At 72.8% G+C, this 82866-nt stretch carries 75 protein-coding genes, 2 pseudogenes and 3 CRISPR repeat arrays (1 of these 80 cut by a window edge); of the genes and pseudogenes, 38 read left to right on the top strand and 39 right to left on the bottom strand.

Annotation, left to right across the window (positions count from 1 at the left end):
• Positions 1–91: 91 nt before the first annotated feature.
• A complete protein-coding gene (locus ACFV4P_RS13600; protein WP_380470571.1) occupies positions 92–745 on the bottom strand; it encodes an HAD family hydrolase in 654 nt (217 codons plus the stop codon).
• A gap of 17 nt (positions 746–762) precedes the next feature.
• A complete protein-coding gene (locus ACFV4P_RS13595; RefSeq protein WP_380470569.1) occupies positions 763–2241 on the bottom strand; it encodes a prenyltransferase/squalene oxidase repeat-containing protein in 1479 nt (492 codons plus the stop codon).
• 272 nt (positions 2242–2513) lie between these two features.
• On the opposite strand from ACFV4P_RS13595, the gene ACFV4P_RS13590 reads away from it, so the two are divergent.
• The 3 genes from ACFV4P_RS13590 (at position 2514) to ACFV4P_RS13580 (ending at position 3998) form a co-directional block, all read left to right on the top strand.
• Positions 2514–2777, top strand: coding sequence for a hypothetical protein (locus ACFV4P_RS13590; RefSeq protein WP_073815570.1), 264 nt, complete (start codon positions 2514–2516; stop codon positions 2775–2777).
• Entirely contained in the window at positions 2774–3034 is a 261-nt protein-coding gene (locus tag ACFV4P_RS13585) for a hypothetical protein (RefSeq protein WP_073815572.1), read from the top strand. The genes ACFV4P_RS13590 and ACFV4P_RS13585 overlap by 4 nt, the downstream gene beginning before the upstream one ends.
• A 226-nt stretch (positions 3035–3260) precedes the next feature.
• Positions 3261–3998: a hypothetical protein gene (locus ACFV4P_RS13580; RefSeq protein ID WP_380470567.1), complete on the top strand. Its 738-nt coding sequence runs from the start codon at positions 3261–3263 to the stop codon at positions 3996–3998.
• On the opposite strand, the gene ACFV4P_RS13575 is transcribed toward ACFV4P_RS13580, so the two are convergent.
• The 4 genes from ACFV4P_RS13575 to ACFV4P_RS13560 form a co-directional block, all read right to left on the bottom strand.
• Entirely contained in the window at positions 3985–5205 is a 1221-nt protein-coding gene (locus ACFV4P_RS13575; RefSeq protein WP_380470565.1) for an MFS transporter, read from the bottom strand. The genes ACFV4P_RS13580 and ACFV4P_RS13575 overlap by 14 nt on opposite strands.
• A 223-nt stretch (positions 5206–5428) precedes the next feature.
• Positions 5429–5917, bottom strand: coding sequence for an RrF2 family transcriptional regulator (locus ACFV4P_RS13570; RefSeq protein ID WP_380470563.1), 489 nt, complete (start codon positions 5915–5917; stop codon positions 5429–5431).
• 55 nt (positions 5918–5972) lie between these two features.
• Entirely contained in the window at positions 5973–9893 is a 3921-nt protein-coding gene (locus tag ACFV4P_RS13565; protein WP_380470561.1) for a tetratricopeptide repeat protein, read from the bottom strand.
• A gap of 345 nt (positions 9894–10238) precedes the next feature.
• The gene (locus ACFV4P_RS13560) at positions 10239–12623 is read right to left on the bottom strand and encodes a penicillin acylase family protein (RefSeq protein WP_380470559.1); all 2385 of its coding nucleotides are present in this window, start codon (positions 12621–12623) and stop codon (positions 10239–10241) included.
• 450 nt (positions 12624–13073) lie between these two features.
• On the opposite strand from ACFV4P_RS13560, the gene ACFV4P_RS13555 reads away from it, so the two are divergent.
• From ACFV4P_RS13555 to ACFV4P_RS13540, 4 genes are all read left to right on the top strand, one after another.
• Complete coding sequence (locus ACFV4P_RS13555) at positions 13074–13931, top strand: acyl-CoA thioester hydrolase/BAAT C-terminal domain-containing protein (protein WP_380470557.1); 858 nt, start codon at positions 13074–13076, stop codon at positions 13929–13931.
• A gap of 106 nt (positions 13932–14037) precedes the next feature.
• Positions 14038–14469, top strand: coding sequence for a hypothetical protein (locus ACFV4P_RS13550; RefSeq protein WP_380470555.1), 432 nt, complete (start codon positions 14038–14040; stop codon positions 14467–14469).
• Positions 14433–15506: a hypothetical protein gene (locus tag ACFV4P_RS13545; protein ID WP_380470553.1), complete on the top strand. Its 1074-nt coding sequence runs from the start codon at positions 14433–14435 to the stop codon at positions 15504–15506. The genes ACFV4P_RS13550 and ACFV4P_RS13545 overlap by 37 nt, the downstream gene beginning before the upstream one ends.
• A gap of 102 nt (positions 15507–15608) precedes the next feature.
• The gene (locus tag ACFV4P_RS13540; RefSeq protein WP_380470551.1) at positions 15609–16508 is read left to right on the top strand and encodes a GNAT family N-acetyltransferase; all 900 of its coding nucleotides are present in this window, start codon (positions 15609–15611) and stop codon (positions 16506–16508) included.
• Between the two features lie 24 nt (positions 16509–16532).
• Here the strand turns inward: ACFV4P_RS13540 and ACFV4P_RS13535 are convergent, their stop codons facing one another.
• Complete coding sequence (locus tag ACFV4P_RS13535; protein ID WP_380470549.1) at positions 16533–17084, bottom strand: transposase; 552 nt, start codon at positions 17082–17084, stop codon at positions 16533–16535.
• A 237-nt stretch (positions 17085–17321) separates the two neighbouring features.
• Here ACFV4P_RS13535 and ACFV4P_RS13530 point away from each other — a divergent pair, with 237 nt between their 5' ends.
• Positions 17322–17603 (top strand): hypothetical protein, encoded by a 282-nt coding sequence (locus ACFV4P_RS13530; protein ID WP_380470547.1) that lies wholly within the window; start codon positions 17322–17324, stop codon positions 17601–17603.
• Positions 17604–17899: 296 nt separating this feature from the next.
• A complete protein-coding gene (locus ACFV4P_RS13525) occupies positions 17900–18865 on the top strand; it encodes a DUF1259 domain-containing protein (RefSeq protein WP_380470545.1) in 966 nt (321 codons plus the stop codon).
• Positions 18866–19104: 239 nt separating this feature from the next.
• Here ACFV4P_RS13525 and ACFV4P_RS13520 read toward each other — a convergent pair whose 3' ends face one another.
• Together ACFV4P_RS13520 and ACFV4P_RS13515 are read right to left on the bottom strand one after the other, a co-directional pair.
• The gene (locus ACFV4P_RS13520) at positions 19105–19743 is read right to left on the bottom strand and encodes a DUF4937 domain-containing protein (protein WP_380470543.1); all 639 of its coding nucleotides are present in this window, start codon (positions 19741–19743) and stop codon (positions 19105–19107) included.
• A gap of 135 nt (positions 19744–19878) precedes the next feature.
• Entirely contained in the window at positions 19879–20502 is a 624-nt protein-coding gene (locus ACFV4P_RS13515; RefSeq protein WP_380470541.1) for a histidine phosphatase family protein, read from the bottom strand.
• Positions 20503–21233: 731 nt separating this feature from the next.
• Between ACFV4P_RS13515 and ACFV4P_RS13510 the strand changes: the two genes are divergently transcribed.
• On the top strand, positions 21234–21809 hold the full coding sequence (locus ACFV4P_RS13510) for an HAD family hydrolase (protein WP_380470539.1): 576 nt from the start codon (positions 21234–21236) through the stop codon (positions 21807–21809).
• 285 nt (positions 21810–22094) lie between these two features.
• On the opposite strand, the gene ACFV4P_RS13505 is transcribed toward ACFV4P_RS13510, so the two are convergent.
• From ACFV4P_RS13505 to ACFV4P_RS13470, 8 genes and pseudogenes are all read right to left on the bottom strand, one after another.
• Positions 22095–22253: a hypothetical protein gene (locus ACFV4P_RS13505; protein ID WP_380470538.1), complete on the bottom strand. Its 159-nt coding sequence runs from the start codon at positions 22251–22253 to the stop codon at positions 22095–22097.
• A 67-nt stretch (positions 22254–22320) separates the two neighbouring features.
• Positions 22321–23454 (bottom strand): ATP-grasp peptide maturase system methyltransferase, encoded by a 1134-nt coding sequence (tgmC, locus tag ACFV4P_RS13500; RefSeq protein WP_380470770.1) that lies wholly within the window; start codon positions 23452–23454, stop codon positions 22321–22323.
• Positions 23451–24419, bottom strand: a complete 969-nt coding sequence (gene tgmB, locus ACFV4P_RS13495) for an ATP-grasp ribosomal peptide maturase (protein ID WP_380470536.1) — start codon at positions 24417–24419, stop codon at positions 23451–23453. Before tgmB ends, tgmC begins: the two co-directional genes overlap by 4 nt.
• Positions 24419–24697 carry a putative ATP-grasp-modified RiPP gene (gene tgmA, locus ACFV4P_RS13490; RefSeq protein WP_380470534.1) on the bottom strand — a complete coding sequence of 93 codons (279 nt, stop codon included), beginning with the start codon at positions 24695–24697 and terminating at the stop codon, positions 24419–24421. The genes tgmB and tgmA overlap by 1 nt, the downstream gene beginning before the upstream one ends.
• Positions 24698–25655: 958 nt before the next feature.
• Entirely contained in the window at positions 25656–25916 is a 261-nt protein-coding gene (locus ACFV4P_RS13485) for a hypothetical protein (protein WP_380470532.1), read from the bottom strand.
• Positions 25917–26222: 306 nt separating this feature from the next.
• Positions 26223–27446, bottom strand: coding sequence for a helix-turn-helix domain-containing protein (locus ACFV4P_RS13480; protein WP_380470530.1), 1224 nt, complete (start codon positions 27444–27446; stop codon positions 26223–26225).
• Positions 27447–28586: 1140 nt separating this feature from the next.
• Positions 28587–28832: pseudogene (locus ACFV4P_RS13475) on the bottom strand (recombinase family protein); the annotation flags it as partial.
• Positions 28829–29260 carry a VOC family protein gene (locus tag ACFV4P_RS13470; protein ID WP_380470528.1) on the bottom strand — a complete coding sequence of 144 codons (432 nt, stop codon included), beginning with the start codon at positions 29258–29260 and terminating at the stop codon, positions 28829–28831. The pseudogene ACFV4P_RS13475 and the gene ACFV4P_RS13470, both read right to left, overlap by 4 nt.
• Before the next feature lie 91 nt (positions 29261–29351).
• On the opposite strand from ACFV4P_RS13470, the gene ACFV4P_RS13465 reads away from it, so the two are divergent.
• Positions 29352–29921, top strand: coding sequence for a hypothetical protein (locus ACFV4P_RS13465; RefSeq protein ID WP_380470526.1), 570 nt, complete (start codon positions 29352–29354; stop codon positions 29919–29921).
• A gap of 42 nt (positions 29922–29963) precedes the next feature.
• Here ACFV4P_RS13465 and ACFV4P_RS13460 read toward each other — a convergent pair whose 3' ends face one another.
• Positions 29964–30719, bottom strand: coding sequence for a maleylpyruvate isomerase N-terminal domain-containing protein (locus ACFV4P_RS13460; RefSeq protein ID WP_380470524.1), 756 nt, complete (start codon positions 30717–30719; stop codon positions 29964–29966).
• A gap of 126 nt (positions 30720–30845) precedes the next feature.
• Here ACFV4P_RS13460 and ACFV4P_RS13455 point away from each other — a divergent pair, with 126 nt between their 5' ends.
• Positions 30846–31712, top strand: a complete 867-nt coding sequence (locus tag ACFV4P_RS13455) for a class I SAM-dependent methyltransferase (protein ID WP_380470522.1) — start codon at positions 30846–30848, stop codon at positions 31710–31712.
• Positions 31713–31814: 102 nt separating this feature from the next.
• Complete coding sequence (locus ACFV4P_RS13450; protein ID WP_380470521.1) at positions 31815–33140, top strand: alpha/beta hydrolase family protein; 1326 nt, start codon at positions 31815–31817, stop codon at positions 33138–33140.
• 31 nt (positions 33141–33171) lie between these two features.
• Here the strand turns inward: ACFV4P_RS13450 and ACFV4P_RS13445 are convergent, their stop codons facing one another.
• From ACFV4P_RS13445 to ACFV4P_RS13435, 3 genes are all read right to left on the bottom strand, one after another.
• Positions 33172–34134, bottom strand: coding sequence for an aminoglycoside phosphotransferase family protein (locus ACFV4P_RS13445; RefSeq protein ID WP_380470519.1), 963 nt, complete (start codon positions 34132–34134; stop codon positions 33172–33174).
• Between the two features lie 84 nt (positions 34135–34218).
• Positions 34219–34653: a carboxymuconolactone decarboxylase family protein gene (locus ACFV4P_RS13440; RefSeq protein WP_380470517.1), complete on the bottom strand. Its 435-nt coding sequence runs from the start codon at positions 34651–34653 to the stop codon at positions 34219–34221.
• 90 nt (positions 34654–34743) lie between these two features.
• Complete coding sequence (locus ACFV4P_RS13435; protein WP_380470515.1) at positions 34744–35304, bottom strand: TetR family transcriptional regulator; 561 nt, start codon at positions 35302–35304, stop codon at positions 34744–34746.
• 81 nt (positions 35305–35385) lie between these two features.
• Here ACFV4P_RS13435 and ACFV4P_RS13430 point away from each other — a divergent pair, with 81 nt between their 5' ends.
• On the top strand, positions 35386–36237 hold the full coding sequence (locus ACFV4P_RS13430) for a patatin-like phospholipase family protein (protein WP_380470513.1): 852 nt from the start codon (positions 35386–35388) through the stop codon (positions 36235–36237).
• Positions 36238–36334: 97 nt separating this feature from the next.
• Positions 36335–37132: a nucleotidyltransferase domain-containing protein gene (locus tag ACFV4P_RS13425; RefSeq protein WP_380470511.1), complete on the top strand. Its 798-nt coding sequence runs from the start codon at positions 36335–36337 to the stop codon at positions 37130–37132.
• A 103-nt stretch (positions 37133–37235) separates the two neighbouring features.
• Here ACFV4P_RS13425 and ACFV4P_RS13420 read toward each other — a convergent pair whose 3' ends face one another.
• Positions 37236–38246 (bottom strand): zinc-binding dehydrogenase, encoded by a 1011-nt coding sequence (locus tag ACFV4P_RS13420; RefSeq protein ID WP_380470509.1) that lies wholly within the window; start codon positions 38244–38246, stop codon positions 37236–37238.
• 250 nt (positions 38247–38496) lie between these two features.
• On the opposite strand from ACFV4P_RS13420, the gene ACFV4P_RS13415 reads away from it, so the two are divergent.
• The gene (locus tag ACFV4P_RS13415) at positions 38497–39033 is read left to right on the top strand and encodes a TetR-like C-terminal domain-containing protein (protein WP_380470768.1); all 537 of its coding nucleotides are present in this window, start codon (positions 38497–38499) and stop codon (positions 39031–39033) included.
• 230 nt (positions 39034–39263) lie between these two features.
• Positions 39264–40055 (top strand): DUF3050 domain-containing protein, encoded by a 792-nt coding sequence (locus ACFV4P_RS13410; RefSeq protein WP_073815608.1) that lies wholly within the window; start codon positions 39264–39266, stop codon positions 40053–40055.
• A gap of 863 nt (positions 40056–40918) precedes the next feature.
• Here ACFV4P_RS13410 and ACFV4P_RS13405 read toward each other — a convergent pair.
• On the bottom strand, positions 40919–41347 hold the full coding sequence (locus ACFV4P_RS13405; RefSeq protein WP_380470507.1) for a hypothetical protein: 429 nt from the start codon (positions 41345–41347) through the stop codon (positions 40919–40921).
• 405 nt (positions 41348–41752) lie between these two features.
• Between ACFV4P_RS13405 and ACFV4P_RS13400 the strand changes: the two genes are divergently transcribed.
• Both ACFV4P_RS13400 and ACFV4P_RS13395 read left to right on the top strand, forming a co-directional pair.
• Positions 41753–42685: a class I SAM-dependent methyltransferase gene (locus tag ACFV4P_RS13400; protein WP_380470505.1), complete on the top strand. Its 933-nt coding sequence runs from the start codon at positions 41753–41755 to the stop codon at positions 42683–42685.
• The gene (locus tag ACFV4P_RS13395; RefSeq protein WP_380470503.1) at positions 42682–43209 is read left to right on the top strand and encodes a hypothetical protein; all 528 of its coding nucleotides are present in this window, start codon (positions 42682–42684) and stop codon (positions 43207–43209) included. Before ACFV4P_RS13400 ends, ACFV4P_RS13395 begins: the two co-directional genes overlap by 4 nt.
• A gap of 376 nt (positions 43210–43585) precedes the next feature.
• Here ACFV4P_RS13395 and ACFV4P_RS13390 read toward each other — a convergent pair whose 3' ends face one another.
• The 3 genes from ACFV4P_RS13390 to ACFV4P_RS13380 all read right to left on the bottom strand — a co-directional run bounded on the left by ACFV4P_RS13390 (position 43586) and on the right by ACFV4P_RS13380 (position 45072).
• Complete coding sequence (locus ACFV4P_RS13390) at positions 43586–43960, bottom strand: hypothetical protein (RefSeq protein ID WP_380470501.1); 375 nt, start codon at positions 43958–43960, stop codon at positions 43586–43588.
• A 459-nt stretch (positions 43961–44419) separates the two neighbouring features.
• Positions 44420–44542, bottom strand: a complete 123-nt coding sequence (locus tag ACFV4P_RS13385) for a hypothetical protein (protein WP_380470500.1) — start codon at positions 44540–44542, stop codon at positions 44420–44422.
• Between the two features lie 341 nt (positions 44543–44883).
• The gene (locus ACFV4P_RS13380; protein ID WP_380470498.1) at positions 44884–45072 is read right to left on the bottom strand and encodes a hypothetical protein; all 189 of its coding nucleotides are present in this window, start codon (positions 45070–45072) and stop codon (positions 44884–44886) included.
• A gap of 136 nt (positions 45073–45208) precedes the next feature.
• A CRISPR array of direct repeats spans positions 45209–46029; the repeat unit is 29 nt; unit sequence CGGCTGACCCCCGCTCGCGCGGGGAGGAG.
• A gap of 223 nt (positions 46030–46252) precedes the next feature.
• On the opposite strand from ACFV4P_RS13380, the gene ACFV4P_RS13375 reads away from it, so the two are divergent.
• Entirely contained in the window at positions 46253–46618 is a 366-nt protein-coding gene (locus ACFV4P_RS13375; RefSeq protein WP_380470496.1) for a hypothetical protein, read from the top strand.
• Positions 46615–46893, top strand: a complete 279-nt coding sequence (locus tag ACFV4P_RS13370; RefSeq protein WP_380470494.1) for a hypothetical protein — start codon at positions 46615–46617, stop codon at positions 46891–46893. Before ACFV4P_RS13375 ends, ACFV4P_RS13370 begins: the two co-directional genes overlap by 4 nt.
• Here the strand turns inward: ACFV4P_RS13370 and ACFV4P_RS13365 are convergent.
• A complete protein-coding gene (locus ACFV4P_RS13365) occupies positions 46876–47769 on the bottom strand; it encodes a helix-turn-helix transcriptional regulator (protein WP_380470492.1) in 894 nt (297 codons plus the stop codon). The genes ACFV4P_RS13370 and ACFV4P_RS13365 overlap by 18 nt on opposite strands.
• 140 nt (positions 47770–47909) lie before the next feature.
• On the opposite strand from ACFV4P_RS13365, the gene ACFV4P_RS13360 reads away from it, so the two are divergent.
• From ACFV4P_RS13360 to ACFV4P_RS13350, 3 genes are all read left to right on the top strand, one after another.
• Positions 47910–49334 carry an MFS transporter gene (locus ACFV4P_RS13360; protein ID WP_380470490.1) on the top strand — a complete coding sequence of 475 codons (1425 nt, stop codon included), beginning with the start codon at positions 47910–47912 and terminating at the stop codon, positions 49332–49334.
• A 65-nt stretch (positions 49335–49399) separates the two neighbouring features.
• Positions 49400–50434: a zinc-binding dehydrogenase gene (locus ACFV4P_RS13355; RefSeq protein WP_380470488.1), complete on the top strand. Its 1035-nt coding sequence runs from the start codon at positions 49400–49402 to the stop codon at positions 50432–50434.
• Between the two features lie 68 nt (positions 50435–50502).
• The gene (locus ACFV4P_RS13350; RefSeq protein ID WP_380470486.1) at positions 50503–51354 is read left to right on the top strand and encodes an aldo/keto reductase; all 852 of its coding nucleotides are present in this window, start codon (positions 50503–50505) and stop codon (positions 51352–51354) included.
• 219 nt (positions 51355–51573) lie between these two features.
• Here ACFV4P_RS13350 and ACFV4P_RS13345 read toward each other — a convergent pair whose 3' ends face one another.
• The 5 genes from ACFV4P_RS13345 to ACFV4P_RS13325 form a co-directional block, all read right to left on the bottom strand.
• Positions 51574–51993 carry a hypothetical protein gene (locus ACFV4P_RS13345; RefSeq protein WP_380470485.1) on the bottom strand — a complete coding sequence of 140 codons (420 nt, stop codon included), beginning with the start codon at positions 51991–51993 and terminating at the stop codon, positions 51574–51576.
• Positions 51990–54086, bottom strand: a complete 2097-nt coding sequence (locus ACFV4P_RS13340) for an integrase (RefSeq protein ID WP_380470483.1) — start codon at positions 54084–54086, stop codon at positions 51990–51992. Before ACFV4P_RS13340 ends, ACFV4P_RS13345 begins: the two co-directional genes overlap by 4 nt.
• Positions 54083–55813, bottom strand: coding sequence for a hypothetical protein (locus tag ACFV4P_RS13335; protein ID WP_380470481.1), 1731 nt, complete (start codon positions 55811–55813; stop codon positions 54083–54085). The genes ACFV4P_RS13340 and ACFV4P_RS13335 overlap by 4 nt, the downstream gene beginning before the upstream one ends.
• Positions 55810–56718 (bottom strand): hypothetical protein, encoded by a 909-nt coding sequence (locus tag ACFV4P_RS13330; RefSeq protein ID WP_380470479.1) that lies wholly within the window; start codon positions 56716–56718, stop codon positions 55810–55812. The genes ACFV4P_RS13335 and ACFV4P_RS13330 overlap by 4 nt, the downstream gene beginning before the upstream one ends.
• 248 nt (positions 56719–56966) lie before the next feature.
• On the bottom strand, positions 56967–57386 hold the full coding sequence (locus tag ACFV4P_RS13325; protein ID WP_380470477.1) for a hypothetical protein: 420 nt from the start codon (positions 57384–57386) through the stop codon (positions 56967–56969).
• 670 nt (positions 57387–58056) lie between these two features.
• Here ACFV4P_RS13325 and ACFV4P_RS13320 point away from each other — a divergent pair.
• Positions 58057–58935 carry a glycosyltransferase family 2 protein gene (locus tag ACFV4P_RS13320; protein WP_380470475.1) on the top strand — a complete coding sequence of 293 codons (879 nt, stop codon included), beginning with the start codon at positions 58057–58059 and terminating at the stop codon, positions 58933–58935.
• A 22-nt stretch (positions 58936–58957) separates the two neighbouring features.
• On the opposite strand, the gene ACFV4P_RS13315 is transcribed toward ACFV4P_RS13320, so the two are convergent.
• Genes ACFV4P_RS13315 through ACFV4P_RS13300 form a run of 4 tightly spaced genes read right to left on the bottom strand, consistent with a single transcriptional unit; the run spans position 58958 to position 62230 of the window.
• Entirely contained in the window at positions 58958–60106 is a 1149-nt protein-coding gene (locus tag ACFV4P_RS13315; RefSeq protein ID WP_380470473.1) for a DegT/DnrJ/EryC1/StrS family aminotransferase, read from the bottom strand.
• Complete coding sequence (locus ACFV4P_RS13310; RefSeq protein WP_380470471.1) at positions 60103–60510, bottom strand: hypothetical protein; 408 nt, start codon at positions 60508–60510, stop codon at positions 60103–60105. Before ACFV4P_RS13310 ends, ACFV4P_RS13315 begins: the two co-directional genes overlap by 4 nt.
• A complete protein-coding gene (locus ACFV4P_RS13305) occupies positions 60468–61157 on the bottom strand; it encodes an NAD-dependent epimerase/dehydratase family protein (protein WP_380470469.1) in 690 nt (229 codons plus the stop codon). The genes ACFV4P_RS13310 and ACFV4P_RS13305 overlap by 43 nt, the downstream gene beginning before the upstream one ends.
• A gap of 20 nt (positions 61158–61177) precedes the next feature.
• Positions 61178–62230: an NAD-dependent epimerase/dehydratase family protein gene (locus ACFV4P_RS13300; protein WP_380470467.1), complete on the bottom strand. Its 1053-nt coding sequence runs from the start codon at positions 62228–62230 to the stop codon at positions 61178–61180.
• A gap of 137 nt (positions 62231–62367) precedes the next feature.
• Between ACFV4P_RS13300 and ACFV4P_RS13295 the strand changes: the two genes are divergently transcribed.
• From ACFV4P_RS13295 to ACFV4P_RS13245, 11 genes are all read left to right on the top strand, one after another.
• On the top strand, positions 62368–63741 hold the full coding sequence (locus ACFV4P_RS13295; RefSeq protein WP_380470465.1) for a tetratricopeptide repeat protein: 1374 nt from the start codon (positions 62368–62370) through the stop codon (positions 63739–63741).
• Between the two features lie 69 nt (positions 63742–63810).
• Positions 63811–64814: direct repeats of the CRISPR family, unit length 28 nt; unit sequence GGCTGACCCCCGCTCTCGCGGGGAGGAG.
• 266 nt (positions 64815–65080) lie between these two features.
• Positions 65081–69748 (top strand): type I-E CRISPR-associated protein Cse1/CasA, encoded by a 4668-nt coding sequence (gene casA / locus ACFV4P_RS13290; protein ID WP_380470463.1) that lies wholly within the window; start codon positions 65081–65083, stop codon positions 69746–69748.
• A complete protein-coding gene (casB, locus tag ACFV4P_RS13285) occupies positions 69745–70518 on the top strand; it encodes a type I-E CRISPR-associated protein Cse2/CasB (RefSeq protein ID WP_380470461.1) in 774 nt (257 codons plus the stop codon). Before casA ends, casB begins: the two co-directional genes overlap by 4 nt.
• A gap of 77 nt (positions 70519–70595) precedes the next feature.
• On the top strand, positions 70596–71756 hold the full coding sequence (gene cas7e / locus ACFV4P_RS13280) for a type I-E CRISPR-associated protein Cas7/Cse4/CasC (protein ID WP_380470459.1): 1161 nt from the start codon (positions 70596–70598) through the stop codon (positions 71754–71756).
• Positions 71753–72562 (top strand): type I-E CRISPR-associated protein Cas5/CasD, encoded by an 810-nt coding sequence (gene cas5e, locus ACFV4P_RS13275; RefSeq protein ID WP_380470457.1) that lies wholly within the window; start codon positions 71753–71755, stop codon positions 72560–72562. Before cas7e ends, cas5e begins: the two co-directional genes overlap by 4 nt.
• Positions 72559–73215, top strand: coding sequence for a type I-E CRISPR-associated protein Cas6/Cse3/CasE (gene cas6e, locus ACFV4P_RS13270; protein ID WP_380470455.1), 657 nt, complete (start codon positions 72559–72561; stop codon positions 73213–73215). The genes cas5e and cas6e overlap by 4 nt, the downstream gene beginning before the upstream one ends.
• Positions 73212–74207: a type I-E CRISPR-associated endonuclease Cas1e gene (gene cas1e, locus ACFV4P_RS13265; protein WP_380470453.1), complete on the top strand. Its 996-nt coding sequence runs from the start codon at positions 73212–73214 to the stop codon at positions 74205–74207. Before cas6e ends, cas1e begins: the two co-directional genes overlap by 4 nt.
• Positions 74208–74238: 31 nt before the next feature.
• A complete protein-coding gene (cas2e, locus tag ACFV4P_RS13260; protein ID WP_380470451.1) occupies positions 74239–74559 on the top strand; it encodes a type I-E CRISPR-associated endoribonuclease Cas2e in 321 nt (106 codons plus the stop codon).
• A 21-nt stretch (positions 74560–74580) separates the two neighbouring features.
• Positions 74581–75769: a CRISPR direct-repeat array (repeat unit 29 nt; unit sequence GTCCTCCCCGCGCGAGCGGGGGTCTGCCG).
• 268 nt (positions 75770–76037) lie between these two features.
• Complete coding sequence (locus ACFV4P_RS13255) at positions 76038–76910, top strand: MBL fold metallo-hydrolase (RefSeq protein ID WP_380470449.1); 873 nt, start codon at positions 76038–76040, stop codon at positions 76908–76910.
• A gap of 48 nt (positions 76911–76958) precedes the next feature.
• On the top strand, positions 76959–77504 hold the full coding sequence (cpt, locus tag ACFV4P_RS13250; protein WP_380470447.1) for a chloramphenicol phosphotransferase CPT: 546 nt from the start codon (positions 76959–76961) through the stop codon (positions 77502–77504).
• A gap of 112 nt (positions 77505–77616) precedes the next feature.
• Positions 77617–77799: a hypothetical protein gene (locus ACFV4P_RS13245; protein WP_380470445.1), complete on the top strand. Its 183-nt coding sequence runs from the start codon at positions 77617–77619 to the stop codon at positions 77797–77799.
• Between the two features lie 57 nt (positions 77800–77856).
• On the opposite strand, the gene ACFV4P_RS13240 is transcribed toward ACFV4P_RS13245, so the two are convergent.
• Positions 77857–80349 (bottom strand): DEAD/DEAH box helicase, encoded by a 2493-nt coding sequence (locus ACFV4P_RS13240; protein WP_380470766.1) that lies wholly within the window; start codon positions 80347–80349, stop codon positions 77857–77859.
• A 205-nt stretch (positions 80350–80554) separates the two neighbouring features.
• Between ACFV4P_RS13240 and ACFV4P_RS13235 the strand changes: the two genes are divergently transcribed.
• Positions 80555–80872 carry a hypothetical protein gene (locus ACFV4P_RS13235; protein WP_380470443.1) on the top strand — a complete coding sequence of 106 codons (318 nt, stop codon included), beginning with the start codon at positions 80555–80557 and terminating at the stop codon, positions 80870–80872.
• A gap of 81 nt (positions 80873–80953) precedes the next feature.
• Here the strand turns inward: ACFV4P_RS13235 and ACFV4P_RS13230 are convergent, their stop codons facing one another.
• Positions 80954–81904 (bottom strand): beta-ketoacyl-ACP synthase III, encoded by a 951-nt coding sequence (locus tag ACFV4P_RS13230; RefSeq protein WP_380470441.1) that lies wholly within the window; start codon positions 81902–81904, stop codon positions 80954–80956.
• A gap of 480 nt (positions 81905–82384) precedes the next feature.
• Here ACFV4P_RS13230 and ACFV4P_RS13225 point away from each other — a divergent pair.
• Positions 82385–82798 (top strand): annotated as a pseudogene (locus ACFV4P_RS13225) (transposase); the annotation flags it as partial.
• 8 nt (positions 82799–82806) lie between these two features.
• Here ACFV4P_RS13225 and ACFV4P_RS13220 read toward each other — a convergent pair.
• On the bottom strand, positions 82807–82866 hold the final stretch of the coding sequence (locus tag ACFV4P_RS13220; RefSeq protein ID WP_380470439.1) for a hypothetical protein. Its footprint extends 240 nt past the window's final position; the window shows 60 of its 300 coding nt (coding positions 241–300); its start codon lies beyond the right edge, outside the window; its stop codon occupies positions 82807–82809.

Here is an 82866-nt window from a genome sequence, read left to right as displayed (position 1 = left end):
GGCCCCGCCCCCCATCCCCCCCCGCTTCCCCCGCGAGGGCGGGCGCTGGCCTAATCCCCCCCGACACGCCGGGCGCCCCCCCCGGCACTGGCTAGGAGCACCCGCCCGACCGGGAAAGCGAATCGCCGTGCGCCGGCGGATGTCCGATGCCCGTCCCGCGCGGGTGGGTGCGGACGTCGACGACGGTCATGCCGGCGGTGCGGGCGGCGGTGATGCCCTCGTCGGTGTTCTCGTAGACGAGGCAGGCGGCCGGGGGGACGCGGAGCAGGGCGGCGGCGAGCAGGTAGCCGTCGGGCGCGGGTTTGAGGTGCGGGACGTCCTCGCGGGCGACCAGGGTGGCGGCGAGGTGGGACAGGCCGATGGCGGCCAGGCCGGCCCGGACGATGCCGCCGTCGTTGGCGGAGACGACGGCGACCGGCCCGCTGCGGGCTGCCCGCCGGGCCAGGTCGGCGATGTGCGGGACGGCGCGGACGGTGTGCGCGTGGCGGGCCCACCAGGCGCGCGCGGTGTCGATGAATTCGGCGTCCGCGCAGGCGAGTTGCTGCCCGTGCTCGGCGCGTAAGCGGCGGCGCACCGCGGTCAGGTCGGCCAGCTCGACGGTGTGCAGCCAGGCGGCGGGCACGTTGACGCCGTGCGCGGTCATGGCGTGGTGGACGGCCCGGGCGTTCAGCGCGCCGGTGTCGGCGAGGGTGCCGTCGAAGTCGAAGACCGTCGCCCGGTGCGGGCCGGGGAGTCGGGGGGTCACGGGTCGGCGCTCCGCTCTCACCGGAGGTGGGCCAGGCCGCGCAGGACGTACGCGGTGGGCATGTACGGCAGGTCGATGGGCAGGCCGCGGGGCGCGGTGGTGTCGGGGACGGCGGGGAGGCTGCCGTCCGGCAGTTGCGTGTCGGCGAGGAAGGCGAGAGCGGCGGGGACCGGCCCGGTCTGCTTGAGCCGCCCCAGCGCGGCGAGCGCGCAGCCGGTGCTGGTGGCGTCGCTGGGGCTGCCGTGGCGGTGGCCCCAGCCGCCGTCCGGGTTCTGGCCGCGGGTCAGGTAGGCGGTGGCGGCGGTCAGCGCGCGTTCGATCAGGTGCTGGTCGGCGGCGGGCGGGAGCGCGTGGTCGCGGACGGCGGCCAGGCCGTGGACGGCGCGGAACAGCGCGTTGTTCTCGGCCAGGCTCCAGCCGCGTTCGAACGCGCCGTCGGCGCGCTGGGCGGCGGCCAGCAGGCGGGCGCCGCGCAGGACGGCGTCGGTCCGCCCGTCGTCGAGGCCGGGCCGGTCGGCGAGGACGGCGAGCGCGCCGCCGGTCATGGCCGGCTCCGAGCTGCCGCCGGGGTAGGTGGACCAGCCGCCGTCCGGGTTCTGGATCCGCCGCAGGTAGGCGTGCCCGGCCGCGATCCGCTCCGCGTGCCGGGCGCGGTCGTGGCGCTGGAGGAAGGCCAGCACGGTGTAGGTGGTGTCGACGTCCGTCTGCTCGACGTCGGGCCGGTACGGCCAGCCGCCGTCGGCGTGCTGGTGCGGGGCCGCCCAGGCGGCGATCCGTGCCAGCAGGGCCGGGTCGGCGTCGGCCTCGGCGAGGGCGCAGGCCGCGATGGACGGCACCCACAGGTCGAAGTCCACGGCGACGGTGAAGCCGCCGTCCGGCAACTGGGTGGCGGCCGTCAACTCCAGGCCGTGGCGCACCGCCCGCCCGTGGGCCGGGTGCGGGGAGAGCGCGTGCAGCACGATCAGGTGGGCCAGATGCAGGTGCTCGTAGATCACCGGGCCCTGCACCAGCGCGGCCAGCGCCGCCAGGTCGCCGGCGTCCACCGGCTCGGCGCGTGCGTGGGCGCGGATCACCCGGCAGGCCAGCCACTCGGCGCGCTTCCAGTTCTGCAACGCGCCGACCGGCAGCGCGATCTCCTCCGCGTCGACCCGCAACTCGGCGTGCACACCGGCGAGATGGAGCACGGTGTTGACCAGCACCCGCTTGCGGGCGGCCGTGTAGTGGTCCAGCCCCGCCAGCACGTCCTCGCCGGCCGGCAGCCCCAGCAGCACCCGGTCCAGCGCACCGAGGCCCGCGCCGTGCCGGGCGGCGCGCAGATACCCGCGCACCCGGCCGAGCGCGGGGTCGTCGGGGGCGTGGCGCGCCAACAGGCGCTCCGTCAGCACCGATTCGAGCACCCGGCTCGGGCATCGCACCCGCATCCGGCCGTCCGCCTCCACCTGCGCGGCCAGGTACCCGGCCGCGCCACGCATCAACTGCTCCCGGACACTGCCCATCCGAGCTCCTTCACGCCGCGGAACGACACACCGGCGACACCGCGAGCCGACCGCCCCGGACGCCGCCGCCCGCACGCTAGTGATCACCGCGGGCCCGCCGCGAGCCTCTGCGCGGAACCGGACCCGAAAGCGTGAACCGCCCCTCGGCGACGCATATCCGCAGCGTTCCCCGGGCACAGCCGCCCTCTCCGCGAAGAGCCGTTCGGGAAACGTGGCAGACGGATCGGGCGGGCGCGGGTACGGTCGGAGGCATCGGGACGGGAGGGCAGGGCATGACGGCAATGGCGGAGTCCGGCACGCTTCGGGTGCCGCGGAGCATCAACGGCATCGAGCACGCGCTCACCTACGACGAACGGGCAAGGTTCTACGCAGAGTTGGGGCCGGTCGAGGACCCGCAGGACCGGGAGGCCGTGATCACCTCGTGGTGGCTGCGGGCGATGTCCGCGGCGTACGGCAGCGACCGGTCCGGGTACCGGGCCGCCGTCGGCCCGCTGCTCACGGCGGGGCGGTCGCAGCAGGTCGGGGCCGTCGCGTGAAGGGGTGGCGGGTCTGGCTCCAGGACCAGCCCGCCCAGGCGATGGTCGAGATCTCCAAGGCGGACGACCTGCTGTTCGCGCTGGTCACCGCCGCGCTGGTGACGCTCGACGGCCGGGCGGGCGCGGCCGTCGACGAGTGGGGCGACCTGCGCAGCGCGGTGCTCGCCCCGTCCGTCACCGCCGAACTGTTCGTCAACCCGGACGAGCGCACCATCGACGTGCTGCGCCTGGTGTGGGTGCCGGGCCTCGGCGAGTGAACCGGCGGGCGGCGGTGAGTGGCGGCGAGTGGACCGGTGGGCGGCGGCGAGTGGATCGGTGGGCTTCGGGCGGTCCGCCAGAAACCGCCCGCAGTGGGCAAGTTGGACATAACCTCTGATCTGCTGACAAGTCGATTGTCGGCTGCATGTCCGTGGTGGGGCGGGTGCTTCCCGTACGTCCCACCCGACGGTGGGATTGTGGGATGACCTGCTTAGAATCTGCGCCATGACCATCCAGGGGGGCGTGACTGCGAGCGCCGACGAGGACCAACCGGCCACCAGTCACCGGGCCGTCGGTGAGCGCAGACGGCTGGCCGCCCTGTGGAGCGTCGTCGCGGTCCTGGCCGCCGGCGGGGTCTGGGTGGTGTCCACGCCGCACCCCGGCGACATCCTGCCCGGCCTCGGGCCCACCAGCACCCAGCCCGCCGCCGCGGCCGCCGCGCCCGGCCAGGTCGCCAAGCCGATGACGGAGGTTCAGGCCTTCACCGTCGACCACTACTTCCCCGTGCAGCGCGCCTACGACCACGACCTGTTCAAGAGCCGTCGGACCGCCGGCCGGGACGGCGTCGACTGCCAGGGCGTCCAACTCGACAAGAGCCACGACCTGCTGGAGAAACTCGACTGCAAGGACTGGTTCGGCGTCGCGCTCACCCGCACCGACCAGCCCGTCATCACCAGCATCACCGTGCTGCGCTTCAACGACCCGGCCGCCGCCGCCCAGGCCCTCCAGGCCGTCCGCGACCACGCGGCGGAATTCGAATTCACCTTCCCCGACGGGCTGGTCGCCCCCGCCGCCGGCGTCAAGCCGATGGCCGCGATCCGGGTCGAACTGGTCGGCCACCACATCACCCTCGTCGAGGCCCGCTACGCCGACCAGCACCCCGGCGACGGCGCCGACGAGATGCTGACCGCCAGCGCGCGGTCCGCCGCCGCGATCGCCGCCCAGCCGTTCATGTGGATGTAGCACCGGCGCGCCCGCGTGCTGCGGTGACCCGGAGGAACACCGCCGCGCCGCACGACAGCACCGCCGCCAGGACGAACACCGCCGCCGCACCGCGCGGCAGCGCCAACCCGCCCAGCACCGTGCCCGCGCCGATGCCCAGATAGATCGCGGACGAGTTCAACGACACCACCAGCGGAGCCTGTTCGGGCGCGGCCGCGAGCAGACGGTGCTGCTGCGCCGGGGTCTGACACCAGCTGCTCGCACCCCACAGGAACGCCAGCACCCCCACCACGACGGCGCTGCGCGCGTGCACGGCGGCGAGGGCGGTCAGCGCGGCGAACGCCACCGCCATGGTCGCGTAGCCCGACGTCAGCACCCGGACCGGGCCGAGCCGGTCCGTCCAACGCCCCGACAGCAGGTTGCCCGCCACCGCGCCCGCGCCGTACAGCACCAGCGCGACCGGCACCGCGACCCGCCCCGAGACGCCGACCGCCGCCAGCACCGGCACGCTGTACGAGTACGGCACGTAGCACGCCGCCATCCCGAGCACCGTCAGCGGCAGCACCCGCAGCACCCCCGGACGGCGCAGCGCGGCCAGCCGCGAACGGAGCGGAACCGGCTCCCCGCCCGGAAGCCGAGGCAGCGTCAGTCGGAGGGCGAGCGCTCCCAACGCGGACAGCACGGCCACCGCGCCCAGCGCCGCCCGCCACCCCAGGCCGGCCGCCGCCACCCGCCCGAGCGGCACCCCGAGCGCGGTGGCCGCCGTCAGCCCGCCGATCACCACCGCGAGCGCCCGCCCCCGCGAGTCGGCCGGCGCCAGCCCTGCTGCCGTTGCTCCGGCGGTCGGCGTGAACGCGGCGGCAGCGAGAGCCGCGAGGACGCGGCCGGCGAGGAGGGCCAGGTACGTGGGGGCGAGTGCGGACAGCGCGTTGGCGGCGGCGAGCAGCAGGAGCGCCCCGAGCAGGAGGGTGCGGCGGGGGAGTCGGGCGGTGGCGACGGCGAGCAGCGGCGAGGCGAGTGCGTACACGGCGGCGAACAGGCTGACGGACTGCCCGGCGGCGGCGGTCGACACGTGCAGCGCGCCGGCCATGGCGGGCAGGAAGCCGGCGGTGACGAACGCGTCGGTGCCGACGGCGAAAGTGCCGACGGCGAGGACGGCGGCGGGGCGGAGGCCGGGGTCGGTGGGTGAAGTGGCGCTCGGGGGAGGGGTCTTGACTGCGGTGGGCATGGTTGGGCTCCAGGATTCGGGATGTGCGGTATCCGGAATTGGTCCAGGTGGGGGCGCGGGGAACTGCGCGACAAGCGCAGATCACGTCCGTAAGGTCGCGATCACGTGCAGGTCGTTGTCCTGCGTCGCGATCTTGCGGTGGGGTGCCTTCCGCTTCGCGCAGTTCTCCCCCAGCCCTAGCGGGCCGGGAGGTGCCCCCACGCGCCCCTGGTTGGGCGATGGCTCAGGCGGTGGAGGTCAGGCGGGCGTAGTTGTGGCGGATGCGGGCGATGGAGGTGGCCGGGGCCTCGTGGGCCAGGTCGGCGACGGTGCGGGCGGCGAGTTCGCGGCGCCAGGCGAGTTCGGCGCGGCGCATCGCGGCGGCGATGCCGCACGGGCGGGCGAACTCGCGGGCGTGGGCGCCCTCCGCGGAGAGGCCCTGCTGCCGGATCTCGGCGCAGGCGAACAGCGGATCCGCGCCCTCGACGGCCGTCACCACGTCCATCATGGTGATCCGCCCGGGGTCGCGGGCCAGCCGGACGCCGCCGCGCGGACCCGAGGTGGAGGTCAACAGGCCTGCCCGGGTGAGTCGTTGCAGCACCTTGTTGAGGTACGTCGGCGACAGCTCGAACATCGCCGCCAGTCGGGCCGACGGCACCGGGTCGGTCTCGTCCAGCCACACCAGGGTGAGGCAGCAGTGCAGGCCCCACTCGACGCCTTCGCTCGTCCGCATATTCGGGATACTAGCTGTCCGGAAAGCCGGCTGGCCAGTGGTTCAACCCGGCGGCTCAGGAGGGCAGTTCGTCGAGCCGGGCGAGGACTCCGGTGAGCTGTTCCACCATGGGGCGGAAGGAGACGGAGCGTTCGGCGGCCAGCGCCCGGTAGAGGCCGAGCGCCTCCGTCGCGGCGGCGCGCGCCTCCGCGTGCTGGTCGAGGTCGCGCCGGAGCAGGGCGAGGATGCGCAACCCGGCTGCCAGCACGTGCAGATGGGACACCGGATCGGCTCGGTGGAGCGTGCGGATGATCCCGACCGCCTCGACGGCCGGGGCGAGTCCGTCCGAAGGGCGGTGGGCCAGGCCGGAGTTGACGGCGACGGCGGTCAACGCCTGGACCAGCGACAGCAGATGGGTGTCGGGATCGGACTTGGCGAGCCTGCGCCAATGGGCTGTGGTCTCCTCGGCCAGGGCCAGGCTCTCCGCCCACCGGTCGGGTTCGCCGAGGAAGTCGGCCAGGTTGGTCAACGCGGCTGTCAGCGAAGGGAGATGGTGCGGCGGCACGGCCGTGGCCAGCGCGTGGCACCGGGCGAGGGTCTCGCGGGCGGCACGGACGGCCGCGGCGGCGTCCCCGGCGAGCCGGAGCTGATCGCCGAGCCGGACCAAGACGTCGGTGAGACGCGGCAGTTGGCCGTCCGGGGCGGACTCGGCCAGGGCCGCACGGATCTCGACGGCCTCCGCGTAGTGGAGGACCGCTTCGGCGTGGCGGTCCAGGTCGCCGAGCTGGCCGGCGAGGCCGCTCAGCGACTCGGCCAGCCCGGCCGATCGCGCGGCGTACCTGCGGAGGTGGTCCACCGCTTCGATGCGGTCGGCCAGTGCCTGGTCCGTCCGGCCCAGCAGGACGAGGTGGGCGGCCGATTCGTCGAGCGCGGCGGCGAGGCCGATCGCGTGGTTCCCGGGGTGATCGGCGTCGAGCGAGCGGCAGAGCCCGATCGCCTCCTGAGCGACCGTCCATCCCTCGTCCGCATACCCGTGAACGCCGAGGTGGAAGGAGAGGTTGAGCAGCGCGGCGGCGAGTTCGGGCCGGTCGGCCTGCATCCTGCGGGCCACGGCCAGCGCCTCCCGGGCCACGTCCAGGGCCTCGGACAGCCGGCCGAGGGCGTTCAGGTGATTGGTGAGGGTGAGGAGAACGAGGAGCAGCGTCGACAGGTGCGCGTCCGGGTTGTGCTCCGCGAGGCCGCGGAACAGCGCGGCCGCCTCCCGCGCCGCGGACACTCCCCGTTCCCGGCGGCCGAGGAGCAGACAGAGCTGGGACTCGTGGGCGAGCGCCCCGGCCAGCGCGGGCAGGTACGTGTCCGGGACGGACTCCGCGAGCGACCGGTACAGGTCCACCGTGCGGCGGGCGACCTCCGCGCTCTCCGGCAAGCGGTCGAGACCCTGGAGCCGCAGGCTCAACGAGGCCGTCACGCTCGCCTCCAGGAACTCGCCCGCCTCCGCCCCGACCTCGGCGAGCCGGTGCGTCACCGCGAGCGCCTCCTCGGCGGCGGCCAGTCCCTCCGCGTCCCGTCCGAGACTGCCGAGGACGGAGGACAGGTTCACCAACGCGGAGACCAGCGGGGACAGCCCGGCATCGCCGCGGGACCGGTGCAGCGCGACGCCCTCCCGGGCGGCGGCCAGCGCCTCCTCGTGGCGACCGGCCTCGGCGAGCCGCACGCCCAGGTTGCCGAGCATGAGCGCGAGGCCCAGGGTGTGGAAGTCCGGATCGGCGTCGGCCGACGACCGGAACAGCTCGACCGCCTCCTGCGCGGCGGCCAGACTCTCCTCGACGCGGCCGAGTTCGCGCATCCGGACGGACAGCGCGGTGAGCGCGGCGGACAGCCGCAGCCCGTACCGGTCGGGGTCGGCGGCCCACGCCGCCCGCAGCCGGCCCGTCACGGTGCGCGCCAGCCGGGCCGCCTCGTGCACCAGGGCCTGGCTGAGCCCCGGCATCAGTTGATCCAGCTCGAACAGGTCGTCCAGCGGCGTCCCCGGGTCCTCGACGATCGCCGCCAGCGCCGCCAACAGCGGCCCCGGGCGCGGGGTGCGGGTCGCCAGCGGGACGAAGTGCCGGGCCAGCGCGGTGCGGTGGCGGACGCACAGCGATGTGAGTGCGGCGTCGAGGCGGCCGTCGAGCGCCGGATGGGCGGCAGCGCGGGTGCAGACGGTGAGCAACTGGGCGGTGCGGTCCGGGTCGAGAGCGGGGAGCAGGCGTTCGGGCAGCGTCGGGTCGGTGTCCAGGACGCGGGCGATGTGGCGTTCCGCGAGCCGGTCGGGCGGCAGCGGACCGAACGGGTGGGGTGCGGGCGCGGGGTAGAGCGCGCCGAGCCAGGCCGTCACGGTGTCCCGGCGGTCCCGTGACTGGTCGGCCAGCGCCGGGAGTTGACGCCACAGCAGGTCCGCCTGGTCCCGGTCGGCGGCACCTGCCAGGTTCGCGGCGGCGACCACCGCGTCCAGCGCCCGCACCGAGAGCGCGGGCGCGAGGCCGAGCGCCGACGCGGTGCGCTGCCAGTAGCGGCGTTCGTGGCCCAGCAGCCGGTCCTCCACCACCGCGGCACCGGGGCGGCCCGCGAACTCGGCCGTCCCGGTGGTGTCCAGCAGGTCCGCCAGCGCCGCCATCTGCAGGGTCAGCGCATTGCCGAAGCCGGGCTGGTCGAGCCCGGGCGCCGTCGGCAGGGCCGCCGCCACGCCCGGCCAGTCGGGGCCCGCCTGGCCGTCCACGAACGGCAGCGCGGCGGCCAGCGCGTCCAACGCGGCCCGGTACGCGGCCGGGCGGGCGGCGGGCTCGGCCAGCAGCGGGTCCAGCCGCCGGGTCGGGGCGAACTCCAGGTGGTCCTGCGCGACGTCGTCGGCGGTGACGGCCTGCTGCCACCAGTCGCCGTCGGTGCGGGCCAGCAGCAGCACCTTGAACGCCGTCGGACCCCGGTGCGCGGCCGCCGCCGCGACCAGCGCGGACAGCTGCGCGGTGCGGTGCTCCGCGTAGTCCAGCACGACCAGCAGTGGACGCGCCGCCAGCCGGCAGTCCGCCAACTCCTCCGGCCCGGCGTCCGGGCGCGGCCACAACACCGCCCACTGCCGCTCCGACAGCCGCGCCGCCAACTCGTGCGCCAGCCGCGTCTTGCCCTGGCCGCCCGGCCCGTGCAGCAGCCACGCGCCGAACCCGCCCCGCCCGCACCACTCGACCAACTCGCCCAGCAGCTCCGTCCGCCCGTGGAACGGCACCACCTGCCGGGCCGCCCGCAACAGCGCCGCCGGCGAACGCACCGGCCCCGCCGCCCGCTCCGGGACGACCGCCGGATCGGCCAGGCGCCGCAACTCCACCGGCTCCAACGCGGCCGCCGGCACCCCGTGCGCCGCCAACACCGCCCGGAACGCCGGATCGTGGTGCAGCACGTACCCGGGCACCAGGTTCAGCTGAGCCCCGCCCGCATGCGCCCGGTCGGACGCCACCACGGCCACCAGCAGGTCGTCGCAGTGCACCGCCGCACCCGAGAGACCGCCCCACGGGGAACCTCCGCCGGACCACTGCGGCGGGTGCTGACGCAGGTCCATCACGTGCCGGTTGTCGACGAAACCGGTGCCCGGGTTCAACTCCCCGACCAGCTGCACCGCTTCGGCCGGCCGGCCCGGGCGCTGCGCGAGGTCGGGCAGGCCCCAGGTCGCGCAGGCCGTCCCCGGACGGTCCGTCACCAGCCGACCCCAGCGCACCGGGCCCGGCGGCTCCGCCCACAGCGGGCCTTCGAGCAGCAGCAGCGCCGCATCGTCCCGACCGCCCGGCGTACCGCACCACACCACCTCGGCGCCGACCGGACCCGGCCCCGCCGGACGGAACACCCGCACGCCCGACGCGCCCTCACCGCGCGCCACATGGGCGGACGTCAACACCAGCCGCCCACCGACCGCCCAGCCCGACCCCGGCCCGCCCGGACCGTCCACCCCCACCAGCCGCGCCCGCTCCACGCCGCCCCCACCCCCTTGCCGCCCTGCCAAAACCCCACCACCTTAGGGCCTGTCCGGCCGATCTTGCCGGGCGCGCGCCGCCGGATCATCCCGGCTGGAAGCACCGCCGAAACATCCAAGTACACCCAGTACGAGGACGTTCCGGCGGCACTCCCAGCCGGGCGCGAAATGGGGGCACCTCCCGGCCCGCAAGGGCCGGGGGAGACGCGCGCTGATCCGACAAGATCGACCGGACAGGCCCTGGGCGGTCGGCGACGAGAGGGCCCGGTGGAGGCTGCCGGGTGACGGCAGAGGCCGCCGCCGTTCGGGGAACGGCGGCGGCCCGATGGGCGGAGCGGCGGTGCGTCAGCGGCGCAGCGTGGTGACGGTGAGGCCCGGCGCGGAGCGGATCTCGGCCTCGGTGAAGCGCTCGGTCACCCACTGCTTGGCGGCGTACCGGCGGGTCTGGTCGGTGAAGTGCGGCGAGGTCGGGTCGGCCGACTCCCCGTAGGTGAGCAGCGTCCGGGTGCGCGGGCCCCGGTCGGTCAGCTCGGTGGCCATCACGAAGCTGGAGCCGTGCGGCACGCTCGCGCCGCTCGCCGGGTAGGTGCCGCCGCCAGCGCCCGAACTCGGCCCGGCCGTCAGCACGTTGAAGCATCCGATCTGCCCGGCGCACCCGTGCAGCGGGACGCCCGCCCAGCGCTGCACGTCGCCGATCGCGGCGTTCACCGGCAGCCCGCGCGCCGCCAGCGCGCGGACGGCGTCGGCGAACGCGCGCTGCGCGTCCGGGCTGTCGGCGGCGATGCCGCGCGGGGTGGTCAGCGGCTCGGCCGGGTCGTACGGGACGGTCTGCCAGGCCCTGGTGCGGGTGCCCGCCAGCGCGTCGCGGTACGCCTGCCAGAGCACGGTGCCCCTGCTGTCGGCGTCGCCCCGGGTGTTCCACGCGGCGAGCACGTCGCACGCGGCGCGCACGTCCACGCCGGTGCCGTCGGACGCCGTGATCTGCGGGTGGGCGCGGCACAGGGCGACGGCGTCGTCGCGGTCGAGCTCGGCGCTCTGCACGCGGTTGCCGAACATGGTGTCCTGGAGCGTGCCGAGGGTGAAGCCGGGCGCGCCCAGGCCGTCGGCGCCGGCCCGGCGGTCGGCGATCATCCGCAGGCCCAGCTGCGGCCGGGAGGCGAGTTGCGGGCCGCCGTTGTAGACGGCGGGCAGGCCGGCCAGCGGCGCGTCCGCGTTGGTCAGGTACGGGCCGTTGTTGGAGTTGGCCACGTAGTCGGTGCGGCTCAGCGTCGGGTGGTCGGCCGGCCCGAACACGCCGGGCACCCGCGCCTGCGGGTCGTTGCCCGGGTCGCACGCGGTGGTCGACCCGTTCAGCAGCCCGTCGATCATCGGATCGTCCACCAGGCAGCGCGCCCGCTGCTCGTCGGGCAGGTGCGGGACGGCGGAGGAGTCGGTGAAGTACGTGGTCCCGGACGTGTCGACGGCCGTGGTGTACACCCACGGCGCGCCCTGGTAGGTCCGCTGGGCCTGCCGCAGCTGGTCGAGGTTCTGCGAACGGCCCATCGCGATCCACTCGTTGAGGGAGCGGAGGTTGTCGGCGTTGGCGTCGCGCAGCGTGTAGGCCTGCTTGTCGGTCCAGCCGGAGGCCAGCACGAAGCCCTGGCGGGAGCGGTAGACGGTCCGCTCGACGGTGGACAGCGTGCCGTCGGCCGCCCGGACGGTGACCGGGACGGTCTGCGCCGTCATCCGCTCGACCTTGCCGTCGACCAGGTACGCGGTCGGGTCGCCCGGCACCAGCGACAGGCGGTAGAACGTCGCGTGGTCGGCGTAGCTTGTGGTGTGGCTCCAGGCGAGGCCGGCGGTGTGGCCGATCTGCAGGAACGGGAGGCCGTAGAGGCCGGCGCCGCCCATGTCCAGCACGCCCGGGATGGTCAACTGGGCCTGGTAGAACCGCTCCGAGCCCACCCACGGCAGGTGCGGGTTGGCCAGCAGCAGCCCGTGGCCGTCGCGGGAGGCGTCCCGTCCGATCGCCCAGGCGTTGCTGCCGGTGTCGGGGGTATCGGCCGGCGCGCCGGCGGCCTTGAGCGCCGCCGGGCCCGTGGCGCCCGCAGCGGCGTCGAATGCCGCCGGGGCGGTCGCGCCGGCACCCGGGACGGCGGTGGCCGTCTCCTTCCTCGCCACGCCCGCAAGGGTGTTGACGCCGTACAGGATGTTCCAGAGGTCGTCGGCGGTGATCGGCCCGACCCAGTCCTTCCCCCGGCAGGACGGGTCCGGGAGCCGGTCGACGCCGGTGTCGTGCAGGTAGCGGTTGTAGCCCGCGACGTAGCCGTCCACCAGCTGCCGCGCCTCGGCGGTCGGGCCGAGCGGCGCCGGCTTGTCGAGCAGCTTCCGCACCGTGCCGGAGCGGAGCAGGCTCTGCTGGTAGGTGTCGCTGTCCAGGTTGCCGAGCCGGTCCACGGTCTGCCCGTCCGGCCCGTACCGGCGCGAGCGTTCACCGCGCACGGTGACCACCTGGTCGGCGAGTTGGCACAGGTTGTCCTGTGCGAACGCGTAGCCGTAGCCGTAGCCGAGACCGCCGAAGTCCTGGGCGAGGACGTGCGGGATGCCGAACTCGGTCCGCCGGATCTTGGCGGTCCAGCCGCCCGCCGCCTGCCCGGCCGCCAGGTCGGTGTCGGCGGCCTGCGCGGAGGCGGGCGCGAGCGCCGTCAGCAGGCCGGCGGCGAGCCCGAGGACGAGCGGGATCGCTCCCAAGCGCCGTACTTTCGCGCGAGACTGACGGTGCGTCAGTTTCGTGTTCTCTGTCATGTGCTCCACGTTTCCTTCCCGGTCTGTCGTCGGTCATCGACCCACGGGACGACGTGGGCCTCGTTCGGGAGGCGTACGGACTACATCCGGAGGAGGACGGATCTTCGTACCGCGATCGTGATCGCCGTGGCGCGCGGTGAAATCGATTTCCCCGTCCGGCAGTTGCCGGGGGTCGGCACGGCCGGGCGGTGGCCTGCGAGGCCGTCCTGGCGCGGGACGAAGCCCTGCGGGTGCTCCCGCTCGTCCCGGAGCGCGGTGACGGCGCGCACCCCCTGGGCGGCGACCGCTGCGTGAGGTCCGACCTCCGCGACGGGACGACCGCCGCCCCTCCCCGGCCGGCGTTCCGGCCGGTCCTGGCATACTTCAGGCCCAACCGACCTGTGCGTGGAGGCCATCGTGGAACGGGAGTTGAACGAGCCCTGGGAGGGCCTGCTGTGCACGCCCGACGGCGACGACAGCGGCGCGGGGGTGCTGGTGCTGGCCGGCTCCAGCGGGCGGGTCGATCGGGAACGGGCCCGACTGCTGGCCCGCGCCGGGCTGACCGCACTGGCGATCCGCTGGTTCGGCGGCCCCGGCCAGCCGCCCGGCATCTGCGAAGTCCCGCTGGAGACCTTCACCGCGGCGATCGACCTGCTGCAGCGCCGCGGCGTACGGCGCATCGGCGTACTCGGCTTCTCCAAGGGGGCGGAAGCCGCCCTGCTGACGGCCGTTCACGCCCCCCGGGTCGACGCGGTCGTCGCGATGTCGCCCACCTCGCTGGTCTGGAGCAACGTCGGCCCCGGCCTGGACGGCGCCGAGCGCCCGTACCGCTCCTGCTGGACGTGGCAGGGCCGCCCGCTCCCGTTCGTGCCGATGGACGAGACCTGGACGCCCACCGAACCGCCCGGCCGCCCGGTCGCCGTCCGCGGAGCCTACGAACAGGCCGCCCGGACCTTCCCCGACGCCCTGCCCCCGGCGGCCATCCCCGTCGAACGCACCCGGGCCGACCTCCTCCTCGTCGCGGGCGGCGACGACGCGATGTGGCCCTCCGCCCCCTTCGCCGAGGAACTCGCCGCCCGCCGCCGCGCCGCCGGCCTCCCCGGCCGACTCGTCCACCACCCCGCCGCCGGCCACCGCCCCCGCCTCCCCGGCGAACCCCCGTTCCCCGCCTCCCCGACCTACGCCTACGGCGGCACCCCGGAAGCCGACGCCCTCCTCGGCGAGGCCGCCTGGCCGCACATCGTGGAAATCCTGACGGACAGTCAGATGCGCTGACCACGGGGGCCGGTGCCGGCGTCGGTCCCGATGGCTGGGGTGCCCTTCACGTCGTCGTGCGGTGCGGATCCCGCGACGGCTCCCTCCGACGGTGAAGGACCCTGTGATGACTGCTGAGCCCGTGCCCCGGCAGCCGCTGGACGACGGGCGGATCGGCCGGCGGCTGGCCCGGATACGCGAACTGCTCGCGCGCTGGGCCGCCCTGCGGCCGGGCGACGGCGCGGTGTGGCGGACCGGCTGCTCCGCGTTGACGGAGGCCGAGGCGGTGCAGACGGAGACCCGGCTGGGGCTGCGGCTGCCGGAGAACTACCGCCGGTACCTGCTGGAGTTCGGCGAGCCCGCCCGCCTGCTGATGGCGTACGACGGGCGGCTCGTCCGCGAGCAGAAGGGCCCGCGGCCCGCCGAGCGGGCGCCCGGCACCATGACGGTACCCTGCTCCTGGGCGCGACCCGCAGCCACTTCCTGGCCCGGCTGGTGCTCAACGGCCCCTGGGCGGGCACGGTGTGGTTCGACAGCTTCGGCAACGACGGCGAGCTGATCCACCTGGCCGACGAGACCGACGACTTCTACCCGGACTACACCCTCGGATCGTTCGTCGACGCCCAGGAGTGGCTGCCGCTCGCCGGACTGCCCTGGTTCCCCGCACCCGAGGACGGCCCCGCGGACCCGGCCCCGGGCGACTTCCTCGACCTGACGATCGCCGTGCTGTGCCACCGCGTACGCAGGGCCGCAGCCGAACGCGCCTGCGACCGGCTCGACCCCACCGACCTCCAGGACGCCCATCAGCGGCTGCGCAGCCCCCGCACGTACGGCTTCCCGGCCGGGCACACCTACGGCAGCCTCGCGCCCTGGTTCTCGGGACGGGTGCGCGACGAACTGCTGCGAGCCGCACCGGACTTGGAAGCCGCCGGGCAGCTCCTCGAACAGACCTCGGCGCTGCCCGACCCCGGCGGCCGGCCCGCGGCGCTGATCCTGGCCGGACGCTGGGCCGAGCTGGCCGCCCACGAAACCGGCACCGTCCCGGACGGCGAGCGCAGCGCCGTCAACCTGGCGCTCGCCGCGGAGCTGCTCGGCGCGGAACCCGGGCCTCTGCCCGTCCCCACCGCGCCGGACGCCCGGCGCCCCGACAGCGAGCGGTGGGCCGCACTGAGCACCCTCGCCCGCCTCGACGCCGACCGGCGCCGGCGGTGCCTGGACCGGATGCCCGCCCCGGATGCCGCCGCACTGGCCCCCCTGCTGAGCGTCGCCGTCCTCCCCTCGGACGCGGAGGCGCTCGACGGGCTGCTCGCCGGAGAGCTGTCCGGCCCCGAACGCATCGCGGCCACCGTCACCCTGGTGCGCGCCCTGCACGCCACGGCCGCCGACAGTGCCCCGGACCCGGCGCTGGTGGACCGGCTGTGCGCCCTCGCCGTCGCGGTCGACCGGATCGGCGAGGTCTTCGACCTGCTGGCGGCCGCGTCGCCCGGCCGCTGGACCGACTGGCGCGCCGCAGGCGCGGCCGGGCAGCGCCGACTCGACGCCCGGCCGCGCGGCCTTCACTGGCCACTGGCTCGGCTCATATCGTCGACTGGGTAATCGACATGCGGTCTGGCATCCGTCTTCTCGAACGTCGGTCGACGTCTCGGTGAAGGCTGAAGCCTCTGGCCCCGCACATGGTTCTCTGACTAAAGTCAGAGAATGGACACGGTGCAGATCGACCAGGTGCGGCAGTTCAACCGCACCGTCACCGAACGTGTGGGCGTGCTCCACGACCACTACCTGGGCCGCGACCGGCCCATCGGTGAAGCCCGGCTGCTCTGGGAGATCGGTGAGGAGGGCCGGGACGTGCGCCAACTGCGCGAGCACCTCGCGCTCGACTCCGGGTACGTCAGCCGGCTGCTGCGCTCCCTGGAAGCCGACGGCCTGGTGACGGTGGAGCCGCAGCCCCGGGACAGGCGGGTGCGCACCATCCGGCTCACCGATGCGGGCCGCGCCGAGCGCGCGGTGCTCGATGGCCGCAGCGACGAGCTGGCCGGCTCTCTCCTGGAGCCGCTCAACACGGCCCAGCGCGCCCGGCTGACCGCCGCCATGGCTGAGGTCGAACGGTTGCTGACCGCTGCGACGGTCACGCTGGACGCGGTTGACCCGGACCACCCCGACGCCCAGCACTGCCTGCGGTCCTACTTCGCCGAGATTCAGGCACGCTTCGAGACCGGCTTCGACCCCGCGCGGAGCCTGCTGCCCGACGCGGGCGAACTCCGGCCACCGCGCGGCCTGTTCCTGGTTGCCCGGCTGCACGGAGAGCCCGTCGGCTGCGCCGGCCTGAAGCTGCCCCCCGGCGCCCCGGCCGAGATCAAACGCATGTGGGTCGCGCCCCGCACCCGGGGCCTCGGTCTCGGCCGCCGGTTCCTGACCGAGCTGGAGACTCAAGCCGCTCAGCAGGGCTGCGAGGTACTCCGTCTGGACACCAACAAGGCGCTCACCGCGGCGATTGGTCTCTACCACTCCAGCGGCTTCCAGGAGGTCGCTGCCTTCAACGACGAGCCGTATGCCCACCACTGGTTCGAGAAGCGGATCAGCACACCACCGTTCGGATGAGGGCCCAGGTGGACTGGCGGCTTGTCAGGCGGTTCTGGCCGGGTAATCGGTCCATGACCGGATCGCCGAGTCGGGCGCGAAGTTCGTCTCTGGTTCCGCGCGGGTGTTGTGCCGACGGACGTAGGCGGCGACGGCGGCGTTCTGCTCATCGTGGCTGCGACGGTCGGTGCCGTTGAGTGCGAAGTGGCGCAGGGCCGCGAACTCGGACTCGATCCAGTTCGGCCAGGAGCCGTAGGTCGGCAGGAAGACCGGCTCGACGTCGTTGTCGGCCGCCCAGGTGCGGACCTTGGCGTGCTTGTGCGGGGAGAAGTTGTCCAGCACCACATACAACTTCTGCCCGGGCCGGCGTGCGCGCAGGGCCCTGAGGAGGCCGAGGAACTCGCGCCACCGCTTGCGCGGGTGAATGCGGTAGTACGGCCTGCCGGTGGCCAGATCGAGGGCGGCGAGCCCCTGCTCGTTGAAGGCGTGGATGACAGCGCGGACGTAGTCCTCGCTGACCCGCATCAGCACGGTGATGTCCTTGACCGTCTGGCCCTGGGCCGACATCAGCACCACGATCGCCCGACGAAGTTTCACCGGGTCCTTCGCCCTTCGGCTGATTCTCTGCAGCTTCCGGCCGGTGTGCAGTTCGTGCGGGGTCGTACTCGACTCGGCGGCTCCTGGCCCGCAACCGGGTGATCTCGCCTCGCGCCGGGCGTGCCGATCGGGTCTCCAACCGCCTTGTCGTATATGTCAATCCATGGCTGCGGTTGGACCGCTCCACGGTCTTCCGCCGGCCACCAAGTTCCCGACGAACGGAAGGACCCGACCACCATGAAGCTGGCACAGCGGGCCATCGGCATCGCCTGCGGGCTCGCCCTCGCACTGGGCGGTGCCGTCGCCCTCGCCCCGGCCGCCGGCGCGACTCCGCACACCTGCTTCTACAGAGTCCTGGAGGCCGCACCGGATGTCGACACCGAACTCGTGAAGGACGCCTGCGAGCTCGGCTCCGAGGGCGACGAAGGCGGCTTCCGGCTGTGCTACCGCCTCCTGCGCGACGACTACGTCCCCGCCGCCGCCGCGGCCGACGCCTGTCGGAGCGCCGTACGGAAGTAGCAGCCCCGGTCGTGGCAGCGCGGGAGGCCGGACCAGTCGACTTCCCGCGCTCCTGCACGTCGGCGCCGGCAGCGCGTTCCGCGCGGGGGAGGGGCGGACGCCCGATCCGGTCGCCCGGCGTCGACACCCGGAGCGTGAAGACCTCGACCGACAGGCCCGATGCCGGCTCGGGCTCTGCGGAAATGCCCAGCCGGAGTCTCGTGCTCCGGTCCCTCGCACCGTCCGGCGTGGCGCTTCGGGCCCCGACGGCACCAGCCGGTATCCATGGTTCCGGCTGATCGGACGAAGGGGCAGATGTGGCTGTGCAGGACAACGGAGATGTCCGGGTCGACCCGTCGCGTCGGCGGCTGCTGATGGCAGCGGCGGCCGCGCCGGTGTTGGCCGGCGCGGGTCCGGGGGCGGCGTCGGCGGAGCCGGCACGGCTGCAACCGGTGATGCCCTCGTCGACAGTGGAGAGCGACTGGAGCAAGGTGGCCGAGATCCTGGGCCGGGCGGGGACGATGGCGGACGACTCGGTCTACCGCGTGCGTTTCGCCCGACAGGACCTGCCGGTCATCACCTACGGCGTCACCCTGTTCCTGGGCTCCTACGCGGCGTTCGCCCGCTACGACGACGGCCGGACACTGGTGATGGGCAGCATGGCGGTCACCGAGACAGAGCTGCAGCACGCCACCGACGCACTGCACGCCGGCGGGCTGGAAGTGACCGCGGTCCACAAGCACCTGCTCGCTCACGAGCCGGCCATGTGGTGGACCCACTTCCACGGACACGCCGAGGACCCCGTGGACCTGGCCCGAAGCGTGAGTGCCGCCCTCGCGGTGACGACCACGCCCTCCGCCCCACCGGCCGCCTCGCAGCCACGGGTCGACCTGGACGTACCGGCCATCGAGGACGCGCTGAACGCGAGAGGCGTCAACGACAGCGGGATCCTCCGGTTCACGTTCAACCGCGGGGAGACGATCACCGACCACGGGCGCGTCCTGCCCCCGGCCACAGGTATGACCACGCTCCTGAGCTTCTACCCGCTCGGCGACCGCCGTGCCGCCGTCAACGGCGACCTCGCCATGACTGCGGGCGAGGTGCGGAACGTCCTGACGGCCCTGCGCCGCGGCGGGATCGACATCGTCGAGCTCCACAACCATGGCCTTACGGAAGAACCCCGGCTGTTCTTCGCCCACTTCTGGGCGATCGGCGACGGCGTCACCCTGGCCCGCGCGCTACGTGCCGCAGTGGATGCCACCAACACCGGACCGGCCGCCTGACGCACTTCTCCTCGCGGCGGCCTTCCGGGCAGCCGCGGCCTTCCCCTCGGGTCCACGGCGGACGGATCGCCGTGCGAACCGCGACCGGCTGCGAGTGCTCCAGGTTGTCGGCGAAGGCCTCGCGCCTGTCCGTGGCCCGTGGCCCGTGCTCCGTGGCCCGTGGCCCGTGGCCCGTGGTCCGTGTGTCGGCGGCGAATGGCGGAGAGCGCCACTCCGAGCACGCACCAATGATGCACCCGTCACGACTCCGCCCACGTGACGCGCCAACTCGCTTCCAGGGGCAGCGCATGGCCGGTGATCGAGCGGAGGTCGCGATCGGGGGCGGCGCGGGTGTGCAGGGCGGGGAGGTGGCCGGTGGCGTAGTGCCGGTGGGCGGTGGCGTCGGACCACAGGGTGGTGACCAGGTAGCGGTGCGGCTCAAGGCGGGTGACGACGCCTGCGAGCATGCCTCCGGCCGCTGCCATGCCCGGTGCCCACACGGTGCGCTGGACGTCGAGGAAGTGGTCCGTGCGGTCGGGCAGCAGGCGGCAGTCGGCGACCCGCAGGAGGGTGGCGTGTTCGAGTGCGTCGGTCAGGTCGGCGGCGTCTCCGGCCATGTCGAGGACGACCTCGCCGGTGGCGACGTCGATCCCGGTGAAGCTGTCGCCCGGCCGGCTGTCGGCGACGACGGCGTCGTGCCGCTCGCGCATGAAGCGCCCGTAGGCCTCGGCGTCGGCCCACAGCCCCAGCACCCGGGCAGTGCCGGTGGCCGGATCCCAGCCGCCGACCTGCCCGATCAGGCCGGGCTGGTCGCTGATCGTCGACCACGCCTGCTGAGCTGCGGAGAACCGCTCCCGCGCGGCCACCGGCACCGTGCAACCGATCCACTTGCCCCACATGCGGCCCGCCTCCCGGTCTTCCCGCGCCGCCCGACCGACGACGCACCACATGATCGACCGCCGCCCCCGACTGCCGTCAATCGGTCGATGGACGGAGGGCCGGAGACGGAGTCGTGATCCGCCGGCCCGTGGCCGTCACAGTCGCGACTCGGCGGGAAACCCGCTTTGGCGGAGCTCGACCGGAAGATGCGACATGTCGTCGTGGGCCAGCAGGGTGGCCGGGCGGCCCGGCGTCCAGCGGATGACGGTCAGCGAGGCGTTGCCGTGGTTGAGCCCGAGCCAGCGCCAGCTCGGCGCGTCCAGGGCGTGGCGCACCAGCCAGCCGATCAGGAAGTTGTGGGTCACCAGCAGCTCGTGGCGCTCCTCGCCGCCCGCCACCGGCCCGGCGAACCGCTCGACCGCCCGCGCCGCCAGCCGCGGGCCGCGCGCACGCTCCTCCGCCGTGGCCTGCGCGAGGAACGCGAGGAGGAAGTCCGCACAGTCGGACGGTAGTTCGGCCCGCGACGGGACGTACGGAACATAGTCGCCCGCCACCTCGGACACTCGCGCCGGGACACCGTCGAGCTGCTCGCACACCAGCCGCGCGGTCTGCGCGGCCCGGGGCAGCGGCCCGTGATGGACGACGGACAGCGGCCGCCCCGCCAGCCGACGGCCGAGCAGCACGGCCTGCCGGCGCCCGCGTTCCGACAGCCCGCTCTCGTCCGGCAACGCCTCGCCGTGCCGTGCCAGGTACAGGTAGCGGGCGGCTCGTTCCGTCATCCTCGGGGCTCCTTCATGCGGTCGGTACGTTCGGCGGCCGATCGTCATGACTCCCGCGCGGGGGCGACCGGTTCGCCGGGAGTTCGACCGGCCGTCGGGCGGGCAGGTTCCGAGGTTCGTCGAATCACTCGCCCCGACTGCCTGCCGGGCGGTCCCATGGACTCGCGCCGGAGGTTTGCCGGACACTTCACAGACCGTCCGGGAAGAAGCGTCCCAGCCGGTGATCATCACGACCCAACTCCGTTCGTGGGCAAGGACATTGTCCATGAAGATCACGCGCAGGCCGGCGGCTGCCGCCGGAATCGTGGCGGCCGCCATCGGGCTCGTGACGGCGGCGACCGGCCCGGCCGCCGCCCTCCCGGCGGACTGCATCCCCAACGACATGGCCCTGGACCGGCGCACCGGCACCCTCTACATCGCCGACTCGAACCTGAGCACGATCTGGACCGTCCCGGTCACCGGCGGCAGCGCGGTTCGCTGGGCCACCGCCCCGGAACTCGCGCCGGCCGTGGGCGACCTCGGGGCGAACGGCCTGAAGGTGCACGGCGGCGCGGTCTGGGTCACCAACACGTCCTACGGGACGGTCCTGCGCGTCCCCACCGGCGACGGCGGACGGGCCGGGGCGGGCGAGTTCGGGGCGGCCGAGTCCGGGGCGGGCGAGTCCGGGCCGGGCGTTCTCCTCCCCGACGCACTCGACCAGGCCGGCCGCCTCCAGTACTCTGACCAGCTCGTTGACGGTTGGCCGGGACTGGTACCAGGGCCACACCGGCACCTCCACGCCGGAGACCGTCCGCGCCGCCCTCGACCAGCACGGCGTCACCCCTGCCGACCCGCTGGACGCCCTGGTGGTGGCCTGCGAGCGGCGCTACCTCGACCACCTCGACGACGTCCGCGAGATCCGTTGGGTCGCCGACCTGGCCCGCTCCCTGGCCGGGCGCCTGCCGATCGCCGTCGCTTCCGGCGGCATGCGCGAGACGGTCGCGGCGACCCTGCAACACCTGGGCCTCGCCGACCTGTTCGCCTGCACCGTCACCCGCGACGACGTCACCGAGGGCAAGCCCGCGCCGGAGATCTTCCTGCTCGCGGCCGAGCGCCTCGGCGTCCCCCGACCCGCTGCCTGGTCCTGGAGGACACCGACTCCGGCCTGCTCGCCGCCCGCCGCGCCGGCATGCCCGCCGTCGACATCAGGACCCGCACCCGCACGGCCGGCTGACGGCGGGGGACGGTATTTCGGTCGGGCGGGCGGGATGCGGGTCCGCAGGAGGCAGAAGACGTTGCCCTCCGGGTCTCCGGAGAGCTGTTGTTAGGGGTTCTACGGCAGGGCCGAGAGAGCCCCGCCCGGATCGGCTCCGGACGGGCGAGGGGGGTCTACTGCGCGGTGCGGTGGTACGGGACGGCCCAGCAGTCACGCGACCAGAACCGGTCAACCCCGTCGGTCCACGGTCGCGGGTCGTTGCCCGCGCGGGGGGCGTAGCGGACCGCGTAGCGGGCTCCGGCGAGGATCTGCCATCCGTCCCGCTCGCACCGCAACAGGCCCCTTGTGTTACCGCGGCGAGTACCGTCCGGAAGTTCCTTGATGGACACCCGAGCCATCACGCCACCGCCCCGGCGAGGGTGTGCGCACCGGGGAAGGTGTACCCGGTGTCCGGCAGCTCCTCGGCGACCGCCCGCAGGGCCTCGCGCCGCTCGTACTGGCGCTGCATCTCGTCCAGCTCGGCCCGCCATGCCGCGGGGTCGACGTAGGGACGCACCAGGGGGCCCGCGTACGGGTTCTCGTTTTCCCATTGGCGCCCCGCGTCCCGGCTCCGGGTATCCGGCTCAGATCGGCAGGTTCCAGCCCGGACCGGCCTCGCTGCCGATCCACACGCGCTGGCCGAGGGGCGTGACCGTGATGCCGAAACCGTCCTGGTGGGGTTCGCCGGCTGCCCGCCAGGCTTCAACTGCGCTCTCCACCTGGTCCCAGAGCCGGAGCGGTCCGCGCTGAGTCACGGTCCACCCTCTGTCGGGGTTGGGCATGGTCCGGGCCTGCGATCCGGTGGCCACGTCCGAGAGGATCTGTTGCCCGCCCGCGCCCATCCGCTCGGCCGAGGGTGCCGCGAGCTGAGCCACCCAACCACCGGTCCATGTGCTGATGATCTCGGGGTTGATCCGGGTCGGCCGTTCGTCACCGGGCAGCAGCGCGACACTCTGACGGGGCGGCCGGTCGTGCGGACGGGCGATCATGAAACTGGTCCATCCGGGCAGGAACCGGCCCGTGGCACTGCCGGGCTCGGTCACGGTGAGCAGCGCGAGGCCGAACCCGTACGCCCAGCCGGAGAGGGTGACCAGGATCCTTCCGCCCGGCTTGACCTGGTAGAGCCACGGTTGCGGGATGTACCGAACCGAACAGGTGGCAATCAGGCGGTCGTACTCGCCCCCGTCCGGGTCGCCGAGCAGCCCGTCACCGATGATCAGCCGGGGTGCGTGTCCGGCAGACTTGAGTGCCGCGGCAGCCGCTTCCCCCACGGCCTGGTCGTACTCAATGCTGGTGATGTTGGCGTCCCCGAGGCGGTACGCACCAAGAGCGGTCGAGTAGCCGGTGCCGGTACCGATCTCCAACACCTGGTGCCCGGCCTCGGTGTCGAGTTGGTGCCACATGCGCAGCACCAGTGACGGCAGGGTGGACGACGAAGATGGCGAACCGCTCGCTGTGCCGTCCTCGGGCCGGATATGGCCGTCGAGTTGAGTGATGAGGGTCTGGTTCGTGTAGACGCCCTCCAGCCAATCGGGCTCACCCTCACGGACGGGCCGGTACTCGGTGGGGGTGCTCCCCTCCACGGGCAGGAAGTAGGAGCCGACGAACAGTTCCCGGGGGACGGACTTGGCGGCGCGGTTCCACGCCGGATCGGTGACCATGTCGTCACCAGTGAACCCGTCCACCAGGGCGGCGCGGAGTTCGGCCGATGTGCTCACGTGTCGGGGCCTTTCTGTAGTTGGTCGGCGAGGGCGTCGGCGATAGCGGCCGTTGTCTCCGCCGGCTGCCATGCCCACTGGCCGTTTGCGTTGCACTCAAAGAAGTACCAGGCGCCGTCAGCGGTCACGGCGAAGTCGAACGCCCCGTACACCAAACCGAGTTCGTCAAGGTACGCGGTCACCGAACGTGCGACCGCCTCGGGGATCTCGATGGGCGTGCACGTCATCAGGTCTTGTCGGTGGCGCCAGTCAAGATCGGGGCTTTCCACTCGGACCCCGAACAGGTGGTCGCCGACGGCCGTCACCCGTACGTCGAACACCTTCGGTACCCGCGCTTGGAACAGGTGCGGGCAGAGGGACACGGCGTCGGTGATCTCGGCCGGGTCGACCCCGCACACCCATATCTGCTGGGCAGTCCCGTGGCTGTCTCGGTACCGGCTGTCCCACAACGGCTTGTAGACCGCTCCACCAGGTTGCCCGGCGCAGAACTCCCGAGCTTCGTCCGGGTCTGTCGTGATGGCCGTTGCTGGCACCAGGAACCCGCTTCGGCTCGCTGCCGAGAGCTGAGCCGGCTTGTACTCGGCATCGCGGATACGCCATGGATGATTGACATAGTGCGCCCCCGGAAGCGAGGCGAGGATGCCCCCGGTACCCCAGAAGGACTGTGCGGCGGCGAACTTGCCGTCATGCTCCGCCATGTCGGGCGGGGGGTCGTAGGGCGAGGGCCTACGGACCCACACGGACCGAACGTCGGTCAGATCGAGCGTCCGGCTTGCCGTGCGAAGGGTGCCCCGCTGCCCGCCCGTTCCATAGTGGGCAGACAGCGAGGCACCCGTGTGCAGATCGGCGCCGGGGTCGATACGGACGACCGGAACTCGGCGGTCAGCCAAACGGCGTAGCACCAGGTCCGCGGTCACGTCGTACGGGTTGGTCAGGACCAGCACGGCCCCGGGCCGATCCGCCATCAGCCGGTGCCCTGGTCCTGGTCGTTCGCGGGCATGCTGTCCATGTCGGTGGGCGCGCTCTGCCCGCCGTTCTGCCCGTCGCCGCCCCCGGTGTTGGTGGGGGTGCTGGTGTTGGTGCTGGTGCCGTGCGCACCCATCTCGACCGTGCGGCCGTGTTCGTCCACGATCACAGCAATCTGCGTCTCGGGGTCGATCACGGGCGTGTACTGCGGAACGGCGGCGGTGGGCGCGTACGGCGCCATGCGCTGAACGCCCCAGGGGGCGCGTGCGGTCGTCATATGTTCTGTTCCTCCTTGTCGTGGTGGTGCCAAGTAGGTTCAACCACCCTGCGGGAGAGAAGGGTTCGGGACAAGCCCGCCCCGGTCGACACCGCCACGTGCCACCGGAGCGGGAGTGGCGCCCCGTCCTGGCGAGTGGTTCCCTTTCCGTCCGCCAGGACGGGTGTTCGTGGGGCGCTAGCTTCCGCGCCCGAGGGGGAAGGCCCTGCGGATCGGGGCCGGCTCGCCCGGGGTCGTCCACCCGAGGGGGAACAACTCCGGCTCGCCCGGGAACAGCGCGGCCCACTCGTCGGTGAGGAAGGCCCCCCGCCGGCCGCACGTCGTGCACCGCCGGACCGGCCCACCCGGACCGCTCAGCATGGCGTCGGATTCCTCGGCCCGCTCGACCTTGTGTCCGGCGCCCTCGGGGCACTCGTACATCCGCTGTTCTCCGCCGCTGGTTCTCGGTCTGGGCCCCGCCCTGGTCGTCCGTGCCGTCCACTCGTCACGGCAGCAGGGCGGGGGTTGTGCATCCCGACGGGCGCAGGCTCCGCCGGGAGTTGAGAGGGGTCGCCCTGGTCCGATCCCCGACGGAGGGACCAGGACGACCGGCGCGAGCACCGCAGCACGCGCCTCCCCGCCGACTGTCGGCGGGTTTTGCCCCGCCCGAGCCATGTCACGTGACTGGCCATGCTCGGGACGGGAGTTGGTGCCCGAGGGTGCCGCGGGGAGGAAGGCGGCAGCCCCGGGAGATCGGGGAGCTACACCGCGGCGTCGACCCGCGCGGAGCCCCGGTGACGGTTCAGCGCACCGGCCCACACGTTCAGCTTCGGCCCAAGGCACAGCCGTCGGACGTACGGCCCGTAGTGCGCGGAACAGACCGTCATGCGCTTCCGCCGGGGCGTGGACAGTATCTCGGTGACTTCGGCTTCCGCGGCGCACGGCACGCAGAATCCGGACCACCACTCGGGCGACTCGCTCACTGCCCCGCCCGCCGTTCCCCGGCCTCGCGGCACAGTGCAGCACGGACCCGGGCCCGCGCCCGTCTTCGGCGCTGCCACCCCTCGACCCAATCCGGACCGTAGGCCACGCCAATGAGCGCGACCGCCAGGGCGACGGAGCACCAGACCCACCGCCGCGTGTCGTTCGGGTCCAGCATGGCGAACCCGAGCACGAAGCCGGCGGGCACGGCACCGAGGCCGAGCGTCAACAGACCCGTTGTCAGCGTCAGCCGGGTCACGTCGGTTCCTCGCTTCCGTCCTCAACCGGAGCCAGGAACGACCCATCCGCTGGTGAGGTCCACTCTTCGCCGCCACCCTCGGGGCGAAGGTGGTACGAGAACACACCTTCCCCAGGAACGTCGACCACCACGCCCGTTCGACAATTGGCCAAGTCTCGCGCCAAGTCGCCGAGTTGGGGCCATAAACGAGCAGCCCCCCGAGAGGCGCTGCAAGGGGGATCGCCCCTAGGAGTCTTACGTCGTCCGCTCATGCGACAGAAAGTATGCGGGCGACTACAGCTGAGTATGAATCAGTGGAATGCAGCCCTACCCGTCCAGGTGGAAGCGATCAGACATGCGCCTCAACTTCTCGCGCGTAGAAGCCCGTTCGGCGTAAACGATCTTCCGGAGCGTGGCGCGGGCGATGGGATGGTTGCGGATCAGTTGCGGGGCGATCCGCTCCGCCTTTTCGAGTTCCGCCAACGCCCGGTCGCGGTTCCCGTTCCAGAGCCAGGCGCGAGCTACATCCATGCAATGGTGACCGCGCCGCGAGTTCGGCAGCGCCTCAATCTGCGCCGGGTCGGATCGCTCGGCGAGCGTCAAGGCTTGTGAGTGGTCCCCCATCTCCACCTGTACAGAGATGGCATGGATCAGGACATTTCCGGGCGAGAAGGTCAGAGAGTGCCGGTCGAAGGAGGGTTGCCCAGTGAGTCGGCCCGCTGCCTCCCGAGCCTGTTGGATGTGATCTTCGCAGACCGGAGGATCACCAGCGCGAGCGGCAGAGACGGCGGCCCGCAGGTGCAGTGTCCCCCAAGCGCGCACGGCCAAGGGATCACCTGCGCGGTACTCCCCCTCGATCGAGCCCAGCGCCCGATCCGACAGTGCGACGGCATCGGACCAGTCCGCGCTGGCCCACATGTCCCATACCCGCATCCAGTCGGCCACGGCGGGAAGCACGGGATCACCTGAGAGCCGAGCCGCCCAGGCTGCGCGCTCACACGCCATCGTGACCAACTCCGGGTGCCCGAGAGCATGAGCCGCCGTGTGGGCGAACTTGCAACACACCGCATAGACCGAGAACGACTCCTCCCGCTCCCGGCCGGTGGACACCTCAGCCAGCGCGCGTGCTTCGCGGAGCATGTCCGGCAGTACGCGCAGGATGGCAACGTTCGATGCTGTGTCGCGCAGCCGGTGAAGGCGTAGCGTGTCACGCCACAGCTCGGCGGACCGGCGCGGCGCGCCGTCGAAAACTGGGGTCAAGTCGTAGCGGCGCAGCTCACGCAAGATGCCCGAGGCCGACACCTGCCACTGATTCTCGGACGACTTGCCCGCCACGTACGGGCGCTCGATCAGGTCGTTGGGGTGACAGTGCAGAGCAGCCGCAAGGTGGTTGATAATGCTTGCCCTATCAAGTTCCACCTTGCCGTTTTCAACCTTGGACACCCACCCTTGGGTCCTGCCGATCGCCGCGGCTAGGTCAGCCTGCGGCATACCCAGCCGTAGGCGTTGGCGCTTCACGCGCTTGCCGATGGTCTCCCGTTCCTCCAGCACCGCTCACCCTCCCTCGTGACTACAGGGACCGTACCGCGTCAGCCGTGGCAAGCCGCATGGCTACGGCCCTGCTGCCCTGCCACGGGGCGACAGGGCTTCGTCCTGCCTAGGCCGCAAGCTCATCTATGGTGCGACGCGAAAAACGGCCCCCACACCCACCGCCCGCTAGGGAAGGGAGTATGAGGGCCGTTCGTGACTGATCCTAGGGACCAGAGCCGCCATCGGGCATTTCCGCCTGCGCAGACAGAAACGCCCGATTTCGCCATCAGAGTTTTTGCCTCCCTGCCGCGCTTCCGGCCAGGAGAGGGGAGGCTCCCGGGTGGGGTAGGTGCGGGGCTTCGACCCTGTGTCGGTCGGTCATACGTCGGACGTGCGCCTCATGTCGGAGCCCGCGGAGGGATCACCGGCGGATCAATCGGTCGACCGTCCGGCTTCCTCGGTGTCACGTCGACGGCCAGCAGCCGGCCAGGGTCATGCGGGTCGCGCATCGGCTGGACACCCCTCGGCATCGGAGCCCCACCGTTGAGTGCTGGCAGGCCAGTTGGAGAGTCCGACCACACGGGCCGACCGTGTGCGTCCCGGGGGAAGTACGGATAGTTCCCATCCGGGCCGGGGTCGAGAGCATCAACGGCCATGTCAGTCCGTCGCTTCGATGTAGGCAGTTCGCTTGGCTTCGAGTTCCTCCGCGCAGTCTGCGCCGATCTCGGCCGCCATGCCCTCGGTGGTCTCGATCAGGTCCTCTATCAGGCGCAGGTCATACATGCGAGGCTGCGGCACGGTGCCCGGCTGGCCAGTGGCGGACTGGGCACGCTGGGCGGCATGCATGATCTTCTCGCGCTTGTACCGCTCGGCGCGGGACGCCATGTAAGCCATGAACCACGGTTCCTCGGCGAGCAGTTCGACGAACCGTTCCCGGTTGGCCCGGTCAGCGTCGCTGGCTTGCTGTGCGCGCTCACGCCACGAAGCAGCGAACGCACGGTCGTACTCCGCCGCGCGCTCGGCCTGGCGGGCAGCCTCGGCTTCCTGGGCGACCGCCAGGGCGGCTTCGGCCTCGGCGAGCGGTGTGGCGTACTTGTCGGCCTGGGCGCGCAGCTTGGCGAGCTTGTCGGCAGCCTTGGAAACGTCGGGGTTCATGGTCAGGCCTCGCTCCGGACGTTCCCACGGAGCGGTCTTGCTCGCCGACACGTCAAGGTCGACAGCCTCTCGGCGCTGGTCGCCCTCGCCGAAGTCAATGTTGTTCAGTCCGGTCGCGCGGTCGTTGGCCTCGCGCTGCCGTTCGGGGCTGGTGGTCTCGTCCGTCAGGACAGACAGGCGGATAGCGGAGAGGCCACGCAGGCGCCCAGAGAACACGGTGCCCTCGGTGCCGGGCAAAGTCGTAGCGGTCATACTCCCGTGGGAGTGGGGCGATCCCTGCTGGTCACGGGTAAGGGTGGTGGTCGGCACCGGGACTCACTCCAGAACTGTGAATCCGGAGTGTTCGGGTCGGCGAGGACGTGCCAGGGCTCCTGGCCGGTCTGGCCGACGTCGGCGGGCTTCGCGCCGAGGGCGAGCAGGCGGGCGAGTTCGGCGGCCTGGTCGCGGTCGGTGGGGCTGGCGTCGAGGTGCAGCGGGAGGCGGGACGGGCGGGGGTCGGTGGTGGGGCTGAGGATCAGCGTCGGCAGGGGGCTGCCGAAGCCGGTGGCGGGCGGGCCGATCTCGATGCCGCCGTCGGGTTCGCGGCCCAGTTCGACGTGGCCGAGGACCTCGCACCAGAACGCGGCGAGGAGCTCGGGGTCGTTGCAGTCGAGGATCAACTCGCTGATACGGCATGCCATTCGGCCATCCTGGACAGGCAAGGGTGCCCTGCGGGGGCATGCCGGGGATAGGCTGCGCGAGATTCGGGGGAACGGCTGAACGGGGTGTGGCATGGAGGTTCTGCGGGGCAGTCACCGGGTCCACTTCGTCGCCGCGTGGGTGCTGTGCGCCGTCGAACTGCTCTGCCTGGCGGCCACCGTGCCGCCGCTGCGGTGGGTGGCGCCGGCCTGGCTGTGGGCGTCGACGCTGGCCGCGATCGTCCTGGTCTTCGCCGCCGCCCTGGCCCGCTCCTGGTCCGTCCCGTTCCTGCGCCGGGACGGGGTGGACGGACTGCGGCACCAACTGCGGCGGCTGCCGCGCGGGGTGAAGCTCTGCTACGCGCTGACGGCCTGCCTGATCGCGGTCGGCCTGGCCACCGGCTCCGACGCGGCCGAGGTCCACAAGGACGCCACCGGCTACTACTGGACGAAGGCCGAATCCGGCGCGCACGGACGCACGTTGGTCCGCACCGAGATCGGCCAGGCCGAGTACGACCGCCGACGCGGGGCGGAGGTCCGGATCTTCACCGGCGTCCCGGCCGCGTTCGCCGTCATCGGCAGCTTCCTGGTGCTGGCCGCCGCCCTGACCTCGTTCGGCGCCGCCGACGACCCGCGGACGGGCCGCCGACGGCGACGGCGGTGACGGCGATGACGAACAGCCCGGCGTCGGCAGGCCGTTGGGGCGTCAGCCGAGGCGGGGCCAGTCGAGGAGGAGCGGCAGGAGCGCCGGGTCGGCGCCGGTGGTACGGACGGCCGTGGGTGGACGTCGCCGGTGCAGGGTGAGAAGCAACTCACTGGCGGGGGCGGCGAGTTCGAGCGCGACCGGACCCTCGTCCGGGGCGAGGGCCTTGGTGCCGTCGGCGGTGAGTTCGACGAGCCAGGTCGGACCCTCGTCGGTGCGCAGGCGGACGCGGGCCGGTCCGTGCGTCCAGTGGTCGGCGGTGCCCCAGGAGAGGACAAGGAACTCGTCGATGCCGTCGACGGCGACCGCCTCCGCGACCGACTGCGGTGCGCCGACGGCGAGTTGGGCGTCATGGGCGTGGACGGCGACCTCCTGCACCTGATGCCGGGCGGCCGCCCCGGTGGTCTGCGGGGCGTCGGTGCCCGGCCACCACGTCCAGCACGGGCGGTCCGGGCCGGCTGCGCGAAGTGCCGCGAGGAGATCGGCAGTTGTCTCCGCCGAGCGGGCGAGTGCCTGCTCGGCGGAGAGGCCGGTCTCCAACTCGGGCCGGCTCGGGACGAAGCCGGCCCCGGCGGTGACGGCGGACGTCCAGAACCGCTGCACGACGGTGACGTGATCGAGCAGGTCGGGCAGCCGCCAGTCCGGGCAGCTGGGGACGACGGCCTGCGGGTCGGGCGCGGCGGCGACGGTGCGGCGGAGGGTCGCGGAGAGCGCGTCGATCTGGGCCAGCAGGGCCGGGAAGGCGGGTGTGAGAGCCATTCCCTCTGCCTATCACGGGCCCTCGCCGCTGCGCGCGGGAATTGTTGCGGAAGACGTACCGATAAACACTGTGGAAAGATTTATTAATGTGATATGATGTGGCGTCAGCATATTAGTTTTCTGGGCATGGACTATCGCGCTCCCAGTCGAACCGCCCTGATGTCGGCCGCCGCCCGCGCCGCCCACCTGCTCGTCGATCAGCAACCGCCGATCTTCGCCGACACCCTCGCCTCCGCCCTGCTCGGCGAGCGCGCGGACGAACTGCTCGGCTACCACCGCGCGTTCGGCGCCCACCCGATCCTGGCCGGTGCCCGGACCTCCGCTGTCACCCGCAGTCGCTGCACCGAGGACCGCCTCGCCGAGGCCGTCGCCCGGCGCGGCATCGACCAGTACGTGGTCCTCGGCGCCGGCCTGGACACCTTCGCCTACCGCAGTGAACTCGCCCACCCCATCAGGGTGTTCGAGGTCGACCACCCGGCCATGCAGGAGTGGAAGCGGGCCCGGCTGACCGCCGCCGGAATCGCCGTCCCGACCACCGTCTCCTTCGTCCCGCTCGACCTGGAACAGGGCGACCTGACCGACGCCCTGACGGCTGCCGGATTCGACACCGAACGGCCGGCGGTGGTGAGTTGGCTGGGCGTGACGATGTACCTCGGCACCGAGGCGATCGGCCGGGTGCTGTCCGCCGTCGGCGCGCTCGCACCCGGCACCGAACTTCTCACCGAACACCTGCTACCCGCCGAACACCGCGACCCCGCTGGGCAGTTGTACGCCGAACAGGTGCACGCAGCAGTCGCCGAGAACGGCGAACCGTGGCGGACCTTCCTCACCGTCGAGGAGATGGACACCCTGCTGACCGGCCACGGCCTGCGCCCGCTCGGCTACCTGCGCCAGCGCGACACCCTGGTCCCCCAACCGTGGGAGGAGCGGACCGACGCGCTGCGCCCGTTCGAACTCTCCGTGCTGGCCCACGCGGTGGTACCGGAGCGGTAGGCCGGGGCACCTGCTGCGGGAGCGTCATGCCGGGGTAGCCCCGGGCGAGTTGGCTCCCCGGTATGACGGTTTCGCACCCGCCCCGCCCGTACCGTCCCTCCCGTGCCGAAGAACGTAGCGAAGACAACAGCAGGGGGACGGACGATGGGCAGGCGGGGACGGGCGATGGCGGCGGCGGTGCTGGCCGCGACGGTGGCGCTGGGCGTGGCCGGGGCGCCGGGCGCGACGGCGCAGACGGCGGGGCGGCAGGCTCCGGCCGGGCAGTTGGCGACGGCGGCGCTGCCGGCGCCCACCGGCCCGTACGCGGTCGGCACGACCAGCGTGCACCTGGTCGACCAGGGGCGGGAGGACCCGTGGAAGGCCGGACGGCCCCGCGAGCTGATGATCAGTTTCTGGTACCCGACCGCCCGCCCGGCGTCCGGCGCCGACCGAGCGCCGTACATGACCCCCGACGCGGGCGCGCACTTCGGCAGCGCCGGGAGCGTCGGACGGATGAACGAACGCTTCGAGCCCGACCGCACCGACTGGTCGGGGGTGCGCACCCACGCCCGCGCCGACGCGCCCGCGCTGCCCGGACGGGCCCGGCCGGTGGTGCTGTACTCGGCGGGCCTGGGCGACCCGCGCACCTGGGGGACCGGCCTGGTGGAGGACCTCGCCTCGCGCGGCTATGTGGTGGTGACCGTCGACCACACCTGGGAGGCGTCCGAAGTGTCGCTTCCCGGCGGCGAGTTGGCCACCTCGGTGTTCCCCGAGCTGGCCCAGGACCCGGCCCTCGACATGGGCGCGCTGCTGCGCAAGATGATCGGCACCCGGGTCGACGACACCAGGTTCGTCCTCGACGAGCTGGCCCGGCTGAAGGACTCCCGCACCCTGCCGCCCGGTGTCGGCGCGGCCCTCGACCTCGGCCGGATCGGCATGGTCGGCCACTCCGGCGGCGGCTCCACCGCCCTCCAGGCCATGCACGACGACCCGCGGATCGCCGCGGCCGTCAACATGGACGGCCAGCTGCACTTCCCCGGCCGGGACGGCCGCACCGGCGTCTACCTGACGGACGTCGCCGAGAAGGGCCTGGACCGCCCGTTCCTGCTGCTCGGCACCCGCAACGACGACTCCGGCCCGCACCAGCAGCAGCCCGGCTGGGAGGCGCTGTGGCAGCACAGCACCGGCTGGCACGCCGACTTCACCCTCGACGGCTCCCGCCACGCCTCGTACACCGACGCCGAGTCGCTGCTGCCGCAACTCGCCCGCCAGGGCGCGATCTCCGCCGAGGCGCTGCACGACGGCGTCGGCGACATCCGGCCCGACCGGGCGGTCCTCGCCACCCGGACGTACGTCGCGAGCTTCTTCGACCGCTGGCTGCGCGGCCACGACGACCACCTGCTGGACGGGCCCTCCGGGAACTTCCCGGAGATGGTGTACGAACCGTGACCGGCCCGGGGGACAGGGTCCGGCCCGGAGGTCAGAGCCCGGCCGGGTCGTCCAGGACGGCGCGCAGACGGGCGACGCACTCGGCGACGAAGGCCGGATCGCTCTCCCAGTAGTACGGCACCCCGCTGATCGCCACGGCCACCGCCCAGCCGCAAGCCCGTTGCCACGTCTGCTCGTCGACGCCGAGGGCGGCACGGTAGGCGTGGCGGGCGGCGGCCGGCACGTCCCACAGCGGGGCGTGCTCGGCGTCCGGGAAGCCGATCGACAGGCAGCCGAAGTCGATGATCGCGTGCAGCCGGCCGTCCCGGACCAGCAGGTTGGACGGCTTCAGGTCGCCGTGCAGCCACACCGGGGGCGCGGACGGGACGGGCAGGGCCAGCGCGGCGCGCCAGACGGCTTCGAGCCGGTCCAGGTCCAGGTCCAGGTCCAGGCCCTGGCCGAGGCCGCGGCCCTGGCGGAGGCCGGGGCCCTGGCGGAGGCCGGGGAGGGCGCGGGCCTGCGCGAAGGACGCGCCGATCGAGTCGGCGCAGGCCGCCAACTCCCCGCCCCGGTACCACTGGAGGCCGTGCCGCTCGTCCTCGGGCGGCAGCGGGACGGCGTGCAGGGCGCGGACCGCCGCCGCCAACTCCGTCCCGAACGCGGCCCAGTCGGCCACCGACTCCTGGCCGGCCTCGGCGCCCTCGATCCACCGGTACACCGACCACGGCAGCGGGAACCCGCCGCCGGGCCTGCCCCGGTGCACCGGCTCGGGCACCACGCACGTCAACTCCGGTGCCAGGCGCGGCAACCAGACCTGCTCCTTGCGCACCGCGTCGGCCGTCCCCGGCGTGCGCGGCAGCCGCACCAGCAGGCCGTCACCGAGCCGGAACATCCGGTTGTCGGTGCCGGACCCGGCCGCCCGGACGGGCAACTCGGCCCACTCCGGCCGCTGTTCCGCCAGCAGACGGCGGACCAGTAGTTCGTCGGTCGGGATCTCGTCCTCGTGCAGTGTCATGCCTCCGAGGATTCAACACACACCCGTGCCGAAGCGAACGAAATACCCCCGGGGCCGGGGGAGGCTCCCGCCGCGCGCGGCCGGTCAGGCCGTCGGGAGCGGGAGCAGGCCGCGCTCGGCGAAGACCTCCTTGGCGGCGAGGGTGGCGTTCAGGGCACGCGGAAAGCCGCAGTACACGGCGGAGTGCAGCAGGGCCTCGACGATCTGCTGCGGGGTCAGGCCGACGTTCAGCGCCGCGTTCACGTGCACCCGCAGCTGCGGCTCGCAGCCGCCCAGCGCGGTGAGCATGCCGAGGGTGACCAACTGGCGATCGCTCGGCGCGAGTTCGGGGCGGGCGTAGATCTCGCCGAAGCCCCAGGCGGCGACCTGGTGGGCGAGCTCCGGCGAGACGTCGGACAGCGCGGCGAGCACGTTCCGGCCGGCCTCGCCGTCGATCCGGCCGAGGACGTCGAGGCCGTGGTCGAGGCGCTGCTGCCGGGTGGTGGCGGCGTCGGTGTCGGTCGCTTCGGTGCTGGTCATGGCGGTGGTCTCCGTTCGTGGGTGCGGGGTGAACGGTGCAGACCGTAGGAGTTGGAGTGCGCTCGAACGCAAACGCGGGTCGGGCCTCGTTCAGGGCCGGAGGAGTGCGCAGAAGCGGTCCAGGGCGAGGTCGGTGCGGTGGCGGTCCCCGGTGGTGGTGAGGTCGAACAGCAGGCCCCGGACGACGGCCATCACCAGGGTGGGCGTGACGGTGTCGCCCGGGCCTGCGGTGATGCCGCGGAGCGTGCTGCCGAGGGTGTCGAACCAGCCCGTGATCGCCTCGGCCCGGTCCGGGTAGTTCTCCGGGTGGACGAGACCGTCGGCGTGCACCTCGAAGAACAGCCGGACGAACGGGGCGCGCTCCGGGGCGCTCATCCAGGCCCAGATGGCGCGCAGGTGCTCCTCCGCGGAGGCGGCCGTCGGCGGGAGCTGTTCGGTCAGCCGGTGCGCGCCCCGGCGGCGGGCCTCGGCGAGCACGGCGGCCACCAGCTCCTGCTTGCTGCCGAAGTCGTAGAGCAGCATTCGCGGGCTGGTGTCGAGCGCCGCGGCCAGCGGGCGCAGGCTCAACCCGGCCAGGCCGTGCGCCAGCACGTAGTCGGTCGCCCGCGCCAGGGTGGCCTCCCGGCGGTCCGGGTTCGGCGGTCGTCCCACGGTGAACGTCCTTTCTTCGCTGCGGAGTTGAACGTGCGTCAATATATGGTACGACTGTTTCAACAACGAGAGGGGACAGTCATGCACACCCGGGCACTCGTGCTGGGCGCCGGAGGCCTCGTCGGCACGGCCTGGACGGCCGGACTCGCCGCCGGACTGCGCCGCAGCGGGCTCGACCCGGCCGACGCCGACCTGTTCGTCGGCACCTCGGCCGGCGCGATCACCGCCGCCCTGCTCGCCACCGGCCGGCACCCCGACCACCTCGCCACCCCGCCCCGCCCCGTCGGCGGCACCCCGCCCCGGGTGGACGGACGCCGCCTGGGCGAGGCGTTCGCCGTCCTCCGCGACGCCGCCGCGAACCCGGACGAGGCCCGCCGCCGGGTCGGCCGGATCGCGCTCGCCGCCGAGACCGGCCCCGAACAGGCCCACATCGACCGGATGCACGCCATGATCGGCACCGACCGCTGGCCGTCCTCGCGCGAGCTGCTGATTCCCGTGACGGACGCCGAGACCGGTGCCCAGACGGTCTTCTCCCGCACGAGCGGCGCACCGCTGGCCGCCGCCGTCGCCGCGAGCACGGCCTTCCCGGGCATCTACCCGCCGATCACCGTCAACGGCCGCCGCTACCTCGACGGTTCGCTGCACTCCGCGACCAACGCCGCACTCGCCACCGGGGCCCGCACCCTCGTCGTGGTCGACCCGCAGGCGCACCTCTTCCCCCGCGAACTGCTCCACCGCGAACTGGCGGCCGCAGCTCCCCACACCGCCCTGACCGTCGAGCCCGACCAGGCCTCCCTGCACGCCTTCGGTCCGGACCTGAACGACCGAACGGCCTGGGCCCCGGCCTACGCCGAGGGCCTCCGGCAGGGTGCGGACACGGCCGAGGAGTTCCGCCTCGCCTGGACGGCCGGAGCCGACGCGGACCGAGGCTGACCAGCCGCGGGCGGCCCGGCCGACCGGACAGTCGGCGGCGGCACCGCGGAAACCGTGTCGCGGCCGGCGGCGATGGCGGCGTGCGACGGTGACCGCCATGACGTCCGATCAGATCGTCCAAGCCCGGCGCCTGGTGAACGACCGCTTCCCGGACGCGCTCGCCGCCGTTCTCGCCGGCTCGGCGGCCTCGGGGCGCGCCACGGCGTCCAGCGACCTCGACATCGCGGTCCTGATGCCGGAGGACGGCGCGACCTACCGCGAGACGGTGCGCTTCGAGGACCGCGTCGTCGAACTCTTCGTCCACACGCAGACCGGCCTCACGGACATCTTCGCCGTCGACGCGGCCTCGCGCCGCGCGGTCGCCCAGAGCATGTACGCCACCGGCCGGGTGCTGCTCGACCCGCACGGGCACGGCGCCCGGGCCCGGGCCCGGGCCCGCGCGAAGGCCGACCTCCTCGACGGGCCACCGGCCCTCGACCCGGAGGCGGTCGATACGAAGCGGTACGGACTGACCGACCTCCTGACCGACCTGACCGACCCGACAGACTCGACAGCCCTGACCGACCCGACAGCCCCGACCGACCTGGCGGACACGCGGGACCGGATCGAGGAACTGGCCGTCGCCGGCGCGGTCCTGAGTGCGGCGGCCGACCTGCTCTGCGACCACCGCCGCGCCTGGGTCGGCAGCGGCAAGTGGTTCGCGCGACGCCTCCGGGAAGCGGACGGGACGCTGGGCCAGGCCCTGTTCGAAGGCCACCGCCGGCTGTGCCACTCCGGCGACCCGGCCCTCCTGGCCAGGGCAGCCGAGCAGGTGCTCGACCTCGTCGGCGCCCCGCTGTCCGTGGGCTGTCGGAGGACCTGGCGGGGCGTCGCCGAGTCGGCCGCCGGGCGTTGAGCGACGGCCGCCGGGCGTTGAGCGTCGGTCGGGCCCGGGCCGCGCAGGGGAGCGCCCCGCCGGACGGGGGTGTCGGTCCGGCGGGGCGGGTGGAGGCGGGGCGTCAGGGCTTGAGGATCAGGCGGATCGGGTTGCGCTGCTTGGTGTGCAGGCGCTCGACGGCCTCGGCGGCCCGGTCGAGCGGGAGGACGTCGCTGACCGAGCGGGAGAAGTCGAGGCGGCCGCCGGCGGCGAGGGAGATCAGCTGCGGGACGGCGGTCTCGCCGGAGCCGTAGTGGCCGAGGATCTGCTGCTGGAGGTAGGAGAAGCGGACGCTGTTGGTGACCGTCAGCGGCTGGTCGGTGAGGCCGACGAGCACCAGTCGGCCGTGCGCGCCGAGGACGGTCATCGCCTGCTCGCGGACGGCGGGCACGCCGGCGAAGTCGAAGGCGGCGGCCAGGCCGGCCCCGCCGGTCGCGGCGCCGATCTTCGCGGCGAGCTCCGGGTCGGCCGAGTCCAGGACCAGGTCCGCGCCGAAGGCGAGTGCGCGTTCGCGGGCTGCGGGGGAGGGGTCCACGGCGACGATCGGGTTCGCGCCGATCGCCCGGAGCAGCTGGACGCCGTGCGCGCCGAGACCGCCGACACCCCACACGCCGACCGGCTCGGCGGGCCGCACCTGGCCGGTGGTGGTGATGGCGCCCCACGGGGTGGAGACCGCGTCCGGGATGATCGAGCCCTGCTCGAACGAGATCGACTCGGGGAGCGGGATCAGGGTGTCCTTGCGGGCGAGCGCGTACTCCGCCCAGCCGCCGTCGTAGTCCACGCCGCGCGTCCAGGTGATGCCGTCGCGCTGCTCGCCGGCCTGCAGGACGACCCGGTCGCCGACCTGCCACTTGCCCGCTTCCGGGCCCAACTCGGCGACGGTGCCCGCGACTTCGTGCCCGAGGGTGACGCTCTCGCCCGGGAGGTGGAGCGGGGTGAGCGAGCCGTCGATCAGGTGGACGTCGGACAGGCAGACGCCGGCCGCCTCCACCTTGATGAGCACCTGGCCGGGGCCGGGGACGGGACGCTCCACCTCCTCGACGCTCAGCTTGCGGGTGGGCAGGTGCAGGCGGACGGCACGCATCCGGGCCATGGTCGATCCTCTCCGGCCGACGGCGGACTGTCGGCGGCCTTGTTGCCGCAGCGCCCTGCGCGGATAGCGAGGGCTATCGAGGGATATCGAGGGATATCGCAAGGCGACTTGCATTGCCGAGGCTACGACGCCGTGCGCGGCAATGCAAGGAGGCCTGCGTTAGGCTTCGGGGGTGTCGAGCGACAAGCAGAACGGACCTGCGGAAGGCGAGGCCGGGCCGGCCGCGCCACTGCGGCGGCGCGGTGCAGCCATGCGGCGGGCCGTGCTCGACGCGACCGTACGACTCCTCGCCGAGGGCGGACTCGACGCCGCCAGCGTGTCGGCCGTCGCCGCGGCCGCCGGCGTCCACGAGACCTCCGTGTACCGCAACTGGGGCACCCGCGAGCGGCTGCTGCTGGAGGCGCTCGCCGACTGGACCGACCACGCGCTGCCGCTGCCCGACACCGGCACCCTGCGCGAGGACCTGCGTCAACTCCTCACCGCCCTCGCCGCGTTCCTCGACACCCCGGAGGGCCCCGCGCTGCTGCACCTGAGCATCGCCCCGGCCACCGCCGAGACCCGCAGCCACCGCGACGCCTACTGGGCCGCGCGGCTGGAGCGCGCCGAACTGCTGCTGCGCCGGGCCGCCGAACGCGGCGAGATCCGGGCGGACACCGACCCCCGGGCGGCCGTCGAGGCGCTGATGAGCCCGCTGCTCGCCCGCCACCTGCTGCTCGGCGAACCCGTCACCCCCGCCTTCCTCGACTCCCTGGTCGACCTGGTGCTGGACGGCCTGTCCCCGCGCTGACCCCGGCCCCGCCGAGGCTGGCCGGCGAGTGGTGCGCGGCGCTGCCCGAAAGGGCACGTACCCGGACTCCCGGCCGCCGCGCACTGCCCTGAGATGCCTTTGTGAAAATTCGGAGTCCGAGGCATCGGATTTGTGTGCGCCTTCCCGTAGCCTGAACCGCGCAATCCGCCCCACACGCCCCATGCCTGACATGTCGTCAGTGCATCGCTGCCCCCTGCCTTGGAGCCGCCATGAGTTCCGACCGTTACCACTGGGACCGCTCGCACCCCGGCCTGACCGCGCTGCGCGAGGCGATAGAGCCCGTGCGCCAGGAGGTCGTCGGCCACCCCATCTACCAGGAGCTGAACTCCCTGGAGCGGGTCCGGACCTTCCAGGAACGCCACGTGTTCGCGGTCTGGGACTTCATGTCGCTGCTCAAGTGCCTGCAACGGCAACTGACGTGCGTGGAGCTCCCGTGGCTGCCGAGCGGCCCGACGGCGAGCCGGCGACTCATCAACGAAATCGTCCTGGTCGAGGAGAGCGACGAGCTCGGCGACGGCTACATCAGCCACTTCGAGCTCTACCTCGACGGCATGGCCCGGGCCGGCGCCGACACCGGCGCGGTGACCGAATTCCTGCGCCTGCTCGGCACCGGCACCGCGGTCGCCGACGCGGCGAAGCAGGCCGAAATACCCGCCGCAGCCGCCGAGTTCATGGCGGTCACCTGGGACATCATCGAGAACGCGCCGGTGCACTGCCAGGCCGCGGCCTTCGCGTTCGGCCGCGAGGACCTGATCCCGGAGATGTTCGAGCAGGTCATCCGGATCGAGGACGCGGACAACCGGCTGACCGTCTTCAAGGACTACCTCGCCCGCCACATCGAGGTGGACGGCGAGCAGCACACGCCGATGGCCATGCAGATGCTCATCGACCTCTGCGGCGACGACCACGAACGCTGGACCCAGTGCGCCGACACCGTCCAGCGCGCCCTGGCCGCCCGCGTCGCCCTCTGGGACGGAATCCTCGCGGACTGCACCGCCTGAGCCCCGACCGCCCCGCCCCCGCCGGGCGCCGGCCCCCGCCGGCCGCCCGGCGGCACCGCCGAGACCCCTCTCGGGGAATTCTCGGCGGTGCCAGCCGGATGACGAGGCCTCGTGCCGACCTCGGCGCGGCAGTTGCGCCGGGGTACTGCCCAGAGGGCCTGGCCGGTTCCGGGCCCCGCGACGCGGCCTGTCCCCGCGCCGTCCCCGGCCCGGCCGTCACCGCTCGGCGGGCGTGCCGGTGGGACGGCCGGCTCGGTGCGGGCGCACCGCGCGGAGGGTATGCCGGGGGATGACCGACGCCACGGACTTCGATGCCGCCGCGACCGCGATTCCCCTCAGGACGGCTTCCCGGTTCACCGACGGCCGACGTCCGGACGCCGCCCCTGCCGTCCGGCTCGTCGCCCGGCCACGTGCTGACCCACCTCGCCCGCAACGCCAACGGTGGTCGCCGGCTGCCGAGTTGGGCTCAGCCCGGTTCGGAGACGCCCGAGTGTCCGAGCCCCACAGCACACGACCCGCAGACCGAGGCGGGCACGGGCCGCAGCGCCGACGCACTCCTGCCGAACTGTGCGTCACCGCAACCGCATTCGAGGCCGAGTTACCGGCGGACGCCGCCCTCGACCGGCTCCGCGCCAACGGCTTCGACGTCCACAATCAGGACGCCGCCCCTACCCGCCCCGGTCGACCCCGCCCGCGCAGGGTACGGCCATGCTTTCGCCGGCCGGACCACCTCGCCCGTACCCTCCGACGAGGCTTGCACCACATCCAGCTCTGGCTCGCCCTCATCGGCGGATGCTCGGCTGGCACTGGCCTGTCACTCACTCCACTGAACCCACCACCCGGACAGATTCAGTGGCGACCTCTCAGATGCCGTCGCCGCCACCGGAGTAGGCGCTGTAGCCGTACGAGTCGCCCTCGGATCGGGCGACGGTCTCCCTGGTGGCACCGCCGCCGAGCAAACCGGCGCGAGCGGCGAACTCCGGCACCAGCAGACGCAGCGCCCGGCGTCCGTGAAGCGCGACGAGGAGCCCGATCTCCCCCGGCCCGGCCGGGGTGGCACCGGGAAGGGGATGCAGGCGTCGCATCTCGCGCAACAGCTGGTGCCCGGCCACCGTCCGCGCCGGGGCGCACAGGACAGCGAGCGAGAGCACGGCCAGGGGCAGACCCGTCCAGAGGGCTTCCTGCGCCGCGATGGCCACGGCCGCACCGCCCGCTGCAACGCCCAGCAGGCCGTCCGCCCGCCCCCTGACGGGCAGCCACCGCAACAGCCCCGCACCGACAAGCCCTGCCACCACGCACACGAGACCGATCGATCCCATCACACCCCCCGTCAACGGACAGCAGACCCTCCCTGGTCCACCCCCGGAAGAACGACACGGCCGGACGGCCACCGCTCAGCATTCAGGCCCCATCCTGCGCCCGCTGCACACCACTGGCACTTCGCCGGGACCATCACCTGTCACCACCGACAACACGACGAAAACCTCAGTAGGTGCCGCCCGGGCCCGTGAGTTGCCGACATACCCCGCTCGCGCGGGGAGGGAGGACCTGGCACGCCTCGGCCTCCGCAGGGACAGAGCGGCGTGCACCAGTCAAAGACGTGCCCGTGGAGGGACGTTGAGAGGAGGCCACTGCTCGGCTCGGCGACCGGGTCCGCGGGAGAGGGAGCCCCGCAGCGACGCCGTAAAGTGCTCCGTGTGCCTCCGCTTGAGATCTCCGACCTGATCACCGCAGCCGACCCGGCCACCGGACGACGGCTGCCGGTTCGGCGCGCCGAGGTCGTCGAGCGGCTGCGCGCGCACGGCGACCCGTGGGCCGCCAGGATCGTGGCGGGGCTGCCCGCCGACCGGGACGGAGTGCTGGACGGGGTCGCCGTGGACCGGCTGCTGATCAGCGTGCACACCGAGATGCAGCGCCTGAGCGAAGAACTGCGCATCGGCGACCGCCTCGTCCACCTGCTCCGACCGCTGTTCACCGCGATCCGGGCCTCAGGTGTGCCGGGGCCGTATCGCCTGGTCGACATCGGCTGCGGGCTCGGCTATCTGGTCCGTTGGCTGGCGGCCACCGGCGCCCTTGCTCCGGACGTCGAACTGCTGGGGGTCGACCTCGACGCGGCGCTGGTCGGCGAGGCGGCGCGTCTGGCCCGGGATGAGGAACTGAACTGCCGCTTCGTCCACGGCGATGCCTTCGCGCTGCCGGAGGCCGCCACCGTGTACGTGTCCACCGGCGTGCTGCACCACTTCCCCGAGCCGGCGCTGACGGAATTCTTCGCAGCCCAGGGAGCCTCCCCGGCCCTGGCGTTCTGCCACTACGACATCGCCGCGACCGGCCTCGCCCCCGTCGGCGCGTGGATGTTCCACCGCGCCCGGATGCGCCACCCGCTGGGCCGACACGACGGCGTCGCCTCCGCCCGACGGGCCCACAGCGACGAGACCCTGCTGCGGACCGCCGCAGCCTCGGGCATGCGACCACTGCTCTACGAGCCCCGACGCATCGCCAACCCCTTCTGCACCACCCTGCGCCCGGTCCTCGGCCTGCGCCCGCACCTGGAAGCACCCCTGCGCCAGGCCCTCGGCCGCTCCTCCCGCCGGCTCCTGGGCCCCGAACAACTCGCCCAGGTCGGCCGATGACACCTGCTCTGCCACTGGCGGTACTCGGCGCAATAGACGCGGCGTTCAGCGGTTTCCGCGCCTATGCCGGCCGCGACGCCCGCATCCGCAAACATCGGGCCAACGCACGCGCCGCCCTGCGCGGACTGGCGGTCGGGACCGTCCTGCTGCTCGCCCCCGCAGTGACCGCCGTCCTCCACCTGCTCACCGCCGCCGACCCGCAGCGCGCCTACGCCACGCTGACCGCCGGCGGCTCGGGCTACCTGCTCCCACTCACCCTCTACGCCACCGCGGTCCTCCTCTCGCTCGCCGCCTACCTCCTCCTGCCGTTCCGCGCCAGCACCTTCGCCATGGTCATCGGACTCGGCCCGCTCACCCTCCTGCGCCCACTCGCCATCGCCGCCGCCTGCCTCGGCGCGCTCCTCAACGGCGGCGGCTGGCCCTCCCTCCTGGTCGGCGCAGTGGCGGGCGCAGCCATGCTCTCCGTCGAGCCCCTCGTCCACCACCACTGGTACCGCCCCGCCCACACCGTCACCGACCATTGACGGCGCTCCTCACCACCCCGGCGGCGACGTCACCCCACCTCCCGGCCGGCCCGGCGCCGGCCCGCATCAGGCCAACAGGCCGAGCCGCGTGGGATGCCGCGACCGGTGCACGTTCGCCTGTACCGGGTTGCGTGCCTTCACGTATACGCCGACACCCCCGCTCGCGCGGGGAGGACGGGGGAGGGCACCTTGCGGGTGGCGCACAGACCGGCAGACCTCCGCTCGCGCGGGGAGGACGCCCGCACCCTCTGCGTCGGGTTGAACATCGCTGGCCGACCCCCGCTTGCGCGGGGATGACGGGACGTCGAGCTTGGGCACCGCGCGGCCGAACAGCTGACCCCCGCTCGCACGGGGAGGACACCGGCTTCGGCGATGATCAGATCTGGTTGATGATCCGTCCGCCGAGCTGTTCGAGGAACTCCTGCAAGCTCGCTGCGGCGACGTCGAAGTCGTCGAACCAGGAAGCCGTGGCGGACTTCCAGATCTGCCCGCTGTCGCCGATCGCGAACAGGTGGCCGCCGCCGTCGCTGGCGAATACCAGTGCGATCCACTCGCCGTCGATCGGTGCGGGGCCGTACTCGCGGAAGTGTTCCGCCACCGCAGCGGGTGAGTGGATGAAGTACCCGCTGTCGACATCGGGCAGGGAAGCCTCGCTGATCACCCAGTAGAGCGTGGTCAGGTCGGAGGGGATCGGCGTCAGCTCCACGAGCGCGCTCGCCGTTCGGTGGCTGTCGTCAGTTGCGAGTGCCACGGCGTTGTCTCCGGGCGGGAAGCCGTGCGTCGGAAGAAACGATCGCGTCAGCCTCGTCAGCGCCGCATCGGCCCACTCCCGCCAGGATCGGACCCAGTCTGCGTCAAGCCGCTCAGCTGGCACGTTTCCCCCGAATGCGTGTCTGGCCCGCCCGCGCGAGTCCGAAAGAACATAGCGGAAGGCGGAGGGCGGGGGCCGTCGAGTAGGCGCCTGTCGCGGTCAGCCGGCCTTCGCCGGCTCCTCGGTCCGTGCCCGGGTCGAGGCGAGGCGGTAGGAATCGGTGCCGGTCTCGATGATGGTGGCAGCGCCCTCGCCGTACCCGCTGGCTGACCCCCGCTTACGCGGGAAGACACCACCAAGCTCTACACCGACGGGGTCTGCCACGGCTGACCCCCGCTCGCGCGGGGAGGACGCCCGGGACCCGGGAGCAGGAGGTGGAGGAGTCGGCTGACCCCCCGCTCACGCGGGGAAGACGGCATCACCGTCCAGTTTCCCGACGGCACCATCCGCATCCTCAACCTCGCAGACGAGATCGTCCTGGCCCATGGCCAGCACCTGGGTCCTGTTGAGGAGCATCTCCACGAGGCGACGACGCCCACGAGTCAGGACGCCTCGCCGTGAGTCGGCACGAACTCACGGGTCGATCCCGGCAGAGCACACCATTCGACCCGCGGGTTCCCACGGAAGAACCTTCAGTTTCCCTGAACCCACGGGGCTCCGGGGGGCCAGCCAAGGTGAGCCCGAAAGTTGTGAGGGGATGATCTCGGTGCATCAGCAGTGCGGTTCGGCGGGGTCATCCCCGGCCGGGGTCGTGCTCGTCCTCCTAGCCGCCCTGGCCGGTCCAGGTGCGGAGGGGTCCGGGCAGGCCGGGCTCGTCAGCGCCGAGCTGGGGGCTCCGCCCTTGAGTCGGCGCAGGCCGGGGATCACGGGTCCACCTCTTCGATCTCGGCGGCGGTGAGGACGGCGCGCTGGGCGACCAGGCGCTCGCGCAGGTCGATCGCCTCGGCGGTGAGCGGGTTTTCGGGCTGGCGGATGCGCGCGGGTACGGACCGCTGCGGCAGGTCGTCCTCGGCGGCGGCGTTCTCCTCGGCTTCGGCGAGCGCCCGGTACACGGAGGCGACGGAGGGATCTTGCCGGCGTTCCAGCCGTCCTTGATGACGAGCTTCCCGGCGATCTCGGAGACGGGGACGCCCTTGGCCTTGAGCGCGAGGGCGAAAGCGGCGGCGACTACCGGGGCAGCGTCCAGCGCGGCAGACCCCCGCTCGCGCGGGGAAGACGAGGAGCCGGGCCGGGCCGTGGTCGTCACCGACGGCAGACCCCCCTCGCGCGGGGAAGACCGGTAGGCCACCTGCTGCATGTAGGCCACGGCCGGCTGACCCCCGCTCGCGCGGGGAGGAGCACCCAGACCACCGCGGTGTCCACGCCGCGGGCGGCTGACCCCCGCTCGCGCGGGGAGGAGGCCTGCCCCGCTCGAACGCCCGCCCTAGACCCCGGCTGACCCCCGCTCGCGCGGGGAGGAGGCTGACGCGGGGAGACCAAACGTGACCGACAAGGGCTGACCCCCGCTCGCGCGGGGAGGAGGCTGACGCGGGGAGACCAAACGTGACCGACAAGGGCTGACCCCCGCTCGCGCGGGGAGGAGTCGGACGGCTCGCTCGCGCGCGCGTCCCTGTCCGGCTGACCCCCGCTCGCGCGGGGAGGAGTCCGCGCTGCGCCCGGTGGTGCGCTTGCCGGACGGCTGACCCCCGCTCGCGCGGGGAGGAGCGGTACAGGCCGTCGTCGTGGAGGACGGTGAGCGGCTGACCCCCGCTCGCGCGGGGAGGAGGACTGTGCCGCACTGCTGACAGGGCTTGCGTGCGGCTGACCCCCGCTCGCGCGGGGAGGAGACGACCTGGACCAGGCGGTCGCCGTCGTACATCGGCTGACCCCCGCTCGCGCGGGGAGGAGTCGAGCGGCGGGCCTCCCTGGCCAGCACGGCGCGGCTGACCCCCGCTCGCGCGGGGAGGAGTCAATGTGGCGTCACACGTAAGTCACGTGTGACGGCTGACCCCCGCTCGCGCGGGGAGGAGGCTTCACGACCTGCAGCGTTATGACGGCTTTGCAGTTTCTTTACCGTCTCCGACTGTTGGTGGAGGCTCAGGTATCAAGGAGCGGCATGCGGATGCATCGTGTCACGACGCTACGACAACGCGAGGCGCCAGCCTCCCCAGCCGAGGCACCAGAAGAGCTCCCGTGCGCGTGCGGCACCAGATCGCAGCTGCATGACCCAGACCACCACACCACCCGCTACCGTTGGGCCTGCTGCCCGCCACCACCGCGGCCACCACCGAGGAGGACCAGGTGACCACCCAACCCGACCACCAGAACCCAGCCCCGGCCAGGCCAGCCACCCTGCACGAACTCCGCACCGCCCTGTCCCGCTACGGCCTGCCCGGCGACCGCGAGAACTTCGAGCGGGACCTGGCCGCCGCCCTCGACGCCTCCCCGATCGGCGACCTCGCCGCCGTCACCGAAGTCGCCGCCACCTACCGCCACCGCCTAACCCTGCGCACCAGCCCCCAGGCCATGGACGCCCTGGCAGCGCCGATCGGCGGCCAGCACTGGACCCCGGCCGGCGACGTCTTCGCCCGCCTGCGCGCCGCCGGCAACGACCGGTGACCGACCAACCCGAACAGCCAGCACCGCTGCACGTCTTCCTCTCCGACACCGCCGAACACACCCTCGCCGCACTGCGCCCCGGCGAGCTGGACGTGGTGGAGAAGCTACTCGAGCGCCTCGCGATCCACCCGCGGCTCGGCATCCCGGTGCCCGGCGGCACCGACCCCGAGGTCGACGACTACACCGCCCGCACCGACCCGGCCGCAGACACTGGCGACCGCATCAGCCTCGTCTACCGCGTCCACTCCTCTTCCCTGTCAAGTTCTGCGTGTTGATGTCTCACTCGTGGGCTGGGGACTGCTCCAGCTGGCTAGGAGGTCGAGAGTTTCGGCGTCGCGGCTGCCGGGCGGGACGGCGCAGAGGATGAGGTAGAGGCCGTCGTCGGCGGTGAGCTGGGTGGTCTCGTAGGTGAAGGTGAGGTCGCCGACGAGGGGGTGGTGGATGCGCTTCGCGCCGGCGCGGTGGTGGCGGACATCGTGGCGAGCCCACCGCTGGCGGAAGGCGTTGCCGCCGCGGGTGGAGAGTTCGCCGATCAGGTCGGAGAGCGCCTTGTCGTGGGGGTTGCGTCCGGCTTCGGCGCGCAAGGTGGCGACGTTCTGGTCGGCGACGGCGGCCCAGTCGGGGTAGAACGCGGTGGCGGCCGGGTCGAGGAAGGTGAAGCGGGCGGCATTCGCTGGGCGGGCGGGGCTGTCGAAGACGGGGGCGAACAGGGCGCGGGCGAGGGTGTTGCCCGCGAGGAGGTCGAGGCGGGCGTTGCGCAGGTAGGCGGGGACGCCGCTGATCGTCTCGACGAGGTTGCGCAGGCCGGGGCGGACGGGCTGCCGGGCAGGCCGGGCCGGTCCAGCTGGGCCGGTGGCCGCGGCGTTGGCGGCACGGACCAGGTCGAAGAGGTGGGCGCGCTCCGCGTCGTCCAGGAGCAGGGCGCGGGCGATGGCGTCGAGGACGGCGTCGGTGGCGCCACGGGCGTCGCCCCGTTCGAGGCGGGTGTAGTAGGGGACGCTGACGCCGGCGAGCTGCGCGACTTCCTCGCGGCGCAGGCCGGGGACGCGGCGGGTGCGGTCCAGCGGAGAGGGGGTGAGGCCGGCCTGTTCGGGGGTGACGCGGGCCCGGCGGGTGGTGAGGAAGTCGCGGATCTCGGTGCGTCGGTCCATGCTCCGACCCTACGACCGGCTCCCTCACGGGGGCACGGGCGTGGGGGTCCCTGTTGGGGTCTGCTTCACCGCCCCGTGAGCGGTCGGGGCGCGGTTGTCTGGAGGGCATGACCGATCCGTCCGCTCCAGGAGGCGCTCCGATGCCCGCCACTTCGACCGCTCCCGACCGTGTCCACCAGCCCGAGGCTGGGGCTGGGGCTGGGGCTGGGGCTGGGGCTGCTGCGGTGCCGGTCGCAGGTGCGCGGTTCGCGCTGGGAGCGGCGCTGCTGGGGTTCTTCGTGATCACCCTGGACGCGCTGATCGTCAGCGTCGCGCTGCCCGCGATCGGCAACGACCTGGGCGGCGGGATCAGCGGGCTTCAGTGGGTGGTGGACGGCTACACCCTGATGCTGGCCGCGCTGCTGCTCTCTGCCGGGTCGGTCTCGGACCGGATCGGCGCCAAGCGCGCCTTCGGCCTGGGGCTGGTGCTGTTCCTGGCGGCGTCAGCCGCGTGCGCCCTCGCCCCGACGTTGGGGGTGCTGGTGGGCGCGCGGCTGGTGCAGGGCGCGGGGGCAGCGGTGATGATGCCGGCGACGCTGGCGCTGATCCGCGAGGCGTTCCCCGACGCCGACCGGCGCACGAGGGCGCTGGCGCTGTGGGCGGTGGGCGGTTCGGTGGGCTCTGCGGCGGGTCCGCTGGTGGGCGGGGCGCTGGCCGGGTGGGACTGGCGGTGGATCTTCTTCATCAACCTGCCCGTCGGCTTGGTGGCGCTGGTGCTGCTGGGCCGCGCGCCCTCCTCCCCGCGGCGGGAGGTGCCGTTCGACGTGGTCGGGCAGGTTGCCGCGGTGGCGGCGCTGGGCGCGCTCACCTACGCGCTGATCGAGGGCGGCCAGGCCGGGTTCGCCAGTGCCCGGATCGTGGCGGCGCTGGTCCTCGCAGTGGCGGCGGCGGCCGTGTTCCTGGTGCGCCAGGCGCGGGGGCGGGCGCCGATGATGCCGCTGGACCTGTTCCGCTCCCGCCCGGTGGTGGCCGCGCTGGCGGCCGGGTTCGCGCTGAACGTCGGCTTCTACGGGGTGACGTTCCTGTTCAGCCTGTACTTCCAGACCTTCCGCGGCATGTCGGCCGCGGTCACCGGCCTGCTGTTCCTGCCGATGACGCTGCAGAGCGTGGGCGTGTCCTTCGTCTCCGCGGCGGCGACCCGCCGCTTCGGCGCCAAGGCCACGATGGTCGCCGGGCAGGTGGTGATGGGCGCTGGGCTGCTGGTGCTGTGCCTGCTGCCGGCCACCGTGCCGGTGTGGGCGGTCGCGGTGCTGCTGATGCCGGTGTCGTTCGGCGGCACACTGGCCGTCCCCGCGATGACCGGCCTGATGCTGTCCTCCGTCCCCGCCGAGCGGGCCGGGCTCGCCTCCGGCGTGCTGAACACCTTCCGCCAGGTCGGCGGGGCCGTGGCCGTCGCCGTCTACGGCGCTCTCGTCACCGCCGGCTCCTTCACCGCCGGCATGCGCACCGGCCTGATCGCCGCCGCGATCCTGCTCGCCGCCACCGCTGCGCTGGGCGCGCTGCGCGCCCGCACCCCGCGCGGCTGAACCCCCGTCATCCCCCGGCGGCAGCCCGGATGCCGCCCGCGACCACCTCAAGGAGATTGGACCCCATGCGAGCGACCCTGTTGTACGGAGCCGGCGACGTGCGCGTCGAGAACGTGCCCGACCCGGTGATCAAGAACCCCACCGACGCGATCGTGCGGGTGCTGCGCGCCGCGGTCTGCGGCAGCGACCTGCACCCCTACCGCTCCGCCTCCGCCACCGATACCGGTCGGCAGATGGGTCACGAGTTCCTCGGCACCGTCGAAGACATCGGCCCCGAGGTGACCGGCCTCAAGCGCGGCGACCTGGTGCTGTCCCCGTTCACCTACGCCGACAACACCTGCTGGTGGTGCGAGCACGGCCTGCAGACCTCCTGCCCACACGGCGGCCGGTACGGCTTCGACGGCGTGGACGGCGGCCAGGGCGAGGCCGTGCGGGTCCCTCAGGCCGACGGCACCCTGGTGAAGATCCCCGCCCCGGTCGACGAGGCGTTGCTGCCCTCTCTGCTGACGCTCACCGACGTGTTCTGCACCGGCCACCACGCCGCCGTCACCGCCCGGGTCCGGCCCGGCAGCAGCGTCGCCGTGGTCGGGGACGGCGCGGTCGGCCTGTGCGCGGTCCTCGCCGCCCGGCGCCTGGGCGCCGAGCAGGTGATCCTGTTGGGCCGCCACACCGACCGCACCGACCTCGGCGTCGAGTTCGGCGCCACCGGCGTCGTCCTCGCCGGCGGCGACGAGGGTGCCGAACAGGTCCGGCAGCTGACCGCAGGGCGCGGCGCGGACGCCGTCCTGGAGTGCGTCGGCTCGATGCAGACCCTCACCACCTCCTTCGCCGCGGTGCGCGACGGCGGAGTGATCAGCCGGGTCGGCGTCCCCTCCTACACCGACGGGCCGATCGGCATGGACATGATCATGCGGAACATCACCCTGACCGGCGGCGTCGACCCCGCCCGCCACTACATCGACGCTGCCCTGCCCGACGTCCTGGACGGCACGATCCGGCCCGGCCGCGTCTTCGACCGCACCTTCCCGATCGAGCAGGCCCCGGACGCCTACCGGGCGATGGCCGACCGAAAGGTCCTCAAGGCCCTCCTCACCCCCTGACCGCGCACTCCCGGACGCACTTCGCCCGGCGACCGGCGACACACCCCGCACAGCGAAGGAAGAACACCGTGCAGCACGTCACCCTGAACAACGGCGTCCAGATGCCGATCCTCGGCTTCGGCGTCTACCAGATCCCCGCAGACAAGACGGAGCAGGCCGTCACCGATGCCCTCGCGGCCGGCTACCGTCTGCTGGACACCGCCGCCGCCTACGGCAACGAGGAAGCCGTCGGCCACGCGATCAAGAACAGCGGCATCCCGCACGAGGAGCTGTTCGTCACCACGAAGCTGTGGGTCCAGGACGCCCCCGCCCAGGACAACACACGCCGCGCCCTGGAGACCTCCCTGGCGAAGCTGGGCCTGGACCACGTCGACCTGTACCTGATGCACCAGCCCTACGGAGACGTCTACGGCCAGTGGCGCGCCATGGAGACCGCCCAGCACGAGGGCCTCGCGCAGGCGATCGGCGTCGCCAACTTCTACCCCGACCGGCTCCTGGACCTGGTCCTCAACAACGAGATCACCCCGGCCGTCAACCAGATCGAGACCCACCCCTTCTTCCAGCGCACCGCCGACCACGCCCTGATGCGCGAGCACGGGGTGCAGCACCAGGCTTGGGGCGGCTTCGCCGAAGGCAAGAACGACCTGTTCACCCACCCCGTGCTGGCCGGCATCGGTGAAGCCCACGGCAAGTCCGTGGCCCAGGTCGTGCTGCGCTGGCTGATCCAGCGCGACATCGTCACCATCCCCAAGTCCGTCAACCCCGACCGGATGGCGCAGAACATCGACGTCTTCGACTTCCAGCTCACCGACGACCAGATGGCCGCTGTCGCCGCGCTCGACACCGGCAAGACCCTGTTCTTCGATCACCACGACCCAGAGATGGTCGCCTGGCTCAGCAAGCGCCGCTTGGAGGGCTGACCTCGCACCGGGACAGCACTCGCTCTGGGTGGCCCGGCACACCTACGCCGGGTCGCCCACCCGTTTCCGCACCACGATGACCTGCTGGTCCGCCGCACCGTCCCGCGCAGTGCCTTGCCGGCAGGGGCCATCGCGCCATCACCGGCGACAATGTGCGCACCGGTACGGGGCTTCCGGACGTGGTCGTCGCGACCTGCTCGGCGGGCGGGAGCGGGGGCGTCAGGCTTCCGGGGGGACGTGGCGGCGCGGCAGCTGGAGGATCTGGCCTCCTGGACCTGGCTGGGCGTTTCGAAGGTGGTGGTTCTCCAGGGTGAGCTGGTTGACGATCTGCACCAGGGTCTGCCGGTCCTGCCTCAGCTCCTGCAGTTCTCGTGCGTCGGCGGAGCGCAGCTCCTTGAGTTTGACGATCTGCCTGCGCAGGCGGGCCTCGCTGTCGGGGATCCGGCCGAGTGCGCGGACGCGGGCGTAGAAGTCTTCGCGAAGGTCAGGGTGGCGCTGGGTGAGGGCATTGCGGGGGACGCCGGCCTCTTGGGCAAGGGCGACGACGGTGAGCGCGCCGTTGGAGTTCTCGGGGGCGCCGGCCAGGATGCGGTCGGCGGCGGCGCGGATACGCGCCCGTTCATCGGGGGCGGGCGTCACGGGGCCTCCGGGAGGGTGCGGCGTTCGGCGTCGTGGTGTTCGGCGAGGACGGTGAGGCGCCCAGTGGTGGCGGTGAGGCGGTCGGCGAGCGGGCCGGGGAGGTGGGCGGCCTGCTGGAGCAGGGTGTGGGCGCGCTCGCGCAGTCGGTGGGCGTGGTGGTCGGTGCGGGCGATGTTGCCGCACACGGGGACGCAGTGGTCGAGGGCGGGCGCGGTGGCGGCGCGGTGACAGAGGGCCTGTTCGTGCTTGTAGACGCACATCAGCAGGGTGTTGGGGTTGTCGTGGACGAGCAGGTCGTCGCGGGCGAGGTAGCGGTGGGCGGTGGTGGCGTTGATCGCGGTGCCGGCGAAGTCGGGGGCGCGGGCGGCCGCGGCGAGGGCGCGGCGGGCCGCCGGTCCGGAGAGGCCGCCGCCGTCTGCGAGGTGCTGGTGGAGGTCGAGGGCGGTGTCGGCGCAGGCGCGGACGGTCTCGATGTCGAGGAGGGTGTGGATGCCGTCGCGGGAACGGGAGGCGTAGCCCGCGGCGAGGGTGGTGCGCAGGTGGCCGCACTGGACGGCGAGGGCGACGGTGCCGCCGGGGCGACGGGCGATGTGCCAGGCGAGGGTGCGGCGGAAGCGGGCGGTGCCGATCGCTCCGTGGGGGTCGGGCGGGATTGTCTCGTGCGGGAGGTGGTGGCGGGCGGCTTCCCGGTTGGCCCAGGCGATGAAGTCCTCGATGCGGGCGCGTACGGTCTCGGGGCTGATGGAGCCGCAGCGGAGGCGGGGGCTGCGGGCGTCGTGGGTGTTGTGGCCGAACAGCAGGCGGTTGTCGTCGGGGGTGAGGCGTTCCAGGACGCGGACGGCGCGGACGGCGCGGACGACGGGGGCGATGGCGACCCAGGGGACGGCGCGTTCGACGCCTTCGGACAGGTGGTTGCCGTCGTCGTCGACGGCGCTCTTGAAGGCGCGGCCACGGATCAGGTGGCGGTCGCCGGTGGCGGGTTCGGGGCAGCAGCCGGTGCGCAGGCCGAGGACTTCGCCAGGGCGCATGCCGGTGAGGTAGGCGATGACGATGAAGCAGGCGGTGCCGAGGTGGCGCACCAGGTGGACGGATTCGGTGAAGTCGATGGCCTCGCGCCAGGGTCGCTGGTGGACGGTGCCGGTGATCGGCGTGTCCAGGGGTGCGGGGCCCGGTGTCCAGCGGGCGGGGTCTTCGAGTCGGCGCAGGCGCCGGTAGTGGGTGACTTGGTCGTCAGAGGCTCCGGTGAGGGCGGCCAGGTACTGGCGGGCGAGTCCGTGGCCGTGCCGCAGTGGCACGGACGGAAGCGGCGTGCCGGTCTCCAGGAGGTGGTCGAGGTGGTGGTAGAGGGTGTCGCGGGCGGCGGTGGTGGCACGGTTGGTGCGGGCGGCGGCCCGTACGGCCCGGTTGGCGGCCCAGGCGGCGAGGATGTCGTCGGCGAAGTCGTCGACCACGCGGATCGCCCACACCAGCAGCGGACCCATCGTCTCGGCGGCGAGGGCCTCGGTGAGGTTCTCCCCGCCGGAGGTGCCGACGGCCGGCGGCAGGTATCCGTCGGCGCCGTGCTCCTCCCACGGGGGTCGGGCGATTCCCGTCGGGAGAGCGGACAGCTGATCGAACGCCCACAGGCGGGTGAGCGCGGCAAGCACGCACCCGACCGAGTTGCGGCTCAGACCGCTGTCGCGGACCTGGATGCCGTAGGCGTGCAGGAGCTGGTCGTCGCACGCCGACAAGGTGGTGACGTCGTGCCGGTGGAGCCAGCGGGCGAACTGCAGCCAGTAGACGACCGTCTGGTGGTAGCCCTGCGCGCTCAGGCGCGAGCGCAGGCCGCGGTGGGCCCGCAGGAACGTGGGCCGCAGCTCGCCGTTGAGCATCGTCCAGGCGGCCAGCCGAAACTGCTCGCGCAGCGGTTCGGGGCACGGCGCCCAGTGGATCGCATCGGTCTTGGCGCTCGGGTTCGCGCTGAGAGGGGCGAGCGGCCACACCCCGTCCGCGTACCGGGCGCTGCTGCCGGAGCGAATGCGGGCGGCGGGCAGTACCGGGGTGACGGGTGAAGGCAGGCACAGGCGGTAGGGGTCTTCGACGGCGGTGGTCACGGGTTGAGGTCTCCGCTGAGCAGGTGGGCGACCAGCGCGCGGTCCGCTTCACCGACGCCGGCCAGGGTGCGGCCCCAGACCGGTGCGTCGAGCCGGGCCTTGAGGTCGTCCAGGCGCTGGTGGGCCTCGCCCCACTGGGCGTCCCAGCGGGCCGGGGGTAGGACGGTGCGCAGGTTGGCGACCGCGTGGTGCAGGTGGGCCAGGCGCGGGTGGTGTCCGGGGTGGACGCGGGCGTTGGTGCAGCCCAGGCACATCAGGAACGAGGCCCCGCAGTCTCCGTCGGGTCCGGGGTAGGGGCCGTTGCGGTAGTCGGTGCAGTCGGCCGTCGCCGTCGGGGTGTCGGCGGGGTCTGGGTGGTCGCGCAGTTCGGCGGCCAGCACGGTGTGGCGGGCGTGGACCTCGGCGGCGCTCGCGCCGCCCGCGATCACCTCGGCGGCCTGTTCGGCGACGCGCGGGTCGGACAAGACGTAGATGCTGTCGTGGGTGTCCTGGGAGTTCTGCCCCGACTCCCGCCGCACCAGGGCGTTCACGGTCCGCCGGCCGCGGCGGAACGGCGAGCCGGGCAGGCCCTCGGCGCGCACCCATTCCTGCGCGGCTTGGCTGTCGATGCCGAGATGGAAGGGCCCGACCGGTTGGTCGCGGTCCTGGTCGGCCAGCCGCACGCCCCGGCGGGCCGCTCGCCACACCACCAGCCGGTCCGTGCCCGGCGCCTGTTCCTCGACCAGGGCGCGTGCGAAGCGCGTGACGGCGAGGGCCTGGGTGATCAGGCGGCCGCTGGAGTCCGCGCCGAAGTCGGTGACGTTGCGGGTCTCGAACCTTCGACCGGTGCGGCGCCGTTTGTCCAGCACGATCCGGTAGGTCGGCGGCCCGGCGGCGCCGGCGCTGGGTGTGGCCGCCGGTACGGCGAGCCGGTCGATCACGGCCAGGTTCCATCCGAACTCCGCGGTCAGCAGCACCGCCAGGCACACCGCCTCGTGTCGGGACAAGAACAGCCGCATCCAGGTCGAGGTCCGGGTCATCCCGCCCAGGGCCGTCGTGTAGTACGCCCGGTACTGTGCGGTGGGCCCGCGGTCGTAGCGCGGCAGATCCCCGGTGCGGGCCAGCTCGTCCAGCGCGTCGCCCACCGCCCACTCCTGGCTCCGCTCAGGCAGCTCGCCGGCGCGCCACCGAACGAGGTGCCGCGCGTTGTCCTCGATCCGCAGCACCGCCGCCCGGAAGGTGCGGCGTGCGGTGGTGACGATCCGCTCCCAGTCCGGCCCGGTGAACGACTGCGTCCTGCTGGGCGGTCGCCGCCGACGGCGGGTGATCGCGTCGGCGGCCGGCCCCTGCCGCACCCGCGGGTCCTGCAGCAGCAGTCCGGAGACGAAGGACACCTCCGGGCGTCCGGGTTGGAAGGCCACCCACTCCAGCCACGTTCCCGCGCTCAGGCCGCCGAGGTCGGCGGGCGGCGCCGACTGCCGGGCCAAGAACCGGGCGAAGGAGTGCACGGCCCGCCAGGCGTTCTCACTGCTGCCGTGGGCGGTCCACCGCGACGGCGCGCACCGGGCCGCGAACAGGGCAGCCAGCGAATGCCGCATCGCCTCGGCGACCGGCAGAAGGGCGAAGTCGTACTCCTTCATCCGACCCGCCGCGTTGACGTGCCGCACCACCAGGGCGCCGTCGGCCAGGACCTCGGGGCGATGGTGGCCTGCCGCCGGCAGTTCGGCCCTGCGGCCGTGGCCGCTCACGCGACCTGCTCCAGCCACTCGGCGACGTCCTGAACGCCCTCGCTCTCGCGCGCGATCCGCGCGAAGACTTGGTCCACGCTCGCCGGCAGCGGTTCATCCGCGTCCGGCGCCGCCGCCAGAAGCGCCCGCAGCTGCAGGTCCGCCACCGGCGCCAGGTAGATCCCGCACGTCGTCTCCCGGCTCGCGTGCCCGAGCAGGTCCTGCACCATCCGCCACGGAACGCCGTACAGCAGCCGGAAGTCCCTGCGCTCCTCGGGGGTGAGACCGAAGCGGCGGTCCATCAGGTGGTTGAGGACGACCAGCATCACCAGGGCGAAGCTGTGCCGGCACGAGTGCGGAGTCGCGTACGGCGCGTACACCCGGTGCGGATCCGCACCGGCCCCGGCCGGCGTCAGCACCAACCGGCACCGCTCGTTCGCCGCGCGGAACACCCCCTCCCACGAGTCGACGCGCAGCGGCAGCCCCGACTCGTTCAGCCACAGCCACAGCGGCTCGATCCCCCTCGGACCCTCGGTGAACAGCACCAGCCGCTCCTCCACCGTCAGGTCCGTCAGCCGCCGCTCACCGGTCCGGCCTCGCTGGTCCACCCACCGCAGCGTCGGCCGGATCCCGCCGCCCAGCCCCGTCACCACCCGCACCCCGGCCAGCCGCTCGTACCGGCCCGCTTCCTGGGCACGTCGCACCGCCAGCGCCCGGGAGGAGTCGACGTACACCTCGACCTGGCCCACCACGCCCGACGCGGCGTAGAAGGTCCGCGGCTTCTTCGACCGCGTCACCGCCGCCGCAATCCGGCCCGCGCAGTACCGGCCGCCCTCCAGGCGCAGCGACGGCACCTCGAACGTCAGCAGCGAACCGCCCTCGCTCCGCCGCATCCCCGACGAGTACAGCAGGTTCGCGAACGCCACGTTCCGGTCCTCCAACCGACCCGCCCACCCCGGCGCCGGAACACCCTCACGGGTGAACCCGCGAAGGCCCACTTCCACCCACCGACGAAACGCCCGCGGCAGCAACCAGTGCACGTTGCCCGATCGCCCCGACCGCGCCGACGCCTCCGGAACCGTCAGCACCTGCCCCGACCGACCCGCCACCGTCTTCATCGCCACCGGGCTTCGCCCGACATGGCCGGCCCGAACCGCCCACCCGTACAGACCAGTCAGCGCGGCGAGCTCCCGGTTCCACTTCGAGGCCCGATCGGCCGCGGGTTGTCCGGCGCGAACCGGCGCCAGTCCTCGAAGTCCCGCAGATCCCCCTCACCGGCATCCCTCCACCCCACGCCTCTGACCAGCAGAAAGTCCAGGTAGAGCGCGATGTCGGTCACGTAGTTTCGCTTCGTCTCCTTGGTGTGGGCACGGAACTGGCGGGACTGCGTGAACAAGCTCAGCACCGCGTCCACCCGATGGTCCGGGCCGAGGAAGATCGGATCACCGGCGCGGACCCCGACCTCCGCCTGCCGCTGCGACAGCTCCCGCCATCCCGGCAAAACGGCCTCTCGAACTTCGTGCCGTACGGCATCCGTCGGCACCCAGAACACCCGCCAACCCATGGCCAGCGCACCCTTCGCGATCGGCTTCAACACGCCGATCTAACAGGGAATTCCTCGATGGCCGCCGTGTTCGTGACCTGGGTCATCGCCGGACCCTGACCCGCGATCACCAACGGCCCCGCGTAACGGCTGGGCCCCTCTCGCCCAAAAGGCCGAACCCCGCTCGCGCGGGGAGGACCTGCGGGAGGTGCAGGACGATGGACAGCAGGGCGGCTGACCCCCGCTCACGCGGGGAGGACCAATTGAATCTGAGAAGTCAATTGTCAATTAACGGCTGACCCCCGCTCACGCGGGGAGGACGCTTCGCGACGTGCAGCGTTGTGACGGGTTCGCAGTTTCTTGGCCATAGCTGGTCGTTGATGACGTTCAGATGTCGAGGAGCAGTGTGTCGGTGCATCGAGTCACGGTGGTACGACGTCCCAGGGGCGACTACAAGGGTCCCCGCTCCCACAGGGAGATCACCTGGTCGTCGACGTCCGCCGGTGCGGCTCCGGGACACCAGGCCTTTGCGGGTGTGGCAGGCTGGGTCGCGCACCCGGGCCGCCCGGCCGCCAGCCGGTGATCCATGCCAGCGTCGGCCAGTCCATCCTCGGACAGGCGGGCAGTCGACGGCCCGTAGCCACCGACTCGTGCAGCAACCGGCGTTCGCCGGCGGGTGTCGAAGAGTTCATCAGGTCCTCGAAGGGGCAGGTCGTTTCGCATGAGCGTCACGCTGGGCGTGGTGGTGCTGACGATGGGCAACCGGCCCGCCGAGCTGGCGGCGCTGCTGGAGTCCGTACGGGCGCAGGAGGGCTCCGGCACGGGGGTGCGGACGGTGGTGCTCGGGCAGGGCATCGAGCTGCCGGAGATGCCCGAGTGGGTGGACGCGGTGGAGCTGCCGGAGAACCTGGGTATCCCGGGCGGGCGGAACGCCGGCGTGGAGCGGCTGCGCGAACTCGGCGGCACAGACGTGCTGGTGGTGTTGGACGATGACGGGCTGCTGTCGCGCACCGACACGTTCCGCCTGGTCCGGGAGGCGTTCGAGCGGGACGCGAAGCTCGGCATCGTGTCGTTCCGGATCGCGGACGAGACCGGGTTCACCCAGCGCCGCCATGTCCCGCGCCTGGGCGAGTCCGATCCGATGCAGTCCGGGCCGGTGACGACGTTCCTGGGCGGCGGCCACGCGATCCGCATGTCGGTGATCGACCAGGTCGGCTTGTTCCCGGCGGCGTTCTTCTACGCGCACGAGGAGACCGACTTCGCATGGCGGGCGCTGGACGCCGGCTGGGGCATCGAGTACCGCGCGGACATGGTGCTCCAGCACCCGCGCACCGACCCGGCCCGGCACGCCGCCTACTACCGGATGACCGCCCGCAACCGGGTCTGGCTGGCCAAGCGCCACCTGCCCGCGCCTCTGGTGCCGGTCTACCTGGCCTCGTGGATCGGCTACACCCTGCTGCGCCGGCCGCCGATGGCCGGTTTGAAGGCGTGGTGGGGCGGGTTCTTCGAGGGCGTGCGGGTGGCGTGCCCGCCGCGCAGGCCGATGCGGTGGAGCACGGTGCGGCGGATGGCGCGGCTGGGCCGGCCGCCAATTTTCTGATGGCCGGCCCAGCTGGGGCTGGTCAGGTCCAGAGGGTGTGGAAGGCGTCGATGACGCGCTGCACGTCGGTGGCGGTCATCGCCGGGTAGCAGGGCAGGGACAGCTGTCGGGCTGCGGTGTGCTCGGTGACGGGCAGGTGGTGCGGGGCGTGGCGGTAGGCGGTCAGGCGGTGGACGGGCTGGAAGTGCACGCTGGTGCCGATCTGATGGATGTCCCGCAGGGCGGTGGCCACCGTGTCGCGGTCGCGGCCGGAGCCGGGGTCGATCAGTACCGGGTAGAGGAACCGGCCGTGCTCCACGCCGTTCAGCACGGTCGGCAGTGTGAGGCCCGGCAGGCCTGCCAGGGACCGGTCGTAGGCGGCGGCGATGGCGGCGCGGGCGGCGGTGAAGTCGGGGAGCTTGGCCCACTGCTTGAGGCCGATGGCGGCGGTGATGTCCGGCATCGTGTACTTCAGGCCGGCCACGGTCACCTCGTAGTGGGCGGTGCTGCGGGTGCCGTGCCGCTGCCACACCGAGGAGTCGATGCCGTGGCGGCCCAGCAGCCGGGCCCGCTGCACGAGGTCGGCCCGGCCAACGAGCATGCCGCCCTCGCCGGTGGTGATGACCTTGTTCGCGTAGAAGGAGAACACGGCGAGGTCTCCGACCGACCCGGCGCGCCGGCCGTCGCGCCAGGCGTGCAGGGCGTGGGCGGCATCCTCGATGAGCAGTAGGCCGTGGTCGTTGGCGAGCTTGCGGAATGCCGCCAGGTCGCAGGGCTGGCCGCCGTAGTGCATGACGACGATCGCCCGGGTGCGGCCGGTGATCGCCTCGGCGGCGGCCTGCGGGTCGAGGTTGAGGGACACCGGGTCGATCTCGGCGAAGACCGGGGTGCCGCCGCTGTGGAGGATCGCGTTCGGGGCGGCGCAGAACGTGAAGCTCGGGGTGATCACCTCGTCGCCGGGGCGCAGCCCGGCCGCCAAGAGTGCCAGGTGCAGCGCGGCGGTGCAGGAGGACACCGCGAACGCGTCCTCCTGCCCGAGCGCGTCGCGCACCGCCTGCTCGAACGCGGCCGCGTGCTGGCCGGCGGTCAGCCACCCGGAGCGCAGCACCCCGAGCACGGCGGCTTCTTCCTCCTCGCCGAGCGAGGGCCGGTTCCACGGCAGGAACGGCGCCTGCGCGGCTGCGGCGCTCATCGCGCACCCCAGGCGGCTCGGTAGTCGGCCCAGTACTGCGCGCAGTCCTCGCCACCCCACCGCCCGACCCTCCCGGCGGCGACGGCCGTGACCAGGCCCCGGTGGTTGTCGTACTGGTCCTGTGCCGGATCGCCGACGGCGCCGGCCAGCACCAGGTCGGCGACCTCCCGTGCCCCGTCCTTCAACGGCGTCGGGCAGGCACCGGGCAGTACCTTCTGCAACTGGGCGAATGACACCCGGTAGTCGCGGGCGTCGGCTTCATCGTGTTCCGGACCGCGGTCGATCACCGCGCCGGGCACCACGCCGGCCACCGCCTCGGCGATGTCGGCGATGGTGTGGTTCTCGCCGTCGCTGCCGACGTTCAGCGCGCCGGTGACGCGCTGCTCCACGACGCCGGCGAGCACGTGGGCGACGTCGTGGACGTGGACGAGGGGCGGCGCTGCCCGCCGCCGTTGAGGTGGATGCGGCCGGTGGCGGCGGCGGTGGCCGCCATCTTGTTGACCACGGAGTCCAGGCGCTGGCGCGGCGAGGATCCGTGCACGGTCGCCAGCCGAAGGCTCGTCAGAGCGACCTGCTCGCCCAGCGCGCAGGGCAGCTGCCGCTCGGCGAGGACCTTGGTGCGGGCGTAGACGCCGAGCGGGTTCGGGGCGGTGTCCTCGTCCACCGTGCCCTCGTGCATCCCGTACACGCTGCACGAGGAGAAGAACACGAAGTGGCCGATGCCTGCGCGGCGGGCGGCGTCGGCGGCGATCAGCGGCGAGGCGTAGTTCAGCTCGACCGCGAGCCGTTCGTCGACCTGGCTCGCGGGTTCGCCGACCACGCCGCCCAGGTGCACGACCGTGTCCGCGCCGGCGGACGCGGTGGCCAGCATCTCCGGGTCGCGCAGGTCGCCGTGGACGAAGGACACGGAGGGCGGCAGCAGGCGAGCCGGGTCGTCGCCGCGCCGGTAGATCAGCCCGTCCACCACGGTGACCTGGTGGCCGAGGGCGGCGAGGTGATGGGAGGCGGCGGAGCCGAGGTATCCGGCTCCGCCGAGCAGCACGATGCGCATCGGAGGTGTCTCCTGTCGGGTCAGGCGGCGTGGGCGGCAGGGGCGTCGGGGTCGGTGAACCAGCGCGGGACGGCACCCGGTGTGGAGCGCAGCCAGGCGACGTACCGGTCGATGCCGTCGGCGAGGGCGATGGCGGGTGCCCAGCCGAGGAGTTCGGTGCACAGGCGGGTGTCGGCGCAGCCGCCGAGCGGGTCGCCGGCGGGCATCGGCGCCTGTTCGAACCGGGCGTCTGGGTAGTGGGTGGCGATCAGTTCGCCGATCCGGCGGACCGTCGTCGGCACGCCGGTGCCGACGTTGACTGTCCGGCCGGCCATCCGGTCGACGGTCAGGGCGAGGACGGTGGCGCGGGCGATATCGTCGACGTGCACCAGGTCACGCACTTGGGCGCCGCCGCCGTTGAGCCGGATCGGGCGGCCGGTGTGCGCGGACATGGCCATCCACGGCACCATCCACGAGTGCGAGCCGGGCTTGGGCACCTGCGGCTCCCCGTAGACGGAGAAGTAGCGGACGATCGCGTACTCGGTGCCGGCGTCGTTCAGCAGCAGCCTGGTCTGCTGCTCGCCCCAGGCCTTGGTGTTGGCGTAGACGGAGATCGGGTCGAGAGGCTGCGTCTCGGTGAACACGGCGGGTCCGCCGCCGGCTGTGCCGCCGTGGCCGTACACGGAGGCGGAGGAGACGAACACCAGGCGCTTCACCGGACTGCCGGCGGCGGATTCCAGGACCGTCTGCGTGCCGGCCATGTTGCTGTCGAACGCGGTGCGCGGCCGTCGGGTGCAGGCGGCGACGTCCGCGTACGCGGCGGCGTGGATCACGTAGTCGGACCGGTCGACGAGCGAGCGCACCGTGGCGTGCTCCCGGACGTCGCCGAGCACGACCTCGGCCGCGTTGCCGTCCACGTCGAAGCGGTCGCGCACCGGGTGCGGGTAGGCGTCGAAGCGGTCCAGGACGAGCGGGCAGGCACCGGCGGCAGCGAGCTGGGCGACGATGCGGCTGCCGACCAAACCGCCACCCCCGGTCACCAGCACCGTCGCGCCGGACAGCCGCCCGACCGCCCCTGACTGTGCGTCAATCATCTTGAATGGCACCCCTGTTCGAATTCCGGTGGGATGCCAAAAAGTGAAGCCGCAGGAGCCGGGGTGGCGGTACCTTGTTCGCCCACCCCTCCGGTTAATCCCGTTCATGATCAACTCATGGCCTCGCAGGGAGCGAAGTGAACGCGGACAAGGAACCGAACCAGCATCTGGCGGCCCTCCTGGAAGAAGCCGGGTGGACCTACGAAGCCCTGGCCAGAGCCGTACGGGCGGTCGCCGCCGAATCACGGATCGAGCTGCGCACATCGAAGGCGGCCGTCCACCACTGGGTCGTCGACGGGGCCCGCCCGGCAGGCAGGACGCCCTCCTTCATCGCCGAGGCCCTGAGCCGCAAGCTCCGGCGGACCGTGACACCCGCCGAGGTCGGCCTGGGCCCGGTACCCGTCGAAGGCGCCCCACCAGCCGGGGTGCTGTCGCCCGATCCTCTCGCCACCGCCGCCGACCTCGGAAGATTCACCATGCTGCGCCGACGCGACTTCCTCGCCCTCACCTTCTCCGCCAGCGCCGTCGGCCTACCCCTGGCCTACGACCACCAGGCCGCCTCGGCCGCACTCGCAGCCGGAACGAACAGCCGCAGGATCGGCCCCGGCGAGATCGCCGGCGTCCGGCAGTTCACCGAGATGTTCCGCACCGCGGACGAGCGCCTCGGTGGCGGCCACGGCCTTGTTGCCATCACCTCGTACCTGACCGACGTCGCCACCCCGATGCTCAGCGGCACCTTCCCGAACACCGACGTCCGGGGCGAAGCGTTCGGCGCCGCCTCCGAACTCGCCACCCTCATCGGCTGGAAGCTCCACGACCACGGCAGCGACGGCGCCGCACAGAAGTTCTACCTCCTCGCCCACCAACTCGCCTGCGAGGCCGATCCCGCAGGCCGCGCCGCCTGGGCCATGCGCGCCCTCGCACACCAGGCCCTCGACCTCGGCCACAGCGCCGGTACCACTGCCCTCGCCGAAGCCGCCCTCGACCGCACCCGCGGCCGCATCGACCACAGCACCAAGGCCCTGCTGCTCATCACCGCCGCCCGCGCCCACGGAGCCTCCGGCAACCGCTCCACCGCTGCGAAACTGATCCTCGCCGCCGAAAACGCGATGCTCGCCGCCACCGAACCAGCCCCCGCCTACGCCGCCGCCTCAGGACCCGTCGCCGCCACCGTCGCCTCCCACACCGGCAAAACCCTCACCGCCATGAAGGACCACACCGCCGCCGAGCGCCACTACCGCACCGCCCTCCAACACCGGGTGCCCGGCACCTACCACCGCGTCCGCGCCCTGACTCTCGCCAACCTCGCCAAGACCGTCGCCGCCCAGCACCGCCACGAGGAAGCCGTAGCGCTCTGGGGACAATCCCTCGATCTCATGGAAGGTGTCGCCTCCGGCCGCGCCTACAAGGAACTCGACGCCATGCGCTCCGCACTGCGCCTCTACACCCGCCGCCGCATCCGCGGGGCCGTCGAACTGGACCGCCGCGCCGCCGCGCTACAACGCCTCTGAGGCTCGCCGGGCTGGCCTTTGTTCGTACGAGAGGACGTCGAGCCCACCACGCCAGCACTACTTTCGCAGCCGGCTGACCCCGCTTACGCGGGGAGGACGTCGCCCAGGACCGCGGCTTCGACGACGCCGCCGGCAAACCCCGCTCGCGCGGGGAGGACCCGACCGCGGCCGTCGCCCAGTCGTCCAGATCCGGCTGACCCCCGCTCGCGCGGGGAGGACGAGGGCGCGAACGTGCTGCGGCGGGTGCCCAACGGCTGACCCCCGCTCGCGCGGGGAGGAGATCGTGAAGCTCGCAGGCGACTCCCCGAACACCGGCTGACCGCCGCTCGCGCGGGGAGGAGATCCACGGCCACAACGGTGCCACCGCAATCGTCGGCTGACCCCCGCTCGCGCGGGGAGGAGGATCCGTATCTTGGCCCCATGGCGGATGCGGGAGGCTGACCCCCGCTCGCGCGGGGAGGAGGCGTGGGTGGAGGGCACCGACGAGGAGGGCGACGGCTGACCCCCGCTCGCGCGGGGAGGAGCGCTGAATCTCGGCCTCGGCCCGGGCGTCTTCCGGCTGATCCCCGCTCTCGCGGGGAGGAGCCCGGCCCGGCCGGTCGCTGCTGCTACGAGTACGGCTGACCCCCGCTCTCGCGGGGAGGAGGACCGGATGCTGCCGCTCGACCGGCCCCGCGACGGCTGACCCCCGCTCTCGCGGGGAGGAGAGCACCACCGCATCCGCGGCACGAAAAGTGGCCGGCTGACCCCCGCTCTCGCGGGGAGGAGCCGCCGCCGCCGACCGCGCGCAGCGAGAACTCCGGCTGACCCCCGCTCTCGCGGGGAGGAGGGTGTTCGCCCGGCACATCTCGGCCAGGGCCTCGGCTGACCCCCGCTCTCGCGGGGAGGAGGCGTCGAAGCCGGCCCGGTCCAGGCTCGCCTGCGGCTGACCCCCGCTCTCGCGGGGAGGAGAGGTCCGACAGCGGGCCCTTGTCGATCATCGGCGGCTGACCCCCGCTCTCGCGGGGAGGAGGCCCGCCTCACCGTGGGCGGCGTCCTGCTCACCGGCTGACCCCCGCTCTCGCGGGGAGGAGGCTTCGCGACCTGCAGCGTTATGACAGCTTTGCAGTTTCTTTGCCATGTCTGGCTGGTGGTGGAGGTTCAGGTGTCAAGGAGCGACATGCGGGTGCATCGTGTCACGGTGCTACGACGACGTTGCCGCCGGGAGTGGAGGGCGTCGGCACCCGCGCCGCTGGCAGACCCCCGCTCGCGCGAGGAATCCAAAAGGGCAGAGTGAGTAGAACTAGACTATTTCGACCTGCTGTGATCGTGTTTGGCAATTTATGATCGATTTTCGTGAGTGGCTCGCGGTTTGTCAGTGGGGGCTGATACCTCCTTCGGCATGAGTAATGCGTCAGAGGCCGGCCCGTTCTGCGGTATCGACATTTTGTTGTGGGGGAAGGAAGACGGGCTGGACGAGGCGTATCCGCTGATCTGCCATCTCCTCGACACCGCCGCGGTGGCCGGCGCTCTGTGGGATGCGGTGCTGGGGGCTCCGCTGCGGATTCGTCTGGCTGAGGAGTTGGGGGCCGACGAGGCCGAGGCGCGGCGGTTGGTGATGGTGTGGGCGGGCCTGCACGACCTCGGGAAAATCACTCCTTCGTTCCAGGCTCTGGTCGACGCGGAGTTCGCGAAGCTGAAGGCCGGTCCCGGCTACGTGGAGACCTCGGGCCCGGCGTACGTACGACACGAGGCGGCGACGCACTGGGGCCTGGTCGAGCTGCTGAAGGGGTGGGGCTACCCGGCCGAGGGGCGTCGGGTGCGGTCGTGGCCGGCGCACCAGGTCGCGCAGCTGCTCGGTGGTCATCACGGCTGCTTCGAGCGGGTGCTGCAGCGCAAGGAGCTGGATCACCCGTCGGCGTACCTGCCCGGGCTGGGGACGGCCGAGCGGTGGGCGGAGCAGCGGGTGGCGCATGCGGAGGCGGTGCGGGGGATCGTCGGTGGTGGTGCGGTGCCGGTGGCGGGGCTGTCGGGGTGGGCGGCGGTGGTGGTGCTGGGTTTGGTGGTGGTGGCGGACTGGTTGGTGAGCCAGGTCGGGGTGATCGAGGGTCGGGTTCCGGTCGAGGGGTGGGTGGCGGACGAGGGGGCGTTGCGGGCGCACTTCGATGTGGCGGTTTCCGGTGCGAAGGGGTGGGTGGCGGGGGCCGGTCTGGGGCGGGCGGTGTTCCCCGTCCGGGCGATCGAGGAGATGTTCGGCTTCGAGAGGGCGAATCCTTTGCAGCGCAGTTTGGCGAGGGAGTTGCCGGCTCTGGTGTCGGGGTCGGGCCTGGTGCTGGTGACGGCGCCGACGGGTGACGGTAAGAGCGAGGCGGCGTTGTTCGCGTCGTCGGTGCTGGCGAGGGCGTCGGGGGCCGGGGGGCTGTATTTCGCGCTGCCGACGATGGCGACGGCGGATGCGATGTTCGGTCGGGTGCGGGATTTCGCGGACAGGAATCTCGAGGGTGATCGGGGGTTGATGCCGGTGCACGGGATGGCGCGGCTGAGCCCGCTGTTCAAACCGGCGGAGTCCGGGGAGGGCGAGGAGGAGATTCGGGAGAGCAGGGGGATCTCCTCGCAGGAGGGCACGTCGACGGAGGCCGCGCAGTGGCTGTGGACGGCGAAGCGGGGGCTGTTGGCGCCGTTGGCGGTGGGGACGGTGGACCAGGCGCTGACGGGTGTTCTGCCGGTGCGGTACGGGTTTCTGCGGCTGTTCGGGTTGGCGAACAAGGTGGTGGTCGTCGACGAGGCGCATGCGTACGGGCCGTGGATGCACAGCCTGTTGGTGCGGTTGCTGGAGTGGTTGGGGGCGTTGGGGGCGTCGGCGGTGGTTTTGTCGGCGACGTTGACGGGTCGGGCGGCGGCGTCGCTGGTGGAGGCGTATCGGCGTGGGGCGGGGTTCGAGGACCGCGCGGTGATTGAGCCGTCCTACCCGGGCTGGTTGTTCGTGGACGCGGCCACGGGGCGGGTGAGCAAGCCGCGGGCGGTGGACAGTGACCGGGCGCGGCAGTTGGTGGTGGAGCGGCGGCCTGTGCGGTGGGACGTGCACGAGGACGGCGCGCCGGCGGCGGGGTCGCGGCGGGCGGCGTTGGTGGAGCTGGTGGCGCCGGTGGTGGACGGCGGCGGGTGCGTGCTGGTGTGCTGCACGACCGTCGAGGAGGCGCAGCGGACGTTTTTGTTCCTGCGGGAGGCGTTTCCGGGGTTGGCGGGACGTGAGGGGGGTTTGCGGCTGCTGCATTCGCGGTTTCCGGCGCTGGTGCGGGAGCGGGTTTCGGGGGAGTGCGAGGAGGCGTTCGGGAAGGGGAGCGGGAGTGGGGTGAGGGCCGGGTCGGTGTTGGTGGCGACGCAGGTGGTGGAGCAGTCGCTGGATCTGGACTTCGACCTGGTGGTGTCGGCTCTGGCGCCGTTGGCGCAGTTGCTGCAGCGGGCGGGGCGCGGGTGGCGGCACAAGCGTGATGAGCGGCCGGGGTGGGCCGGCGGGAAGCTGCGGCTGGTGGTGCTGGAGCCGGTGGGGGAGCAGGGCGGGGTGCGGGTGCCGGGGTCGTGGGGGTCGGTGTACGACGCGTCGTTGCTGGTGCGGACGAGCACGCTGCTGACGGGGTTGGGCGGGCGGGCGGTGGCGGTGCCGGGGGATGTGCAGGGGCTGGTCGATGCGGTGTATGAGGAGGACTTCGGGCGGCGGTTGGAGGAGTCGGCGCGGCGGGAGTTCGAGCGGTGGGACGTGCGGCGCGAGGCGGGGGAGTTGGCGGAGGCGCAGCTCGCGGAGCTGGTGCGGATTCCGGCGCCGGGGGATGTGGACGGTGACTGGTCGGTGCTGACGGATGCTCCTGAGGGGGTGTCGGAGGAGTTGCTGGCGACGCGGTTGGGGGCGGAGACGGCGCGGGTGGTGTTCGTGTACGCGCAGGCGGGGGGTGGGGTGAGTCTGGACCGTGCGGGTCGGGTGCGGGTGCCGGGCTGGTCGCGGGGTCGGGGCGTTGGGCGGGCGGATGCGGTCGAGGTGCTGCGGCATTCGGTGCCGCTGCCGGCGGGCTGGGTGGCGGGGGAGTCGGAGGGCGACAGGCTCGCGGGGCCGTGGGCGAGGACGGCGATGCTCAAGGACCTGCGGGTGGTGGTGCTGCGCGAGGACCGCGAGGGCCGGTGGATCGGCCGGGTCGGGGGTCAGGAACTGCAACTGTCCGATGTCGGGGTGACGCGGGGCTGGACGGTCGACGAGCCGCTGCGGCGGGCCGCGGCGACCTTGCCGCGGATGGCTGCCGTGGCAGCTCCGCCTGCGGCCGGGGAGCGGCCGCAAGCCGCGGCGTCCTGGGACGGCGCCGCAGGACCAGAATCACAGGAGGACCGCGCGGCATCGCGGCGGAAGCCGGCAGCCGGTGAGAAGAAGAGGAAGGCAAGGGCTGTGACGGTGTCCGATACGCGGGTGGCGTTCAACCTGGTCGACGAGCCGTGGATTCGGGTGCGGTGGCTCCCGGACCTGCCGCCGCTCGCGGAGGGCGGGGAGCGTCCCGGGGCGGTGGGTCTGCGGCGGCTGCTGGTGGATGCGCACGAGATCGAGGAGATCGCCGTCGGCCTGCCGCCGGCTCTCGCCGGGCTGTACCGGGTGCTGTCGGCGATCACGGCGCGGGTGACGAGGTTGGACGAGCGCGGGCCCGGGCTGTGGGGGGCGCGACGCGAACGTGTCCAGGATGGAGGACGGTTCGGCGCGGAGGCCGTCGGCGCCTATCTCGACCGGTACTGGCACCGGTTCGACGTGTTCGATGCGGTGCGGCCGTTCCTGCAGGACCCGCGGCTGGCGCAGCAGTGCGACGCGTCGAACACGGCGGGGGTGGACAAACTGGTGACGACCAGGCCGTCGGGGAACAACCACGCCTGGTTCGAGCACGTGGCCGCGGGGGCGCCGGTGCTGCCGGAGACCGCGGAGGCGGTGCTGCACCTGCTCGTATGGCACTACTTCGGGCCGTCGGGCCGGTGTTCGAGCCGGACGGTCGGCGCGGTGAAGGCCGCGGACGCGAAGGCCGGCCCGTTGCGCAGCACCCTGTCCTACCACCCTCAGGGGGCGAGCCTGTTCGAGACGCTGCTGGCGAACCTGGTGGAGCCGGGTGGGCAGGTGCGGCGGGAGGAGGACCTGTGCCCGTGGGAGCAGGCGGAGTTGAACGACCCGCTGGGCGTGCCGGGACGGTTGCAGGGGCCGTGTTCGTCGTTGACAGGGCGTTCGCAGCACGCGCTGCTGCTGGTGCCGGACGGGGACGGGCGGCGGGTGCGGGATGCGTTCATCACGTGGGCGTGGCGGGAGAAGGTTCCGCGGGAGGGCGATCCGTATCTGATCTGGCAGCTCTCCAAAGAGGGGAACTCCTATCCGCGGCCGGCGGATTCGGGCAGGGCGTTGTGGCGGGATGTGGACGCGCTGCTGCTGAGTGAGCTGCCGGGGGAGAGCCGGCCGCGGCGTCCGGAGGTGTGCCGGACGGCGCCGGAGATCTCGGAGTGGCTGCGGGTGCGGGCGCTGGGGTTCGAGCAGGACGGCCAGGCGAAGGACGTCCAGTTCGTCGACGCCTCGACGCCGCCGGTCCTGGGGCTGTCGGAGCGCCGGGCGCCGGACTCCGCCGCGCTGGTGAGCAAGTTGCGGGCGGTCGGAGAGATGTACGGGCGGCGGCTGGATTTGGCGGTGAAGAAGGCGTGGCAGCAGTTCACCGACGCCCCGAAGCTGAAGGACTGCGCGTGGGCGGTGGACGCGGGTGCTCGGTACTGGCCGGCCGCGGAAGCGGAGTTCTGGGACCGGTTCGGGAAGCGGGACTTCGACGGCGCGGGCGTGGCCTTCCGCCGGCTGGCGGAGGAGGCGTTCGAGGCGGTGACGGTGCGGGCGGCGGTGTCGGTGCGGGGCGCGCGGGCCTGTGAGGCGGCGCGGATCGAGTTGTACGGCGGCCGGCGCAAGAGCGTCCGGGCTGCGGCGGCGGGCGGCTCTGCCCGTCGGGGTGCGAGCAAGGAGGTGGCGAGGTGAGCGAAGCGGTGACGGTGGTCGAGCAGGAACCGCCGGGGACGCCGGCGGGGGGCGGCGTTCCCGCGCAGCGGGGCAGTCGCCGGCCGAGGAGGCCGGAGGCGGCGTTCACGGCGTGGGTGGAGCAGCGGTGTGCGGCGGATCCGGGGGTGCGGTCGGCGCTGCGGCGCGGTGCGGGCAAGGGCCTGGACCGGGTGCCGTCGATGCACCGGTTCGTGGCGCGGTGGCTTCCGGCCGGCGCCGGGGATGACGTGCAGAGGGCGTACTACACGGTGGCGGCGATGATCGCCGCTCAGCGGCGCAGCCAGTACACGGTGCCCGCGAGCACAGAGGGCGAGGCTGAGGCGGCCGGGGCTGGCGGGGCGGTCCGGGACGCCGAGGATGCGCCGCAGGGTGCCGCCGTCGCGGTGCCGGACGACGGGGTGTCGGAAGCGCGACGGCTGTCGCGGCAGAGCCTGGGCCGGTCGTTCGCGCAGGCGGTGGCGTCCGGGGGGATGCGGGAGAGTTCGGCGGAGACGCGGCTGAACCTGCTGTCGCGGCAGAGCGTGGACGGCCTGCACCGGCATCTGCCGGGTGCGGTGAGGCAGTTGCGGGAGGCCGGGGCTCGGGTGGACTGGGCGCTGTTGCTGCTGGATCTGGCCGGCTGGCACCGGTTCGGGGGCGAGGTGAGGCGGCGCTGGCTGCAGGACTTCTACCGCGAGCGGCACCGGTCGGGTCTGCGCGTGGCGCGAGAGGCGGACGACGCGGCGGACGTCGGCGTCGACAAGCCGTAGGTGCGGGGCCGGGTGCCGTCCATCGGGCAGCACCCGTTCAAATCAGGTTCATGGCAAGTAGATTGAGGGAGAAGAGCATGGTGGCGAAGTCGAACACGGGCGCGCGGTTCGTGGACGTGCACGTGGTGCAGAGCGTGCCGTTCGCGAACCTGAACCGGGACGACAACAACTCGGTGAAGACGGTCTCCTACGGCGGGACCGAGCGGACCCGGGTCAGCAGCCAGTCGTGGAAGCGCGCGGCCCGCACCTACTTCCAGGAGCAGATGGGCGACGCGGCGCTGCGCACGCGGCGGATCGGCGAGCGGGTAGCGCGGCTGCTGGAGGAGGAGCGCGCCTGGGCGGGCGCCCTGGCGGCGCGGGCGGGACAGCACGTGGCGGCGGGCAGCAGCATCAAGTTCGAGGTCGACGGCGACAGCGCGGCGGTGACGACGAACGCCATGGTGTACGTGCCGGGCAGCGCGGTCGCGGAGCTCGCGGACCTGGCGGAGGAGTTCCGGGCCGGGCTGGAGGCGGCGAAGGACATCAAGAAGTCGAGCGACAAGAGCGTCCTGCCCAAGGACCGGGTGGATGCGGTGCTGCGTTCGCGCAACGGCGTGATCAACCTGTTCGGTCGGATGCTGGCGGAGGTCGACGACGCCGGAGTGGACGGAGCGGTCCAGGTCGCACACGCGCTGACCACGCACGGCACCGACATCGAGCTGGACTACTTCTCGGCCGTCGACGACGTGACCGACTTCTGGAACGACAGCACGGGCAGTGCGCACATGGGGCACGCCGAGTTCTCCGCCGGCGTGTTCTACCGCTTCGCGACGATCGACCTGCGGGAGCTCGCGGACAACCTCGGCGGCGACCTGGCCGCCGCAAGGGAGTTGGCGGCCGGCTTCGTGGAGGCGTTCGTCCTGTCGCTGCCGCAGGCGAAGAAGACCGCGACCGCGCCGCACACCATCCCCGACCTGGTGCACATCGCGGTGCGGTCCGACCGGCCGCTGTCGTTCGCCGCCGCGTTCGAGAAGCCGGTGCGCGCGGCGCAGGACGGCGGCTACTCGGCGCCCTCGCGCACCGCGCTGACCGAGTACGCGACGGCCGCGAACACACTGCTCGGCAACCGCGGCATCGTCTCGGCCGGCTGGGCCGGGATCGACCCGAAGAACCCGAAGGAACTGGGCGAGCGGGCCGCATCGTTCCCCGCGCTGATCGACACCGCCATCGCCGCCGCCTACCCGCAGGCGCAGGCGTGAACGGTGAGGCGGGCCTGCTGCTGAGGCTGGCCGGCCCGCTGCAGTCCTGGGGCGAGCGCAGCAAGTTCAACGAACGCGACACCGCCCCCTTCCCCACCCGTTCCGGGGTCATCGGCCTGCTCGCCTGCGCCCTCGGCCGCCGCCGCGGCGAGGACATCGGCGACCTGGCCAGGCTGTCGCTGACCGTCCGGGCCGACCGACCCGGGGTGCTGCTGCGCGACCTGCACACCGTCGGCGGCGGCCTGCCCGCCCGACACACCGTCACCACCGCCGAGGGCAAGAAGCGCCCCGCAGCCGCGGCGACACTTCTCTCCCACCGCTACTACCTCGCGGACGCGGTGTTCACCGCGGCGCTCACCGGCCCCGGCGACGTCCTGGAAGCGTGCGCCGCCGCGCTGCGCGAGCCGTTCTGGCCGCTGTACCTGGGCCGGCGCTCCTGCCCGCCCGAAGGACCGGTGCTGCTGGGCGAGTTCGGCGACGTCCAGCAGCACCTGCTGGAGCTGCCGCTGGCCCGCCCCCGCCGGGGAACGGCGGACACCGTGCCGGTGGTCTTCCACGGCGACCGGCCCCTCACCCACCTGGCACCGGCGACCGCGGGCCTCGACGGCAGCGACCCGGTGGGGCAAGTCAACGACGACCCGCTGTCCTTCCACCCCCGGCGCCGCGCCTACCAGAGCCGCGCCCGCTACCAGCGCACCCTGCACCTGCCCGCCGACCGCTGCCATGGCCTGGGCGCCGACTACCTCAAGGCCCTCGCCGCCCACCTCACCCCCCACCCGCCCCGTCCCGAAGGCCCGCCGGCATGACCCTGTGGCTGACCCGCATCATCCCCGACCAGCGCCACCGCGACGTCCACCGCGACAGCGCCGACGCCGTCCACCTCCACCACAGGATCATGTCGCTGTTCCCCGACGACGTCGCCAGCACCGAACCCCGCCGCCACCTCGGCATCCTCTTCCGCACCGAGACCGGCCGCGACGGCGACCGGATCCTGCTGCAGAGCAATCGCGAACCTGACCTCACCCAACTCCCCGCCGGCTACGGCCCCGCCGCCGCCAAACCCCTCACCCCGCTCCTCGACGCCCTGCGCAAAGGCCTGCCCGTGCGCTACCGCATCGCCGCCAACGCCGTCCGCAAGCCCGGTGCCACCACCCGCGCCCTCTACAGCCTCCCCGAAGTCGTCCCCCTCAACGGCCCGCACGCCGACGAATGGTGGACCCGCCAAGCCGAAGCCTCCGGCCTCACCCTCACCACCCTGCACTCGACCCCCCTGGACGCTGCCATCGGCAACCGCCGCCAGAACAACCAGCGCGTCCAACACGCCCGCACCCTCTTCGAAGGCGCCGCCCACATCACCGACCCCGACCTCCTGCGCACCCGCATCCACGAAGGCATCGGCCGCGGCAAGGCCTACGGCTGCGGCATGCTCAGCATCGCCCCCCGCCGGGAAGCCTCATGACACCCCCGCGTCGACGCGCCGGCAGTTCGGCCGGTGTCCGGCGCAGACTCGCCGCGCCCACCGTCGCGATGCTCCCCCGCATCGCCGACTCCCTTTCCTTCCTCTACCTCGACCTCGTCCGAATCGTCCAGGACGACACCGGTGTCTGCGCCGAGATCACCACCACCCGGCGCGGCACCGAGACCGTCTACCTCCCCACCGCCGCCCTCGGCTGTGTCCTGCTCGGACCTGGCACCTCCATCACCGCCCGCGCACTGGCCACCCTCGCCCGCCACGGCACCACCGTCCTCATCGCCGGATCCGGCGGCGTCCGCTGCTACGCGGCGAGCCTGCCGGAATCCCTCAGCACCACCTGGCTCGAACGCCAAGCACGGGCCTGGGCCGACGACCGCCGGCGACTGGACGTCGCCGTCGCCATGTATCGCCGGCGCTTCGGCGGGACCGACCTGCCCGCCGACATCAACCTCGACAAGCTCCGCGGCATGGAAGGCCAACGCGTCAAGGCCCACTACCGGCTCCTCGCCCAACAGCACCGCATCGGACGCTTCCGCCGCAACTACGACCCCGACTCCTGGGACACCCAAGACCCCGTCAACCTGGCCCTCTCCGCCGCGAACACCTGCCTCTACGGCATCGTCCACGCCGCGATCCTCGCCCTCGGCTGCTCACCTGCCCTCGGCTTCGTCCACAGCGGCAACCAGCAGGCCTTCGTCTACGACATCGCGGACCTCTACAAGGCCGAACTGACCATCCCGCTGGCGTTCTCCCTCCACTCCTCGCCCGAGCCGGAATCGGAGGCCCGCCGCAGCTTCCGGGAAGGACTCCGCCTCTTCAAACTCCTGCCCAGGATCGTCACCGACGTCCAACGCCTGCTCGCACCCGGCACCGACATCGCCGCCCCGGACCCGGACGAGCAACTCGTCGACCTCTGGGACCCGGTGGTGGGAGTAGTCCCCGGCGGCGTCAACTACGCCTCGGGGGAAGGGCTGTGAACCGTTCTCAGACCGTTGGCAAGGAGTCGCCGTGGCGTCCTTGACCGTCCTGTCAATGACGGCCGTCCCGGACCACCTGCGCGGTGCCCTGACACGATGGCTGCTCGAAGTCACGCCCCAGCTGTACGTCGGCACGATCTCCGCCAAGGTCCGCGAAGAACTCTGGACATCCGTCAGCGGCTGTATCGCGGACGGAGTCGCCGTGCTCGTCCACCCCGCGGCCAACGAGCAGGGTTTCACGCTGCGGACGGCAGGAACCCAACGACGTCAGCCCGTCGACTTCGACGGACTGCTGCTGATCGCCCAAGTACGGGTTACGACACCGGAGAGTCAAGAAATCGCAAAGGCCTAGAGAAGGCGCAGGTCAAAAAGGGTCCTCCCCGCGCGAGCGGGGGTCTGCCATGGGCCGGACGGCCGGGAGAGAATCAAGAGGGGTCCTCCCCGCGCGAGCGGGGGTCTGCCGGTCACCATCCACGGCGGCCCCAGCATCAACCTGTTCTCCCCGCGCGAGCGGGGGTCTGCCGTCGCGGCCGGGGCAGGCGTCCGGTCCGCGAAGGTCCTCCCCGCGCGAGCGGGGGTCTGCCGGCTGTGGTGTTCGATATCGGCGAGACCCTGACGTCCTCCCCGCGCGAGCGGGGGTCTGCCGTGCAGGGCTTGGTCGAGGCACTGGTCGGGACTGTCCTCCCCGCGCGAGCGGGGGTCTGCCGGGCACCAGGCGGGTGCGGGTGATGGTACGGGTGTCCTCCCCGCGCGAGCGGGGGTCTGCCGGGTTCGGCGCCGCCGGTCTTGCCGCCGCCGGCGTCCTCCCCGCGCGAGCGGGGGTCTGCCGTCGCTGTTGCCTGGCCGCGCCGTGGTGCGGCGGTCCTCCCCGCGCGAGCGGGGGTCTGCCGTCGCCGTCCTCGTACGCGGATCGGCGCTTGGGGTCCTCCCCGCGCGAGCGGGGGTCTGCCGGCTGGTCCCTCGGATTCATCGCCATGTCCGCCGTCCTCCCCGCGCGAGCGGGGGTCTGCCGTGGGCGGTGCTGGAGGTCCAGCCGGCATGAGCGTCCTCCCCGCGCGAGCGGGGGTCTGCCGTGGCCGGCCCAGGCCCGTAGTTCACGGCCGGCGTCCTCCCCGCGCGAGCGGGGGTCTGCCGGTCTGATCGTCGAAACCGGCACCGGCGGAGCCGTCCTCCCCGCGCGAGCGGGGGTCTGCCGACCAACTGGTTCGACCGTGCGATGCAGCCCGAGTCCTCCCCGCGCGAGCGGGGGTCTGCCGCACACCACGGAGCCCGCCTACGCCGTTTCCGCGTCCTCCCCGCGCGAGCGGGGGGTCTGCCGGGAGCGCATGAGGGTGTGGCTTCCGTGGCAGGGTCCTCCCCGCGCGAGCGGGGGTCTGCCGCTCGCGCACCGGTACCCGGCCGCCCGGCAGCCGTCCTCCCCGCGCGAGCGGGGGTCTGCCGTCCACCCAGGACCCACCACAGCACCTCGAAGGGTCCTCCCCGCGCGAGCGGGGGTCTGCCGACCTTGCTGTCGTAGGGGCTCACCCATGTGCCGTCCTCCCCGCGTGAGTGGGGGCTGGCGTTCACCTTGCAGGGGTGAGGGCGGCCTATCTGTATGGCGGGTGCCGGTCCGGTGGTGCGCCGTGCTTCGGTGCTGTCGATGGTGCCGTTCCTCTGCTGGCGGCCGGGCCTGCGGGTCCGTTGTGGCCTGGGTCGCCGGTGAGAGTGCATTGCTTCGGGAACCACAAGATCCGCGTCTCTTCCACTTTGCCCGCCGTCCGGGGGACCCTGGAACTACCGGGCTGGTCCAGCCTGTTGACGAAACGTCGGAACTCTTCTGGAGGCGCAGCCATGGGCGAGGACTGGTACGTGGACGATCGGTGCACCGGGTGCGACGTGGCGCGGCAGCTCGCGCCGGGGCTGATCGCGCAGGTGGGGCGGGGTTCGGAGGTGGCGCGTCAGCCGCGTGACGCGGTGGAGACGGCGCGGCTGAACGCTGCCGCGTTCGCCTGCCACACCCGGTCGATCCGCCGGCACTCGGGGCCGCTGGATCCGGCGGACGATCCGTTCCCGCTGGCCATCGACGAGCGGGTGCTGCTCTGCGGCCACAACGCGCGTCAGACGGCCGGCGCCAACTCCTACCTGCTGCGTCGCCCGGGCGGCACCGTGATGATGATCGACACGCCGCGCTGGTCGGAGTCGCTGGCCGCCCGGTACGAGGCGGTGGGCCCGGTGACGGACGTCCTGCTCACCCACCGGGACCACGCCGCGCACGGCCGCCGCTACGCGGACCGGTTCGGCGCCCGGCTGTGGATCCACGAAGGCGACCTGGCGGCCGCACCGGACGCCGACCGGGTGCTGAGCGGCGTCGACCCGGTGGAGATCGCCGAGGGCATGGTCGCCCACCCCGTGCCGGGCCACACCGAGGGCAGCGTGCTGTACCTCGCCGACCGCCGGTACTGCTTCAGCGGCGACAGCATCTACTGGTCGCGCGCCGCCGGGGCGCTGGCCGTCGCCGAACACGTCACCTGGTACTCCATCGAGGAGCAGGCCGCCTCGCTGGCCCGCGTCGCGCCGCTGCTGCACTTCGAGTGGATGCTGCCGGGCCACGGCGACCGCAAGCACCTGGCGCCCGCCCGGATGGCCGAGCAGCTGCGCGACCTGGTCGCCCGCACCGCCCAACTGACGTCCGGGCCGGTGGACTTCGCCGCCCACCAATGGTGATCGACCGGTGATCGGCACCGCGCGCGGCCGGGCAGGTACGGTGTCCCGATGACCATTCGGGTGATCGTGCTCAACGGCGGTTCCAGCAGCGGCAAGAGCAGCATCGCGCGCTCGCTCCAGGCCCAACTGCCGGAACCCTGGCTGATCTTCGGCATCGACGGCCTGATCGACTCGATGCCGCTCGCGCTGCTCCAGGGCGACGCCGGGATCGACCTCGGCGGGGACGGCACCGTCGCCGTCGGCGGCACCTTCCGCCGCCTGGAGGCCGCCTGGATGGCCGGCATCGCCGCCACCGCCCTGGCCGGCGCGCCGGTCATCGTCGACGATGTGTTCCTCTCCGGACGCAACTCCCAACTCCGTTGGACCAAAGCACTGTTGGACCTCGACGTGCTCTGGGTCGGGGTCCGCTGCGACCCCGCCGAGGCAACCGCCCGCGAGCGCGCCCGCCCCGACCGCACCCCGGGCATGGCCGCCGACCAGGCGCTCCGCGTCCACCTCGGCGTCCACTACGACCTGGAGCTCGACACCACCCGCACCCCGCCCGCCGACTGCGCCCGCGCCATCGTGCAACGACTGGCCCGGTCGGGCCAGTAGCGGCTTCTCCCGCCCGGGTTCCGGCCAGTTCCCGAGGCGGTTGCGGTGACACCGTACGCACTGCCGCTGGCCGACGTCGGCCTGACGATCGACTGGGCTGGAGGCGAGCTTCATGCCCGGGCTGAACGTCCTGGTCGGGATCGGCGCGCTGCTGTTCCCGTTCGCCCTGCGCCGCCCCAGGACCTGGCTGAGCCCGGCCATCGGGATCGTCTGGGGACTGGCCGGGCTCGCCTTCCTGATCTTCGGCGGGCTGAACTACTTCACCCACATCGGACTGATCGTCAACGCCATGTGAACCGTGGGCCGTGAGTCCCCGTCACGGCCCACCGGGCGACAGCGCGCACCCACCGCGTCAGTGCGCGCCCACCGCCGTGATCTTGACGACGGCGCGGCCCTCCTCGTCGGAGCCGTACAGGTCGACCTCGGCGGAGATGCCCCAGTCGTGGTCGCCGTTCGGGTCGTCGAAGATCTGGCGGACCCGCCACAGGCCCTCGTCCTCGACCTCCTCGATCAGGAGCATCTTCGGGCCGCGCGCGTTCGGGCCGGTGAACAGGTCGTCGTACTCCTCCCAGTACCCGTCCATCGCGTCCGCCCAGCGGTCCGCGTCCCAGCCGTCCTCGCTGTCCAGCCCGGCGAGCTCGTCGTAGTGCTCCAGCGCGCACAGCTCGACCCGGCGGAACAGCTCGTTGCGGACCAGCACCCGGAAGGCGCGGGAGTTCGCGGTGACCGGCGCCGGCTTGTCGTCGAGGCGGACCTCGCCGGCCTCCGGCTCGGTCGGGTTGGCCAGCGCCTCCCACTCGTCCAGCAGCGAGGAGTCGACCTGCCGGACCAGCTCGCCCAGCCAGGCGATGACGTCCTTCAGATCATCGGTCTTGATGTCGTCCGGAACGGTCTGCTCCAGCGCCTTGAACGCGCCCGCCAGGTAGCGCAGCACGATGCCCTCGGTGCGCGCCAGCTCGTAGAAGCCCACGTAGTCGGTGAACGTCATGGCCCGCTCGTACAGGTCGCGGACCACCGACTTCGGCCGCAGCGGGTGGTCGCCGATCCACGGGTGCGCCCGCCGGTACACGTCGTAGGCGTGACCGAGCTGCTCCTCCAGCGGCTTCGGGTACGTGATCTCCTGGAGCCGGTTCATCCGCTCCTCGTACTCGATGCCGTCGCGCTTCATCTCCGCCACGGCCTCGCCGCGCGCCTTGTTCTCCTGCGAGGCGAGGATCTGCCGCGGGTCGTCGAGCGTCGCCTCGACCACCGAGACGACGTCCAGGGAGTAGGACGGCGACTCCGGGTCGAGCAGGTCGAACGCGGCCAGCGCGAAGGTGGACAGCGGCTGGTTCAGCGCGAAGTTCTCCTGCAGGTCCAGGGTCAGACGCACCGTGCGGCCCTCGGAGTCCGGCTGGTCGAGCTGCTCCACCACGCCGCCCTCCAGCAGCGAACGGTAGATGGCGATCGCGGTCCTGATGTGGCGGCGCTGCGCCGGGCGGTCCTCGTGGTTGTCGGTGAGCAGCTTGCGCATCGCCTCGAACGCGTTGCCCGGGCGGCCGATGACGGACAGCAGCATGGCGTGGCTGACCTTGAACCGGGACACCAGCGGCTCCGGGTCGGCGCCGATCAGCCGCTCGAAGGTCTCCTCGGTCCACGAGACGAACCCGTCCGGGGCCTTCTTGCGGACGACCTTCTTGCGCTTCTTCGGGTCGTCGCCGGCCTTCGCCAGCGCCCGGTCGTTCTCCACCACGTGCTCCGGTGCCTGCGCCACCACCTGGCCGACGGTGTCGAACCCGGCGCGGCCCGCGCGACCGGCGATCTGGTGGAACTCGCGGGCCCGCAGGATCCGCACCCGCTGCCCGTCGTACTTGGACAGCGCCGTGAACAGCACCGTGCGGATCGGCACGTTGACGCCGACGCCCAGGGTGTCGGTGCCGCAGATCACCTTCAGCAGACCGGCCTGCGCGAGGCGCTCCACCAGGCGACGGTACTTCGGCAGCATGCCGGCGTGGTGCACACCGATCCCGTGCCGGACATAACGCGACAGATTGCGACCGAACTTGGTGGTGAAACGGAAGTTGCCGATCAGATCGGCGATCGCGTCCTTCTCCTGCTTCGAGCACATGTTGATGCTCATCAGCGACTGCGCCCGCTCCACCGCCTCCTTCTGCGTGAAGTGGACGACGTACACCGGCGCCTGACCGGTGTTCAGCAGCTCCTCCAGCGTGTCGTGGAGCGAGGTGCGGCGGTACTCGTAGAACAGCGGCACCGGGCGGGTCACCGAACGCACCGCCACGGTCGGGCGGCCGGTGCGGCGGGTCAGGTCCTCCTCGAAGCGGCGGACGTCGCCGAGGGTCGCCGACATCAACAGGAACTGCGCCTGCGAGAGTTCGAGCAGCGGGATCTGCCACGCCCAGCCGCGGTCCGGCTCCGCGTAGAAGTGGAACTCGTCCATCACGACCTGGCCGATGTCGGCGCGCGGGCCGTCGTGCAGCGCGATCTGCGCCAGCACCTCGGCGGTGCAGCAGATGATCGGCGCGGTCGGGTTCACCGAGGCGTCGCCGGTCATCATGCCGACCTGCTCGGTGCCGAAGATCTTGCACAGGTCGAAGAACTTCTCCGACACCAGCGCCTTGATCGGCGCCGTGTAGAACGTCCGCTTGCCCTCGGCCAGCGCGGCGAAGTGCGCGCCCGCCGCGACCAGGGACTTGCCGGAGCCGGTCGGCGTCGCCAGGATCACGTTGTTCCCGGAGACCAGCTCGATCAGCGCCTCCTCCTGGGCGGGGTAGAGGGTGATGCCGCGATCCGACGCCCACTCGGCGAAGGTCTCGAACAGCGAGTCGGGCGTGGCGGGTTTCGGCATCAGGTCCAGGAGGGTCACCCCGCTATCTTGCCCGCCCGGCACGACCATGGGCAAAGCTCGCCCCCGCACGGTCCTTTCTTGTGACCGCCGGACCGCCCCGGCGACTTCGGTGTGTCGCCACCCGCTCGCGGTGCGTGACGGGAGCGATCGGGTTCGCCCGCCCCCGAAACCTCCGGGGGCGGCCCGACCCGACGGAAGGACATCCATGCGCAGACAACTCGCCGGCACCGGCCTGGCCGCAGCCCTGGTGGTGGCGGTCGCGGCAGGCCCGGCCGCGGCGTTCACCGAGACCGTGACGGCGACGGGCGCCCCGAGCGGCGTCATCGCGATCTGCCCCGACAACATCAGCCCCACCGACGTGCACGTGACCGACGGCGACGACACCCCGCTCGGCCCCGGCCAACGGGTACGCACCACGGCCGTCGGCTCCACCGGCGTCGGCGCGTGGATCGCCCCCTACGAGGGCTCACCGCCGCCGCCCGCCGCCATCCGCCTCACCATCACCTGCACCGACGGGAGCTGACCTGCCGGGGGCGGGCCGGGGGCAGATGACGACCTGGCCCGCCCAGGACGGGTTGCCGCGACCTGCCGGGGCGGGGGCAGCTCAGGGGCAGGTGACGACCTGGCCGGCCCAGGACAGGCCGCCGCCGAACGCGAACAGCAACACCCTTGCGCCGGAAGCCAGTTCGCCGCGCTCCACGAGCTTCGCCAGCGCCAGCGGGACGGACGCCGCCGAGGTGTTGCCGGAGTCCACCACGTCCCGGGCGACCACCGCGTCCTCGGACAGGCCGAGCTTCTGCACCAGCGACTCGATGATCCGCAGGTTCGCCTGGTGCGTCACCACCCCGTCCAGCTCGGCCGGGCTCAGGCCGGCCGCCCGGCACGCCTGCTCGGCCAGCGCCGGCAGCTCCGTGGTCGCCCAGCGGAACACCGCCTGCCCGTCCTGCTCGAACCGCGGGTGCCAGTCGCCCAGCAGCCGCACCGCGCTCGCCCGCGACGGGTCCGACCCCCACACCACCGGCCCGACCCCGGCGCTCTCGCCGGCGGTCGCCGACAGCACCGCCGCGCCCGCGCCGTCGCCCAGCAGGATGCAACTGCGGCGGTCCGTCCAGTCGGTGACGTCCGACATCTTCTCCGCGCCGATCACCAGCGCGTGCCGGGCCGCGCCCGCCCGGAGCGAGTGGTCGGCCAGCGAGAGGGAGGTGCAGAAACCCGCGCAGCCGTTGTTCACGTCGAACGCGACGGCGGACGGGATGCCCAGGCGCGCCGCGACCTGCGCCGCGATCGACGGGCAGCGGTCCATCGCGCTGCACGTCGCCACCGTGATCTGCCCGATCTCCGCCGGGTCCAGGCCCGACGCCGCCAGCGCCTTCGCGGCGGCCGCCGCGGCGAGGTCCGTCACCGACTCGTCCGGCGCGGCGATCCGCCGCGTGGCGATGCCCGTCCGTCGGCGGATCCACTCGTCGTCGGTGTCCACCATGGTCGCCAGCTCGTCATTGGTCAGCACCCTGCTGGGCTGGTGATGACCGAGACCGGCGATACGGACTCCGGGCATGGCAGTTCCCTTCCGTGACAGCGGCCACCGGCCGGTGCCGGAGGCAACGGTCGCGAATATAGCAACCGACCGATCGGAAGCTAAACGCCCACCCACAGGCCGACCGCACTGCGCGGCGATCCTTCAGTGCCGTCGTGGCGGGCTGAAGCGGAAGCCGATTCTTGATCGTCTCGGCAGGTCATGGCGTGCCATTCTGTGCGAGCCGCTTTGAACTGTTCGACGGGGGAACGCATGGGTTATGACCTGGAGTGGGTGGAGCTGCCCGAAGCCGCAGCGGCAGCACGGTGTCGGTGGGAGTCCTGCATCGCCGACGGTCTGCTGTGTGATCACATTCCGGACTGCTCGGAGTCGTACTTCTCGCTGGCGGAGCCGTTTCAGTTCCATCTGAACGTCGCCGGGATGGGGGTGTGTCGGAACGGCATGCGTCGTGCCGGTATGACCTGTCAAGCAGGGCATCAGCCCTTCCCCGACTGGCCGTTCAAGACCGTCACGGCTCGGCCACCGTCACCCCGGGTCGTCGCCGGATGGATTCTCCGTCGGCCGGAGACTCTCACCGAGACGGACCGCCTTCGACTCAAGGCCGTCCTGGTCCACTGCTCTGAACCGGACGCCCTCACCGGCTACGTCCGCTCCTTCGGCCAGATGCTCACCGAGCGCCAGGGCGAACGGCTGCCGCAGTGGCTCGACGCCGTCCGGCGAGATGACCTCCCCGGCCTCCACACGCTCGCCGCAGGCATCGACCGTGACCGCGATGCAGTCATCGCCGGCCTCACCGTGCCCTGGAGCTCCGGCGGCGTTGAAGGCCACGTCAACCGATTCAAGATGCTCAAACGCCAGATGCTCGGCCGGGCCGGCTTTCATCTCCTCCGCAAGCGCGTCCTGCTCTCCTCGTGATGCACGGGTCAGACCGCATCAGCAACGAGCCCGAAGCCTTCCGGGAACTCTTCCAGGAACTCCCGCCG

The sequence above is a fragment of the Kitasatospora sp. NPDC059795 genome (assembly GCF_042732175.1).
In the GTDB taxonomy this organism is placed as follows: domain Bacteria; phylum Actinomycetota; class Actinomycetes; order Streptomycetales; family Streptomycetaceae; genus Kitasatospora.
Note: the sequence above shows the minus strand (reverse complement) of the source record. Positions and strands in the feature narration are given on the sequence as shown.

Bases quoted from the DNA above. Each gene is read 5' to 3' on its own strand.
- ACFV4P_RS13595 (WP_380470569.1), bottom strand. From the start codon at position 2,241: ATGGGCAGTGTCCGGGAGCAGTTGATGCGTGGCGCGGCCGGGTACCTG.
- ACFV4P_RS13590 (WP_073815570.1), top strand. From the start codon at position 2,514: ATGACGGCAATGGCGGAGTCCGGCACGCTTCGGGTGCCGCGGAGCATC.
- ACFV4P_RS13580 (WP_380470567.1), top strand. From the start codon at position 3,261: ATGACCATCCAGGGGGGCGTGACTGCGAGCGCCGACGAGGACCAACCG.
- ACFV4P_RS13575 (WP_380470565.1), bottom strand. From the start codon at position 5,205: ATGCCCACCGCAGTCAAGACCCCTCCCCCGAGCGCCACTTCACCCACC.
- ACFV4P_RS13570 (WP_380470563.1), bottom strand. From the start codon at position 5,917: ATGCGGACGAGCGAAGGCGTCGAGTGGGGCCTGCACTGCTGCCTCACC.
- ACFV4P_RS13550 (WP_380470555.1), top strand. From the start codon at position 14,038: ATGACTGCTGAGCCCGTGCCCCGGCAGCCGCTGGACGACGGGCGGATC.
- ACFV4P_RS13540 (WP_380470551.1), top strand. From the start codon at position 15,609: ATGGACACGGTGCAGATCGACCAGGTGCGGCAGTTCAACCGCACCGTC.
- ACFV4P_RS13530 (WP_380470547.1), top strand. From the start codon at position 17,322: ATGAAGCTGGCACAGCGGGCCATCGGCATCGCCTGCGGGCTCGCCCTC.
- ACFV4P_RS13520 (WP_380470543.1), bottom strand. From the start codon at position 19,743: ATGTGGGGCAAGTGGATCGGTTGCACGGTGCCGGTGGCCGCGCGGGAG.
- ACFV4P_RS13515 (WP_380470541.1), bottom strand. From the start codon at position 20,502: ATGACGGAACGAGCCGCCCGCTACCTGTACCTGGCACGGCACGGCGAG.
- tgmB (WP_380470536.1), bottom strand. From the start codon at position 24,419: ATGGCGGATCGGCCCGGGGCCGTGCTGGTCCTGACCAACCCGTACGAC.
- tgmA (WP_380470534.1), bottom strand. From the start codon at position 24,697: ATGACGACCGCACGCGCCCCCTGGGGCGTTCAGCGCATGGCGCCGTAC.
- ACFV4P_RS13470 (WP_380470528.1), bottom strand. From the start codon at position 29,260: ATGGCATGCCGTATCAGCGAGTTGATCCTCGACTGCAACGACCCCGAG.
- ACFV4P_RS13465 (WP_380470526.1), top strand. From the start codon at position 29,352: ATGGAGGTTCTGCGGGGCAGTCACCGGGTCCACTTCGTCGCCGCGTGG.
- ACFV4P_RS13460 (WP_380470524.1), bottom strand. From the start codon at position 30,719: ATGGCTCTCACACCCGCCTTCCCGGCCCTGCTGGCCCAGATCGACGCG.
- ACFV4P_RS13455 (WP_380470522.1), top strand. From the start codon at position 30,846: ATGGACTATCGCGCTCCCAGTCGAACCGCCCTGATGTCGGCCGCCGCC.
- ACFV4P_RS13445 (WP_380470519.1), bottom strand. From the start codon at position 34,134: ATGACACTGCACGAGGACGAGATCCCGACCGACGAACTACTGGTCCGC.
- ACFV4P_RS13440 (WP_380470517.1), bottom strand. From the start codon at position 34,653: ATGACCAGCACCGAAGCGACCGACACCGACGCCGCCACCACCCGGCAG.
- ACFV4P_RS13430 (WP_380470513.1), top strand. From the start codon at position 35,386: ATGCACACCCGGGCACTCGTGCTGGGCGCCGGAGGCCTCGTCGGCACG.
- ACFV4P_RS13425 (WP_380470511.1), top strand. From the start codon at position 36,335: ATGACGTCCGATCAGATCGTCCAAGCCCGGCGCCTGGTGAACGACCGC.
- ACFV4P_RS13420 (WP_380470509.1), bottom strand. From the start codon at position 38,246: ATGGCCCGGATGCGTGCCGTCCGCCTGCACCTGCCCACCCGCAAGCTG.
- ACFV4P_RS13415 (WP_380470768.1), top strand. From the start codon at position 38,497: ATGCGGCGGGCCGTGCTCGACGCGACCGTACGACTCCTCGCCGAGGGC.
- ACFV4P_RS13410 (WP_073815608.1), top strand. From the start codon at position 39,264: ATGAGTTCCGACCGTTACCACTGGGACCGCTCGCACCCCGGCCTGACC.
- ACFV4P_RS13395 (WP_380470503.1), top strand. From the start codon at position 42,682: ATGACACCTGCTCTGCCACTGGCGGTACTCGGCGCAATAGACGCGGCG.
- ACFV4P_RS13365 (WP_380470492.1), bottom strand. From the start codon at position 47,769: ATGGACCGACGCACCGAGATCCGCGACTTCCTCACCACCCGCCGGGCC.
- ACFV4P_RS13360 (WP_380470490.1), top strand. From the start codon at position 47,910: ATGCCCGCCACTTCGACCGCTCCCGACCGTGTCCACCAGCCCGAGGCT.
- ACFV4P_RS13355 (WP_380470488.1), top strand. From the start codon at position 49,400: ATGCGAGCGACCCTGTTGTACGGAGCCGGCGACGTGCGCGTCGAGAAC.
- ACFV4P_RS13320 (WP_380470475.1), top strand. From the start codon at position 58,057: ATGAGCGTCACGCTGGGCGTGGTGGTGCTGACGATGGGCAACCGGCCC.
- ACFV4P_RS13315 (WP_380470473.1), bottom strand. From the start codon at position 60,106: ATGAGCGCCGCAGCCGCGCAGGCGCCGTTCCTGCCGTGGAACCGGCCC.
- ACFV4P_RS13305 (WP_380470469.1), bottom strand. From the start codon at position 61,157: ATGCGCATCGTGCTGCTCGGCGGAGCCGGATACCTCGGCTCCGCCGCC.
- ACFV4P_RS13300 (WP_380470467.1), bottom strand. From the start codon at position 62,230: ATGATTGACGCACAGTCAGGGGCGGTCGGGCGGCTGTCCGGCGCGACG.
- cas7e (WP_380470459.1), top strand. From the start codon at position 70,596: ATGGTGGCGAAGTCGAACACGGGCGCGCGGTTCGTGGACGTGCACGTG.
- cas6e (WP_380470455.1), top strand. From the start codon at position 72,559: ATGACCCTGTGGCTGACCCGCATCATCCCCGACCAGCGCCACCGCGAC.
- cas1e (WP_380470453.1), top strand. From the start codon at position 73,212: ATGACACCCCCGCGTCGACGCGCCGGCAGTTCGGCCGGTGTCCGGCGC.
- ACFV4P_RS13255 (WP_380470449.1), top strand. From the start codon at position 76,038: ATGGGCGAGGACTGGTACGTGGACGATCGGTGCACCGGGTGCGACGTG.
- cpt (WP_380470447.1), top strand. From the start codon at position 76,959: ATGACCATTCGGGTGATCGTGCTCAACGGCGGTTCCAGCAGCGGCAAG.
- ACFV4P_RS13245 (WP_380470445.1), top strand. From the start codon at position 77,617: ATGCCCGGGCTGAACGTCCTGGTCGGGATCGGCGCGCTGCTGTTCCCG.
- ACFV4P_RS13240 (WP_380470766.1), bottom strand. From the start codon at position 80,349: ATGCCGAAACCCGCCACGCCCGACTCGCTGTTCGAGACCTTCGCCGAG.
- ACFV4P_RS13235 (WP_380470443.1), top strand. From the start codon at position 80,555: ATGCGCAGACAACTCGCCGGCACCGGCCTGGCCGCAGCCCTGGTGGTG.
- ACFV4P_RS13230 (WP_380470441.1), bottom strand. From the start codon at position 81,904: ATGCCCGGAGTCCGTATCGCCGGTCTCGGTCATCACCAGCCCAGCAGG.